This is a genomic window from Bacillus halotolerans, from assembly GCF_001517105.1.
GTDB lineage: Bacteria > Bacillota > Bacilli > Bacillales > Bacillaceae > Bacillus > Bacillus halotolerans.
On sequence record NZ_LPVF01000008.1, the window covers coordinates 865,072 to 980,414 of the forward strand.

A 115,343-nucleotide genomic window follows, 5' to 3' on the forward strand; every position below is an offset into this window, starting at 1 on the left:
GCTCGTATCGCGATCACAGGTCCGTCTGACTGCCCTTTGATTTCCGCAATTACACCTGTTTCTAATTGAGGAACGTTAAGAATCTCTATATGTTCTTCCTCGAGCCAGCGGCGAATTTTGGTTGTCGTTTCAAACTCTTCAAATGAAAGTTCAGGGTGTGCATGAAGGTCACGCCGCATATTGATTAAACGTGTATGAAACGTTTCTTCGGCCATTCTTCTTCTTCCCTTCTATATAAGCTCTGCAGGCTCTCCCACCTGCTTGATAAATCGTTTCGTCCGTTCGTTTTTCGGATGGTCAAACAGTTCTTCAGGCGTTCCCTGCTCGATAATATGGCCGTCCGCCATAAAAATCACTTGATCGGCAACCTCTCTTGCAAATGCCATTTCGTGTGTGACGATGATCATTGTTGTTTGTTTTTCCGCAATCGATTTGATGACCTGAAGCACACCCGCCACCAGCTCCGGGTCAAGCGCCGAAGTCGGTTCATCCAGCAAAATCGCATGCGGATTAACCGCAAGTGCCCGCGCGATGCCGATTCGCTGCTGCTGGCCGCCGGACATTGTGATCGGGTAGCTGTCAGCTTTATGCTCTAATCCGACCTGCCTCAGAATCTCCATCCCAATACGGTTCGCTTCATCTCGTGATTTTCTTTGAGCCGTGATTAAAGCCTCAGTAATGTTTTGCAGGGCGGTTTTATTTTTGAACAGATTGTAATTTTGGAAGACCATGGCCGTTTGCTGACGGAGCTGGTACGCTTCCTTACGTGTAAACTTTTCCGCGTTCAGTTTGGCTTCTCCAATTTCAATGATGCCTTGATTGGGGCGCTCCAATAGGTTCAAGCACCGAAGAAGCGTTGATTTTCCGGAACCGGACGGACCGATGATCGCCACCACTTCTCCGCGTTTTACTTCTAGGTCGATTCCGTCCAGCACGACCAGATCTTTAAACGCTTTGCGAATATTTTTTACTTTTATCAACTGATTTCACCTCTAAGTCCGGTATGGCTTGCTCATGGCGCGTTCAAACAAGTCCTGCAGGATACTGTAAATGATTGTAAGAACCCAGTAGACAATCGCAACCGCCAAATAGGTTTCAAAATACTTCAGATTTCCTGATGCATACATCTTACCTTGCGCAAACATCTCCATGACACCCAAAGTAAATGCCAATGAGGTTTCTTTTAGGAGGCCGATAAATGTATTACCCGTTGCTGGTATCGCATTTCTGACTGCTTGCGGAAGGATAATTCGTCTGTAAGCCTGAAGTTTCGTCATACCGACAGACAGGCACGCCTCCAGCTGCCCTTCATCAACAGAGTTAAGGGCGGCGCGGAAGATTTCTGCCAAATAGGCGGCGTTTTTTAAACTTAAACCGATAATGGCAGCTGTGAGAGCTGTCATCTTGCTCATCTCCGGAAACAGCTGCGGCAGCCCGTAATAAATTAAGAACAGCTGCACAAGTGTCGGCACGCCCCGGAAAAATGAGATATACAGCTTTGACAGCTGATGAAGCACTGGAATTTTGTTTTTTGTAATGAGTGCGAGAATAAGTCCTCCGATAATCGCAAAAATCATAGCTGCTACAGCCATAAACAATGTAATCGGAAGGGCCTGAATTAAAGTCGGGAATGCTGAGATCATGAATTCCCAATCAATCGTATTCATTCTTGTGGTTCACCGCCGTTTCTTAATGCTTCTGTTCTGCTGTGATATCTTCGTTAAAATATTTTTCTGACAGCTTTTTAAGCGTTCCGTCTTTGCGCAGTTCATCGAGCGCTTTATTGACTTTTTTACGGGTCTTGTCGTGCGCGTCATCCTTGGCAAATGGGAATGCGACTTGTTCGTACACAATCGGATCTCCGGCAAGCTTCAACGGCAAGCCTGTTTTCTTAATTTGCGCGATCAGCACACTTCGGCTGTTTACGTAAGCGTCCACACGTCCGTATGCGACATCCTTCAGCGTGCCTTCCTGTGTTTCGTATGTTTTGATATCGATTTTTTTGTCAGGATCTTTGCTTTCAAGGTTTTTCGCGTGATTTGAACCTAAAACAGCAGCTACTGTCTTTCCTTTTAAATCGTCTGCTGATTTGATGTCATTGTTGTCTTTTTTGACGACAATCTGTGTTCCTGCATAAGAGTACGGTTCTGTGAAGTTGTACATTTCCTTGCGTTCATCTGTCACCGCTACCTGATTGGAAATGGTGTCAAGCTTGCCTGTTTGAAGCTCTCCCATCAGACCGCTGAATTCGAGCAGCTTCCAGTCCAGTTTCATGTCGATTTTCTTTGCAACAGCTTCCATTACTTCTACATCAAAACCTGTCAGCTTTCCGTCTTCTTTATAAGCGAACGGGTAGCTCTGTCCGGTCGCACCCACATGAAGTACGTTGTCATCCTCTTTACTGCCGCTGTTTCCATTGCCGCAAGCTGATAGCACAGCTAATAACGCAGCAACTAACAGCACAGTCCATTTTTTCATTTTCATTTGATTTTCCCGCCTTTTATCTTTTATAGGTCATTTCGCAGTTGTTTTTTCATATAGACTGTCATATGTCCTTTGCCCAGGTCTTTCTCGCCTGCTCGGACATATCCTTTTCTTTCATACATCTCGATCAGCCACGGGTGCTTATCCGCTGTTCCTAGCGATACAAACGGAACCTTTAACGTATCGCGCAGGATGGTCTGCTCAAGCCATTGAAGCAGCTTTGTCCCGACTCCCTTTTGCCCGGTTTCAGGATCAACAGCGAACCACCAGATATGAGGAACGCCATACGGTCCGGGCTGCTGTCCCCAAGGCATTCGTAAGGAGATGGTCGCGATGATCCGCCCGTCTTCTTCCATGACGTAACAGGCGTTTTTTCGGATATTGTTTAAGACCAGATCCAGATCCGCATGGGCCGCGGCAAAACGAATGCCGAGCTTTCGAATCGGTTCATAGGCGCGCCATGTCAGCTCGAGAAGCTGTTCGGCATCACATTCAGCTGCGAGGCGATATTGCGTCTTCATCGAGCGTTCCTCCTTACTTCGCATAACGGTTTACCGGTTTTTCTAAACCAAAATGCTCTCTCAATGTTGTGCCTTCATATTCGTTTCTGAACACGCCGCGCTCCTGTAAAATCGGAACCACTTTGTCAACGAACAGTTCAATTCCTTCCGGAAGAAGCGGAGGCATAATATTAAATCCGTCACAAGCTTTATGATCGACCCATTCCTGCATCTTGTCGGCAAGCTGTTCCGGCGTTCCGACAAAAATGTGATGGCCTCTGGAGCCTGCAACGTATTTGTAAAGCTCACGTATTGTCATATTGTCTCGTTCAGCCATTTCTTGAACAAGCTTAAATCGGCTCTTCACCGCGTTTGATGCATCCGCGTCGAGCTTTGGCAGCGGCCCGTCAAGCGGATATGCAGACAAATCAATTCCGCCTAAATAATTCTGCAGGATTTGCAGACCGACAGATGGAATGATTAAATCTTGAAGCTCTTGATATTTAGCCCGCGCCTCTTCTTCAGTGTCTGCGATGACCGGAAAAATGCCCGGCATGATCGCGATTTTCTCAGGATCGCGGCCAAACTCGGCTGCCTGCTTTTTAATTGATTGATAAAATTCCTGTGCCGATTCCAAATGGTTTTGCGCCGTGAAAATCACTTCAGCCGTTTTGGCAGCCAGCGCTTTCCCATCCCCTGATGAGCCCGCCTGAATAATGACCGGCTGGCCCTGCGGCGTTCTTGAAACGTTCAGAGGCCCGCGGACTGAGAAATAATCTCCTTTGTGGTTGAGCTCGTGCATTTTTTCTTTATCGAAGAATTCACCTGTTTCTTTATTGCGGATAAAGGCGTCCTCTTCCCATGAATCCCAAAGCCCCTTTACGGCCTCGACAAATTCTTCTGCCCGCTGATAGCGCAAGTGATGTTCGAGATGCTTTTCCCCGCTGAAATTCAGCGCTGTTGACTCAATGGATGAGGTCACGACATTCCATCCGGCACGGCCGTTGGACAGGTGATCCAGTGAGGCGAATTGTCTGGCAATGTGAAACGGCTCGCTATAAGTAGTAGAAGCTGTCGCTGTCAGGCCAATTCTTGACGTCACCTGCGCCAAAGCTGAGAGCAAAGTAAATGGCTCAAACCTTGTAAGCACATTCGGATGCGATTTGCTGTCAATTGACAGGCTGTCTGCTAAAAACAGCATATCCAGCTTGCCCCGCTCCGCTGTTCTCGCCAGCTGTTTAAAATAATCCAAGTTCATGCTCGCATCCGCAGGCGCGTCCGGATGCCGCCAAGACGCAACATGATGTCCGGTCCCCGCAAGAAAAACTCCTAATTTGATTTGCTTCTTTTTGCTTGTCATGACGTTACTCCTTTTATAATGTTTTAGGCTGAAAAGTCCGAAAAATAAACTCCTATATTCCTAGTCGTTTAATATGAATAAATCAAAATGTACATTTGTATTGCGAGTTTGTCAATGAGTTGAGATTAATTTTTTCTATTTAAGCTGAAAAGACCCTTGCGTGACCATAATGGAACGGCATTGGTTCATTCAACTAGTGCAATAACCTCTATATCGGCAAGAAAACTGAGTCTGATGAAGCAAAGACTCAGTTTTTATATAAGATTTCGCCATTTCCTTTCCCTTTTCTTTCGCTTTTAGCAAACTGCCTACCCATTCAAACGCCGTAACGATCGTATAAAAAAACAGCTGACTCCGGATTTAAACCGGAATCAGCTGATTGATGTGAATTAATTAAGCTCATGAATACTTTCTTCTGCTTTAGCGGAAAACACTTTAGGCTCCAAACAGTCAAGGTCTTCATGAAACAAATTTACTTTTTGGATTTGCCGATTGTCATAGTGGTGGAAATAGTAGTTTCCCGTGTCGTTGCACATCACGGAAGTATATTGCGTATAATGAATTTCGTCTTTTTCCGTTATCACTGCGCCCTTGGGTATCGTCATATTTGCCAAAATTTGAAAAGCGGCTGTTACACCTTTCGTTTCATCGGCTGCCGGCTCTAGGTGTTCTTTCAAATAAACAGCTCTGACAAACCGGGAGGGCGGTGTATAATCCCCCGGCAGGCCTACAGTCCCTAGGCCTTGGCCAAAAGCGGAAAGGGCTAAGCCGCCCATTTCTTTGCTCTCTAATTGCTTCGGTCTGATTCCTGTATATTGCTGCAGATTGGTTACATGCCATGTAAAGTCGGGGCTGTTCGTCATGACACCAGGCTGATTGTCATAGACGTTGAGGCCATCTGCTCTCGGTTCTATCGTCAGGCTGCGTCCCGTCCGGTCTGACAATATCCAGTGAAGCGGTAAAACCGTATCCAATAGATCTAATTTTTTCTCTGCAATCGTTAAAGATCGAATCTTTTCTTTCACGTCATCCAAAGACTTACAGACTGACAGCGCCCATGTCACAAACTCATGCGGGGCAATGTGTACGGTGTCCTCCCGTATCGTTTTTTCGTACTCCGCATAGCCCGGAAAATAAAGTGCAGCACACGATAAACCGTTTTCATTAACGCCGTCTGCAAATAAAATATTTCCGAGTTTTCTTCCCATACCGATAAATGCGTACTGTGTCTGATGGGCCTTTCCGTCAGCTTCACTACTCCAACTGTAACGGCGCGGATAGAGAATAACCTCTGTCCCCAGCTGAAATGCAAAATCCATTGTTCTCGCTAATACATGTTTACGGTCAGCGGTTTCCAATGTAAGACTTGTGCACATCTGATCAGTCCCCTTTTCAATTCAGATTAATATCATACATATTGTGAACGAATTGGTTTTATCAGCATAACGAAAGTCAAATCGATTCGTCAAAGAATTGACATTACATCAAATAAAACGAAAAAATCCAGCCTTTAAAAGGCTAGATTTTTTATTTAGCCAAAACAAGCTCGTGAATCGCATGCGCAACACCATGTTCATTATTGGAGCGCGTTTGAAAGTTTGCGGCCTCAAGCACTTCCGGAATGGCGTTTGCCATGGCAACGCCGCAGCCGGCCCATTCGATCATTGTCAGATCGTTGCCGTTGTCGCCTATGCTCATGACTTCCGCCTGCTCGATTCCGAGCAGATTCGCCAGCTGACGCACAGCGTTTCCTTTGCTTGCTTCCGGATGCAGAATTTCGTAAAAGAAAGGAGCGCTTCTGACCATCGTATACTTTTCTCTCACGTCTTTCGGTATCGATGTAATGACTTGGCTTAAGTGTTCTGGTTGATCAATAAACATCACTTTCGGAATGAGAATGTCTTTAGGCATCTCCTCAATCTTGCGGTAATGAAGCGGCACCTGTGTCACGTACGACTCATATACGGTAAATTCGCTGATATCACGGTTAGGCGTATACAGGTTGGCTGAGTCGAAGAAGTGCATCGGTGTCTTCAGCTCTAAGCTCAGATCATATAATGATGCCAAATCATCATATCCTAGAGACAATTCCGTCACCACTTCTTTTGTATGCGTATTTTGAACAAGCGCCCCATTATAGGCAATGACGTAGTCGCCTTCCTCAATTAAATTGAGTTCATCTAAGTATCTCCGAACACCTCCGATAGGCCGGCCGGTGCAAAGGACAATTTTTACCCCTTCCGCTTTTGCGGCATGCAGTGCGTCGCGGACCTCCGCCGTCACTTCATGATGATCATTTAAAAGTGTTCCGTCCATATCAATTGCTATTAATTTGTACATCCTGCATCTCCTTCGTGTCGTTTTCAGGCTATAGTCCCATCATATCGTTTTTTCTTTTTGATATTCAACTGAAAGCGATGATTTTCTCCTGTTTCTGTTTAGTCGTCTGCCTTGTCTCCAGATCCGCGTGCGCGGCTTTCGCTTTCGTTCTTCACCCTTTTCGCCGCTTTCTGCTTGTTTCTGTTTCATCAGCAGGAAGCCGGCAGCTAAAAATGGAATACCCGTGATATTTAAGATTGCAAGCTTCACACCCGCCGCCGCCAAAAAATATGCCCATGAAGATAAAGGATTCCGTCTGATCATCACATAAGCAGCCATTTCCAGAACAATCATGACCGCATGAAGCACTAAACAATAGATAAGCAATGCAATCACAAAAAACAGAACATAATTCACCATGGCGCCCGAGTACATCATAGAACGCAGCATTTGCATAAACGATAACGACTGCATCGTTCCGTTTATGACATTCGGATTGTAGATCGTATAGTCACTAAATAAATGTTTGATTTTGAGAAAAGCCCATAATACCAACAACCACTGAATGATATGTAAAATAAGGCCTGTTAACACCAGTCTTTCCGCTTTTTTATTTCTCATGTTTCTCCTCCTTGCGGGCCTTTGACTCGATTCTTGTCATCGTTTTTTCCTGGCCATTTTGCTCCCATATCAGCGTCCCGTCTTTCCCTCTTTTCAGTTTGCTTTTGAGCGGATAATAGGAGCCAAGGTACTGGATCTCAATGGAACCGTCAGCGCTTTGAGATATTACCTTGTATTCCATAAAGGGCAGCTGCACCTCTCCTCTCCCTTCAATCACCTCCGTCTCCAGCACCTTGTCTTTGGTAAATGTGACCGTTGCTGATTTCACGCCATCCATGGGACCGGGGATAATGCCCTCATCCCAAGTTCCGTAATAAAACGGCGTCTCGTCTTTTGGCTGCTGACAGCCCGAAATGATGAGACATACAGCAGACAGGAACACAATAACAGGTCCTTTTCTGCTCAGCGTCATCACCGTCCTTTCTTACTTTTTTAGGCGAATGCCGTGTCACTGTGCCAATGACTACATAGATTATAAGGAATTCACCCACATTTCTTTTTAAGGAGATTGATTACATGAACCCTTATCAATATTACAGCCCGCAGCTCCCTCAGCAGGAACCCTACTATAGCCAATATGAATACAATCCATATCCGGAGCAGGATGTATACCAGCCATACCAGACGGACAGACAGCCGGCATTGGAAAGAAGAATCGCTGCTCTTGAACGGCAAAACGAACAGCAGACAAGAGAATTAACCCGTCTGTCGAATGAGGATCGCCGTCAAAACCGGGAAATTGCAAGATTGGCCGATCAGGTCAATCAGCTAAGCCAGACTGTTGAACGCCATACACGCCGCTTAAACCGGCTCAATCAGCGCCTCCGCGCCGTAGAAAACAGATTAAATATCCCATTTACTGCGGGCGAAGGCGGTTTCTGAAGCAAGAAAAGAAAAAAGCGGAATACGATTCTCCAGATGTCGGAGTTTCGTTTTCCGCTATTCTTATGTGCAGAGCGGGACATTTACATAAAAAGGGTTTTTACAAGTATACAATCTTTGCCGATTTCATTCAAAGATAGAGGGGGTAAGGAAAATAATTGTAGTTCCCCTTTTGCAGAATTTCTTTTGGTTCGGGTCGCATGATAATACCGACAAATGTCAATTGAACATACGGAGGGGTCATTTATGCACAATACGCAACACAGCCTGCAGCAGCTGAACCAGTGCCGCCAGACAGCTCAGCAGCTTATTCAGCAAACACAGCAAAGCAGCAACCAATATCGTCAAATGCTTCATCAGGAGCAGCAAAACATCCAAATGCTGCAACAGATTCTAAACCACGAACAACAAGCTGCACATACCATTCAGCAAGCGCTGCATGGACATGACACAGCCATTCAAAAGTGCCAGCAGGTTGTCAACATGTGCAACCAAATGCAGCAGGAACTTACTGGACAATCCAGCGTGATGAATACGAATGTGTCTACACTTCCATTCGGCCAAAACACGCCATTTCAGCAGCAATCCTACCAGCAGTAACATATAAAAAGCTCAACACAATGCGAGTGTTGAGCTTTTTTCTTACTGTTCTTTGCGAATATGTATATCCTGAATAGACTGTTTCGGCGCATGAAATCTGCTCTCGGCTTCACTTCTTGCCTCAGCAAAGGCCCGTGCCTCCACATTGTCTTTGTAGACATCCAGCTGAATCAGAAACAGCGGTCGCACTTTAAAACCATGAATAATCGTCACAGCCCACAACGGGAGCACAATAAGCAATCCGGGCGGATCAGGCAGCACGAAAGCAAACGCAAATACGAAAAAATAAATGATTCCGTATATGATCCACTTTTTATTTCTAACCTTGATGCCAATAAATAAAAAGGCAAAAAAACTGGTAATGGCAAAAGGCATGAAAATAAACAGCATCCACCAGCTATGAAGCCATTCCCATGCGGCACCTCTTTTTGTGATTTCCATATTTTCCTCCTCCTTTTTACCTATAATAATCGATTAAGAATACCGCGTCACTTGTATAACAAAAACTTTCTCCTATTAAAATAGTGATAGACGAGGCACAGGTTTCTTGCTATATTATTAATTGATAATGATAATCATTACTAATCGATCAACATACATATTGGAGGGTTCTTGATGAAAAAGAACACATTGCTCGTTGGCATGCTTGTGCTGCTTATCATGTTTGCCAGCGCTTGCAGCGGCACGGCTTCGAAAGGAAGCTCAAGTGATTCCGCTTCCGAAAAGACAGAAATGAGAACATACAAATCAACAAAAGGGAACGTCAACATTCCTGCACATCCGAAACGCATCGTCACTGATTTTTATGCTGGGGAATTGCTGTCTGTTGGGGCAAATGTGGTCGGCTCGGGCTCATGGTCATTTGATAATCCATTTTTAAAATCAAAGCTGAAAGATGTAAAGGATGTCGGTGATCCGATCAGCGTTGAGAAAGTAATGGAGCTTCAGCCTGACTTAATTGTTGTCATGAATGAAGAGAATGTCGATAAATTAAAGAAAATCGCTCCAACCGTTGTCGTTCCTTATAACACAGCGAAAAACGTCGAAGATACCGTTGCAATGTTCGGAGATATTGCGGGCGCCAAGAATAAAGCAAAATCCTTTATGGCTGACTTTAACCAAAAAGCGGAAGCAGCCAAAAAGAAAATAGCCGGCGTCATCGACAAAGATGCGACCTTCGGCATTTATGAAAACACGGACAAGGGCGAATTCTGGGTCTTCAATGACAATGGCGGTCGCGGCGGCCAAGCTGTATACAACGCGCTTGGGTTAAAAGCGCCTGAAAAGATTGAACAAGATGTCATCAAAAAAGGCGAGATGAAACAGCTCTCCCAAGAAGTGATCCCTGAGTATGCCGCAGATTATATGTTCATTACGGACTACAATCCGAAAGGCGAAAGCAAAACACTCGACAAGCTGAAGGAATCCTCCATTTGGAAAAACCTAGACGCTGTAAAACATAACCGTGTGTTTATGAATGATTTTGACACCTTCTATCCATACGATCCGATTTCCGTCAGCAAACAGGTGGATATCATCACCGACATGCTGATCAAACGGGCCGAAGAAAATAAAAAATAAAAAAACGGCACAGTCATGACGCTGTGCCGTTTTTTGATTCACTTTAATTTTGACTGTACGGAGTCCGGCATATCTTCAAACTTGACTTCTTCCCAGGTCTCGACATACTTTCCTTTCGCCTTCACCTTCAAATACGCGTTCTTCCGAAGCTCTTTGCCGGCGAAAAAGGTCACTTCTTCTTTTTTTCCGGATGCATTGTATCCGTCTAATGTATACTCAGTACCGCCTGGGCTAAGATGTTTGCCATCTCGATCAATCTGCACATAGACATCTTGCTGGTGAATAAACGGATTAAATCTGTCTGTAACATCGTTATGAAAAAAGAGAAGCCCGCATATTACGGCAGCAGCCGCCAAGACGGCCAGGATCGCCATTGCTTTTTTCATCTTTGCACGCCCCTTACTTGTTCATTTTTTTCAAATAGCTTGACCGCACCGCGAGGAAGAATAGAAGCTGAAAAAGGAAAAACCCTCCGATGGTGAGACTGAGCGGTCCCGCTACATCGGAATAGCCTTCCACAGCCAATGTTCTCAAGGCAAACAGCGTATGCATAACAGCAATGACAAATGGAAAGAAAAAGAGAATCGCTAATTGTATCGTCACGCTTTGTGACATCTCACGCTCACTCAAACCGATTTTGGCCAGCGAACGGTAGCGCTCCCGATCTTCTTCTAAATCGGTGAACAGCCTGAAATATAAGAAACTTGCTGCCGCGACAAAGAAGACGATCGCGATAAACAGGCCGATGAATAAACTTAAGCTCGGCAGCTGCACCGTATCATAGTAGGTGCCGGCTTTTGCCATAAAATCAGAATGCACATCAATATAGTTGCCGTAAATCTCATTTTTCAAGGATTGGCTGATCCCAAGACTGTCTTTCCAATGATCGTAGCTGTAGCCGTATAATGACGCTTTATCACCGAGTGATTTGAGCTGATCAAAGGTTTGATCGTTCACCGCGATGATGGCATTCAATGAGATCAGCGGTTTTTTGACTTCTTTTACTGACAATTTTTGTCCGGACGGCTTGCCTTTTTGGTTCAGCAGCTTCAGCTGATTCGGCGCTTTGTTTTTGAAATTGCGGTCATACGTACCCGGGAAAAAGACAGCCTCATCATGTTTCAGGCCGTTCAGTTTGACATGGAAGTATTTTGATACATCCGATTCGCTGATCATGTAAACAGGGGGGACAGTTTCTCCTTCCTGATAGCGAACATAGGAAACATCTATTTTGTCTTTCTTATACGTAAAGCCGTGTGTTTTCAGTTCATGGTCAATTTTTTTCAAATGAGTCTGTTCTTTTGGATTGTTACTGTAAGATAAATACTCCATTTCATAAGCGGACTCTTCCGCTCCGACGGTCGATTTGTACATCGCGAGTACGCCTGTCGCCGTAAACGCAACCGCTGAAATAATGCTGACAATAAAGAACAGGCGGGCGTTGTCTTTTAAACGATAGACAAGGTCAGAAACCCAAATGACGTTTTTCCCGCGCAGATAAAAGGTTTTCCACTTCTTCAGCGCGCGCAGAATCCAGATGCTGCTTTGGCTGAAAAAGAAATACGTTCCGATGACGGTGAGCAGTAAAATGATAAACGGCTCGGCCCCGTGGACATTACCTTTAAGGACCATGCCGTACCCGCCGCACAGACAGGCGATGCCGAATAAGGACAGTAGCACGGACGGCTTAGGCTCCGGTTTAACCTTGTCAGTGCCCTTTATTAATTTGATAACCGTATTTGATCTGACAAAAAGGATCGTAAACTGCGATAAAAAGAAAAATAAGAGCAGAAATCCGCAGGCCGTAATACCGAGCGCTTTCCAAGGCATATACAAAGGCAGCGCGTCCATTTCTAAAATATAAGCGCCGACCGTAAAGAACGTCTTTGAAAAAATGAATCCTCCGATAATCCCGGCTGCAATTGACATGACGCCGATGATCATATTTTCCGCCGTAATGAGCTTTCTCAGCTGTCCCGGCGTAATACCCTGCATAAGCAAAATGCCGAATTCTTTATTTCTCGATTTCAAAAATGCGTTAACCGAATACAGAACAAATAAGAAAGAAAAAACAAAGATCATCCATTCCGCGGCGGTTAGGCCTTTTTTGGCGATGTTATTTAGATAGCCTTCCTTTAATGCCGGATGAAACAGGAACATCGCAAAGGTAAAGAAAATCAACACGGAAAAGGCGCTGCTTAAAAAGAATGCAAGATAGGCCCTTTTGTTTCTCGTGACGTTTTTATAAGCGAACTGAAGAAAGGTCATTTGCGTTTCCCCCCAGCATAGACAGCACATCGAGAATTTGTTCATAAAATACTTGGCGGTTTTCCCCGCGGTAAATCTCATTAAACAGCTCGCCGTCTTTTATAAAGATGACGCGGCGGCAGTAGCTTGCCGCAACAGGATCGTGGGTCACCATCAAAGCCGTGACATGATCATCCTGATTCAGGCTCTGCATCGTTTCCATGACGTCTTTTGACGCTTTGGAATCAAGGTTTCCCGTCGGTTCATCGGCCAGGATGAGTGACGGCTTATGAATGACCGCTCTTGCGATGGCGGCCCGCTGGCGCTGGCCTCCGGACACTTCAAACGTCCGTTTGTTGAGCAGGTCTTCGATTCCGAGCTTTGCCGCGATGCCGTGCAGTTTTTCTTCCATGACAGACGGCGCTTCTTTTTCAAGCGTTAACGGCAGCATGATATTTTCACCGATCGTCAGCGTGTCCAGAAGGTTGAAATCCTGAAACACAAATCCGAGCTGCTTGCGGCGGAAATGAGCGAGCTTTGTCCGCTTCAGCCTGTGCGGGTTTTCTCCGTGAATCAGGATATCGCCTGAATCCGGCCGGTCGATCGTTGAAATGATATTCAAAAGGGTTGTTTTTCCGGAGCCGGACGGTCCCATCACCGCCGTGAACCCGCCTTCTTCTATTGAAAACGAAATTTGTTTTAAAGCTTGATAGGACACTTGTCCTTTATAGGTTTTATTTATATGTTTGACTTCAAGCATATTCGCCATGAGAATCCTCCTTATGGTTTTATTCTTGCTGGTCTGGGCTGCTTTCATGTAGTGCCAGGGCGTTCAACATAAAAATCCCCTTGACATAAATCCATGTTATCAAGGGGAAACAAAGCGGGCTATGTTGTTTTCTTAACGCAGCCTTACATTTTTGTAAGAAATGAAAATCGAACTGATGTCCCTTCACCGGGAGACGAGCTGATGTCCACCGTATGATTGAGCTTATCTGTAATTTCTTTGACGAGATGGAGGCCGATTCCCGTAGATTCTTGGAAACGCCGCCCGTTTTCACCCGTGTAATAAGGGTCAAACACCCGCTTGATGTCTTGCGAGGGAATCCCGACACCGTAATCTTTGACTTCAAGCACCGTCCTGTCTTTATCGCGGAAGACATTCAGCTCAAGTCTGTCACTCCTGCCCGCTGAATACTTGACCGCATTTGTGACCACTTGGCCGATCGCAAATTTGAGCCATTTGGCATCGGTGTAAATCTGATGATCATCGCAAATGTTCATTTTCGGATAAACGCGGTATTGAATAAAAAATCGTTTATAGCTTTGAATGACTGATTGGAGAAGCTCGGACAGGGAAACTGCTTCAACTTTAAAATCCCGCTCAAACAGGTCGAGCCTTGATGAATAAAGAAGCGTCTCCAGCCCGAATTCAATCTGCCGGACTTCTTTTTTGATTTGTTCAAAAACGGGCTCATCCTCTTCCTGAATGATTAAATTAATGACCGACAGCGGCGTCTTTACTTGATGCACCCATTGATTCATATACGTCACCCGAGCGTCAAGCTTGGCTTCGGTCTCATGGAGCTTCTGGTGCTGAAGCCGAATCAGCTCCATCTGCTTTTCATACAGCTCTGAACAAAACACTGAAGAACCGAGATACGGAATGTCCGTCCCTTCCTGTCCTGAACTGAGCCAATGATACACGCCGCGGTCTTTGTACCAGCGATAGGCAAGATAGCCCGCCAAAATAAGAAGCTGCACGCCCAATATGTAAAACAAGTGAGAAAAAGAATGAAGACCCGCAAACCAGTAATAAAAGAAGACAAACAGCCCTTGTAGAAGAAAAAGCAGAATCAGCACGGCATGAGACCGGAGAAACAGCTTCATGACTGCGCTCTCAGCTGGTAGCCTTCGCCCCGCACCGATTCAATCGAAACAGGCGCATTCAGCTCCCGCAGTTTTTTTCTGAGCCGCGTGATATACACGTTAAGTGTATTATCATCGACGAAAATGTCGGTGTCCCACGTCTTTTCCATGAGACGGTCCCGACCCGTCACCTTTTCTCCCCGCTCAAGCAGCACTTCCAATAGCTTACTTTCTTTTTTAGAAAGCTCGCTTTTTTCATCCTGAAAACGCAGTTCAAACCGTTCTACAAAGAGCTGAACACCGGCATATTCAATCACTTTCTCCCCCTGCTTTGCGGCGTACTCCCCGTACGCCCTGCGGATCTGGCTTTTAATTTTCGCCAACACAATATCATAAGAAAACGGTTTTTCGATATAATCGTCTCCCCCATTTTCAATCGCCATCACCTGATCCATTTCCCCGCTTCTGGCTGAAATGAAAATGATCGGGCTTGTGGAGTGCTGGCGGATTTGGCGGCACCAATAATAGCCGTCATAGGACGGCAGGTTGATATCAAGCAGCACCACATCGGGCTTTTCCCGCAAAAAGACATCAAGGACAGCTGTAAAATCCGCGGCGACCACTGTTTGATATCCGTATTTTTCAAGGTAATTCTGCAATAGTCCGCGAATGTCTTCACTGTCTTCCACAATCATGATTTTATTCAAACTGAACCACTCCCGTTTATTTACGCTGCTGCCATCATCATAATCGTTTCGGAGGTACGGACGCAACACCGCACAAAAAAACCGCCATTCCGGCGGTTTCCGGACTCTTCAGCCGACCTGCTGCTTAGCTGCTTTACCGGCTGATCCGAACTCTCTCATTTTGTTTCGCACTGTCTCTTCCACAGCTTCAATGCCGGGTGTCATATAGCCGCGCGGTTCGTACAGATCGCTGTTTTCCTGAAACATGCGGCGTGTTTCGCTTGTCCAGGCTACCATACATTCCGTATTGATATTGATCTTCGCGTGGCCGAGCGTGATCGCTTTTTTGATCTGATCCTGCGGAATCCCGGATGCCCCGTGAAGAACGAGGGGAATATCAGTCATGCGGGAGATAGCCTCCATTTCCTTAAATCCGAGATTCGGCTCACCCTGATATTTGCCGTGTACAGAGCCGAGGGCGGCGGCCAGCGCGTCGATATTGGTTTCTTTAACGATCCGCTCACATTCCGTGATATCGGCATAGCGGACCCCGCCGACCAGTCCATCTTCCATTCCGCCGACCGTGCCGACTTCGGCTTCTACTGACACGCCGTGCTTTGCGGCATAATCGGTGACTTCTTTTGTCATCGCAATATTCTCGTCAATCGGCTGATGTGACCCGTCAATCATCACTGAACTAAATCCCGCGTCAATCGCTTGTTTGCAGCGCTCCACACTGCTTCCGTGATCAAGGTGAAGCACCACGGGAACGGTGATTGATAATTCTTCAATCAGCGCATTGACCATCGCGGCTACGGTTTTAAATCCGCCTAAGTAGTCGATTAACCGATCCGATGCCGCCGCGATCACAGGTGACTGTTCTTCCTCTGCCGCCTGCAAAATCGCCTTCGTCCACTGCAGGCCGTTGATATTAAACTGCCCGATCGCGTATTGCTCCCGCTTTGCATCTTCAAGAAGCTCTTTCATCGATACAAAAGCCATGTTCACCCCTCCTTTATCAATTACATGCTGAAATATTTTGATACCGCATCAATTGTAGTTTCTTTCGCTGTTTGAATCGTTTCTTCCGCACTGAGCTTATAGTATTCAGGCCGGAACAGCTCAACGGATACCACATCAGAGAAGCCGATTTCCTTGAGGGCTGATAAGTGGGCATCCAAGTCAATCGCCCCTTGGCCGGGCCATACGCGATCTTCATCCGTTAAAAAGCCGATTGGGAAATCTTCCGTATCGTCAATATGATAAATAAAGATTTTCTTCCCGTCCGCCTGCTTTAAGCTTTCAATATTTGATCCCATCGCATGGAAGTGGAAGCTGTCAAAGACAAGCCCGACATTGTCGCGGCTGACAGTATTGATGATGTCATACGCCTGTTCGAATGTATTGACCGTACATTGCGGATGTCCGACAAACTCAAGGGCGATTTTTACGCCGTACAGTTCGGCGATATCAGAAAGCTCAGTCAGAACCTCTACACAGCTCTTTTTGATCTCTTCTTTTAAGATTTTCTGCTCTGTCACAAGCGGAACGGCCACCACATATTTCACACCGAGGGTTTTGCAGGTTTCCATCATGCCCTTAAATTCAGCGATGATCTCCTGATAGCCCTTTTCATCACGGTTATTGAAGAAAACGAGTGCGTTTAAGGCAAGCGGTTTAATGTGATGGGTTTGAAAGTATTCCGCAAGATCGGCCAATGAATGGTCTTTTAAGTACTCCGGCAGCTTATCCATTGTGCGGATTTCAATATAATCATAGCCATGCTTTTCGCATAGCTCTAAATCCTGTTTAAGATTTGAGTTTTCCAATGTAGTTGCTTCATTAAAACAAAGTTTCATGTCAGACTCCCCCATCTGCGTGTTAGATATGAAGGGAGTTCGGCAGGAAGGCTGTTCGCCATATCCCGCCGAACTCCATGCTCAGCTTATGCCAGACCTAATTCTTCTTTCATTTTTTTAAGCATAAATCGGCTTGATTCATCCGCTCTTTCGTCGACCCAAGCAAACACGGCATTCGTCGCAATTCCGTCGAACTTCATCTCTCTCAGTTTTCTGAAAATCGTATCAAAATCAACCTCGCCTTGACCAATGTCCAAATGCTGGTGAACCGTTACTTTCGCGTCAGGCGGATTGACGATGTAACGCAGGCCGTGAGCCGCTTTATGATTAAAGGTATCTGCAAATAAAACGTGTGTGAGACGGTCGCCGGCTTCGTCAAACATTGTCGCGATATCGCCTTTTCCGTCATCATAGAAGAACGTATGCGCAGTCGAGTAGACAAGGTTGATCCAATCCTTGTCGAGCGCGCGGATCATATCCATCGCACCTTTGTGCGTTTCGATAAAATCGTACGGATGAGCTTGAAGATTGAGTTTAATGCCTTCTTTTTCAAATACTGGCAGAAGCTCATCCATGGATTTGATGAATTTTTCTTCGCTTGTTAAAGGATCATATTTTGAACCGCTGAATTCACTGTTCATCAAATCCACTTCAAGTTCAACCGCAATTTCGATCGCCCTTTTCCAGTTGCGTACCGCAGCCTGACGGCGGTCTTCTTCAGGACCCGCCCAATGGTAAAGCGGAAGGAGTGATGAAAGCTTAACACCTGTATCCCTTAAAAGCCGCTTTAATTGTTTGATCTTTGCTGAATCGACTTTCGGATATTTATAGAATGGACAAAAATCCTCGCGCGGGGAAAGTTCGATATATTCATAGCCAAGCTCCGCCGTTTTATAGACCATTTCCTCCAACGTTAAATCATCTCGATACATCGATGGATCCAATGCTAATTTCATTTTTTTCACTCCTCCATATTCCTAGTTTTCAACTGTTGTAAAAGATTGATAGAATTCCGGTTTTTCCTTCAATTCAACCTTTTCTTTTTGTCCAGATTCCTGGGCTTTTACACACGCGTCAGTCGTAACGGCAGCAATATAGCCGTCCCATGCCGTCGGCCCGCTGACTTCGCCTTTTTTCTGGATCGAATCAATGAAGTCTTGGATTTCCACATCGTACGCGTCCACAAAGCGTCTCTGCCAATCCATCAGGATATTTGTGCTGAATTTGCCTTCTTTTCTCATACTGATGCTTGATGGTTCAGGAAGCTTGATGATGCCGTCTTCTCCAACGATCTCACATTGAATGTCATAGCCGTATTTACAGTTCACATAGATTTCAGCATTGATAACGATACCGCCTTTTGTTTCAATGACTACGATTTGCGGATCTTTTAAGTGCGGCAGGGCATTTTTTGATTTTTTCGGATAGATGACTTGAACGGACTCGTAGTCATCATTGACGAGCCAGTGCAGCACATCAATTTCATGAACAAGTGTATCGACAACGGCCATATCCGTTGTATAGTTATCAGCTACATTTGGGTTGCGGTGCGCGCAGTGAATCATGAGCGGCTCGCCGATGACATTGTTGTCGAGCGCCTCTTTCAGCTGTACGTAACCGCTGTCATAACGGCGCATAAAGCCGACTTGAACGAGGCGTTTCCCCGTTTTCATTTCCTCTTCGACGATGCGCATGCATCCTTCAGCAGTTGTCGCAAGCGGCTTTTCACAGAATATATATTTCTGGGCTTTAATCGCTTTCAACACACTCGATTCGTGCGCAGGCCCCCAGCTTGTCACTAGGACAGCGTCTACATTTTCATCTGCCAGAAGGCTGTCATCATCAGGATATACTGCTGCGTTTAATTGGTAGTGCTCGACAACGTTTTGTGCGGCTTCTTGATTCACATCCGTTACAGCTACAATTTCTGCGCCGGACAGTTTGTTTGTGATGCGGTTAATATGTTCTTTTCCGATTGCTCCAGTTCCAATAACACCAATACGTAAACTCATTGACAGCCACTCCTTCTGTTGGTTACATCATTTTGCTTTCTGTTTCTTGCTTTACTTGGCTCCGAGGCGATCCGTAGAGTTCCTCTTGAATTTGTTCAAGCGACTTGCCAGATGTATTCGGCGCGAAAAGAAGCCCGATCATCATGCTGGCCGTCACACACCCGAGGAGAATTGCAGCCATCGTTCCAATGCCGAAATGGCTGATAATCATTGGGACAAACAGACTCCAAATCCCTATTGAGATACGAACAAGGAAAAACATCAGTCCTTGTGCGGAAGCACGGTATTGAGTAGGAAAAATTTCGCTGGCCCATAATTGATAGTTCGCCTGCTGGCCGGCCCCGTTATTGATCCCCATCACCACGATAAACAGAAGCAGAACCGGCAGTCCTTCAACCGGGAGCAGAAACAGCGTCCAGCCGATGACGGCCATAAAAGCAGCGATTCCAAAAACCGTTTTTCTATATTGATCTGCAAAGGGCATAAAGATCAGAGCGACCCCAAGACCGGTAAAGATAAACAGACCCATTTGCAACAGATTTGCCATGTTGGCAGATACCCCGCCGACCTGCTGATAAATGTAAGGCATAAAGAAGCCCATAACGCCGGCGGCTAAGTTCCAAACCAAGTACACACCCATTAAAAACAGGATGCTTTTTACATACTTAGGCTTGAGCAAATCAAAATACGAGGTTTTGTGTAATACAGCCTGCTTCTCTGCAGCCTGTGTGTCTGCAGGCTTATTTTTCTGCTGCCACGCGTCTGACTCAGGAAGCCTGATTCTGAGGACGTACGTAATCAGCGCAATCACCAGCAGATGAGCAAACACAATTTTATTTCCCAACAAACCTAAATCACCGACCAACACAGAGAGAAGCAGAACAGCGACTGCCCCCGCGGCCCACGCAACCTGTGCCACCCCGCAGTGGCGGGCCCGGTTTTTCTTAGGCGCGTTTTCCGCGATGATCGTCCATGAGGCGGTGATATCAGCGCCAACTGATAGCCCGATAATCATGTAACCGCTTAACAGCATGGAAAAGTTAACACTAAACAGGACGAAACAAATCCCCAGCGCATAAATCAGCATGCTGTTCGTATAAACAGCTTTTCGCCCGACTTTATCCGCCAAAAATCCCCCAAGCAAAGCACCGACTGCGGCAGAGATGGCATTCGCACTCAATGCGCCGAGCAATCCGATTTGGGTATCTGACAGCTTCAGGTAACTGACCCATAACGATAAACCAGCAGATCCAGCCACAATCGAACCGGCATCTATATAGTTAGCCAATGCTGCCGCGATTGTCCGTTTATTGAAGGCCGAATCTGCATTGGTATGGCCCATATATTCAGTCCCCATTACGCCAAATCCAACAACTGCTCATCAATATAGTTTCTCGCGATCAATGCATACTCAAGCGGGTTTGCGACATCGGGGTCCTGTTCAGCTTCAATGACAATCCATCCGGAATAATTGTGTTTTAACAGCAGCTGATATACGTCTCTAAAATCAATGCAGCCGTCACCGGGAACCGTAAACATGCCTTGTAAAAATGCTTGCTGAAACGATTTCCCTTCAAGTTTGCATTTTTCCATGACATTCAGCCGGGCATCTTTAAAATGGACATGTTTAATGCGATCGATATGCTTTTTCAGCATGCCCATGTAGTCACCGTCAGAAATATACGCATGGCCCGTATCGTAGAGGAGGTGCACATGTGCAGGATCTGTTCCCTCCATCAGGCGCTCCACTTCAGCCGCTGTTTGGACGCCGGTGCCGAGATGGTGATGATATACCAGCTTTAAGCCATGCTGATTGGCAATTTTCCCAAGAAGATTTAATCCTTCACAAAGCCGTTCCCATTCCTCATCAGTAAAATGCGGCTTCTCTGTGAACACGTTTTTCTCCAGACTTTGCACGCTGTACGTTTGTTCAGAGACAACTGCGACATCCGCATTGACTTGCTGCAAATACTCACAATGCAGGGTAAATGCCTTCGCCGCTTCACCAAGTCCGTCACGCAAAATAAAACTGCTGAACCATTTTCCCGCAATGCGTAAATTCCGAAGCTTAAGCTCTTTATTAAGAATGGAAGGCTCGGGGAAAAAGCCCCCGACTTCCGTACCTTGAAAACGCGCGACAACAATATCACTTAACAAATGCTGAAGTGTATTTCCCGCGCCGATTTCAGGCATATCATCATTCCGCCACCCAATGGGAGCGATCCCCCACAGGATTTCATGTTTGCCCATCATGATGCCTCCCCTCTAATACTGCTTAGCAGATTCGAGCATTTTCTCTTTTGCTTCATATGCTTTTTGAACGCTTTCTTGTTCAGATACTTCAGCCACTCCGACATGCCACCAGCTGTCATAGCCGTCAGTCATTGTTTTTGGCAGCACTTTCATTTCAATCAACGTTGATACGTCTTGTTTCTTCGCATCCTCTAACGCCGCTTTTAACTCATCTACTGTGTTAGCACGGTACGTTTTCGCGCCGTAACCCTCAGCGACTTTCGCGTAATCGACATTCAAGATTTGGTTGTCATCTGTGCGGAACTCACAGTAGTAGCTGCCGCTTCCGTGGTCCATTTGCAGGTTGTTGATACACCCGAATCCTGAGTTGTCAAAAAGCAGCACATTGATCTTCTTGTTATACTGAATCGCTGTGATCAGCTCGGAATGAAGCATCAGGAAGCTGCCGTCTCCGACAATGGAATACACTTCTCTGTCTGGGTGAGCCAATTTAAGCCCCAGTGTGCCGGACACTTCATAGCCCATGCAGGAATATCCGTACTCCAGATGATACGTATTCGGAACATTGGAGTGCCACAAACGCTGCAAATCTCCCGGAAGAGAGCCTGCCGAACAGATAATCACGCTGTCTTCAGGAATGGTATCGTTAATCGTCAGCAATGCCGTTGTTTGCGGAAGCTCGGTATTCAACGCGTCAGCGTACTCGTTTAGAATCTCTTGAGAGAAATGATGTTTGATTTCCGGATCAAAATCTTTCCGTTTAAATGTCACATTGCTGAGGCGGTCACGTTCAGCGAGCCATTCGTCCTTCAGCTCTTGAATCGTTAAGCCAAATTCACTCTTATAGCCTTCAAGCAGGCCGTGCAGTTTGCCAAGCGTCACTTTCGCATCCGCCACCACTTGGAACGCATCGAGTTTATACGCCTGCATTCGGCTGACATTGATGTTCAGAAACTTCGCTTTATCAAAATCAAAAGCGGTCTTAGAGGATGTTGCAAAATCCGTATATCTTGTGCCGATACCGATAATCAAATCCGCTTGGCGGGCCGCCTTATTTGCCGCGAGTGTTCCTGTGATGCCCATTCCGCCCAAGTTGTTCGGAAAATCAGCTTCCACAGTCGATTTGCCTGCCTGTGTTTCAACCAGCGGAATGTCACAGGCCTCAGAAATGGCGATTAATTCATCGCGCGCACCGGAATATTTCGCGCCTCCGCCTACGAGGATCACAGGGTTTTTGCTGGCTTTAATCAGCTCCGCCGCACCTAGAAGCTCACGCTCGCTCGGCTGCATGCGATCAATATAGTGAACCCGTTTGACGAAGAAACTTTCATCGAAATCGTACGCTTCGCCTTCCACATCCTGAGAAATGCAAATGGTCGCCGGACCCGCTTTTGCCGGATCAGTCATGACTTCAAAAGCGCGAAGCAAGCTGCTCATCAGCTGCTCAGGGCGTGTAATGCGATCCCAGTATCTCGATACAGGCTTCAATGCATCGTTTGTTGTAACCGCCGCACTGTACTCTTGCTCCATTTGCTGCAGTACAGGGTCGGGCTGCCTTGTCGCAAATGTATCTGCCGGAATGAAGAGAACAGGAATATTATTTGCCAATGCAGTGCCGGCTGCCGCCACTAAGTTGGCCGCTCCCGGTCCGACAGATGTTGAAACCGCGTAAATTTTTCTTCTCAGCATTTGCTTGCTGTACGCCATTGCGGCATGCGCCATTCCCTGTTCATTTTTCCCTTGGTACACTTTTAAATGGCCAGCATCCTGCTCAAGCGCCTGCCCAATCCCTAAAACATTTCCATGACCGAAAATCGTGAAAATCCCTTCTACAAAAGGCTCTTCCTTTCCATCTACATGGATGTACTGCTGGTTTAAGAATGTAATCAGCGCTTGTGCTGTTGTTAAGCGAATTTTCTTACCCACAAACGATCCCACCTTTACTCGATCTTTTTCAATTATGACTGTGCTTCAATAAGCTGTGCGATTTCATCCGCCGTCGGCATGGCTTCCGATGAGCTGTGCTTGCTGACAACAATGGAGGCTGAGGCGCTTCCGTATTTCAATGCCGTTTCAATGTCTTTGCCGCTGACAAGTCCATAGATAAAGGCCGAAGCATACGAGTCACCGGCTCCGAAGGTTTTCAGCACTTTTGTCTTGTACGCTTGGGCGCGGAAGACTTCGCCGGATTTGCTGTATGCGTAAGAGCCTTCTACGCCATGCTTGATGACGACAAGGTCGGCTGAATGGTCAAATAAATAATTGACAGACTCTTCATTGCTGCCGCCTGTGCGGTTTTCCATGACATCGAATTCATCCCGTGTTCCGATGACGATATCGGACTGCTCAGCAACCAAAGAATAGTAAACAGCTGTTTCATCGGCTGACTGCCATGTATATGGGCGATAATCCAGTTCGAACACGACTTTTATCTGATGCTTTTTCGCATATTGAACGGCTTTTAACACCGCTTCCCGTGATGGGCTTTTGGCGAGCGCTGTCCCGGACACGAGCAGCATTTTCGCATTTGCGATGTAGTCCTCGCTTACCTCTGAAGGCTCAAGATAAAGATCGGCCACGTCATCGCGGTACATTAAGATGCTGCATTCTTCCGGGCTCAGAATTTCAGTAAATGCGAGACCGGCTTTATGCCCTTCCTTATCAACGATCATTTGCGTTGTGTCTACCCCGGTGTTTCTCATATAGGCCTCTATGAATCTGCCATGCTGGTCATCTGGAATTTTACCGATAAAGCCCGCTTTTAAGCCGAGCTTTGAGCTGCCGATCGCGATATTCGCAGGTGAGCCGCCGACGTATTTCGAAAATGTCATCGTTTCTTCCATTGGGCGATTGTATTCAACCGCGTTCAAATCAATACACGCCCGGCCGATGGCAACAATATCAAAGTCCTTCTCTTCATTGAATGTATACTTCATCGTAAACAGCCACTCCTCACTTGTTAGCGTTCTAAAATCCACTCATGAGCCGGATCATTATGAAACTTCCATTTTCGTGTCGGTCCTGCCATGACATTTAAATAGTAGGACGTATATCCGTCCGGCACACCTACCGGGTGATATCCCGCAGGAACGATGACAACGTTTTCATTTTCTACAGTCATTGTCTCGTCAATGGAGCGGTCATCTGTGTATACGCGCTGAAATACAAAGCCTTGCCCCGGATCTAATTCATGGTAGTAGGTTTCTTCCAAGAAGGATTCCTCCGGCAGGTTGTCTTGATCGTGTTTATGAGGCGGGTAGCTGGACCAGTTTCCGCTGTCTGTATAAACTTCAACCACTAATAAGCTGTTAGCTGAAGGATCTGAATCCGGAAGAATGTTGTGAACGGTCCGTTTGTTGGAAAACTTTCCGCGATGTTCAATCCCGTTGTCTTCCGCCTTGATCAGCTTTGTCGGAAGCTGTTTCTCTGATGGCGAATAGCAAAGCGCCACTCTCGCATCACTCTCTGCCGTAATCTCAAAGGCACGGTCATTGGAGATATAGACGCTGTCTGTCGGTTTTCTCTCAAATACGCTTTCACGCGTACCGATATTCTCAAAAGTCGATTCATGATCTGTCACTGTAATTTTCCCCGTTACCGCCACAATGCAGATTTCTTGTTTTTTCAATTCTTCTGTATAGCTTGAACCGGATGCGAGTTCTAACACTTTAAACTCTACATAGGTAAGATCTGAGTTTGATTTCGTTACTTCATGCACAAGCTTGACGCCGTTTGATACTTCATTCGACTGCGGCTTACGCAACAAATGACTCATGGTTAAGCCCTCCTCTTTCTATGGTAAGAATGAGTCCGAACAGCGCAAAGACACGCCGTTCGGCTGTTCGTCGTTTAGTTGAAATCAGGTGCCGGGTATCTTGCTGTCACCACTTTTTTACGCGTGTAGAAGTCAACGCTGTCTTTACCGTTCGCGTGCAGCGTTCCGAAGAATGAAGACTTCCAGCCGGAGAATGGGAAGAACGCCATCGGTGCCGGCACACCCAGGTTGATGCCGAGCATTCCCGCGTCAATATTTTCACGGAAGTAGCGGATGGCATTCGAATTGGATGTGAACAGGCAGGCGCCGTTCGCGAATTCAGACTTGTTGGCAATCTCAATGGCTTCTTTCAGGTTTTTCACACGAATGACGGATAGGACAGGAGCAAAGATTTCGTCTTTCCAGATCGTCATCTCTGTTGTGACATTATCGAAGATTGTCGGGCCGACAAAGTAGCCGTCGTCAGACACATTTTCACGTCCGTCACAAACGAGTCTCGCGCCTTCTTCCAGCCCTTTTTCAATGTAGCTGAGCGTGCGTTTCTTGTTGTCCTCACGAATAACCGGTCCCAAGAACACGCCGTCATCAAGGCCGTTTCCGATTTTAATCTCAGCGGCTTTTTCTTGAAGCTTCTCCATGAATTCATCAGCGATACCTTCTTCAACTGTCACAACCGCACAAGCCATGCAGCGTTCTCCGGCTGAACCGAAGGCTGCTCCGATGATGTTTGTGATCGTGTCTTCGAGATTCGCATCATTCAGGACAATCGTGTGGTTTTTCGCGCCTGTCAGAGATTGAACACGTTTTAAATTTTCGCTTCCTTTTTTGTAGACGTATTCACCGACCGGCTTGGAGCCTACGAATGAAATCGCTTTAATTTCAGGATGCTCGAGGATGCCGTTCACAACGTCATGCGCACCGTATACGACGTTGAAAACACCTTTTGGAAGGCCCGCTTTTTCAAAAAGCTCAACCAATTTCTCCGTTAACAGCGGCGTACGCTCAGACGGTTTTAAAATAAATGTGTTGCCGAGTGCAATTGCCATTGGGAACATCCAGCAAGGAACCATCATCGGGAAGTTAAATGGTGCGATTCCGCCGACAACTCCAATTGGATACCGGTAGTTCGCCGCTTCCACATCCGTCGCAATAGAAGCAAGTGAGTCACCCATCATCAGAGAAGGCGCGCCGGCCGCGAACTCAACGTTTTCAATCCCGCGTCCCACTTCCCCCAGAGCTTCTTTTGTGTTTTTGCCGTTTTCGATGGTAATCAGATGAGCAAGTTCTTCTTTATGCTGAGACAGCAGCTGCTGGAAGTTAAATAGAATTCTTGCACGGCGCGGAACCGCCACTTTCGACCATGTTTTAAATGCCTCACCCGCTGTTTGAGCCGCGTAATCAATATCTTCTTTTGTAGAAATCGGCACTTGGCACAGCACTTCTTTCGTAGCCGGATTGATAACGTCTTCATATTGATCCGTTTTGCTTTCAATCCATTCACCGTTGATATAGTTTTTTAATTTTCTGATTTCTGCCATTCTTATTGCCTCCTTCATTAGTAAACACATACACTTGTATGGATGGTTCAGGATAGATTCATAAGATAACAATTAAACGCTTTCAAAAAAACCAAAAAAATCAGTGGTTAGATACACTTTTTATGTAAGCAACCATATCATCACTGAAATCGCACACAACAGGTTACTTTTTGGTCATTTCTTGGTTATATTCTAATCGTATAATACCCATAAGTCAATCATAAACACTACATTTTTTCATTATTTTTATTATATTAATCTTTTAATCAATGAAGAGAGGTAAGAGAAGTCCGACGAATCTTGCAAAAGATACATACCAATGTTATCATTTTTTAAGCAACTATTGATTAACTTTTGGTTTTTATTATATATTTACATTACTTTAAGATTCAAGAAGGAGTTTTTTGTATGAAACTGATGCGGATACAGGAAATGGAGGAGTACATTTTATCACATGGCACTGTTTCCTTAGATGAGCTGTGCCAGGTTTTCAATGTTTCGAAAAACACAGTCAGACGCGATATCAACAAGCTGACGGAAAAGGGTGCGATCGAAAAAGTATACGGCGGCGTAACATCAATTGAGAAAACCGCACTTGTTCCTTTTGAGAATCGCACCATCCAGCACCAAGATGAGAAAACAAAAATTGCCCATTATGCTTCCCGGTTTATTGAAGATCATGACCTAATCTTCATTGACTCAGGAACAACCACAAAATCGATTCTCGATACGCTTGATCCGAACAAAAATGTCACCATTTTAACCAACAGCTTGGACATTATCAATGCGGCATCTGCTATGAAGAATATCAACTTAATCATTATCGGAAACAACTATAAAAGAAAAACACGCTCCTTTGTCGGCATGGATGATCCGGGCACTTTGGAGAAGTACAATATCAATAAAGCCTTTATGTCCGCAACCGGAACAACACTGACACACGGACTGACCAATTCGGACCTGCTCGAGTATGAGATTAAAAAGAGGATTTCTGAAAAAGCGAAAGAAGTGTATTTATTGGCCGACCATTCAAAATTCGGAAAATCAACGCTGCTGACCTATGCGCCCTTTGACAGACTGCACTGTATTGTGACCTCTCAGCCGTTAGATGACGAGTACACGCAGTACTGCCATGAGCACCAAATCGGCATTCATCTGGCCTAACGTTTACAATAGTGTTGAGAGTCTTTCATCAATTTTATTCCAGGAGGTAGATCATGAAAAAAGCAACACTCGGAAAATCAGACTTGCAGGTATTCCCTATCGGATTAGGAACAAATGCTGTCGGAGGACATAACCTCTACCCGAATCTGAATGAAGAAACCGGAAAAGAATTGGTTCGCGAGGCCATTCGTAATGGCGTGACCATGTTAGACACCGCTTATATTTATGGCATCGGCCGTTCGGAAGAGCTAATTGGTGAAGTGCTGCGCGAGTTCAATCGTGAAGATGTCGTCATTGCCACAAAAGCCGCGCACAGAAAAGAAGGAAATGACTTTGTTTTTGATAATTCGCCTGAGTTTCTGAAAAAATCAGTTGATGAAAGCCTGAAACGTTTGAATACCGATTATATCGATCTGTTCTACATTCACTTTCCGGATGAACATACGCCGAAGGATGAAGCGGTTAACGCACTGAATGAAATGAAGCAAGCCGGAAAAATCCGTTCCATCGGTGTCTCCAATTTCTCTCTGGAACAGCTGAAGGAAGCCAACAGAGACGGTTTGGTCGATGTGCTTCAGGGTGAATACAACCTGTTAAACCGTGAAGCGGAAACAACCTTCTTCCCGTATACGAAGGAACACAATATTTCATTCATCCCTTACTTCCCGCTTGTATCAGGATTACTGGCCGGAAAATATACGGAAGATACGACATTCCCTGAAGGAGACCTGCGAAACGAACAGGAACACTTCAAGGGCGAGCGTTTCAAAGAAAATATCAGAAAGGTCAACAAACTGGCGCCGATTGCTGAAAAGCACAACGTGGACATCCCTCACATCGTATTGGCTTGGTATTTGGCAAGACCGGAAATTGACATTTTAATCCCTGGGGCAAAACGTGCCGATCAGCTGATTGATAACATCAAAACAGCCGATGTAACGCTTTCTCAGGAGGATATTTCGTTTATTGATAAGCTGTTCGCATAATAAGAAAACAGCCTTCTCCATGGGGAAGGCTGTTTTTTTTGCCCATAAATTGGTTTGATTTTGATACAAAACTTACAAAAAGAGCCATGAATCCGATAAAATAAAGGTAGTTTATCTCAGAAAGAAAGTGATTGAAAAAGCTAAACATGATATGAAAGATTGATATGACGCTAGAATCAGCTAGCAATAGAATAAGCTCATCAGCTTCTATCACTTTTGCAGACGATTCAAACCAGAAATAACGGGCCGTTGCGGTCTATGGAGGAAACAGAATGAAACTGAAATATGTTAAAGCCTTAGTTGCAGTAACCGTTGCTTTAGGTGTACTGCTGCCATCAGCCATTTCTCACGCAAAAAGTTTTAGCGGCCGCTCATCATCCAGCCACAGCAGCCGAAGTTCAAGCTCGTCATACAGCGGAAGCTATAAATCCAGCCCGAAATCAAGCTACAGTTCAGGATCAAGCTCTTCAAGCAACAAGTCCAAAACGTCTGATTCATCATCATCATCATCGATTTCACTGAAAAAGAAATCTTCCGAAAAGACAAGCTCATCAAGCTCTAATAAATCGCCAGGCACGTTTTCCGGCGCCACATCAAAAGTAAGCGGAAAGACATACAGCGGAAAAACATCTAAAGCTTATGTTGGCGGACGTTATGTTTCAGTGAATCATTATTACAATGCAGGATTCTCGCCATCAGGATGGTTTGGCTATTATAGCGGATTCACAACAAGCATGTTCATGATCAGCATGATGCACCCTTGGGGCTACACCTATCATCCAGTCGGGGGCCCGGGCTATGTTTCTTATGGCGCTTCACCCATTGCCTGGATCGTGGATATCATCGCTTTGATCATTATTTTACTCATTGTCATCGCACTGATTCGTGCATTTAAAACACCGAAGACGTACAGAAGGAGCTTTTAGGTAATGAAATTGGTATTAAATGAGCAAGAAATTGTAGACGGGATTTGTGTGTATATTTCTAATGAAGAAGAGATTTACCCTGAGGACGTTGAAGTAAAAGAGCTGTCTTACAACAAGCGTACAGGATTCTTCGCTGAAGCCAAATATGGCCTTCATCACAAGCAGCTTGAGTCAGATGACATTTCAGAAGGCATTATTCAGTTCTTAGAGGAATACCACAACTTCAATCCAGACGTTACCGTCGTTGAATTGCAATTTGATAAGAAAAAAGGTTTCTCCGCCTTGGTTTTTGTCAACGAGGGAGCATAAAAATCAAGACCTTACTCCGCGCGAGTAAGGTTTTTTGATGTTTTTCCCCTCCGGCACTCTTCCGGTAAACAGGAAGAGCACACTGCCTAGAGATAACATGCAAAGCCTCCTTTTACTCATATCCTTGCGTCAAAAAGGTTTTGGCGCTTACAATGATTTTGAAAGGAATGATTACAATGGCAAATGCTCAATTCCCTCTTATCACACAAAACCTTTCTCTCGATCTCGTGAATACTGAAATCATAAGCTATGACAAACGGCACGATCTCATCCAGTCAGAAAAAGACCTGATGACATGGTTTGAAATAATGGGAGAAACTGCTCCTTTTCTCAGTTCTTTGACGCTACAGGAAGTTCGGGGACAATTGCAGCGGATTCATCAATTCCGGGCTGAACTGAGAAAACACTTTGAGCATATCGCCGAAGGCAGTGAACCTTCTCCAGCTTTTATCTCTTTCCTGCAAGATCAAATCGCCGCCGCTCCTTTTTCTTATCAAATCTTAGATGACAAACTTGCCCGCATTCCGAATGGAAAACCAGATGATTCTATTTTATCGCTTATCGCTTACGATGCCTTATGGCTGATTCATACAAAAGAAATTCAACAGCTGAAACGGTGCGCGAACGAAAAGTGCATTTTGCTTTTTCTTGATAAAACAGGAAGGCGAAAATGGTGCTCCATGAAGATATGCGGCAACAGACAAAAAGTCTCACGCCATCAGAAAAAAATCAATAATGAGTAAAAAAACCGTTCCCCAGAGAACGGTCTTTTTATTGACTCAAAGAACTAACCTATAAAAATAAAATTGACAGGTTAGTATTTAACTATTATCCTATACATACTGGAGGGATAAATTTGGAAAACAACTTCTTTTTAAAAATGAAAGGGACAGGAAAGACGCCTTTACGGGTCAACGGAAAGGACGCCGTCACAGGCTTTTTAGGAGGATTCATCACCATTCTGGCGCTTGCAGTATTGACCTCTTATACATCAAGCCTATGGTTAATGGCCCCTTTTGGAGCGAGCTGCGTGCTGGTATTCAGCGCTTGGAATGCACCTTTATCACAGCCGAGAAATGTGATTGGCGGGCATTTTATCTCTGCACTTACAGGGCTGGCTGTCCTTCATATATTCGGGGCTCATCCCTGGACTTTTGCATTGGGGACAGGGCTTGCCATCTTTTTCATGATGCTGACCAAAACCACTCACCCTCCTGCCGGCGCAGATCCCATTGTGGTCATTCAAGGGGCGTATACTTGGAGTTATTTACTGTTTCCCGTTTTCATTGGATCTGCCATCATCGTGATCATTGCACTCGTGATCAATAACTTGCATAAAAACCGCCAATATCCCTCGTTTTGGCTTTGAATTTCCTTTTGTGAAATCAATCTTTTTTCAAACAAATGTTTCAAATTGATTAGGAGTAGGGTACTAATCTATTAACTTTGTTACACGTAGTACATACTCACTGGCTCAAAGACTGAGGAGGAACATTTGTGAAGACAAACACAAGGAAATATATGATCTACTTTTTCGGCGCTTTAGGGGGGCTGCTTTACGGTTATGATACGGGTGTCATCTCGGGAGCGCTGCTGTTTATCAACAATGATATCCCTTTAACAACACTGACAGAAGGATTGGTTGTCAGCATGCTGCTCCTCGGCGCGATTTTCGGTTCCGCTTTAAGCGGCACGTGCTCCGATCGCTGGGGCAGGAGAAAAGTCGTATTTGTTTTATCCATCATTTTTATCATCGGGGCGCTTGCTTGTGCATTTTCTCAAACCATTACCATGCTGATCGCGTCTCGGGTCATTCTCGGCTTGGCTGTAGGCGGTTCAACGGCGCTGGTGCCTGTATATCTTTCCGAAATGGCACCGACAAAAATCCGCGGAACACTCGGCACGATGAACAATTTAATGATTGTCACCGGTATTTTACTTGCATATATCGTAAACTATCTATTCACACCGTTTGAAGCGTGGCGCTGGATGGTGGGGCTGGCTGCGGTGCCTGCCGTGCTGTTATTAATCGGGATCGCATTTATGCCTGAATCACCAAGATGGCTCGTGAAGCGCGGACGTGAAGATGAAGCGAAACGAATCATGAAAATCACTCATGATCAAGAAGATATTGAACGTGAACTGGCAGATATGAAACAAGGGGAAGCAGAGAAAAAAGAAACAACACTCGGCTTGCTAAAAGCCAAATGGATTCGCCCTATGCTTCTCATTGGCGTCGGCCTCGCCGTTTTCCAGCAGGCTGTCGGGATTAACACGGTTATCTACTACGCGCCAACCATTTTCACGAAGGCCGGTCTCGGCACATCGGCATCGGTGCTCGGCACAATGGGAATCGGCGTACTCAACGTCATCATGTGTATTACAGCTATGATTTTAATCGACCGCATCGGCCGCAAAAAGCTGCTGATCTGGGGAAGCATCGGCATTACGCTGAGCTTGGCCGCACTATCGGCTGTGCTCCTGACGCTGGGGCTCTCAACATCAACAGCTTGGCTGACTGTTGTTTTTCTCGGAGTTTATATCGTATTTTACCAGGCAACATGGGGTCCGGTTGTATGGGTTCTGATGCCTGAGCTCTTCCCATCCAAAGCGCGCGGGGCCGCGACGGGCTTTACCACTTTGGTGTTATCGGCAACCAACCTGATCGTGTCTCTGGTCTTCCCGCTGATGCTCAGCGCCATGGGCATCGCATGGGTCTTTACAATTTTTTCAGTTATTTGTCTTCTCTCATTTTTCTTCGCCCTTTACATGGTTCCTGAAACCAAAGGGAAAAGCTTAGAAGAAATTGAAGCAAGCCTGAAAAAACGTTTTAAAAGAAAGAACAACGGACAAAGCCGTATGCTCAATGAACGGACGTCATAAATAGAAAAAGGAATCGTCTCATCGGGACGATTCCTTTTTTATGATTACACCATCACCTTGCACATATTGTTCGTAAATTCCACAGGGTCCTGAATCGGCAGACCTTCGATCAGAAGCGCCTGGTTGTACAGGAGATTTGTGTACAGGCTTAGTTTCTCTTTATCTTGTTCAAAAGCGTTCTGCAGCGTGTTGAATACCTCGTGATTCGGGTTGATTTCCAGCACTTTGTCCGCTTTTACATTTTGGCTATCCGGCATCGCGTTTAAGATTTTTTCCATCTCGATTGTCACTTCACCGTCAGCTGCGAGGCAGACCGGATGAGATTTGAGGCGTTTCGATACTCTGACGTTTTTCACTTTGTCAGACAGGATATTTTTCATTTCCTCAAACAGATCCTTGTACTTGCTTTCCTCTTCTTCAGACTGCTTTTGATCCTCTTCTGAATCGATGCCAAGATCGCCGCTTGATACAGATTTGAACTCTTTTTCCTGATATGAAGCGAGCATTTTGATCGCAAACTCATCGATGTCCTCAGTAAAGTAGAGAATTTCATAGCCTTTGTCCGCTACCATTTCCGTTTGCGGCAATTTCTCAATGCGATCGTAAGAATCACCTGTCGCGTAATAAATGTATTTCTGCTCTTCAGGCATTCTGGATACGTACTCGTCCAGGCTGACCAGTTTTTTCTCTTTGGAAGAGTAGAATAATAAGAGATCCTTCAATTGCTCTTTATTCGCGCCAAAATCATTGTACACGCCGAACTTCAGCTGTCTGCCGAACGATTTGTAGAAGGTCTCATATTTTTCTCTGTCTTTTTTCAGCAGGCTCTGCAGCTCGCTTTTGATCTTTTTGCTGATGTTTTTCGCAATCAGCTTCAGCTGGCGGTCATGCTGCAGCATTTCTCTAGAAATGTTCAGCGATAGGTCCTCAGAATCGACCATACCCTTCACAAAACTGAAGTGGTCCGGAAGCAGATCCGCGCATTTGTTCATGATGAGCACGCCGTTGGAATAGAGCTCCAAGCCTTTCTCATATTCCTTAGAATAATAGTCAAACGGCATGTTTTCAGGAATAAATAAAATGGCGTTGTAGCGCACGGCACCGTCCACGCTGATATGGACGTGAGTGAGCGGTTTATCAAATCCGTAATGCTTTTCAGAATAGAACGTTTCATAGTCCTCATCTGTCAGCTCGCTCTTGTTTTTTCTCCAGATCGGCACCATGCTGTTAACCGTCTGTTCCTCCTGCACCTCTTCAAATTCATTCTCGCTGCCTTCCTTCGGCTTATTAACCGTTGTATCCATTTTGATCGGGTAGCGAATGAAGTCAGAGTACTTTTTGATGATCGCTTTTAAACGGTATTCTTCTAAAAACTCATCATAGCTCTCATCTTCCGTGTTCTCTTTGATCTTCAGGATAATGTCTGTGCCGACAGAATCCTTTTCACACGGCTCAATTGTATAACCGTCTGCGCCAGCAGATTCCCATTTATACGCTTCTTCGCTGCCGAGCGCCTTACTGATAACGGTCACCACATCGGCTACCATAAACGCCGCATAAAATCCGACACCGAATTGCCCGATGATGTCATGGCCGTCTTTCTGTTCGTTTTCTTTTTTAAATGCAAGAGAGCCGCTTTTCGCGATCGTACCGAGGTGCTGTTCAAGCTCGTCCTTTGTCATTCCAATCCCTGTATCCGTGATGGTCAGTGTTCTCGCGCCTTTGTCAGCCGCGACTTTTATGTAGTAATTGTCTTTATCGAAGGTTAGCGCATCGTCTGTCAGCGCTTTGTAATAGATTTTGTCAATCGCGTCACTCGCATTGGAAATTAACTCACGAAGAAAGATTTCTTTTTGAGTGTAAATGGAGTTAATCATCATATCCAGCAGTCGTTTGGACTCTGCTTTAAACTCTTTTTTGGCCATTCCGCTCGCTCCTTTTTCATGCTTTGTGATGTTATGTAAACTCTTTTCAGCATCTATTTATCATAAATGATGACTCATGTCAATACGGTCTTCATCAAAGATCAATAGATGCATATATATGTAAATTTAACATTAGTTGGGGGTATTTTCACTATTTTTTCTAGACAGTCTGATAAGAAAAAGAGAGGATCAGCCTCTCTTTTGTCCTGCATCATTCCATCGGCTAAACTCCCGCTTCATCCAAATATGCACCGGATAGAAAAACAAACAGAACGGTATCAGAAACAATAGATTATGCCATGAAGCATTCAGAAATGCGCTAGCTGTAACCGGAAACGTAATCTCTTGCAATAAAAAAGAGATGACAGTCAGCACAGCAAACGCAGCCGGAATCGTAATGAGACAATAAAATTTGAGTTCCTTCTTATGCTGTATCTTCAAAACACATAAAACCTCCCAACAATTTCTAGTTCATTTTAACATATGCAGGTATTACTTTTCTCACATGTTTATCACTGCACACAGCGGGAAGACAACTAGAAAAAGGAGGACTCGTGTCATGAGAAGACTTGAAAACAAAACCGCAGTGATCACAGGCGCTGCGACAGGCATTGGACAAGCAACGGCAGAGGTTTTTGCCAATGAAGGCGCGCGTGTGATGATCGGAGACATCAATACAGATCAAATGGAAGATACAGTTGAAGCAATCAGGCAAAACGGAGGACAGGCGGATGCCTTTCACCTCGATGTGTCAGATGAAAACAGCGTGAAAGCTTTTGCTGATCGAATCAAGGAGGCGTGCGGAACGATAGATATTCTGTTTAATAACGCCGGCGTCGATCAGGAAGGCGGAAAGGTGCACGAATACCCCGTTGAGCTATTTGACCGCATTATGGCCGTCGACCTGCGCGGCACATTCCTTTGCAGCAAATATCTGATTCCGCTCATGCTCGAAAAAGGAGGCTCCATTATCAACACCTCCTCCATGTCAGGCCGGGCCGCGGACCTCGACCGCTCCGGCTATAACGCCGCAAAAGGCGGCATCACAAACCTGACAAGAGCGATGGCAATTGATTACGCAAGAAACGGCATCCGGGTCAATTCCATCTCACCGGGTACGATTGAAACGCCGCTTATTGACAAATTAGCTGGCACCAAGGAACAGGAAATGGGCGAGAAATTCCGCGAAGCCAACAAATGGATCACACCGCTCGGCCGCCTCGGCCAGCCGAAGGAAATGGCAACGGTGGCGCTGTTCCTCGCATCTGACGACAGCTCATACGTCACAGGCGAAGACATCACCGCAGACGGCGGCATCATGGCGTATACATGGCCTGGGAAGATGCTGATTGATGAGAAATGGAAGGAAGAAACGAAATAAGAGAGGGGATTCAGCCCCTCTCTTTTCTGTTTTTCAAAGCAATATAATCTTATACTTCTTCACATCTAAAAACTGCAAAAACTCCCTGGCCAGCACCCTCGGATCGTGCGCCTTTCCCTCATCCAGCCGATACAACATCAAACCGATAATCATAGCGGAGACATAATAAGCATAAAGTTTCTTCCCCGCGCGGATATCAAGCTGCTGGTGCAGGTAAAAAGATTCCAGCGCTTTGAACATGCTGGGTATCACATGAGGAATTCCCCATTCAGGATTGAGAAACCGGACAATGGGCGAGCGTTCCGATAATGCAGAAAGCAGGCTGGCAAGCGCCGTCTCAGCTTCCGCTAAAGAAAGCTCATCCGGACTGGCACTCACCGTCAGCCGATCAATCATATCTGCACATGATTGATGAATCATCGCTTGTAACAGCTCATCTTTATTGGCATAGTGATCATAAAAGGTTGCCCTGCGGATGTTGCTTTTTCTGGTAATATCCGAAATAGTCACCGCCGCATAGTCTTTTTTCTCCGCCAATACGTCCAGCAAAGCCTCTTGCAGCGCCTGTCTTGTGCGGACAACACGCCGGTCAACTTGCTTTCTCTCCTCCGGCTCCGCTTCAACAGCCTGCCCAAACAGCCAATAAAACCGTTTCTGAGAAACGAGTTCCCATACCTTGTGACTGATGGCTTGCGGAGATGCAGACGCATCCTCATTCAGCCAGTACAAAATAATGGCATACGTATACAAAGCCCTGTAATGTCCGTAAATCTCCTGCTCCATCGGCGTCAAATTCACATGAACCGGAGACAGCATGACATCCTGCTGAAACACATCTTTAAAAAACCGGTGGAAATTGTGATACGGTACGTTGTCTCTGACCATCATTGCTGAAAAAAAAGATTGATGCTGATGAACAAAAGACAATGTTGGATGCACTGTTTGCCGCTTTTGGCTGAGATGAAGTGTATCCATGTGCTTGAAGGCTTCGTAGAGCGCTTCGCCCAATCCTTCCTGCATGTCACTCATTAAATCCTCAATGATTGAAAACTTATCCTCGTAATAAAGATAGAGCGTCCCGCGGCTCACTTGTGCGTGTTCAGCAATTTCTTTCATTGTAATCTGTCGAATATCCCTTTTTTCTAATAAATCCAGAAGCGCCTGTTTGATTTGAGCCTCAGCAGATTCCGGCAAAAAAGTCACCTCCAAACTTAGACAGATGTTCGATATATGTACGGTAACGTATAGATGATTCTCCGTTGTCTCTCTTATAGAAAAGATACCACTTTATAATAGTTCCGAGATAAGCAGAAAGCAAATGAGGGGGATTTACAATGGAACAGCAATTAAAAGACGACATTCAGCGCGTCTTCCAGCTTCAGAAAAAACAGCAAAAAGTGCTGCGCGCTTCAACAGCGGAACAGCGTAAAGAAAAGCTTCAGCGCTTTTTGGATTCCGTCATTGCACATGAAGAGGAAATCATCGAAGCGATCCGCAAAGACGTGCGGAAGCCATATCACGAGGTCAAAAAAGCGGAAATCGAAGGAACAAAAAAAGCGATCAGAGATAATATGAACAACCTGGAAAAATGGATGGCGCCTAAAGAAGTCGGTTCATCGTTAAGCTCCGAGGCAAATGGGATTCTCATGTACGAGCCAAAAGGCGTAACACTCATCCTTGGCCCGTGGAACTATCCGTTTATGCTGACAATGGCGCCGCTTGCCGCTTCTCTCGCAGCAGGAAACAGCGCGATTGTGAAGCTGTCCGATTTTACAATGAACACAAGCAACATTGCCGCAAAAGTAATTCGAGATGCTTTTGATGAAAAAGAAGTTGCGATTTTTGAAGGAGAGGTTGAGGTGGCAACCGAGCTTCTGGATCAGCCATTCGACCATATTTTCTTCACTGGAAGCACAAATGTCGGAAAAATCGTCATGACAGCGGCTGCCAAACACTTGGCATCTGTCACACTTGAGCTTGGCGGCAAGAGCCCGACAATCATTGACAATGAATACGATCTCATGGACGCAGCGAAAAAGATCGCCGTCGGCAAATTCGTAAACGCCGGCCAAACCTGCATCGCACCGGATTATATCTTCATTAAGAAAGATGTGCAGGACAAGTTCGCGGGCATTTTACAAACAATCGTCAACGCAGGATTTATGGAGGATGATCACAATCCGGACCGCAGCAAATTTACGCAGATTGTCAACGACCGCAACTTCAACCGCGTCAAAGACCTTTTCGACGACGCTATCGAGAAAGGCGCGGAAGTCGTGTTCGGCGGCGTATTTGATGCAAGCGACCGTACGATCTCGCCAACCGTTTTGAAAAACGTTACGCCAGATATGAAGATCATGCAGGAAGAAATCTTTGCACCGATCCTGCCAATGATGAACTATGAAGACATCGACGAGGTCATCGATTACGTAAATGACCGCGATAAACCGCTCGCGCTTTATGTATTCAGCCACAACCAAGACCTGATCGACAACGTCCTTCAGCATACAACATCAGGCAACGCAGCCATTAACGATGTTGTCGTTCACTTTAGTGACGTCAACCTGCCATTCGGCGGCGTAAATACAAGCGGAATCGGCTCCTACCATGGGGTATACGGATTTAAAGAGTTTTCTCATGAGAAGGGTGTATTGATTCAAGCCTCTAAATAATTGTAGTGAAGAGAATCTGCATTACCTTGCAGATTCTTTTTTAACATTCTATTCACCTAAAGATAAAAAGGTAAAATAAAGAAATGAAAAGTGATAAAATACCATTTTCACTACGAGACCAAATTCCTCTAGTATATCTCATTGAAACCGCACAGCCTCTAACGTATAATATCCCAGGAAACTTCAAAGGAGAGAATATTATACATGGAAAAGCCAGCTGGATTTTGGATTCGGGCAGTTGCCTCTATTATTGATGATTTAATTATCTATTTTTTTGCTTTTATTATGATCCAAATTAACACCTTCATTGTCCTGCCTCTCATTGATGCAGGAAGCTCCTATATGACACAAGAGCAATATAAATTTTATATCCTGATATTCGGGACGATCCCTGTTATCGCCATCATATATATCTTCGGCATTCTTTATTATAGCTTGCTGACTTCTTCAAAAATGCAAGCAACACTAGGCAAAAAACTTATGGGCATCATCGTTGTCAATCAGTATGGCGAGCGAATTTCATTTTGGCACAGCTTTGGCCGTTTTTTTGCTTACATACCATCAGGAATTTTGTATATCGGTTACATTATGGCGGCTTTCCCCTCTAAACTGGCATTACACGATTATATTTGCGGGACTAAGGTTATCTATAAAAATAAACATCTTGATTGATACCAAAAACAGGCTGCCGAGATCACCTCGCCAGCCTGTTCTGCTATTTTCCAAAAGCCATCAGCTTCGTATAACTTCCAATATAAAGTGTTCCGTCCTCAGCAAGCTGGGGAGATGACACGACGTTGCTGTCGGTTTGATAGCTCCATAATTCATTGCCGTTTGCGTCCGCCGCATAAACCTTCATATCATCCGACCCGAAATAAACCGTTCCCTTCGCGTCAATCAGCGGCGCCGTTCTGACAGGGCCGTCTGTGTAGAATGACCAGTTCATATCCCCGTTTTTGCTGATGGAAAACAGCTCGCCGCTTCCTGAACCGATATAGATGTTGCCGTTATGGTCGATCGCAGGCGATGAACTGGAGAACCCGTTGAGAGGGAATGTCCATTTTAAGCTGCCTGTTGACGTATACGCATACAGCTGTCCGTCTTGGTTGCCGGCATAAACGGTGCCATCCTTATCAATCACCGGATATCCTTTAAACGCATTTGACGTCGTTCTGGACCATTTCACCTGTCCGGTTCCGGAATTGATCGCATAAAACACGTTATTGTATGTGCCGACATACACGGTGCCGTTTGAGGCAAGCACCGGCACAGAGCTGACGACACCATTTGTTTTCAACTTCCAGCGCTCTGTCCAAGTTGATTTTGACGTCGGTTTGATCGCGTGAACATAATTATCAAGTGTTGAGAAGTACAACGTGCCGTCTGAACCGATCACCGTTTCAGAGCTTGGCCCGCCGCTTAACGGAACCGTTGTTAAAATCTCACCCGTTTCCTTGTCGATAAAATAAATCTTTTTATCATAAGATGCCAGATAGATAACACCGTTGGTTCCGAGTACAGGAGATTGTGTGAACGTTTTTCCCAGATTGCCCGTCACCCATTTGACTGAGCCGTCAGGATTAAAGGCTTTCATTTCCCCGTCTCTGGAATGAAGATATACCGTGCCGTCTCCATCAACTACTGCCCCCGCACCATTTTGCGGTGTCGTTCTAATATCGTTTTGCCATTTCAGCGTCCCGTCTGTATTGCCAGCGAATCGACTCTCGCGTGACCAGTTAAACATGGCAGGCGCCATAGCTTGTACATCATACCTTCCTGTTAAAAAGCCGGATGCTCCATTATTTTGAGAAAACACCGTTTCCGCCGCGTAAGCAGCTGCCGGCTGAAGCACTTTGGCAGCGGGCACGTCAGAAACAGCGCCGGCCGAAACAGCAGCCGCCACCGCAGCTCCCGCAATCAAAGCTTTCATACGAAATGACTTGATCATCATTGAGACCCCCATTATATGTATTTTCTAATATATGATCATTATAACATATTAATCCATTTTATCATTCTGCTTCACAAAACCATCACAAACTAGAAAACTATGTCAGGCTGTTTGCGACGTTTTTTCAGCAACTGAACGAAACGCAGCCACAAACCAAATAACGTTGACAGCAGCCGCAGCGAGACTAATCCCAATCACAAAGATCACATCAGAAAACGGATGGTCACTGAAGAAACTATACATCAAGATAAACCCGGCTGAAGACAAGTGAATCAGCAGCCCAAAGCCGCAAAGCACCGCCATGACATACCTCATCGCATCTACTCCGAGCATATAAATGATTAAAGGAATAAAATATAATACAAAAATCATACCGATAGCTGACCACATGCCGACTGAATTAAATTGATTGGCCGCCCCTCCCGTTCCGGCCAGCGGCGAAAGTGAAGCCGCAGCAATCATGGCGCAGAAAAGAAAAGCAGAAATGGCTGTCATGATCGCCACGCTGTTTTTTCTAGACATCAAACTCCTCCTTCAAATAGAAATATTAACCTTTTTATTATAAGGAAGCCGGGTGGAAAATTCATTATATTTTAAAAAATCCCAAAACAGATACGCAAACAATATGGTTATTACTAGTATATTTATATAGTAAAAAACAAAGGATAAAAGACTCATTTTTCAGTAATATCAGGATTTTATCACCATATCATATTGCAAAAGCTTTTTTTACAAAGTATACTGTTCCAGATTAATTCAAAGGAGAGAGAAATATACATGGAAAAACCGGCAGGATTTTGGATTCGTGTTTTAGCTTATTTGATTGACGGCATTATTGTATCTGTTCCTAGCTATATTATTCTATTTATTATCAATTCCGTATTTATCGCTGGATCCATCGCAACAGACCCATACATGACACAAGACGAATATATGGTGAAATACTTGACGCTGGCATTTTTGCCAACCATGCTGATCATGATCGTCATCAGTGTGTTATATTACGGGCTGCTTACAGCTTCTAAAATGCAAGGTACGCTCGGCAAGAAAATTCTCGGGCTGAAAGTAGTCAATGAACAAGGCGGACGCGTGTCTGTCGGGCAGGCAATCGGCCGTTACTTTGCGTACATATTATCTGGAATTATCTTTTATATCGGTTTTATCATGGTGGCATTCGGAGAGAAAAAGGGCCTTCATGACATCATTTGCCGTACACGGGTTGTATATAAATAATTGAAAACATGAAAAAGTCTAGACGTCAATTATGAGTCTAGACTTTTATTTATCTATGATTTCTTCAAGATCGGCTGCCGCTTCATATACGTAAGGCTCCTCCAAAGCCACTCAAACGGCCCCATTCGGAATGCCCGCAGCCAAAGATGGCTGATGGTCATTTGAAGGGCACATACCGCGATCGTGATCAGCACGCCCGCAGCCGGATATACTTTGCCGTATAACCCCAACCCGTAATGATAGAAAATCCACGTACAAATGATTGATTGCATGAGATAGTTGGTAAATGCCATTCTCCCGACTGCGGAAAAGTATTGCAGCGGCTTAGCCAGTTTTGTCTTATGATAAAGATACACAATCGTTGTGACGTAGAAAAACATAAGAAAAGGCGCACCAACCAGCAAAAATACTTCCATTTCGGTCACACTGTACAATATATGAGCGCTGATGCCAATGACCAGCCCAGACAGCCATACTCTTTTTAACGCTTTGCGGTGCTTTTCCGGCTGATGCAGAAATCTTGATTTTGCCGCCGCGGCTCCCAGCAAAAACATACTGAAATATGGGATGGAGGCAAAAAAGAAATTCAGCGGATTATAGGTCAGCATGCCATTCATTGACATATAAACGAGCCGATCGTGGATTCGCTGTTCCGCAATGTCTTTCAGGCTGCCGTTTCCGTAAGCATGAAGCGCCTGCTTCGCTTGCTGAATGGCTGCTTGTGCCCATTCTTGTCCGTTTGCTTGATGAAAGCTTGCCAAAATGAACGGAAGAGAAAACAGGAGATACAAAGAGACTGCCCATATCAACAGTGTTTTCGGCTTTGCTTTTCTGAACAAAAGTAAAACCAAACCAAGCAGGGCGTATTCCGTTAAGATATCCCCGTCCCATATCAAAAAAGCATGTATGGTTCCAAAGATGAAGAGCGCCAATAATCTTCTGATATAAAGCGGGACAAAACGTTTTCCTTTGCTTAACGCTCTCTCCATCATCACCACCATGCCAAACCCAAATAAAAATGAAAACAGTAAAATACATTTGGTTTGAATCAAAAATTTCAATATTTCTGCTGCAGCAAAATCTGCACCAGACCACTTTTCCGTAAAAAAATTATCCTTTCCAAGCATAGACAAATACATATCCGGATAACTGAAGTGCGCCAAATTCACAAATAGGATGCCGAAAATGGCAATTCCTCTTAACACGTCAAGCACACCAATCCGCTCATTTGTCAGAGTCGGCTGTAATGAAGCCATATGGATCACGCTCCTTTTTTCTATACCTCAAGCGTATGAAAAAAAGAAACGAAGAAACATCGATTTAGGTGGCAGCGCAAAGGAAAAACCTTACAATCTCGTCACCTTCACAATAAAAAGCCAGGCTCCTCAGGAAGCCCGGCGGAGATATTATGGTTTCATGACCTTTAAATCTAATGTCTCGATATTCTGCAAGACACGGTCGAATCGCAAAGCTTGAGGCTCACTCGGGAAAATATGCCCTTCATACGGATCTCCTAACGTGCGGAAAAACGGCTCGAATAAGCCCGGAACCAATACACCCACCATTTTTGTATAGTGAGAATCCAAGCGATATGAGTGTACAGTGTTGGCAGGAACATGCAGGAAATCTCCAGGATTAAGCTGAATTTCTTCACCATCGGCCCACATCGTCATTTGCCCTTCAAGGCAATAGAAAGTTTCTGTATGATGCTCATGATAATGATCAACGATGCGATCGCCTTTAGGGCCTTCAGATGATACAACGATAAATTGCCCGTCCGTATTCTTTTGCGCAGCCACAATGCGATGAAGCTGATCGCCCGTCAACAGGCGGTCTCCTTCTCCAGACTCAAGCACATATGGAACAACGCCAGCCGGAAGTTCTGTATTCTCCACTAGTTTTGGAGCACCGGCACGGTTTTCATCCTCCGCAAATATAATGTCCGCCGCCTCATCCGCTTTTGCAAAACGCTCTTTTGATACCTCTTCGCTTGCGTGCGGCGGATGTTCAGCGTGATCATACGGCGTTCCAAGCACGGAATACATATGTGCGACATTCCCTTTCATTGTGTAAGACACCAGCCGTGTTCTGTGGCTCTGCATCCGATAGCTGTGCGGCGTTCCGGCCGGAATGTTCGCATAATCACCAGCTGCTAAAAGATGATGTTCTCCATCAAGCGTCAGTTCAAGCTTACCGTCCAGAACAAGAAGCCCTTCATGCGTATTTTTGTGAATATGAAGCGGAAAGGCATCTCCTTTTCCCCCAGAAAGCAGCACGATCTCGAACAAATCTCCCGTGCTCTTTCCGTTTGCCATCACTGTCGCGACCTGTCTGCCGAACAAATAGCGCTCTCCCTCTCCGCTGCGAAGCAAGTAAGGCACTTTTTCTTTGGGCAGTGAATGTTTACTTAACGTTTTCATGTTACGCCCTCCAATTTAGACCAGTCTATATATTATAGGTTTTTGACTAGACCGTTCTACATAATTGTAGGGGAAAGGATAACAAATTGCTACCCTTTTTTCCTCACCAATACTGGAATTTGTTCGGCCATGAGAAGAAGGGGCGTTTTGTCTTTATTCGTTAAAGAAAGCATAATACCGCCTTCAATCATCGAATTGATCAGCATTCCCAGCTGGCTTGCTTCTTCTTCTGCAAATCCGTTTTCCATTAATTTTCGGGCGAAAACCGCTTCCCAGCTTTTAAACACCTTCATGCAAACCGTGCGCAGCGGCTCGCTGATTAACGCCGTTTCACTCGCCAGCAAGCCGACTGGAATCCCTTGAATGCTTTCCGTATTGTCAAACTGGCTGGCGGTTTTTTCAATAAAACGCTGAATCGCTTCAACAGGATCAGAGGACTCATCCATGCTTTTCTGTATCACATGTTCAACGATCTTACCCGTATATGTAACCGCTTCAATTGCTAATTCTTCTTTGCCATTCGGAAAAAAGTGATAAAGCGATCCCTTAGGAGCACCGCTTTCTTTCACAATCTGGTTTAAGCCTGTCGCGTGATATCCTTGCAGCTGGAACAGACGTGACGCTGTGTGAAGGATTTTTTCACGTGAATCTCCTCTGCTAGTCATTGAAACATTCCCTCCTAGGTATGGTAGAGCGACTTATATAATATAAAAAAGAACCATGGGATTGTCAAAAGGGGTAAGAACCTTCTGGATGGGGTAAATGTAGACAAACATGTCTAGGAGGGGATTCCCGATGACAACTGATGATACGGTCACCAATACTGAACAGCTTGAAAAACAGCAAAACCCGAAAACGAAGCTCAAACTGAAAAAAGTAAAGGATCAAGTCATCGTCATTACCGGTGCTACAAGCGGAATCGGCCTCGTCACCGCGAGAATGGCGGCCGAAAAAGGGGCAAAAGTCGTCGCAGCAGCCCGAAATGAAGACGCCCTTCAGGAGCTCGTTGATGAAGTAAAGAAAAAAGGGCACGAAGCCATCTATGTAAAAGCGGATGTGGGAAAAGAAGAAGACGTCAACCGCATCGCAGAAACCGCGATCAGCACATTCGGCCGCTTTGACACATGGGTTAACAACGCCGCTGTTTCGGTTTTCGGACACGCTATGGATGTTACCACCGAAGACATGAAGCGCGTGTTTGACACCAATTTCTGGGGTCCGGTCTATGGAACAAGGGCAGCCGTCAAACACTTTACAAGCAGAGGCGGTCCGGGTGCTCTCATCAATGTAGGAAGCCTGTTCGGTGACAGAGGAACCGTCATTCAATCCACCTACGCGTCTGCGAAATTCGCGCTTCACGGATGGACAGAAAGCATCCGAATGGAGCTTGAAAAAGAACAGGCACCGGTCTCGGTCACACTCATCCATCCAGGCAGAATCGACACGCCTTACAACGAACACGCCAGAAGCTACCTGGACAAACAGCCGGCCCATTACCGCTCTATGATCTACCCGCCGGAAGCTGCAGCCGAAGCCATTCTGTTTGCCGCTGAACATCCGAAACGCGACATGTACATCGGCTCGCAGGCAAAAGCCATCGCCATGCTGGGTGCACTCTTTCCCCGGCTGACCGACAGACTCATGGAAAAAATCATGTACTACAGCCAGCATGCGGAAAGGCCGTCCAAACCGCGTGAAGAAAGCGCGCTTTACCATGCGGGCTACGGCATGCATGACAGGGGGACAAATAAAGGGTGGCTTCGGTCAAGAAGCTATTATGCAAAGGCCACAAAGCGCCCGGCGGTAACTGCGGCAGTGGCTGTCGGGCTTGCTTGCGTCTGGGCTGCCGTTAAACGCACCAAATGAGACCTTCCATCATTTAATTGCACACCATAAAACCCATGCAGATGTAACATAGCGCATGGGTTTTTTGATGTTAATTGATAAAGGCCTTGTTCATACGCTGGAGAAGTTCGCCAAACATCTCTTTTTCATGTATTGACCACTCTTTCAGCATCTGTTCAAAACGTTCTAAGCGCATCTGCTGATCTGCCTTTAATGCTTGTTTGCCGAGTTTTGTAATGGTAAACAGACTGACTCTTCTATCGGAAGGATCGGTAAAACGATAGAGGAGCTCCTTGGCTTCTAAAGCTGCAGCTTGTCTCAAAAGCATTTGAATATGGAGAACTAGCCGTATCCATGAGTTCTGTCTCCATGACACTCTATGCGGTTCTCGGCTCATTTTTCGGACCGCTTGTCATCTGGCTGTTTCATATGTAATAAAGAAAGACTGCCCCGGAGGAGGGCAGTCTTTTTTGGGATACGAATCGGCGAAAGTAAACAGGCATTTTGGCCTGTTTATTTTAGTTCTCCAATATCTCTTAAATATTGTTCACGCTCTTTTTTATCGGGGTAAGCGGTTTTGATGTATTCTTCTTTTTCTTTCTTGGTGTATTCGCTCCAATCTGTAAAACGATTACCTACATCCTCAGGGTAACTCATTCCGTCCACTTTATTGGAATCATAAATTAAATCTGCTGAGAAGTAAAACTTATCTGGATTGTCATTTATATATCCATTTACTATTATTCTTCCCATTGGGTTTATTTCAACTTTATCCTCGAAAGTAATTTTTTTAATAAAATTATGAATATCTTCCTCCTTTAGATGTTCTTTAATTTTTGGTTTCATCTTTTCTACATATTCTTCTGCTTTTTCTTTATCGCTTTTTTCTTCTTTTTTCACTGTCTGTTTACCTCCAGTCTCTTCTGTTGTTCGATCTGATATATTCATTTTTTTTACTATTCCGTAAGAAATACCTAATACAACAATCAATACGATCGTACCTATTATAAGTATTTTTTTTACAAATGACATGGTATTTCATCCTTTTTTAATTTATTATACAATATATACAAGTTTTTGGAGAGTGAAGTTATGTCTAGAAAAAAGAATTCACTTACAGACGAAGATTATAATAAAGCATCAAGTGCTGCATATAATCTTAGAAACTATCGTATTGGTACTAACATTGAGATAAGTAATGGACAAAAGTTATATGTAGTTGATCATAAAAAAACGAAAAAAGGGCTTGATGCCCTTACTTTAGTATCCGAAAAAGATTACAAAATTTCCAACCATGGAAAAGACAAAGAAAAAATCCAAAACGCCATCATCGCATACCGCGGGTCAGAACCTATCAGCACTAACCAATTAAAAGAAACGATTAAGGAAACAAATCAGCGTGGAAAAAGAGAAGAGCTCATTAAAGAACTAGAGAAAAAAGGGATCAATATTCCAGCTGAAGAAGATGGGTCTTCTTTTGACTCAGTAACAGGTTTCTCTGAATATGCAAATGAGATCATCCAAGATTGGCTTCACATGGATACTAGTTATCTAGTTGGCAAAAAGCCGTTTGATGATGGAACAGATAATCAGGCGATTCAGGCAGATCAATATGCAAAAAAAATACATAAATACTTTAAAAATGCTGACATTCAAGTCACCGGTCACTCATTAGGCGGATCTAATGCAAGCTATGCAGTCGTGATGAATGACTTTATAGACCGCGGTGTCACCTTCGAGAATCCTAACATATATGAAAACCTGCCTAAGGATGTAAAAGCCCGGGCGTTAAAGGGAGAGTTTCGCAGCCGTTTAACAGAATATATTAATTTAAATGATGGATTATCCTTGCTGAATCGGGATGCTGCTGAAGTAGGCAAAGTAAAAGTGATGTATGACGAAGCTTTGCCCAATGGTGTACAGAATAATAGCCTCCCTGATGAAGTGAAAATGCTGGGTCTTGGACTGAAACATTATGGCAATCAATCTCTTGATATCACACTATTTGCTGAAGCCTTAATGGGAAGTCACGGCTTGGATCGATACAGCTTCCATTCAGATGGCTCTGCCCAAACTGTGGATGATGTTTTAAAGAACAACCCTGACTTTGCATTAGCGATGCTAAACCAAATGAAATCAACGAATGTGAAGGCCAATACAGGTGTTTCGATTCTTATCAAATCACATGTATTAATGAATACAAGTACTCAGTTGAAACATATTGCCGAAACGGAATGGTCAAAAATGATACGCCAGATTGAAAGAATTGATGACAAAGTAAAGGATTCAATTGAGGATGTCAGGAATATGCATACACGAATGGTTGGTTTTGGCGCCTATGACGAATTATCAGTTTCCGATGTCGATGATCTGATCAATCAGATCAAGATGAACAAACCGCACCACCTTTTTTACTCAAAAGAAAAATATGATCAGGCAGTAGATGCAGCGCTCAATCTGCAACACTTTCTGCAGATGATTGCAGATGATCTCGGACATATGGGACATGCGTATCATGATGCAGATCTGGCAGCGGCCAGTCGAATGGGGATTTCATAAGGAGAGAAAGAAACATGGATTTTATGAATAAGAAACCAACAGATGCTGACCGTTTTATGCAAAAAATGACGAGTCAGCATTCAAGCACTTCAATTTTTTCAAATGCTGATGTAAATACCTCTGAAATGACACCTGAACAATTGGCGGCGTTTAAAGAGAAGAAGCGACAAGAACAAAAATTGGCGTTGATGCATTCAATCAAAAAACAATTAAGCTATGCATTTCACGAAGACCGTAAGAATTTGTCTTCGATCCTTGAAAACATTACAGATGCCGAGCAGGCTATAAAGACAAAACGAGAAATCCTTAACCATCATATGTCTGGAAAAGCAATAGATAGTGTCACTGATAAAATGAAAGATCACCTTTCATTTGATAAAGTTTATTCTGATGTTTCGAGTGTAATCAATTCCATTGGCTTATAAGGTAGAGAGTCAATATAGCTTAAAATAAAGAAGATATCATCTCCGACGAAGCGGCGCAGCGAGAACGAATCACGAATGAAACTGTGCGTCTGGAAAACGATCATTAGCACAGAAAAAAGCAGACTGTTCCCAGTCTGCTTTTCCCATTACGATCTAAAGAAATCAATCAGCGGCTGAAAATCCTTAGACAAATCAACGTCATTCGGCTCTGCTTGAAGCAGGCGGTCAATCATTTGCTCTAATTCCTCAATATCATTTTTATCTGTGTATTCAATGAAGTTTAAGCTTTCAAGCCAATCCCGGTATGAATGTTTGGCTTTGCCGTAGCTATTTCCAAAGACGAGGCATGGCGTTTTTGTGATAATCGAAAAGATCATAGCGTGAAGGCGGTCTGTCACCACCAATTGACTGGAACCAATGCGGTCGAGCATTTCCATGAAATGCTTTTCCCGATCCTCGTAATCAATCATATCGACCGTATCAAGCACCGTGTCTGTACGCTCCGCATAGGTTGTTTTTTCTGCCCATTTCATCATGTGTGAAATAAAATCTTCATCGGTTACCTTCTCCTTGTCCGCTCTTAAAATAAAAAGAACGCCGTCCCGTTCAAGCTCTTTCGGTACGATATCCAAAGACAGCACCATATCCGGTGTAAAGATGACATCTGAATTGAAGGTTTCTTTCACAACATCGAGCGTCTGTGTCTCCCGCGCGGCAATCGTTAAATTTGGATTTTGATGGTACGCATCCTGTGTTTTTTTCTTTTCTTTGTTTCCGTCCTCTGTATCTTCAAAATAGACGGATTGCGGAAGAGAAATGGATTTATAGTCTTTAAACGCGGCGAAGACCTTCCTTCTGTCCTCCTCAATATCAAGGTAGAGGTTGCCCAGATTTCCTCCGCCGGTAAAGCAGACAATATCGTCTTCACGGATGATCTCCTTCACCAATTCGATGCCTTCGTCCGTCGCGTAGTCCATAATTTCAATATATTCATAGTACGGAAAATGATTTTTAATAAATTTCTCTTCCGCATACGCAATCGCTTGGTCTCCGATGTTTGTGTAACTCGGGGAACCAAACAAAAATACTTTTCGTTTATCATTTAATAAGGCTTCGGGTTTTACATTCGGCGCGATCCCTTTACCTAGTTTTTTGCCTTTGATTTCTTGTACAGTCATGTCTGTGTCCTCCTTCTAGGTTGTGCTTGGTTATCTGTCTGTACCCAGAAAGGAGGGTGAATATGCACGGGCATGTGCTTGACCGGCTTTATATCAGATACATCGTTTTCGCCAGTTTTAAAGATGCCGCAATGTTTCTTGCCGTTCTTTCCATATTCTCGGCTGCATGCCCAAGTGCGTCTGCAAGGGGCACGGCTCCCGGCACGATGCTGAAAAGGGCGTCCATCCCGTGTGCATAGACCGCATCACTGTCTCGCGAAACTGATCCCGCAAGTCCAATGACAGGCACATCGTATGCCTTAGCCGCTTTGGCCACGCCAATCGGCGTCTTGCCGTAAACTGTCTGGCTGTCAATCCGCCCTTCGCCGGTAATCACAAGATCTGCATCCTGAACCTCACTTTCAAACTGAACCGCATCGAGGACGATATCAATGCCTCTTTTCAAATCAGCACGAAGAAAAGTAAGCAGACTCCAACCGAGACCCCCTGCTGCACCGGCGCCCTCTGTTTCCCTGAAGCTTGTTTCAAGCGTTGTTTCAGCCACATCCGCAAAGTGAGACAGGTTCTGGTCAAGGATACGCACCATGTCAGGCGTGGCGCCTTTTTGAGGACCGAAAACAGCGGAAGCCCCTCTTGGCCCTGTTAACGGGTTATCCACGTCGCAGGCGACTTCAATTTTCACATTTCGTAATCTGGGATCAAGTCCTTCCACATCTATTGAGGAAAGCTGAGAAAGCGCACCGGCTCCGGGACCGATCTCATGGCCTGATTCATCAAGAAGCCTTCCGCCCAGCGCCTGAACCATTCCGGCTCCGCCATCATTTGTGGCGCTTCCGCCGATTCCGATGATCAAACGCTCTGCACCCTCATCAAGAGCAGCAGCGATTAATTCTCCCGTTCCTTTAGTAGAAGTGACAAGCGGGTTTCTCGTCTCTGCGGGCACAAGATGCAACCCTGATGCGGCAGCCATCTCAATCACAGCTGATTTTCCGTCTCCCATTATGCCAAAAAACGCTTTAACCGGTTCCCCCAGCGGACCCGTGACAATCTGCTCTTTTATGATTCCGCCCGTGGCATCAATTAATGACTGGACAGTCCCCTCACCGCCGTCCGCCATCGGCAGCTTCCGATATTCGGCATCGGGGAAAACCGTTTTGAAGCCTCTTTCTATGGCGTGAGCAGCCTCCAACGCTGATAAGCTTTCCTTAAAAGAATCCGGTGCAATAATGATTTTCATCCAATCGCCTCTTTCAAAAAGTGATGATTTACACTGTCTTTTCTTCAATTTACCACAATTGATTTGGACATATATACCAATTTATCAGGAAAAATTTTATTAAAAATTAGAAATGAAAGTGTTTGCATTAATAAAATATTCGCGTTATCATACTTGTATACAAGTATACTCCTTAGTGAGGAAGGTGAGCATATGCTAGACTCCAAGGACCTGTTGTATCCCGCAAAATGGCTTTCAAAAGCGTCAACCGGCGTTCGCGTCGCATGCGAGCTGAGAATGCGGATTATTTCAGGTATGATTGAAAGCGGTACCATTCTATCAGAAAATACAATCGCGGCTGAGTTTTCAGTAAGCCGTTCGCCGGTTCGCGAAGCGTTAAAAATACTGGCTTCCGAAAAAATGATCCGTTTAGAACGAATGGGAGCGGTTGTGATTGGGTTAACTGAAAAGGAAATCGCAGAAATATATGACGTGCGTTTATTATTAGAAACATTTGTCTTTGAACGGCTGGTCAAAATCGACATTGAGCCTTTAGTCAAAGATCTCAGCAAGATTCTAGAAATAATGAAAGTCTCCATCAAATACGAGGACGCGGACGAGTTTTCATTTCAGGATGTGTTATTCCATGAAACGATTATCCGCGCCATTGATCACTCATACATTCAGATGATCTGGAACAATCTAAAACCCGTAATGGAAAGCTTTATTCTTTTATCTATGCGGGTACGGTTAAAGGAAAAGTACGAAGATTTCTCAAGGATTCTGGATAACCATGAGCTTTATATTCAAGCAATCAAAACAAAGGACAGGGCGCTGATGGTTCAGTCTCTGCACCAGAATTTTGACGATGTGCAAGAAAAAGTAGAGGACCTCTGGCTCTCACAACAAATGCTGGCAAAAGGAGCTGAACACAAAAATGACTAGTTATATGTTAGGAATCGATATCGGTACGACCAGCACAAAGGCTGTATTATTCACTGAAAACGGAGACGTGGTACAAAAAGAAAGCATCGGCTACCCGCTCCATACGCCAGACATCTCAACGGCTGAACAAAACCCGGAATTGATTTTTCAGGCTGTCATCCATACAACTGCAAAAATCACGAAACAGCACCCGGAAAAACAGATCTCATTTATTTCCTTCAGCAGCGCCATGCACAGCGTCATTGCCATGGGCGAAAATGATCAGCCTCTGACACCATGCATCACGTGGGCAGACAATCGAAGCGAGGGCTGGGCGCATAAGATCAAAGATGAACTCAACGGGCATGAGGTCTACAAACGAACAGGAACACCCATTCATCCCATGTCACCGTTAAGCAAAATTGCCTGGATCACAAACGAACGGAAAGAAATCGCTTCCAAGGCAAAAAAATATATCGGCATCAAAGAATACATCTTTAAACAGCTGTTTGATGAATATGTCATCGACTATTCCTTAGCATCAGCGACTGGCATGATGAACCTCAAAAGCTTGAATTGGGACGAGGAAGCGTTACACATCGCAGGGATCACGCCGGATCACTTATCCAAACTCGTGCCGACAACCGAAATCTTTCAGCACTGCAGCCCGGAATTAGCGATCCAGATGGGAATCGATCCGGAAACACCTTTTGTCATCGGCGCGAGCGACGGCGTACTGTCCAATCTCGGCGTCAATGCCATTAAAAAAGGAGAAATCGCCGTTACAATCGGTACGAGCGGCGCTATCCGAACCATTATCGACCAGCCGCAAACCGATGAAAAGGGGAGAATTTTCTGCTACGCGTTAACGGACAAGCATTGGGTCATCGGCGGTCCGGTGAACAATGGAGGCATCGTTCTTCGCTGGATCAGAGACGAATTTGCCTCATCAGAAATCGAAACAGCGACAAGACTGGGAATTGACCCATATGACGTGCTGACGAAGATTGCTGAACGCGTCAGACCGGGTTCTGACGGCCTGCTGTTCCACCCGTATCTTGCCGGGGAACGCGCTCCGTTATGGAACCCGGATGTACGCGGCTCATTTTTCGGCCTGACCATGTCACATAAAAAAGAACATATGATACGTGCAGCATTAGAAGGGGTCATTTACAATCTGTACACTGTGTTCCTGGCGCTAACAGAATGCATGGACGGACCGGTCACCCGAATTCAAGCGACTGGCGGCTTTGCAAGATCAGAGGTTTGGCGGCAAATGATGTCGGACATATTCGAATCTGAAGTCGTCGTTCCTGAAAGCTACGAAAGCTCCTGTCTCGGCGCCTGCATTTTAGGCCTGTATGCGACAGGAAAAATCGACTCGTTCGAAGCCGTGTCCGACATGATCGGCAGCACGTACAGACATACGCCAATCGAAGACTCAGCCAAAGAATATAGAACATTAATGCCGATATTCATCAATCTATCGAGATCATTAGAAAATCAATATACCCAAATTGCAAATTATCAAAGAAGCCTAATTACACACAAATAGCACATGACATGAAGGGGAGGGCATTATCATGCCATTAATCATTGTTGCGCTTGGGATCTTAGCATTACTATTTTTGATTATGGGCTTGAAATTAAATACATTTATTTCCTTATTAGTTGTATCATTCGGCGTGGCACTGGCACTTGGGATGCCGTTTGATAAAGTTGTCAGCTCCATTGAAGAAGGTATAGGGGGGACACTTGGCCACATCGCACTCATCTTCGGACTCGGTGCGATGCTGGGCAAGCTGATTGCTGACTCAGGCGGCGCACAGCGTATAGCAATGACGCTCGTCAACAAATTCGGCGAGAAAAATATACAGTGGGCTGTTGTGATTGCTTCCTTTATTATCGGAATCGCGTTGTTCTTTGAAGTAGGATTGGTTCTATTAATCCCGATCGTATTCGCGATTTCAAGAGAATTGAAGATTTCTATTTTATATCTCGGTATTCCGATGGTCGCAGCATTATCCGTCACACACGGATTCCTGCCGCCGCACCCGGGACCGACAGCAATTGCCGGAGAATACGGCGCAAATATCGGGGAAGTGCTGCTGTACGGCTTCATTGTTGCTGTTCCGACAGTCCTGATTGCAGGGCCAATATTTACAAAGTTCGCGAAAAAAATCGTTCCTGCATCATTTGCGAAAAACGGAAATATCTCGTCACTCGGCACACAAAAAACATTCAAGCTTGAGGAAACACCAGGCTTTGGAATCAGTGTGTTTACAGCCATGCTTCCGATTATCATCATGTCGATCGCAACCATCATTGATTTGCTTCAGGAAACAATAGGATTTGCGGATAACGGTCTTCTGGCTTTCATCCGTTTGATCGGGAATGCATCGACTGCCATGATCATCTCACTGCTCGTTGCTGTTTACACAATGGGAATCGCACGCAACATTCCAATGAAAACCGTCATGGACTCTTGTTCTACAGCCATCTCGCAAATTGGCATGATGCTGTTGATCATCGGGGGAGGCGGCGCCTTTAAACAAGTGTTAATCAACGGCGGTGTCGGCGACTACGTAGCGGATTTATTCAAAGAAACGGCATTATCGCCGATTCTGCTGGCATGGCTCATCGCAGCGATCCTGCGCATCTCCTTAGGATCAGCAACCGTTGCCGCATTAAGCACGACGGGGCTCGTCATTCCATTGCTGGGACAGTCCGATGCCAACCTTGCATTAGTGGTGCTCGCAACAGGCGCAGGAAGCGTCATCGCTTCACACGTCAACGATGCCGGCTTCTGGATGTTCAAAGAATACTTTGGATTAAGCATGAAAGAAACATTTGCCACATGGACCTTGCTGGAAACAATTATCTCCGTTGCTGGACTAGGATTTATATTATTGTTAAGTTTAGTTGTATGAAATTAATGAAGGAGATGTAACACACATGTTCAATACAATTGGTGTCATAGGCTTAGGCGTAATGGGAAGCAATATCGCCTTAAACATGGCAAATAAAGGCGAAAAAGTCGCCGTCTATAATTACACCAGAGATTTAACGGACCAGCTTGTGAAAAAGCTGGATGGACAATCGCTGAGCCCGTACTACGAACTTCAAGATTTTGTTCAATCACTAGAAACACCCAGAAAAATCTTTCTGATGGTCACAGCGGGAAAACCGGTCGATTCCGTCATCCATTCGTTAATGCCTTTGCTTGAAGAAGGAGACGTCATCATGGACGGAGGCAACTCCCACTACGAAGACACAGAAAGAAGATATGACGAGCTGAAGGAAAAAGGAATCGGCTACTTGGGAATCGGCATTTCCGGCGGTGAAGTCGGCGCATTAAAAGGACCTTCCATCATGCCGGGCGGAGATCGAGACGTCTATGAAAAAGCCGCTCCGATCCTGACCAAAATCGCCGCACAAGTCGGAGAAGACCCATGCTGTGTCTACATCGGACCAAAAAGGGCAGGGCACTTTACTAAAATGGTGCACAACGGCATTGAGTATGCAGATATGCAGCTGATTGCTGAAGCCTATACATTTCTTAGAGAAACGCTTCGTCTGCCGCTCGAAGAAATCGCCAGCATCTTTGAAACGTGGAACCAAGGTGAGCTGAAAAGCTATTTAATAGAGATTACAGCGGAGATTTTACGGAAAAAGGACGAACATACAGGTCAGCCGCTGATCGATGTCATTCTTGATAAAACCGGCCAGAAAGGCACAGGAAAATGGACAAGCATGCAAGCTATTGATAACGGCATTCCATCCGCTATTATCACCGAGTCCTTGTTTGCCCGCTACCTGTCGTCCTTAAAAGAAGAACGTATGGCGGCTGAACAAGTGTTAGCCGGTCCGGAAACAGAGGAAAAACATTACGATAAGGATCTCTGGATTGAATACGTCAGACAAGCCTTATACATGGGAAAAGTATGCGCCTACGCACAGGGCTTTGCTCAATATAAAATGTCATCTGAGCTTTACGGATGGAACCTGCCGCTTAAAGACATCGCTTTAATTTTCCGCGGCGGCTGCATCATCCGCGCGGATTTCCTGAACGTCATCAGCGAGGCATTCCAAGAGCAGCCAGATCTCTCAAACCTGCTGATTGCACCTTATTTTTCAGAAAAGCTTAAAGCTTATCAGACAGGCATGCGAAAAGTCGTTTGCGAGGGAATCAGCGCCGGAAGCGCGTTCCCATGCTTAAGCACCGCGCTCTCTTACTACGACGGCTACCGCACAGGGCGTTCCAACGCCAACCTGTTACAGGCGCAGCGCGATTATTTCGGCGCCCATACGTACGAGCGGACAGATATGGATGGCGTTTTCCATACCCATTGGTCTGATGATGCAAACTAATAGATAAGGCTGACAGCTGGAGTTTTTATACCAGCTGCCAGCTTTTTTTATAGGATAAACTCACATATCACAACTAATTGAGAATCAGACATATAAAATTTGAATATTTGTCAAAGAGCAATTTATGTTGATCACACCAGCACTTTCCTTCACGATGAAAGGAAAAAGAGAAAATAATTAAGGGGTTTTGTCTTGACAAAAAATATATATTAATTAATAATTCATATATAATTAGAATTATTATTGAAAGCACTATTGCTTTCTAAACCATTTTTAGGAGGAATAACATTATGTCTTTAATCGGTAAAGAAGTACAACCATTCGAAGCAAAAGCATTCAAAAACGGTGAATTCATCGATGTAACAAACGAATCTCTAAAAGGTCAATGGAGCGTATTCTGCTTCTACCCAGCAGATTTCTCTTTCGTATGCCCAACTGAGCTTGAAGATCTTCAAAACCAATACGCTGCACTTAAAGAATTAGGTGTTGAAGTGTACTCTATCTCTACAGATACTCACTTCGTACACAAAGGCTGGCATGACAGCTCTGAAAAAATCGGCAAAATCACTTACGCAATGATCGGTGACCCATCTCAAACGATCTCTCGCAACTTCGATGTTCTTGACGAAGAAACTGGTCTTGCTGACCGCGGAACATTCATCATCGATCCAGATGGCGTGATCCAAACTGTTGAAATCAATGCAGGCGGTATCGGCCGTGACGCAAGCAACCTGATCAGCAAAGTAAAAGCAGCACAATACGTTCGTCAAAACCCAGGTGAAGTTTGCCCGGCTAAATGGGAAGAAGGCGGCGAAACTCTTACACCTAGCCTTGATCTAGTAGGTAAAATCTAAGGAGTGCATTCAATTGGTACTTGATCCAAATATCAAAGCACAATTAAATCAGTACATGCAGCTAATTGAGAACGACATTGTTCTCAAAGTGAGTGCAGGTGAAGATGACACTTCTAAGGACATGCTGGCTCTCGTTGATGAGCTGGCTTCCATGTCATCAAAAATTTCAGTTGAAAAAGCTGAATTAAACAGAACGCCAAGCTTCAGTGTGAACCGCGCCGGAGAAGACACTGGCGTCACTTTCGCCGGTATTCCTCTTGGACACGAATTCACTTCTTTAGTGTTGGCATTGCTGCAAGTGAGCGGCAGACCGCCTAAGGTAGATCAGAAAGTCATTGATCAGGTGAAGAAGATCAGCGGTGAATACCACTTTGAATCTTATATCAGCCTGACATGCCACAACTGTCCTGATGTTGTACAAGCTTTAAACATGATGAGCGTGCTGAACCCGAACATTACGCACACAATGATCGACGGTGCGGCATACAAATCAGAAGTTGAAAGCAAAAACATTATGGCAGTGCCAACGGTTTACCTAAACGGCGAATCCTTCGGAAGCGGCCGTATGACCCTCGAAGAAATTCTTGCGAAAATGGGCAGCGGCGCAGATGCATCTGAGTTCGCTGATAAAGATCCTTACGATGTTCTTGTTGTCGGCGGCGGACCTGCCGGCGCAAGTGCAGCCATTTATACGGCACGTAAAGGAATCCGCACAGGTGTTGTCGCTGAACGCTTCGGCGGACAGGTTCTCGACACAATGAGCATCGAAAACTTCATCAGCGTAAAAGCAACTGAAGGACCGAAGCTTGCTGCAAGTCTTGAAGAGCACGTGAAGGAATATGATATTGATGTCATGAACCTTCAGCGCGCAAAACGCCTTGAGAAAAAAGATTTGTTCGAGCTTGAACTCGAAAACGGTGCTGTCCTAAAAAGTAAAACAGTCATCCTTTCAACAGGTGCCCGCTGGCGCAATGTCAACGTACCTGGTGAACAAGAGTTCAAAAACAAAGGTGTCGCTTACTGCCCGCACTGTGATGGCCCATTGTTTGAAGGCAAAGACGTAGCCGTTATCGGCGGCGGAAACTCTGGTATCGAAGCAGCGATTGATCTTGCAGGTATTGTCAATCACGTCACTGTGTTAGAGTTCGCGCCGGAACTGAAGGCAGACGAAGTCTTGCAAAAACGTCTCTACAGCCTGCCAAACGTCACTGTACTCAAAAATGTACAAACAAAAGAAATCACCGGCGATCAGAGCGTAAACGGCATCACATACACAGACCGCGAAACAGGCGAAGAAAAGCACGTTGAACTCCAAGGTGTATTCGTCCAAATCGGTCTCGTGCCAAACACAGAATGGTTAGACGAAACCGTTGAACGCAACCGCATCGGCGAAATCGTAGTCGACAAAAATGGCGCTACAAGCGTCCCAGGCTTATTCGCTGCCGGCGACTGCACAGACGGTCCTTACAACCAAATCATTATTTCAATGGGATCAGGAGCAACTGCCGCTTTAGGCGCGTTTGACTACCTAATCCGTAACTAATATGAAAAGCCGCTATGCTGCTGAACCGCAGTATAGCGGCTTTTTTGCCTATCAAAAACCCGAACCAGGCACTTCGGTTAAGTGCTCGATTTGGGCCATCTGCTTTATAATACCTTACCATTCGTATGAATGACTTGTTTGTACCACTCAAATGAATCTTTCTTAAAGCGCTTCATTGTTCCGTTTCCTTCGTTATTACGATCGACATAATCATGCCGTAGCGCCAATAATGCCCCAAGGCGTATAGCCGATTAAACATAGCTTTTTATTGAGAACTATTATACATTAGCAATCCTTTTTCTTTTATTAATATTTCAGTAAAAAAGTGGTGTTCGAAAGTAAAAGATATTAGTGTTGTTACTAGAATGAAACGTCTCATCAATTGTCTATGACTTTTGAAGCGAAAGTGTAAATTTAGGTAGTTCGGTATAATCAAATTTCAGTCATTTCTTAAATTAAGGGTTTAACAGGCAAAACGGCTCTGTTAGTATGGCAACCAAAGGAGGAGGATAATTATGCAAAGCATAATAAAGCTAACCGAAACTGGCAGCCTTGGTATTCCTAGTAGGCGCCCTAGTCCTTCCGGTTTTGCCTAATGCTGCAGATGCCGCAGAACCCCAAGCTACATACAAAGTTGAAAACCTCAACGATAGTGTGTTGAAGATGACGTTCGATCATGCAGGTGTTCAGCTTGCTGATGGAAATGCTACACTAAAAGATCATGTAACAGGCGAAGAACAAGTTCTCCCTAAAAGCTCAACTGACAAAAATGGTGATCCTGTTACGCTACAATACGACAAAATCGATCATGGCGTTTTGGTCAAATTCGTAAGCCAAGAACCTGGACAAACCAGCGGTACAGTCAGCACCCAATCGGTTGGCGGCGGTGCGATAACTGGCGGCGGTACTCTGGGCCTTGCTGGCGCTGCTGTAGGAACATTCACGATACCCGGCATTGGAACTGTAGGTGCTGGTGCCGTTGGCGGTGCGACGACAGGAGCTGCTGCATCTTGCTTCTAATATAGAACTCTTCTTTCATTAACTATGGAAGGTGGTCGACATGTACAAAATCATCATTCCTGCAATACTAGTCATCTTCGCGCTCTGGATACTCTTACAGATTTCACTAGAGATGAGCATCGTTAAGAATCCAATGAACTACTTTATCGTATTTATTATCTTTTTCCTCTTTATCAAGATGGTGAAAGAAAAACAACAATAATTTGGGCGATGCAAACAGAAAAACATCCTTGCCTTAACAAACTCAGCCAGTCACATGCATTAATCTTGATTTAATGATATATAGGTGCGCATAAAAAGCTACTTCACTATGAAGTAGCTTTCTTTATTATATGCCCATTTTGATCCATCTAGTTTTTGAAAAGCGAAGGATAATCGCATTTATGATAATGATTGAAACTAAATACAAAATAATAAATAAAACATCATTACTCCCAAGTGTCATGTTATCAGATTGCAGCACTCTTTCTATTCGGGGATACATAGTGTTACCTGCCTCAAAAGGAGCAATGAAACCAAACGTTTTATTGCTTATAGCAACTAAGATAACAGAAGTCATCCAATAAACGATACTGACCCCTATACTAATTAATATATTAGGACATAACATGCTTATAGTTCCGATAATTAGAATATACTGCAGTATAACTGCAGAAAATAAAAAAAGTAATAACGCAAAATGAGAAAAATCTTGGTACATTAACGATATGATTAGCAGGCCTAGCGTTATAAATACAAAACATTCCAAAAATAAAACAGCTATCTTTTTATAAAAGAAAGTATAGATATTCTCTCCAATTAATTTGTAAAAGAGAATATTTTTGTTTGAATACTCTCTATTAATAAAGAAAGCTATAACAAAAGAAAATAACATCAAACCAAACTGAGTCACAACAGTATAGGAGCTAAAGAAAAACATTTCAGGTGTAACATTGCTGACTTTATCGATTCCAACAAGTAAAAAATATCCCAGTAAAAATAAAAAAACAAACATTGCTCCTAAAATAATGATAACTTTGTTGCTAATACTCTTTTTAAACTCTAATTTCATCTCAAGCCCCCACTGTTTTATTACTCATTTATATACACTTCAATTAATTTATCCACTGAATGATATTGTTGAATTTCCTGATGATTAAATATATAATAATACCCTTCTATCGCCTTTAAATCAGACAAATCATGTGTAATATTAATGATAATCTTATCTGGATTCTCTTGGATATACTTGTTTAGGAAGCCATGAATCTCTATAACTGTTTTTTTGTCTAATGAATTCGTTATTTCATCTAAAACAATAATATTTTTATCCTCTAATAAAAAGCTGAGCAATTTTAATTTTTGTTTCTGTCCATCACTCAAATTTTTGATCAGAACTTTCCCATCAATATTATCCAGATTAAGTAAATGTGCAATTTTATCTATCATTTCTGCATCAAATTTTTCACTCAAAAAGTGTAATAAAAAGTCCTTAGAAACATCATTAGGAATATTCGACGAGCTGGATATTAAAGAAACATTTTGACGAATATCTCTGCCGATTCTTTTGCTATTATTCAACAAAAAGTCTTTAGCAAGCTGTGATTTACCAACTCCATTTTTTCCAACAACGTGATTAATTTTCCCGCTCGAAAAATGCAAGTCGGTGTCCTGAAGTAACGTTTTGCCTTTCACTTTTAAAGTGTAATTCGCTATATTCATATACATACTCCTAGGAAATATTTGCATAATAATAAAATGTTCTGCCTTGTGATTTGTTACTAATGTCTAAGCTTTTGAGGTACCTCTTTCGTTTCCAAGCCGGAACCGCAAGAAATGTTTTTAGATGGTTGATTTGGAGATCTTTTACTCTAGTTTACAATATATAATATCCAATGTACAACTGAATTCACCGCAAGGCCAATCCCTATAATTTGAATCGTAAGAACTAACCAATGATTTGTCTTAAAACGGCTATATTCATCTAAGCTCAGAAAAGCTAAGAGAATTTTGTAACCATCAGAATTCAATATTGGAACTAAGTTCCACAATAAAGTAGACGAGAAAAGCATAAATGCCATAGTTAATGCTTCACTGGAAAATGTAAATTGATTTATTAATTCTAATGTGTTTATTAAAAGATAATTGATAAACAAGCCAAATAAATGAACGATTATCTTTTCATTTCTTGATAGCATGTAGGTTTCATTCAATTGGACATAAAAAGCAGGAAATACATAAAAATTCAGTTTGAATCCCACTTTATCAAAGTTTTTCCCGAAAAATTTTAAGGAATAAATATGTCCCAGTTCATGAAGCACTATATTCATTATAAAGTAAATAACTATAATTATCCACATTTTCCAGCCATAAAATACTGAGGACAATCCATTTTGCAATTTTATTAAATGAATGTAATTTAATATGAACATGAAAGCCGTAAAGAATAAGAACAAATAAAAAAACTTTGGTGATACTTTTTCTTTATACATTTTAAAACGTAATAATTGTTCATCTGTAAGTGAATTCAAGCTATTTTTATAGTATTCTCCGCTATTTTTGTCTTTTATAAATATGTTGTTTTGCACAATCACTTCATATTTTTCATCTTCATACTTTAAAATTTTCATTATAGTATTTTTCCATATAAGGATAGAAGTAGTTTATTTTTTCTGCAGAGTTGAATAAGGAACCACAAACTCCACAAATAGAGGAAAATTCATAAGGAATGTCAAATTCCTCTACCTTATTATTTTCTTTTAAAATATTCAAAAACCATTTGAACCCTTCTTTTCTAAGAATAAATAATAGCAAATTAGAATTTAACTTTTCTACGGTTCTTTCAAAACTTTGGTTAAATTCTTCTCTTAAAGTTATTTTCGTTTCAAAAATAGCAGGAGAACAACATGGATAAATTTCGCCATCATGATGATATACAATATCATATCCGGGACAATGTAAGGAATCTTCATCTTCAAGACTGTAAAATTTATGTATGTTTTCTTGCTTAATTCTATTTTTGGCAGCGCCAACTGATATCATTGGAAATTTTGTTATCTTAACACCTAAGATTGAATCTCCTAACTCCTCTAAAATATGGTTGGACATTTTATCTTTAGTAACCGCCATATTAAGAGAAATATCTATACTGCCTCGGTATTTCCTGCTATGTTCAAAAATTCTTTTAACACTGGACGGTTTAACAAATGGAGCATGGTACTCATCATAACTTATAGTCAGTGCTATCACATTTAAAGAGTTCATATCATGAAAGTATTCCTGAACCTTTTTCTTGCTGATACCCCAAAATCCATTAGAGATCAATGTTATTTGTTTTTCATATGGTTTAATGATTTCCATTAGTTCTTTCAAAAATTTGTAATCTAAAAAAACTTCCCCACCAGTAAAAGAAATCACTTGAATGGTTTTGTTTTTTGCAAATTCAGTTACTAACTCTCTTATGTATTCTTTTTCCATCCTAGTTGTTGAAGTTGGTGAACTAGAAAAACAACAATGATCACAGGATGCATTACACCTTGAATCTAAATTGATTGATACTGTTTTATTATACATGAAATACCCCCCAACAAATGGTAAAGGAGAGTTAGACTCTCCTTGTACCCCTCTAATTAATGACCACTTCCAAGAATCCAACGACTATCTTGAGATTTTACAAAATACCAAAGATCATTCACTTTTGCTAACTTTTGTGATTCATCTAATAGACCCTTAAATTCTAAGTTTTTCACAGTCTCATTGTTAGTGTTTTCCTTTTTCATATTATCCCTCCTTATCTTCTAATATAAACCAATTATTCCATGTAGATCAATCTATGTCAATATTTTGTACCAATAATTCTGAATAATGTTACTAATCTTGGTATTAAAAGCCCATAGTCTTCTAGACCCTCTAAGCCGAATGATAGGCCATAGATTGATTTAAAACTTCGTAATGAAGATCAAAACATCATTTGACTACACTAGTTAAGGGATATACAAATTTTAAGTAGGAAGAAACAAAGGAAACTGCTCCTTCTTAGCTAAGCGAGATTAATAGTGCAAACTACCCCAAATCAGCCTGCAAGACCTCCTCCATGGATACTGCTGAAAAGCCTTTTTAGCTCTTGCCTAAGCTATCTGGGCATCTCTTTCCCTCGTTTCAATTGTCACAAAAAGCAGTTATGCGGTACTATCATATAAAGGTCCAATGATAAAAAATAATGTCATACTTTTAAATTCACTTTATCAAGCAAATGCTCATAAATAGGGGTTTATTCTAAAAAGGGGATGGACAGTTTTGGAAAGCAAGTACTTAGATCTACTCGCGCAAAAATACGATTGTGAAGAAAAAGTGGTAACGGAAATCATTAATTTGAAAGCGATACTGAACCTGCCAAAAGGCACCGAGCATTTTGTCAGTGATCTGCACGGGGAGTATCAGGCCTTCCAGCACGTGCTGCGTAATGGTTCAGGACGAGTCAAAGAGAAGATACGCGATATTTTCAGCGGTGTCATTTACGATAGAGAAATTGATGAATTAGCGGCGTTGGTGTATTACCCGGAAGACAAGCTGAAGTTAATCAAACATGACTTTGACGCGAAAGAAGCGTTAAACGAGTGGTATAAAGAAACGATTAACCGAATGATTAAGCTTGTTTCTTATTGCTCGTCCAAGTATACCCGCTCCAAACTCCGCAAAGCACTGCCTGCCCAGTTTGCTTATATTACGGAGGAACTGCTATACAAAACAGAACAAGCTGGCAACAAGGAGCAATATTACTCCGAGATCATTGATCAGATCATTGAACTTGGACAGGCTGATAAGCTGATCACCGGTCTTGCTTACAGCGTTCAGCGATTGGTGGTCGACCATCTGCATGTTGTCGGCGATATTTACGACCGCGGACCGCAGCCGGACAGGATTATGGAAGAATTGATTAACTATCACTCTGTCGATATTCAATGGGGAAATCACGATGTCCTTTGGATAGGCGCCTACGCCGGTTCCAAAGTATGCCTGGCCAATATTATCCGTATCTGTGCCCGCTATGACAACCTGGATATTATTGAAGACGTGTACGGCATCAACCTGAGACCGCTGCTGAACCTGGCCGAAAAATATTACGATGATAACCCATCTTTCCGTCCAAAAGCAGACGAAAACAGACCTGAGGATGAGATTAAGCAAATCACAAAAATCCATCAAGCGATTGCGATAATCCAATTCAAGCTTGAGAGCCCGATTATCAAGAGACGGCCGAACTTTAATATGGAGGAACGGCTGTTATTAGAGAAAATAGATTATGACAAAAAAGAAATCACACTGCATGGAAAAACATATCAACTGGAAAACACCTGCTTTGCGACAATCAATCCGGAACAGCCAGATCAGCTATTAGAAGAAGAAGCAGAAGTCATGGACAAGCTGCTATTCTCTGTCCAGCATTCCGAAAAGCTGGGCCGACATATGAATTTTATGATGAAAAAAGGCAGCCTGTATTTAAAATATAACGGCAACCTATTAATTCATGGCTGTATTCCAGTTGATCAAAACGGCAATATGGAAACGATGATGATTGAGGATAAACCGTATGCGGGCCGTGAGCTGCTCGATGTATTTGAGCGGTTCTTACGGGAAGCGTTTGCCCACCCGGAAGAAACCGATGACCTGGCGACAGATATGGCCTGGTATTTATGGACAGGCGAGTACTCCTCCCTCTTCGGAAAACGTGCCATGACGACATTTGAGCGGTATTTCATCAAAGAGAAGGAAACGCATAAAGAAAAGAAAAACCCGTATTATTATTTACGCGAAGACGAGGCAACCTGCCGAAACATCCTGGCAGAATTCGGCCTCAACCCAGATCACGGCCATATCATCAATGGCCATACGCCAGTAAAAGAAATCGAAGGAGAAGACCCAATCAAAGCAAACGGAAAAATGATCGTCATCGACGGCGGCTTCTCCAAAGCCTACCAATCCACAACAGGCATCGCCGGCTACACGCTGCTATACAACTCCTACGGCATGCAGCTCGTCGCCCATAAACACTTCAACTCCAAGGCAGAAGTCCTAAGCACCGGCACCGATGTCTTAACGGTGAAGCGATTAGTGGACAAAGAGCTCGAGCGGAAGAAAGTGAAGGAAACGAATGTGGGTGAGGAACTGCTACAAGAGGTTGCGATTTTGGAGAGTTTGCGGGAGTATCGGTATATGAAGTGAGGGATGTGGGTTCAGAGATTAGAAATGCTCCCTTAAAGGTAGACAGATGGAAATAAAAAATCTGTTTGCCTTGGGGAGTTTTTTCATGTCTTGAAAATGGCACTCAAAAAAAGACAAAACTAAACACATTCAGAATGTGATCTGGGGAATGCTTAGATGAAAGAGGTTGCTAAAGAATATGGCATTCTAACCGAATGAAGGCACGACATAACATAGCCGGCGTTAAGAGCCCGGAATGCTCTAAACACCATAAGTTCTACGCTGTGGAACTGAAACACGCTGCCGTGAAGGACTTCTTATCAGGACACTACTCTCTGAGAGATATCACAAGAAAATATCAAATTTTCAGTAAATCCGCACTGAACAGATGGACTAAGCTCTATAACGAAAAAAAGTTTATTGAAGAACCTTGCTTCTCATAAAAAAAGGGATCTACTTTCTCTGTTGTTACTAACTATGAAAGGTTTTCGAAATATACAAAATCATCATTCCTGCAATACTAACCATCTTCGTCCTCTGAATACTATTACAAATTTCACTAGAGATGAGCATCTTTGAGAATACAATGAATTACTTTATCGTACTCATTTTCTTCTTCCTCTTTATGAAGATGATGAAAGAAAAACAAACAACAATAGTTTACTTCTAAAAGCTGCGGAAACCAGATCTGTATTAGAATCATGCCTCTAAGAAACCCTATTACAACAAATCCATCTATTTTTCGTAGAACGACGAAATCATCTCCCACTCGATCTTCCATTACATTCGGGAAAGATTAGGATTAAAATTGGAATCTATTAGTTTCTTCACGTGGTCAGCTTAATGAGGAAGAAACGGAAGTATTTGCTGAAGGCTGGACTTCCGAAGCTGTATATTGAAAGTAATTTTAATCTCACGAATGGATAGCCCATTTGATTACTCGAGATGTCTTATAATTATGAGCAGTCGCGTACAGGATTATATTTTTTATTGTGAAGGTTAATAGAAATTATCTTTTGAAGAAATATGAGGAAAAATGTAGTGACAAATAAAACATCAAATTTAAGGAATGGTGAAATAAATTGTTATCCACAACTATAACTAATGCCTAACATAATACGATTTTGAACTATCACTATTATGATGACGCCGCTGTACTTTATCGGCGTCATCATGGTAATTAAATGTAACATACTGGTGCATCCGCCATGACCAGTGGACAGTGACACTTCCTTTTCAGTTCCAACTTTCAGCTGGAAACAAAGTTACGGTGTTAACTTTATCTATCTAGGAGGAAGATTCCTGATGAAAGAATAATGTTAACCACTTAGTCCATTATCCCATTTTTTCACTCTAGAAGTTTTGTTAATAATTAATATTTTTTCAATTAAATAGTATAAGATATAAAAGTTAATAAAGTATTACTACTCTGCCTGATAAATGTCGAAAACTACATAAGGAACTCCAGCATCAATTGTATGATCATATGTATATAGATGATCCTCACTATTTTCACATTTTCCTAGCGTTCGCTTGAAATTATTGTCATAATAAATATAAACCTTCCCATTACAGATTGGGCAAGTTCCATATTTTTTAATCTTATAAATATCACCATCTTTATCAATTAATTTAGGGGTCTTTGATTTATAAAATACGCCTCTGGTTTTTAAATCTAAATACTTTTGTTTATTATCAACAGCATATAAAAGCATGGAAACAGCACATAAAATAAAGAAAAATGTAAAATTAGATTTCGTGATCAAATAATCTATTATAGTTACTAATGCTGATATAATTGATAAGAAACCTGCAATTTCAAATTTGCGTTTAAACCCATTTAATCCACCAATAACTTTTCCATCAATTTGTTCACTATATCTAACAACTAACTCACTGTTTTCATTAATAACATTAATACTATCGATATAGACATCTTGTTTTCCGTTATTCCCCACCCCGACATTTATACTATTGTCACCTGTTGTTATCGTATTAACAGTATTATTATTCTGGACAATAGCATGACCACAAAAAGGGCAAAAAGTATAAGAGTTAATTATAGATTTCCGACATATTTTACACTCCATTTATAACCCCCCGTTAATATATTTCGATGTACTCGCCCTATAAACCACGAATTTACACTAAAGAAATCTCATTGAATTAAAAAGCTCTTTTGGTTAAAATGATGATTACTATTAAATATGATTAAATCACTTAGCTACAACTAATTTTCCACTGAAATAATTATAGCATTGTCTTATTAATAAGGTAATATTATAGGTAGCTTATAATAAAAAACAATTTGGACCTAATAAATAAATCATCTAGATTAGTAAACTATTACTTAATAAGTAAACCTCAATCACAATAATAAGATTCGCATTAACGTCGTTAGATAGGATAAAGGATGGTTGTCTGATATGACCTTTAGCCTTTCAATCTATCTTTGAACTTGTTATTATCAATCTTAGAATATAGAATATGTTAATAGGCATTTACAATCATTTCTCGTTTTGGAAATAAAGGACCTCTGCCTTTTCAGTTAACTGGTATATCCTACGCTGTACCCCATTTATAACCTCACTTCCCTTTTTTATTAATTCGGCATTTTGAAGCTTTTCACTTCTTTTTGAAACAAGTTGATGGGAGCAATCCAATTCTCTAGCTATCAATGAAGCATAAAGACTTGCCTTTTTATTCTGGCTAAGCACATGAAGGATATCCAGTTCAATTTCAGGTAATAACTTTTCTCTTTTAATACCTTCAAATAAGTTTTCATCCTTAAATTTAAAGCTTTCTTCAATCGTACCAGTTTTTTTACATCCTAAATAACACATCATCCCTATTTTTTGTAAAATATCGTATTCTGAATATTGGTATTCATGACCGCATTCTGTACATACAAAGTGCTTTTGTTCAATTAAATACTGTTGTATTACTTTATCGTAGTTGAAATGCCGAGAAATATAATATTTTCTATATTTTGTATGACCTTTGGGTCTGCCAAAATTTATATTTTGTTCCCTACATAAACCATAGTTAATTGCATAAATACTTATTACAATACCATCCCTATCAGCTTGTTCATAATACTTACTAACAAAATAGTTTAATTCCAAAGAATAAAGAAATTTCTCGTACTCTTTATTTATAAAGAGGTGACTAGTGGGAATCTTGTTAGCTGGAATACTCTTAAACAACTCAGTGTGTTCATATCTTAAATGATTTTTCAAGTCCTTCGCTTTTTCAACCAATAAATTAACCAGTATTTGTTGAGAATATCTATCTAATTTTTCATCGAATGCCTCTTTCAAATAATTTGTCTTTTCAAAGTAATACTTTATTTGGTTTTCATAATACTTTTGTGTGGCTTGTTCAATCAGAGATTTTGTTATTTTTTTATTGTAAATGATTGCACTTTGATAACAATAGTGAAGTATGTGTCCAAGAATTCGTGGAATATTCATAGTAGCATGGAACATTAATTCAAGATAACTTTCCCATGTATTTTCCTTATCAATTTGAAAGATTTCTACCATTTCAGCATTTAGATAATATTTGAATCTTGCCTCTAATAGCCTATTGAGAAACTCAGTAGCCTTTTTTTCGAGTTCAGGTAAGTCTTTGACTTTATACAACTCATAATAATCCAGGTGTATTTCGTCAATTTTTCCCTTATCAATATCGCCATAGAAGATCCTTTTAGGATAAGCACCTACCTTAAAACGGATAAATTTATCTGACCAGTTATTTAAAGGAGCAAGTAAGGTGTTAACAAATATTTGTTGAGCATCATAATCAATTTCAGAAAAATCATCCAGTATAATATGTAATTTTTTTATTCCATACTTCTTTAATGCACCTGTTATATTTGATATAAAATCTGTTAGATTGAAATGCCTTAAGAGAGTATGAGAATATTCATCCTGAATTTCACTAGCACCAGATATTTTTTGGCGAACATTAGAACTTCCTTTAACTTTTAAATTTTTTGCAGTTACCGTTGCATCGACTGAGAGATTACCTTCATTCTCATCTGCTGTCGCCACTTTTTCAGTTGTGTTAACAGACTTTAAAATATCAGTTTCTTTAAATATAGGTTTCGAGGTTTCATTCTTTATGTCCTCTAATCTGGAAAGCAGGGCAGACAAGTCCTTTCTTTTCCAAAGTCTAAAAAGAGCATTTTTTTGTTCGAGGTTCTTCTTTACTTCTTTAAATAAGTCATTTATTACTTCATTAATAAAACCTTCATAAAGTAATATTTTTTCATAGTAATCTGAATTACCATTTAACTCTTTGGCTTGGGACTTACCATATATTGTTTTTACATCAACATATGCAGAAATCTCATTTTTACTTTTACGGAAATATTCTTGGGCTCTAGCAAAAATTGTTGACTTACCTGTTCCTTTTCTCCCCACCAAGAAAACGGTATTATCTTGTACAACTTGCCTAAGTAAACCGTTGTTTGGTAAGGGATCTACATATAACTTTTCAACTATATTTTCATTTTGCTCATCATCCCATAATTCCGCTCTTTGTGCTAGCTTCAATGAGTTAACCATTAAAGAGAAATTGTCGCTAATATTTGTTTTAAACAATACAATACCCTCCATCACAAGAGTTTAGAGTTAACTATTTGCTAATATTATATAGATTGTAATTAAAAATTAGTTTTTATATCAAATTTCCATATACTAGATCACATGAATAAAAAATAGATATTAAGGTACTAATTTTTCTTTGAATTCTTAAATAACTGTAATTAACTCAAAAAATACCTAGTTTCCCCAAGTTAAATAATACCCTTACTTGTAAGTCAACTTTCCATCCCTACCATCCATTAGAGGATTTTTTTATTGAATTAAAAGGAGATGCAAAAATGATTCATCAACACAAAGTAAACAATTGGAAAATAGAAAATGGACATAGCTTTTTACAGCCAATTTAGTTTGTTGAAGCTCAAATAACGTGTTTAGGATTGAAAGTACTCTCACAATTATGGAAGAACTGAATCGAATAATTACTTTCTAACAGTTTCCTTGATGAATTTAAACGTATTATTACACAGTTCCTTAGCGACTAGTTTAAAAGAAAACAACTGGAACCGCTATAAAGAAAAGCATGAAATACATTAAAAACATCACTGACAGCTAACAGAATCAAATAGTTCCAACAAATTGCAACTTTAGGATTGCGAAAAAACTCCAATTATCTAAATTGTATAGTAATTGTTACTATGTTAATTCTAGTTTAATATTCAAATCAAAATCAATAAGTCCAGAAAAAAGTAGTTTTTTATTATCACCTAATAATTGAGCATTAAACGAAAGACCCTTTTCTTCAAAGATAGCATCAATTATTTCAATGCTTCCTTCTTGATACCCGATCTCTCTTTCAAATGAAGGTTTAATTATTGTTTCAAGCAAATCTTCTGCTGCAAATTGTGCATTTGAATTCTTACCTAGCAATTCAATTGACATCTCGTCATTCCAGTGCCAAGGTATCAACTTCCTTCCATAACGCCACCTCTCAACGATGTTCACATTCTCAAGATCACCGATTACATCTTTACCCGCATGCTCACTTACAATAACTTGTAGTTTTCCATTTGTTCTTTTAATACCGGAGGAAAGGGCTTTGAATACCTTACTTACAGCTTGAAGTTCTTCATACTCAGAATCTGAATCAGTTCTATCAGGAAAATGAGTCTGACTAGGTTGATCAATTGCTAAAAGACTCGGAACATATGGTATATCCTGACTAATAAACAATTCATGTAACGCTAATAAAGTCGCAATATGATAACCTAGCCAGTTAGCACCACTACCAATCTCACGCATCCAAGCCGCTCTACCTTTATCATCTATTACTCGTATCGACAATTTGTTGGTATCAAGTTGAATTAAGTCACCCCCCGTTTCCAAATCCAAAATGTTCCCATAATGTCCTGCAAATCTTGAGAACTTAAATAAAGCAGTTTCTTTTCTTTGGGCGAAAGCTTGAAAATCTACAGACTTTAACAACTCAGCCTCTTCTTCTTTTAATGTAGCTATTTCATTTGCAAATGTCCCCTCATTACTCAAAGATTCATGTAAATTAATAAATTCTGTGAGTCGTCCAATGTACATCGCACGTTGTTCCCGGGTTGCTTGCATTTCTTCAGTTTCTTCCTGTAAGTATTCATATTCAGCTTTTACTTGTCGTAGTTTTGATTCCTTAGCAGCTATTTGTTTTCGAAGTCCTACTTCTTCAGCGTCTAACATAGGAGGAACAAGCTCAATTGCTTTCCATTGAGCCTCAACTTTTTTAGTTGTTTCAACAAGTATTTTAAGTTCTTTAGCATGGGTATTGGTCTCGTTTCCACATAATGGACATTCATATTGAGATACCAATTTTTCAACAAGCCAAGAAGTTGAGGAAAGCCGATCTTTTTGTCTTAAAATATTCCTTTCTGAAGTTGCTTTAGCTAGAGATAGTTCTTTCAATTGAGTGAGTCTAACACGTAAAGTAGTTATTTCTGCCTTAAGGGTACTTTCCTCTTCACGCAAAGATGAAAGTTCCTCAATATTTAAGTCATGTCCATCTGCATCCCAGTAGTTGGTGTCAGATTTCCACTTTGAGATTAAATTTTTTAGTCTTTCGAACAAGACCTTTGTATTTGTATCTTTTATACTTAATGCGGGAATAAATCCATACTGACTTGCTGCGATATATCTCCCTCTTACTTCCCCTGAAAAATTTTCAATATTAATGTTGAATGCTTCCAATTGACGTTGTTTACGTTCAATCAACCTCCTTACTTCTTGAAGTCGATGTTGCTTGATCAAAGTCTCAGCATCTACAACTCCTAATACCAAAGGAAATATTTCTCTAAGCTTTCGGGCATGCTCTTCAATATCGGCTTCGAAAAACATAGTCTCATTATTTGCAACAATCCTTTGTGGCTGAAACATAAACGCAGTCATATCCGAAATAGACGCCCTTCCTTTGTAACCACTGCCTGACCCGTTAAAGTCAGAATTCGACTGTGGAATCTGAGCATGTCTTTCTAATATTCCCTTCGCATAATCACGATTAGCATTTTTTTTAGGGAAATCCGGAATAGTAATAGGAGCTCCTTCTAAGATAAAATAATCATCTGTTGAAGCCTGCTCTAGCGGATCTCGCCTTGCGAACAATTTTTCTCCTTCAACGGTACTAAATAACAGTCCATACCAAGATGAGTATTTCCTTATTGGGCCGATTTTAGGAATTGAACAACCTTTTGACCCTAAGCAATAATCTATTATTTCGATAATCGCGGATTTCCCACTACGACTTGAACCTGTTATATAATTAATCGCACCAGGTTTAAATTCTAAAACTCGTGGGGCTTTATCCTCTTTTTTCGACCAAATAATTAACTTCAATATTGAAAAGTTCATTTTAAAGGCTCAACTCCTAACACGGTCAAATATTCGAAATCAGACATTCCGCCAGCCCATATCCCTAGCTTATTTGCTGCCTTCAATATTTCTTTAGTTTCAACTGAAACATTCTTAGGAAGCTTGAATGGTAGTGAAGAAGAGAAATACCCCTCTTCAAGAGATATTAGCTTAGACGCAATTGCTATATTTAAAGAGCGGAATGTCCTTTCCTCCATAGCCTGCAATCGTGAATTTATATCAAATACTGCTTCGTTTTGTGCTATAGAATTTTTTATGTCGCGATCTAAGATAGATCGCAAACCTGAAGCTTCTCTCCTCTTAAGGATCATTTTCCTGCTAGTTTCTTGATAAACAAGAGGAAGAACACTAACTAAATGCCACAGTGTTAGTAATCTCACTTTTTCTGACTGCCTAGATAAAAAGCCTTGTGAGAATGCCCAAAGTGCACTTGCTCCAAGTGCAGGATTTTGCATTATCTCGTATTCACGAAGTAATGTTCCCATCATTATTCAGATTTTCCTTTCGATAATGATTTAAATTGTGGATGCCAACCAATAACAGGTTCCTGCTTATCGGTAAAATGAGCCAGTACATGAAAGTTACCGCTAGTAATGGTCTTTGGCATAATTTCATTATGAATATAACTATCCTGCTCCAGTGTTAAGTCCAAACATTCCTGACCTTTGAGTTCATCTGTCTCAAGTGACTGTCTAAGTGCTCTTCTTCGTGCGGTTGTCCATGATTTTTTGAGATCTCTTTCATATAGTGAAAGTGCTGTTTCTGAAACCGCATTTTTATCGGTCCAGGTCATTCTTGTATCTTGGGCATGAATATAATCTAAAATAGCTTCCCTTATTGACTCCTCATCAATACTTATCCAATCTAGTTGTTTAACAAAACCATGTGACTCATATCGGCTAATATCAACATTTGAATCAAAAGGTACTACAAGCGCCGATAAACGTGCTACTGATACCCTTCTCACTAACCCTCTGAGCTCTTTATCAAAATCTTCTCGTCTTATTCTAGGCTGGTGTCCAATTTGAACTAATTCCCTTATCTTTCTTCTTACCCATCCGCTCATCTGATCAAAGAGGCTTATTTTTATCTCAGTTTCAAATACTCTAATGGCTTGAATCTCTTCAAGATTACCTCCAAATTTAGGACACATATTATCAAACACTAAAATTTTTATTAAAATTTCCTTCAATAACTCATCACTTAATTTTTGTAATGTACTACCATAGGGAACCAAATCTTCTCTTAGCGTTGTGATCATATTGCGTAATTTATCGCAGACAACTTTTGAAGATTTTTCATCTACAGCTTCTTGTATGCTCCGAGCAAGGCATTTTTTTGACAAAGTTCCATTTGTCACTAAATGGAACTCCGCATTATTTAAGATTGTGGGCTCATTCACGACTAATTCAGCCCATATATGTAACGTTTTCCATAAAGCTACACTCCGGTCTGACAATGGTGATCCTGTTTTTACGGTAGATTTGTCTTGTTCATATATTTTCTTTCCACTATCCTTATGAATACTGACATCATCTATATCCTCAACTCCTATTTCAATCACATCGACTTCTGATTGAAATAGTCTATAGGTTGCTCGGTCAAATTGATACATATATCCTAATGCCTGACCTGAAGCAGAATGGTCTGTAGACATTTTTATCACCTACCAATCTAGGACTCTTGTGGTAATTTGACATTTTTATTGTAATTTCCTTCTTTTTGCTTTTTCTTAGACATAAATTGCGCTTATTTTATGACAATGGAGAGTAAAACTCCAACTACCTTTCAGAAGGTTGAGACTTGGAGTATTGTTTATGCAAGTTACAAGAAGTGTTATTGACCAAGATAGTAATAGGGATTAGCTCATTTGCTTTTCTTTCTTCACCACACTTTAAATAACAGTGCTACTCTGGAACTTTACGAAGTATTTTCGAATAGCCAGTTTTATTCCTTTATGTTCTTTAAAATCATAAAAGAAGTTATGCTCACTCGACAATCAAGTCATAAACTGCACCAGAAATGCTGTTGCTAGTTATGAAAATTGAGCTGATAAATATTATGTAAAGTATATAATCTTCAAGAAAATTGAGGAAAACAACACAAATTATTGAAAAAGTCTTAATACTTAAAAAAACGTTAGTAATATTACATAGAGCTAGTATATGACTTAACATAATTATCCCCCATACATAACCATCACTCACTTATGATAAGGCTCCCCACGATTAATCCGAAAAGCCCGATAAATCTGCTCGACTAGTATGAGACGCATCAACTGATGAGGGAACGTCATTTTCGAAAACGACAGCTTTTCATCTGCTCGCTTCATCACTGCGTCGCTCAATCCGAGTGATCCGCCGATGACGAGGGTGACTTTGCTTTTTCCATATGTAGCCAGCTTATCTATTATATCGGCTAGTTCTTCGGATGTTTTCATTTTTCCTTCGATGGCGAGGGCGATGACGTGGGCGTCGGGACTGATTTTTGATAGGATGCGGTCGCCTTCTTTGTCTTTTATGATTTTCATGTCCTGGTCGCTTAGGTTTTCCGGCGCTTTTTCGTCCGGGAGTTCGATGATGTCGATTTTTGCGTAGGCCGAAAGTCGTTTGGTGTATTCTTCAATGCCTTGCTTGAGGTATTTTTCTTTTAGTTTTCCGATTGTCACAATATTGATATTCACAGGTCATCCCCACTTTAAAAACAAGTTATTCATATATGTTGTCCACAATTGTGGATATCTTTTCTGTATTTTGTGTAAGATCATTCGTTCCCCACTATATATACTGCGGGGTCTCCACATAATTCACAGGCTGTGGATAAACTGTTAGTATGTTCGATTTTTCTGATTTCGGGCGGCAGCTCGTGGTCGTCTATGTACATATCCAGCACCGTTTCGATGTGTTCTTCACAAGAATAATACGCTTGTTTCATGTTCAAATCCTCCGATGTTTTCTTCCATTTTTACAAATGTTCTCTTCTCAATATAACCTATTTATTCACATGTTAGTAGTGCTTCGGGCTGAGTTTTATCCACAATTCGACAAACAAGCTGTTGATGACTCTATTTCGCTCGTGTGTTAGTTTGGATGTAACCGATGTGTGGGGAGGTTTGCATTTGCGCTTTAGATGGGTTTGGCTTTTTGTGATCATATTGCTGCTTGTTGGGTGTAAGCCGTCTTATTGGGTGTTGGAGAAGGATCGAATCGGTGAAGGCAGTCCAGACTTAGAAATATACGCTAATTACCTTCAAATACATGATGATGTAAAAGGATATCAAGTCTTCACCATTTTAGAAGGGAGAAAGATGGTTATTGTGTCTCTCGGAAGTAGTGAGAAAGAGAAGAAGCTTGAAGTGTCAGACGTCAAATACTCACCTAAAGAAACGATTGTAACTGTGAAACGAAAGCCTGCCCCCAAGGCAAATGAGAAAAATCCTTTTATTTTGATTGGACTGGACAAAATTGAAGGGGATTTAATCGTCCAAGACGAATCAGGAGATCGCTTTGAAGAAACCGATTATCAGCAATAAAGCCGGCGTCCGATTGAACCGCCGGCTTTTTTTTATTTCAATGTTCCATGCGGATCAATCACAAATTTCTTCGCCGCTCCTTTGTCAAAGTCGCTGTAGCCTTTTGGCGCGTCGTCCAGAGAAATGACGGTGGCGTTGACGGCTTTTGCGATTTGCGCTCTGCCGCTTAGAATCGCTTTCATCAAATTGCGGTTGTATGTCATGGCAGGCGTTTGTCCGGTGACGAAGGTGTGGGCTTTTGCCCAGCCTAGGCCGAATCGGATTTTTAATGAGCCTTTTTTTGCCTCTGCGTCGCTTGCGCCCGGGTCTTCGGTGACATATAAGCCCGGAATGCCAAGGCTACCGCCGACCTGGGTGATATCCATGATCGAGTTCAGCACGGCTGCCGGCGCTTCCCCTTGATTGCCGTGTCCGGATGCTTCAAAGCCGACACAGTCCACTGCGGCATCAACAGTTGGTTCACCTAGTATTTGTTCAATTTGCTCGCCGAGGCGGTCGTGTTTTTGCACGTTGACCGTTTCACAGCCGAAGCTTCTTGCTTGTGCCAGTCTGTCTTCGTTCAGATCGCCGACAATGACCGTCGAAGCCCCGAGAAGCTGGGCGGAGTGAGCAGCTGCTAAGCCGACAGGCCCCGCTCCCGCGATATAGACGGTTGAACCTGTTTGCACGCCTGCTGTGTAAGCTCCATGGAATCCGGTCGGAAAAATGTCGGACAGCATCGTCAAATCGAGAATCTTTTCTAACGCCTGTTCTTTATCCGGGAATACCAAAAGCTGAAAATCGGCGTACGGCACCATGACGTATTCCGACTGGCCGCCGACCCAGCCCGCCCATATCGACGTAACCGTAAGCCGATCCCGGCCGTTCAGGGTTAACATTCAGGCACACATGCGTTTTTTGCGTTCTGCACATCACACAGCGTCCGCAGGCAATGTTGAAGGGGACGGATACGATGTCGCCTTTTTTGATAAATTCAACATCCCGTCCCGTTTCAATGACTTCTCCGGTGATTTCATGCCCGAGCACCAAGCCTTCAGGTGCAGTTGTGCGGCCTCGCACCATGTGCTGGTCGCTTCCGCAGATGTTGGTTGTAATGACTTTGAGAATAACCCCATGCTCACATTTTCGGTTCACATTCGCCTTCGGAACGCCGGGCCCGTCCTTCAAGATTAACTCCGGATACCCGATATCCTCCACTGCTACTGTCCCTTTGCCTTTGTACACAACCGCTTTGTTTCCTGTCAACGCCATTCCTCCCATTCATGTGTTTGGACTTTGCGTCCTTGAACATGACTTCGGTTCGGCATGACCCTTTCCCTTTTTCACGCCTGCTTTTTCTGTATTCTTACAACAACAAATATGCCAAGAAAACAGCCGATAATGGTTCCGAGGATGTCCAGCCAATCTGCTTTACCTCCGTTTAACAGGAACATCGTAGCCGCCGAAATCAGGCTGATCATAACTGCAAGAAGAATGACCCGTTTGGTGCGCATTGTGATTCCTCCTTTTAGATTCGTTTCTATACCATACCCAAAATCCCTGCGTATTCGGATTCAAATTAAGCAACAGAAAAAAGAGACTTCACAAGTCTCTTCATAAACAGCGGTCAGTTGAATAATAATTTCCTGAGAAATAATGTGACAACACTGGCTGCTAACGCAATTGCAGTATAAAGCACAACCCAAAACATGAATGAACTGTTGCCAGAGGCTAACGTAAACAACAATATTAAACTCGCAATAAGCACGATGAGCGTACCAATCCAAACTTTCTTCCATATGAAATAATCCGCTGCACCAATTACGCCTGATATCATCGGAAAAACAAATACGATGAGCAGTATAACGGCTCCCAAGCCGGAACCCCCTTCACCTTAAAAATCCTTCATCACCTCAAAATCATACAGCTTCAAATGACTCTTCGGCGTCACGATCTCCTTTACCTTCCCGATCTCTTTTCCCTTCACTTTCTTTCCAGTTTTCAGGCTGTATTGTTCAATGTATGCAGGCTGGTTGTAGGTGTATGTGAAGAAATAGAGGCTGCTGCCTTTTTGTGTGATTTCTTTGAAATCGGCCTTCATTTTTTCTGGGGAAAGGGCGAAGGCAATCCGGCTTTTTCCTGTCTTTGCATCGATCTTGTATACCTTTCCGAAGCCGTCAATGAAATAAAGTGACCCGTGATACGAGAAAAAGCTTTTTTTGAAGCTGAACGGCATAGAGCTGTATATTGTTTGCTCGTCGTTTTTGTATTCGGCGATATCGTAAAGCTCCACTTTGCCGTTTTTCTTATTGAATTTCACCATTTGATAGAGATTGCTGGCTTTTTGCCCCCGAACCATCACATATACAGCTTGATCGTCCGCAGCAAGCTGGGACTCGATTGAGGCTCCTTCCCGATACTGCCATTCAGTGATGGTTTGATATGTGAGCTTCTTTTGATCGGCTTGAATCTGAAGGAGCTGGTAGCCTTTCTCGTCGTCTGTCGGGACAAGTGCGTAAATGGCGCCATCGTGAAAACCCGAGGCTCGGATGTAGCAGGGGATGACGTCTTTTTTCCACTCTCCGTTCATCTGGCGGTAGAGCTCTGAACGGTACCCGTCTCCCTTTTTGTCGTAGCCGGAGTTGTAGAGGGTGTAAAAACCGTCCGTATTTTGCAAAAAGCCCGCGCTGTCACCTGTGTGCTGATACGTTCTTTTATAGGAGTACAGTCCGTTTTCAATCGTAAAAATCGTGTTTTTGTCCTCCAGCATGACACTGTCGCCGTGAACCTTGGCTGAGCCCAGCTCAAGGCCCTTCATCTGAAATGACGACAGCGAACCGTCTTGGCTGATAAACAGGGCATAGCTTTTCCCGCCGCCGAATGCATCCTGATCCGCAGAGGTTGAGACATACAGCAGAATGTCCTTGCCGTCCAGAAAATCAGGGTCTCGGAGATCCTGCTGACTCACGGCTTTATGGCTTTTTAGAGGAGAAACGAAGACAAATAATGCGATTCCTGCGAGCATCAGCAAGGCGATGGTGATCATCCACTTTTTCATATCCGTCTCCCTAATTGATGGTCATGACGGTTGTCGTATAGGAAGAAGTTGTGATGTCGCGCGGGTAAACGCCTAACCCTTTATTGCTGTCGATATCAATGCCGGCTTTGAGCAAAAATGCGGACCACAGGAGCTTTGAACAGTTTTTGGCGCCGTCATGGCCGGTATTTCTGTTATTGACGAAGTTAAACGAGTATGAGTCGCCGACTTTCGATACCGCCCAGTCGGCAGCGGATGTTTTCTGTGAAGAAGTGACATTGACTGTCTGTACGATGGAGTTGTCTTCCACGTCTCTGGCGTTATAAGCAATTTGTCTGACGCCGTCGCTTGGAACAGATTCAACAATTTTGTCAGCGGCGGAGTACATGCCGACGTGGCCATGGTTGTAGTAGGCTGTGTAGGAGTTGGTGTAGTAGATGTTTCCTTTCGAGCTTGTGGGAAGTTTTTTCGTACCGGATGAGCCGCCCATCATGGACATGCCGCTTTCCTTGGCGAGCTGGTCTCCTTCTGCTTTATCGGCGGTGATTTCATTGTAAAACTGTTTGAGAATGACATCGGTCTTTACGTGCTGCTGTTTGGCAATCTGGCTGGCGGATTTTGTGATGTCTTCTGGGGTCGTGCCTGGCTGAAGCGCTGCGATTTGTTCAGCATAGTTCGTGGTCCTTGCAGCTTTTGCGGGAGAAACAAACAGGCCGACGCACATTGTAAGCGCTACCAAAATAATTGATACCTTTTTCTTCATACTCATAACATCTCCTCTTTTCATGTGTGTTAGGAAAGATGATTTCCTTTATCATCATTATATTAGGGAAATGTGGAAGGTAGCTAGGTGATTTACAGAATTTTTAGAAATCATTTACAGGAAGGTTGTCTCACAAAAAAAGGCCTTCCCCAGGCCTAGAGCTTCTTACTCCTGATCACATCAGTCTCCTGAAATCCAGTCCGCTCATACAGCCGCCTTGCCGTCTCATTATGGGCAAATACGTGAAGAGACAGCTTTCGAATGCCCATGTTTCCCCCCTATCTCATCCAGTTCGTTCAAGGCTTGCTTCGCAAAACCTTTTCCCCGATATGATTCATACAGCCCGAAATCGTAAATAAACGCTTCCTGCTGCGGGTGTTCCGGTTCTGCATGAATCCAGAGCCAGCCGTTTCCTTTCCGTTCAGGATGATACTCCACAAATGGTGATGATGCGTTTGCAGCCCATTCGGCAGCAAATCAGAAAAAGTTACAAAAGCATGGCCTCATCAGGGAGCCGTGATCCTGCCTTTACCTTTTCTCTTGCATAATGCTTAGTCGTGTATGTCAAGATAGGATCGAAATTCTTCGATCTGCATGATCATATCGCCTCTCCTTTATTTATTGACTAGAGGATTTTACATAAAATAGAAAGAGGTGTTACTATCAAGATAAGCAAATAGATTGATAAATGAATAGAGAAGGGAGTTTCAAATGAATAAGATTGCACCCGCAGAAATCGCTAACATGCTCAACGATTGGTACCTTGCGATCAAGAAACATGAAGTTGAAGAGTCCGCCCGTATCTTTGAAGAAGTGAAGCCTTTATTGGATGATATGGAGGAGGATCAGGAGGTGCTTGCCTACTTCTCCTTATTAGAATTGCGCCATAAAGTATTGCTTCATGAAGCGAGAGGGCTGGGCTTTGAGCATGAGGAGTCTCCTCATATGAATGCTACGTCAGACATGCTGAAATATTACTTTTTTCTGTTTGAAGGTATGTATGAAGCCTATAAAAATAATTACGAAATTGCCATCGGGCTCTATAAAGAAGCGGAGCAGTATCTCAGCAACATCCCCGATCCGATCGAAAAAGCCGAATTTCATCTGAAGGTCGGCAAGCTCTATTATAAGCTGGGACAAAATATTGTGTCTCTCAACCATACAAGGCAAGCGGTCAAAACGTTCAGAGAAGAAACGGATTACAAAAAGAAACTCGCCTCCGCATTAATTACGATGTCAGGCAATTTTACCGAGATGAACCAGTTTGAAGAGGCGGAAACCTATTTGGATGAAGCCATTCGCATGACGAGAGAGTTAGAGGATCATTTTTTTGAGGCCCAGCTTTTACATAACTTTGGGCTGCTTCATGCCCAAAGCGGCAAATCAGACGAGGCCATCTCAACATTAGAAGAGGCTTTACAGAACGAAGAGTACGCCCGATCTGCCTATTACTATCATTCTGTTTACTTGCTGATACGAGAGCTGTTTAAGACTGAAAAGAAAGAACAGGCCCTAGCTTATTACCAAAAATTGAAGGAAAAATTAAATACCGAGCCGAATAAAATATGTGAGGCAAAAATTGATATGTTATATGCCATTTACGCAGAAGGAGGTCATGCGGAAACGTTTCACTTATGCAAAGAACATATGGATGTGTTGATGTCGGAAAGAGAATACGACAGTGTAAGAGAACTTTCCATTTTGGCTGGCGAACGGTATAGGGAAAATGAGCTTTACAAAGAAGCCGCCCACTTTTTTTATGAAGCATTACAAATTGAGGAACTCATTAAACAAACGGAGGTTATGTAAATGAAAAAGTTTCTAATTGGCGCAGGCGTTGCAGCAGTGATTTTATCCGGCTGGTTTATTGCAGATCATCAATCACACTCACAAGAGATGAAAGTCGCTGAGAAAATGATTGGATAATAAAGAAAACCCCCGCTGGGATGCGGGGGTTTTCACATGTCTACAGCAATTTCTTCCCTAGCAGGGATTCTACTAGCTCTACCGCTGTTCTTCCGGTCTTGTTTTCATGATCGAGGATCGGGTTAACCTCAACAAATTCAGCTGAGGTAATGATGCCTGCGTCATACAGCATTTCCATAGCCAGGTGGCTTTCGCGGTAGCTGATGCCGCCGATGACAGGGGTTCCGACACCCGGTGCGTCGTTTGGATCAAGTCCGTCCAGATCAAGGCTGAGATGGACGCCGTCGCAGTCTGATAAATAATCAAGGGTTTCTTCGATCACCTTTGTCATGCCGAGGCGGTCGATTTCGTGCATGGTGTACACCTTCATGCCGCTTTCCTTAATATACTGGCGCTCTCCTTCATCAAGTGACCGGGCGCCGATAATGACGACATGTTCCGGTTTAATTTTAGGCGCATACCCTTCAAGGTTCACCAGTGACTCGTGTCCGATGCCGAGGCTGACGGCCAGCGGCATGCCGTGAATATTGCCTGAAGGTGATGTTTCAAGCGTATTCAGGTCACCGTGCGCGTCATACCAGATGACGCCGAGCTTATCGTAATGCTTCGCTGTACCTGCGAGCGTGCCGATCGCGATACTGTGATCGCCGCCCAGGACAAGCGGGAATTTTTTCTCTTCAATCACGGTGTTCACCTTTTGAGCGAGCTTTTCGTTTCCTGCCAGTACGGAATTTAGGTTTTTCAGTTCTTCATCGTTTTTGATCTTTTCACGGCTGATCGGAATGTCACCGAGATCTTCAACCGTATAACCCATTTCTGACAGCCTCTCAATCAAATGGGCATACCGGATGGCACTTGGTCCCATGTCCACTCCGCGTCGTGCTTGTCCTAAATCCATTGGCATTCCAATAACCGAAATCGTTTTATCCATCTGTGATTCCACCTCAACATATAAGATAATGTCCTTATGCGGGTTCTAACAAAGATGACTTGCGGACAACGTTTTTAAAGCTCTAGCTGACGATTTGCCTGCTTGCGTTTTTTAATGACGACATGATAAATGATGTAGCAAATGACCATAAACGGTACGCCGCAATACAGCGCGATACGCTGCTCCGGATCAAACGCGAGACTGATGAGAACGACTGTATTTAACGTCAGACCGATCAGCGGAAGCACCGGATATAGCGGTGTTTTAAATTTTAAATCTTCTATCTTGCCGCCTTCACGGATATATTTGCGTCTGAACCTGATTTGGGAAAGCGAAATCGTAATCCAGCCGACCTGCGCGCTCATGCCTGCCAATGATAATAGCACCATATATACGGTTTCAGCCTGCGCAAATTTTGTCAGAAGTGACAGGCAAGCCACAGCCATCGTTACGATTAACGCGTTCAGCGGCACACCTCTTTTATTTGTTTTGCCCAGCGCTTTGAAGGCCTGTCCTTCATTCGCCATCGCGTACAGGATACGTGTCGATGCGTATAAACCTGAATTCGCAACAGATAAGAGCGCAATCAATATAACAAAGTTCATGATATCAGCTGCATATGGGATTCCGATTTGCTCAAATACGACAACAAACGGACTTTCTACGACTCCAGCCTGTTTCCACGGAATCATGCCGGCAATGACAACGATAGAAAGAACAAAGAAGACAAGCGTTCTCCATACTGTCTGTTTGATGGACCGCGGAATCGTTTTTTCAGGGTTTTCACTTTCTCCGGCTGCAACCCCGATCAGCTCAGTTCCCTGGAATGCGAAGTTCACGGTAATCATCGTTATCAATATGGCCTTTATGCCGTTCGGGAATAACCCATCTTCATAAAAATGCGTCAGAAACGGCGCTTGCTCTCCGCCTTTTAGGTCAATGAAGCCGAACATAGCGGCTCCGCCGAGAATAATAAATAAAAGGATAATCAATATTTTAATGCCGGAAAACCAAAATTCAGATTCTGCAAAGGCTTTCGCGGTTATTGCATTTAAGGTAAACATGAGGGCCGCAAAGACCAGACACCAAATCCACACGTCTATATGCGGAAACCAGCGTTGCATCAGCTGCCCCGCTGATAAGAATTCAATGGCGCATGTCACCGCCCAGCCGAGCCAGTACAGCCAGCCGAACGCAAACCCGAAGGCCGGGCTGATAAATTTTGTCGCATAGGTCTGGAAGGACCCCGATACAGGAAAGGCGACCGCAAGCTCCCCTAAGCAGAGCATGGTCAAAAACATGATAAAGCCGCCCACTAAATAAGACAGAACCGCGCCGAGCGGTCCCGCTTGGTTAATGGTAAACCCGGTTCCCAGGAAGAAACCGGTTCCGATCACTCCGCCCAATGAAATCATAAACAAGTGGCGAGATTTCATTGTCCGCTGGAGCTGATTTCCGTTATCTTGGTTCGTATTCACATTCTGCACCCCTTCAGCAACTTGTATTGGATCTAAGCTGGAACATCTATCGTGATGCGTATCCCAGTTTGCTGTCCAAAGAGTCTCTATCTATTTAATATAAAATTCACTTCTTCTCATAAAGATACATTATACTAAAATACTGTAGCTGAGCAAATAGGGAGTGCTAATTTTTCTGTTGTAAATTTATACAAACGAAGTGAATATCCCGCCATGATGCGGATTTATGCCTTTTGCAGCACATGCTTAATTTTTTCAATCGCCCAATCCAAATCCTTTTTGGAAATGATTAATGGCGGTGCAAAACGAATGACGGTATCATGCGTTTCTTTGCATAAAAGTCCTTCATCTTTTAAACGCTCACAATACGGACGCGCCGCTTCCGTCAGTTCCACACCGATAAACAGCCCTCTGCCGCGGACTTCTTTAATGATTGGGTTATCAATGCTCTCCAGCTCTTGTTTAAAATACTCGCCAAGCTCAAGAGAACGCTCCGCCAGCTTTTCATCTTCCAGCACTTCCAGTGAGGCGATGGACACCGCACATGCCAGCGGATTTCCGCCAAATGTGGAGCCGTGTGAACCCGGGTTAAACACGCCTAAAACGTCGCGGTCCGCCGCAATGCATGAGATCGGGAACACACCGCCGCCAAGCGCTTTCCCCAAAATGTACATATCAGGAACAATGCCATCCCAGTTACAAGCGAATGTCTTGCCTGTACGTCCGAGACCCGTCTGAATTTCATCGGCAATCAACAGCACATTCTCTTCCTTACAAATCGCCGCCGCTTCCTGCAAAAATCCTTCAGGCGGAATCACAATGCCCGCTTCGCCTTGAATCGGTTCGAATAAGAACGCCGCTGTGTTTGGCGTAATCGCCTGGCGCAGCGCTTCCGCATCTCCGTAAGGGATTAGTTTGATTCCCGGAAGCATCGGGCCGAACCCTCTTTTATACTCGTCTTCAGAAGAAAGAGAAACCGCCAGCATCGTCCGGCCATGGAAATTTCCGACGCACGCAATAATTTCCGCCTGATTGTCCGCCACGCCCTTCACTTCATAAGCCCAGCGTCTCGCTGCTTTCACCGCAGACTCAACCGCTTCAGCCCCCGTATTCATCGGCAGAATCATTTCTTTGCCCGTCAGCTTAGCCGCCTTTTCGTAAAACGGTCCGAGCTGATCGTTGTGAAACGCGCGAGACGTCAGCGTGATTTTATCAGCCTGATCCTTTAACGCCTGAATGATCTTCGGATGTCTGTGCCCCTGATTCACCGCAGAATAAGCACTCAGCATATCCATATATTCATTGCCTTCCGGGTCCTTTACCCAAGCACCCAGCGCTTCAGAAATAACAATCGGCAGCGGATGATAATTGTTGGCACCGTAATGAGACGTCTGATCAATAATTTCTTTGGATTTTGATAAAGCTGGCATATTTGAATTCCCCCTTGTTTTCTGTTTCAACACTATATCCTGCTTTCCCTTTTTATAAATGCAAGTTTCGTGCCAACTCGCACATTCGTGTATTTTCTACAATATTCGAGGCAAGGGTGCAAAAATATTCAGATATTTCGCGCGAAATTTTCATATAGTGCAAAATTCTTTTGCATATCCTCTCTATTCTTTTATAAAATAGAAGCAATATTAAGAAAATAAATGAGGGAGGTTTATACTTTGGTCAAAGACAGCGAATTCCTCACATTAGTGTTTCAGAGCATATTGGATGAAATTGATGTCGGCCTGCACGTCGTGGACGAGCATGGAAACACGATTGTTTATAACAACAAAATGATGCAAATTGAAGATATGGAGAAGCAGGACGTCTTAAATAAAAACCTGATGGATGTATTTATGTTTTCGAAGCAGCAGGACAGCACACTTGTGCAAGCCCTTCAGGAAGGCAAAACGATCAAAAATGTAAAGCAGAGCTATTTCAATAATAAAGGACAGGAAATTACGACAATCAATCATACATATCCGATCGTCCAAGACGGCAACATCAAAGGGGCTGTCGAAATTGCCAAGGACGTGACAAAGCTGGAACGCCCGATCAGAGAGAATATGCATAAAAAAGGAAATGCGACTTACACATTTGACAGCATTCTCGGCACCAGTCCGGCGATTCAGGACGTCATCGAAAATGCCAAGCGGGCGACCCGCACGTCTTCCTCAGTTCTACTCGCAGGTGAAACCGGCACGGGAAAAGAGCTGTTCGCACAAAGTATCCATAACGGCAGCGACCGATCAAGCGGCCCGTTCATTTCTCAAAACTGTGCGGCTCTGCCTGACAGCCTGGCGGAAAGCATCCTGTTCGGTACGAAAAAAGGCGCATTTACAGGTGCCGTTGACCAGCCTGGCTTGTTTGAGCAAGCCCATGGCGGCACACTTCTGTTAGATGAAATCAACTCACTGAATTTGAGCTTGCAGGCAAAATTGCTGCGCGCCCTGCAAGAACGGAAAATCAGACGCATTGGTTCGACCAAGGATACGCCGATTGACGTGCGCATTATCGCCACGATGAATGAAGACCCGATTGATGCCATTGCGGGTGAACGAATGCGCAAGGACTTGTATTACAGGCTGAGCGTCGTGACACTGATCATCCCGCCGCTTCGGGAACGCAACGAGGACATTTTGCTTCTTGCGTCAGAGTTCATTCAGAAAAACAACCACCTGTTTCAAATGAATGTCGAACATATCAGTGAAGATGTGAAGCAATTTTTCTTATCCTATGATTGGCCGGGAAATATTCGCGAACTTGAGCATATGATCGAGGGCGCGATGAATTTCATGACAGATGAACAAATGATTACGGCCAACCATCTGCCATATCAATACCGCATGAAAATCAAGCCGGCAGACATCTCGAAGCCGGAACCCGCAGGGCATCAGCCCGCCGCTGATTTGAAAGAAAAAATGGAGAGCTTCGAAAAATATGTGATCGAAAACATCCTTAGAAAACACGGCCATAATATTTCAAAAACCGCTCAGGAGCTCGGCATCAGCAGACAAAGCCTGCAATACCGGCTGAAGAAGTTTTCTCTGCACGCAAAATAAACCTATGTACATCATTAAAATAACAACCAGTAATCATACAGAACAAACCATAAAATAAACGCTGAAAATGGAAAGCTGACAAGCCCTTACACACTGTTTCACGTGTAACATCCATGTATTTTCTATGGAACGGGCGTGATCCCGTTCCGTTTTTTTGCATAAAAAAACAGCCTGGCATCAGTGCCAGACTGCTTTTATTAACTTCCTAACCGATCTGCGGAGGACAGCTTCACTTCAACGGATTTTTCTTTTCCGCCGCGGTAAAACGTCACCTTCACCCGATCACCGACTCTTTTCTGATAAAGCCGCTTTCGAAGATCCACAATATCATTTATTTTTTGCCCGTCAAATTCAGTGATGACATCCAGCTCCTTGAGTCCCGCTTTTCCGGCAGGTGAAAAGGCATCTACACCCATTATCACCGCTCCATTGGTCACATGTTTAGGAAGCTTCAGCGTTTCATCCCAATGGTAGCTTGCAATGTCGCTTAATGATTTCATTTCAATTCCAAGGAACGGACGCTTAACTTTGCCGTATTTCTCTAAATCCTCTATCACCGGAATCACAAGCTTAGATGGAATGGACAGGCCAATCCCTTCAACCGCTGACTCCGCGATTTTCATTGAATTGATGCCAATAACCTTTCCGTCCATATTCAATAAAGCTCCGCCGCTGTTCCCCGGGTTAATGGCCGCATCGGTTTGCAGCACCTCTGCATTCCAGTCAGGCTGACCGTCATCATTGGAATCAACCGGAATCGCCCTCTCTGTTCCCGATATGACGCCCTGTGTGACAGAGCCTGCAAATTCAAGGCCTAACGGATTGCCGATCGCAATTACCGGTTCCCCAGATTTTACTTTATCTGAATTGCCAAAATCAGCGACAGCTTTGATTTTATCGCTTTTCACCCGCAAAACGGCAAGATCCATCAGCTGGTCGCTGCCGACAAGCTCAGCAGACACACGCGAACCGTCTTTTAAACTGATTTCAATTTGGGAAGCGCCCTCGATCACATGATGGTTGGTCACGACATAAGCAGAGTGGTCATTTTTCTTATAGATGACGCCTGAGCCGCTCCCAGCCTCACCGCTTTCTCCCCAAATATCTGTTTTTTGAATGTTTACGACACCGACAACAGCTGGCGACACATTGCTGACAATCTGAGTGACAGCGTTGTTCACACTGACATTCACTGTTCGAATTGATTCCCGGCCGTTGGTCTGCTGCTGATCTGCCTCGCCCGTATCAAACCCCTCATTTGAAAGGTACGGCATTATAAACGCCATCAATACAGCGCCGACAATCACCCCGATCAGGCTTGAAAGAAAATAACCTTTTTTGCTTCTCTTCGGCTGTTCAGGAGTATTATGTTCTTCTTCACGCTCGTAATCCACCATATTCCATCCTTTCAGAGAACGTTGATATGGTTATATTGTGGATTAGAAACTCCTATAATAGTCATGTTACACAAGAAAAAATTATACAGCGCAAAGCGGAGTAGCCTTTTTCGGATCGGTATCAAACAAATCAAATGTTTCGCCTGTCACAAATCCTTTAGAAGCCAATGTCTGCTGGACAGACATTCTGGCCAGCTCTTTCATATTGTTGTCCTGACTCAAATGGGCGAGGTAGATACGAGACGTCTCGTCGCCGATGACATCAGTCATCGCCAACGCAGCATCTTCATTTGAAACGTGCCCGACGTCACTTAAAATCCGCCGCTTAATGCTCCAAGGGTATCTTCCCATTTGCAGCATGCCGACATCATGATTGCTTTCAAAAACGAACACATTCGCCGAGCGGATAATGCCCTTCATCCGGTCGCTGACATACCCTGTATCTGTCATTAACGCGAGCTTGCGCCCATTACAATGAAACACATAAAACATGGGCTCTGCCGCATCGTGAGAGACGCCAAACGATTCTACATCAAGTCCGCCAAACGACTTCACCGTCTCCATCGGAAACTCAAACTTTTGATCGGTATCAATTTTGCCGATCTGGTTCTCCATCGCCTTCCATGTCTTCTCGTTCGCATAGATCGGAAGCTTGTACTTTCTGGCGATGACGCCGAGGCCTTTAATATGGTCACTATGCTCATGCGTCACAAAAATGCCGTCCACATCATCCAGCTTACGTCCGATTTGCGCCATTAATCCGTCCATGGCTTTCCCGCTCAAACCGGCGTCCACTAAAAACGCGTGATCCTCTGTTTCCAGGTAAAACGCATTTCCCGTACTCCCGCTCGCAAGAACGCTAAATTGCAAGCTCATTTCAGTTCACTCCATTATTTTGATTGATCTGTATCTAAAATCGTACTCTCCAAAGCATTCACAGTAAAATACTCTTGCACTTTCTTTTTCTCGCCGTTCACTTTTTTATCATACTCCACCGTAACTCTCCATACCGGAGCCAGCACCTGCGTGCTTGTCAGCGGATATTGCGCCACATAGCCGAATTTGACACTCTTTATGGTGCAGTATTCTTTTAGTTGATTTTGATAGTACAATAATTCAACCGCATCAAGCTCAGTAATTAAGTTTTCTTTCTGAATCTGTTTAAAGGTTTCAAGCGTCGACTGCTCGTATGACACAACCTCGTTTTTATCATTTAAGTGCAAAATCACTTGTCCGATCATATTAGAGGAGTTGTCAGTCTTCTGATAAATGTAATGGCCTTCATACGTTTGGAAGTAAATGATTTCTTTTTTAGATTTATCCACCTTCCAAAACTTATATTTTTCACCATCTTGAATTTTAGAAGACACAAGCGCCTGTGCATCGTCCTCTATGTTTTTCTTTGAAAGGGCAATCGGGCTCGTAAACTTCATCTTTAAGTTCGTTACTTTATGATCATCACTAGGCATATCCATCATAGGCTTTTGATCCTTGAGTGATTCAATTTCATCCTTCGTGAAGACTTTTTGATTGGCTGTGATCCGATAGCCTTCTATCGCTTCTTTATCCAGACCTTCATACGTGATATGGTCTGCCTTCATGTCATGCTCTACATCATTTTTAATGACTTCATATTCTTTACTATTAGATTGCTTCTCAAAAAATTGATAGCCTAAGAAAATATCTAAAATGAGGAAGGCAACGATGAAGATTGTTTTTGTCTTATTCCACTCCATTGTCTGCCCCCTCCTTCGTCAATAATTCCTTCGTAATCGGCACCACTTTTCCATTTATTCTCATAGCCCAAACCGGTTCAAGCTCAACAAGAGGATCATCGTTGGTTGATGTTGAGATCATCTGATACGCAGGGAAAATCTGATCAATTTTGTCCGTATCATACGCCGTTTGTCTGGACAGAAGAGCCCTCACTTCCCTGCCGCTCATCAGCTGTGTCTCACTTGTTTTAATCGGATTCGTTCCAAGACTGTAGTTCGGCCGTTTATAGCTGAGAATATCGTCATTGGCCCATTGGACGGTGATTGCCGAAGTTCCGCCAAACGGTTTAGACATGCTGTTAATGACCGGGAGCTGATCCATAAAGATATAGAAGCTCAGCTGCTGGCTGTCGTTGATATTAAAAAATTGATAGTGATCCGTCCAGCTTCCTGTATCCTCTAGGTACTTCTGGCTCTTTTTGATTAATTCACCTGTTTGATACGAAGTGCTCTGCACTAAATTACGCTGCTGGAATTGAACCTGCCGCTGGGTCAGGCTGACATCTAAACGGCTGATGCCGTCCGTCAGTACATTTCTGTTATTATAATTCGAATCTTCTCTTACAATGCTCGGATCGCTGAACAGCGCTTGTTTAAAAGTGTTTGTTTTAATTGATTCCGTGACAAATTCCTTTTTATCCATCGTAAGCGATTTGTTCGGCAGCAAAAACTCTTTCTTTGTGCCGATCGAGAACAAGCTGTACGCAGGCATATTTGATTCTTTGTTTTTTAAATCGTTCATGATATTCCGGTAGTTTGCTGATTCAACCGTCACTTCCAGAATAAGCTGCTTGCTGTAAGATACCAAATAAATCTTCTTATTCGTTTTTGTTTCATCGAATGGGATCATAATATGATCAAACGAGCTGTATTCAAACGATTGATTGGACCATTTAAACAGCGTTTGAATAATATCAATAGGTATCGTGTCACTGAATTGCAGATCAAGCTTGGCAGCAGAACCGCCTCTTCCAAAAAACCAGCTCTTAAATCCGGCCTTATCATATTGATCCGATATATCTTTAATGCCTTTTACATCCCAATGCGGCAAATCTGACCAGACTTCATCATAAAGCGTTTCATCATCGACCTTATAATGAGCCCCGTCATCATGAATAAACATTTCCCGCGGTTTTACCGTTTCAGACAGCTTTTGGGTATTTTTTTCAATTTTATGCTTCTCACGCACTGTAGACTCTGCTGATGACGAGTCTTCAGAAAAATTAGGCTGAAATGTCCATATACTCCATGTAAAAACAAGACTGATGACGACGAGTACCGTAAGTAATATTGTTTTTATATTTTCACGCTTCATCCCAATCATCCTCTTGTTCCTCTTTATATGGAAGAGTAAAAGTTATCGTTGTTCCTTTTCCTTCTACACTGTCTGCCCAAATATCTCCGCCGTGCGCCTGAACCATTTCCCTGGCAATGGCCAGTCCAAGACCGGTCCCGCCGAGCTTTCTCGTTCTCGCTTTATCAACCCTGTAGAAGCGGTCAAAGACTTTTTCGACATCCTTTTTCGGAATCCCGATCCCTTCATCCTTAACGCTGATATAGAGAAGTTCCTCCTCTTCATTTACGTCAATCGAGAAGGTGACATGTCCGCCTTCAGGTGAGTATTTTAAAGCGTTGGAAATAATATTATCGAGCACCTGCGTAATTTTATCCTGGTCAATCTCCACATACAGGTTTCTGTCCGGCAGATTGCGGATAAATTCCACATGCTGTTCCTTCGTCATTTCAAAACGATCAATAATGAGCGACATAAATCGGACGATTTGAATCCACTCACGATTAAATTGATAATCCTTGCTGTCAAACTTAGAAAGCTGAAGCAAATCGTTTACAAGCCGAATCATCCGCTCTGTTTCATTCTGCGTCACCATTAGGAAACGCGGTGCAATGTCTTTATTTTCCCACGCGCCTTCCGCTAACGCCTCTAAATAACTGCGCATGGTTGTAAGCGGCGTCCGCAGCTCGTGTGATACATTCGCTACAAACTCTCTGCGTTCCTGGTCAATTTTCTCCTGCTCGGTTACATCGTAAATGACAGCAATTAAACCGTCGATTTTGCCATGCTCCCTTTGAATCACGGAGAAATTGACACGAAGCACTGTCAATTCATCGTCGCGCTCAATTTCGAGCAGCATAGAGTCCTGCTGTTCGACTAAATCTTCAAAAGTATAATTCTCTTGAATCCCCAGCAAGCTTGTAATCGGCATTTCTAAGGCTGTTTCACGTGAAACGTTCAGCAGCTCCAGCGCCGGGCTGTTCAAGAGAATAATCGCGCCGTTTCGGTTTGTGGCAATAACGCCATCCGTCATATAGGCAATAACAGAGGAAAGCTTTCTGCGTTCACCCTCTGTCATTGCCTGAGCATCTTCAAGCTCTCTCGTTAAGTGATTAAACGTTGTGGCGAGCTGTCCAATTTCATCATGTCCGTACTTTCTAACCTTCCTGGAGAAATTTCCTTTCGCAAGCTCCATTGCCTGCTTCCTCATATCTGAAAGCGGGTGGGTAATGGTTCTGGCCAGAAAAATACCGAGAAGGGCTGTCAAAACGAGGGCCAAGCCAGTGCCGGAGGCCAGTATCGTGTTGATGGTCTTCATTTGGCCAAAGACATCTTCCATGCTCGCTACTACATAAATCGCTCCGACAACCTCTTGGTTTTCAGTCGTAACGGGCTTTGCTGAAATGAGGACTCTTATTTTGCTTTTCGGGTCATAATATTTTCTAGAATAAGACTGTTTCGTAGAAAAAATTCTTTTGAAAATGAGATCCGTCGTTTGTTTCCCTGCAACTTCTTCTCCATATGGCCTTGAAGAGCCTACCACTTCATAGCTTTTATCAACAAAACTAATTTCCCGAATCTCATCACTCTTCGTAAAGTCATTCAAAATACGGCTGACATCATCCTTAATGACGGTGCTGTCATTATCACTCTTATATTCCTGCTCAATATAATAAGAAAGGTTGTCGATTCGCTGATTAAGCGACTGTTCATAAGAGGTAATCAGCGACTTCTCTACCTGATTGACAAAATACACACCAATGACTTGCATCGCGATGATAATCAAAAGCACATAAATCAAGGTAATCTTAAATTGGATCGACCGAAAAAAACCAACCTTATTCATTGGGCATTAGTCCTGTTCTGGGTTTCTCAAGTAATAACCGACGCCGCGGCGTGTAACAATCCAATTTGGATGGCTTGGGTTGTCCTCAATTTTTTCACGAAGGCGGCGCACTGTTACGTCAACCGTTCTGACATCCCCAAAGTAATCGTAGCCCCAGACCGTTTGCAGCAAGTGCTCACGTGTCATGACTTGTCCGATGTGTTTTGCCAGGTAATGCAGCAATTCGAACTCACGATGGGTTAATTCGATCGTTTCATCCCGTTTTGACACTACATACGCGTCAGGGAAGATGACGAGGGAGCCGATATGAATGTCGTTGGAGGATGATTCTTCCTCCGCTGGCGCTGTTGTCAGCTGGCGGCGCAAGTTCGCTTTCACACGGGCTAAAAGCTCACGTGTGCTGAATGGTTTCGTAACATAGTCATCCGCGCCGATTTCAAGCCCGATGACCTTATCAATTTCTGAATCCTTAGCCGTCAGCATAATGATAGGCATATCGTATTTCTTTCTGACTTCACGGCATACTTCAACGCCGTCTTTATTCGGAAGCATAATATCTAAAAGAATTAAATCAGGCTGAAGCTCTTCCACCATTTCAACGGCTTCATTTCCGTCATAGGCGCAATGCACTTCATAGCCCTCTTTTCTTAAGTTGAATTCTAATATATCTGCAATCGGTTTTTCATCATCTACTACAAGGATCTTTTTATCCATCATCTTTGATTTCCTCCTGCCGAATGGTCTTCATTTCATCTATATCACATTCGTTACATCACTTATGGCCCAAATAGAACAATGGGTCCTTGTCTATTATAACGGTTTAAGGTCAAAAGATAAAAAAAATAAAGGTTTAGAAAAAAACACATTTTTCACCTTCATCCACCAGTTGTCTATCTTTTGTCATGTTTTTCAACTTTTCTTAAAAATGATAATTTAAATGAAACCTCCCCTCACCTGCGTGCGTCTTTTCATTGACGTCTTCTTCTTTGAACCGGCCGCAGGGCCGGTTCTCCCTTTTTCTTCTATTATAACACTCCGCATGTTTATCTTTTTTATAAAGAAAAAACGCACCTACGATTGCAGATGCGTTTGGTAAGTGGCTCGGGACGGAATCGAACCGCCGACACACGGATTTTCAGTCCGTTGCTCTACCAACTGAGCTACCGAGCCAAATCATTTATTTTTCTCTACTAAGTAAAGTAAAATGGCGGTCCGGACGGGACTCGAACCCGCGACCTCCTGCGTGACAGGCAGGCATTCTAACCAACTGAACTACCGGACCTTACAGTAATTTGTCTGGAGAGCTGTCGTGTCAACTCTCGCAGACAAATAAGGAATTTAGCAATAACGCTAAAGTAAATCAATGACCCGTACGGGATTCGAACCCGTGTTACCGCCGTGAAAGGGCGGTGTCTTAACCGCTTGACCAACGGGCCTTCACAAAATGGTGAGCCATGAAGGACTCGAACCTTCGACCCTCTGATTAAAAGTCAGATGCTCTACCAACTGAGCTAATGGCTCTTAAGATGCCGGATTTTTCATAGAGCAAACGACTTAGATCAAGTTCTTATCTTGTACTCTATTGAAGCAGTTTCCGTAACAACGAGATTTATAATATCATGAACAAATAGAAGTGGCAATAACTTTTTTGGTTTTTTTTCATATTTTTTTCTCAGACCAACTTATCTGCAGTTTTCAAACAAAAAACAAGCCCCTGAAAACAGGGGCTTGCGGGTATTCTGCTTAGTTCGCACGGTACACGCTGCGAAGGACATTTGTCTGTGAACGGTCTGGACCGACAGAGAAAATAGAAAGCGGAATGCCTGTCAGCTGAGACACACGCTCAAGATAGTGGCGCGCGTTTTCCGGAAGCTCGCTAAGGCTCTTCGCACCTGTGATATCCTCAGTCCAGCCTGGCATTTCTTCATAAACCGGTTCACATTCTGCAAGTTCTTTAAGACTTGCAGGGAACTCTTCGATGACTTCTCCTTTGTAACGGTAAGCCACACAAATTTTCAGTGTTTCAATACCTGTTAACACGTCAATTGAGTTCAATGAAAGATCTGTGATTCCGCTGACACGGCGGGCGTGGCGGACAACGACACTGTCAAACCAGCCGACACGGCGCGGGCGGCCTGTTGTTGTTCCGTATTCACGTCCGACTTCACGGATTTGATCGCCGATTTTGTCTTTCAGCTCAGTCGGGAAAGGACCATCGCCGACACGAGTCGTATAGGCTTTTGAGACACCGACTACGTGCTGGATTTTTGTCGGGCCGACACCTGAACCGATGGTGACTCCGCCGGCAACCGGGTTAGATGACGTAACAAACGGGTATGTTCCTTGATCGATATCAAGCATAACCCCTTGTGCGCCTTCAAATAACACGCGGCGTCCTTCATCAAGCGCATCATTTAAAACAACGGATGTATCGCAGACATATTTCTTAATCTGCTGTCCGTATTCATAATACTCATCTAAGATATCTTCTATTTTAAATCCTTCTGTCTCGTACATTTTCTCAAGCAGACGGTTTTTTTCTTCAAGATTGCGTTCGAGTTTCTCCGCAAACGCGTCACGATCCAACAGATCCGCGATACGAATGCCGATACGGGCTGCTTTATCCATATAAGCAGGGCCGATTCCTTTTTTCGTTGTGCCGATCTTGTTTGCTCCTTTTCGCTCTTCTTCCACTTCATCCAACTTCAAATGATACGGCAGAATCACGTGAGCTCTGTTGCTGATTCTCAGGTTATCTGTACTGACGTTGCGCTCATGAAGATACGCAAGCTCTGTGACTAATGCTTTTGGATCCACAACCATTCCGTTTCCGATCACACACGTCTTATCTTTATAGAAAATTCCAGACGGGATTAAGTGAAGCTTGTATGTGACTCCGTCAAACTTGATGGTGTGCCCTGCGTTATTTCCGCCTTGATAACGGGCGATCACTTCTGCATTTTCTGACAGGAAATCTGTGATTTTGCCTTTCCCTTCATCGCCCCATTGCGTACCTACTACAACTACTGAAGACATGTCCGTGCACCTCCGTTAACCTTTCAAAAACGATTCTATTCAAACAAATCAAGTTTATCAGTGAAGAAACAGAAAGTCAATTGTAAATCCGAACATTAAATTCTTGTAAATCCAAATTCGTTCGCTTTAAATGACTTTAGAAGCGTTTTCTTAAAGATTTGCCTTGAAAAGCTCATGAAACTTTTATCCTTTAGCAGAGGAAAGAATCACTTGCCTGAAATCCCTTTTGTGTTCATAAACACGATCCGCCAGCCGTCTGGATCCTCTATTGTCACCCCTCCATGACTCCAGTACGGGTTCTCAGGTTCAGCCTCCTGATAGCCCATGCTTTTTAATTTTACAGTGATGGCTTTGATGTCTTCTTCGCTCGGCACATAAAAGACGAGCAGGCTATCTGGGTGGGGAACGGGGGCTGTTCTTTCCTCTGCATGCTGGGTGAATTCCAAGTGGTAATCGGTATGCGGGAGGCCAAACATGACTCCGTCAAACCCATTATGCTGATGAAATTCACCAATTCGTTCTAAGCCCAGCCCTTCTTCATAAAAGCGAATGATCTGATCAAGCCGGCCCGTAGGTCTTGCTATCCGAATTTGCGCGGCATGAAATTGTGAAAAACGATTTCTCATTGTTACCCTCTCCTTTTTGTCTCATTTTATTAAAACGCTTTCATTTTTACATCCGCTAAGTGGCTGGTTCCTCTTCAGTCTTTTGGATGAGAAAACCCCAAGAAGAAGCTCTTGGGGTTTACGCGCCAGGCGGAACACCTGCGTCGTCAAAACGCCGTTCCAGGTTGACGAATTTATTGTATTCTTTTACGAACGCAAGAGACACGGTTCCTACCGGGCCGTTACGCTGTTTGGCAATAATGATTTCGATAATGTTTTTGTTCTCAGATTCTTTGTCATAGTAGTCATCACGGTAAAGGAACGCGACAATATCCGCATCCTGCTCGATACTTCCTGATTCACGGATATCAGACATCATCGGACGTTTATCCTGACGCTGCTCAACGCCACGTGAAAGCTGAGAAAGCGCGATAACAGGGACTTGAAGCTCCCTGGCGATCGATTTCAGTTCACGGGAAATTTCTGATACTTCCTGCTGACGGTTATCCTTTGAACGTCCGCTTCCCTGAATCAATTGCAAGTAATCAATCAAAATCATGCCAAGGCCGCTTTCCTGCTTCAAACGGCGGCATTTGGCGCGGATTTCACTGACACGGATACCCGGTGTATCATCGATATAAATCCCGCTGTTGGACAGGCTTCCCATCGCCATCGTCAGCTTACCCCAATCTTCTTCGGTCAGATTTCCTGTACGAAGATTTTGGGCATTGATATTTCCCTCGGCACAAAGCATACGCATAACGAGCTGCTCGGCACCCATCTCAAGACTGAAAATGGCTACACTCTCGTCGGTCTTCGTCGCTACGTTTTGCGCGATATTCAAGGCAAAGGCCGTTTTCCCTACTGACGGACGGGCAGCCACAATAATCAAGTCATTGCGCTGGAATCCGGCAGTCATCCGATCAAGCTCAGAAAACCCTGTCGGAATCCCGGTAATATCGCCTTTTCGATTGTGAAGTTGCTCGATGTTATCATACGTCTGAACAAGGACATCCTTGATATTTTGGAAGGCGCTTGTATTTTTGCGCTGCGCCACTTCCATAATCGTTTTTTCCGCTTCACTGAGTAAATCTTCGACCTCGTCCTCGCGGGTATATCCGTCCTGAGCGATGGTTGTCGCTGTTCTGATTAACCGGCGAAGAATTGATTTTTCCTCAACGATCTTTGCGTAATATTCTATGTTAGCCGCTGTCGGCACCGAGTTTGCGATATCAGTCAGATACGATATGCCTCCCACTTCTTCCAGCAGGTCCGTGTTGGCAAGCTCTGACGTCACCGTAACTAAATCAACCGGTTCACCGCGGTCTCCGAGCACCAGCATCGCATTATAAATTTTTTGGTGAGACATTCTATAGAAATCATCTGGAATCAATACCTCTGAAGCCAGTGTTAAAGCAGACGGCTGTAAAAAAATAGCGCCTAACACGGCTTGTTCGGCTTCTATATTTTGCGGCGGCAGCCGATCATTCAGAAGGTCTGTCATGCTAAGCACCGTCCTCTCATTAAAAATCTCCAAACTCCATTTTACCATTTATCCAGAAAAAAAATAGAAAAATTCTTTGTTTCCCATTTTTTTCAGTCAGCAGATTGGATAGTTTCGGACAGTGCCAGGCTGGGAAAAAAACTGATAAAACTTGAGGGAGGAATGAATGATGCTGAAAAAATACGCCGTAACACCCAACGTCGATGCGGACGGCTGGTTTATCAAAGTGGAGAATGTGGCGCCTACAGCTTTATACACCTCAAAAGACGCCGCTATTGAAAAAGCGAAGCAGGTAGCCAAAGAGAACAGTCCGGCGAAGCTTGTGATTTATGACCAGCATAAAAATGTGGAAGATGAATTCTCTTTCTAAACTGAAAGCCTTCGCTGCCGCGGGGCTTTTTTTAGCGGGTGCGACACGCTATTCCATCCATTTGAATCCAATACGCATCATGAGATCCGCCGCCTTTTGATACAGCTCCCACTCTTCAAAGGAAGCAAATTTCCCCATCAGCTCCTGAAGCTTATGCCGCAATGCAATATATTCTTCCAATGTGACAGCTTTCTCTGTGTCTATCTGATGCTCATACAGCATTTGTTTTAATAATGATAACGGTTTGTTCATGATGAACCCTCCTTATCTCTTTTATAAGGGGCATTTTCTGAATGCACCATCCCTTTGTGATATCTTCTTACGTTCCGCATCTGATTCTTGTACAATGGACAAAAGAGAGGAGGGATCTTTGTGAGACCTTTGCAAATTTCTGCTGAAACTGCACAAAAGCTTGCAGAGTCTTTGAATCTGCCGCTTGAACAGATCATGCATATGCCTCAGCATATTCTGCTTGCCAAAATGGCTGAATTGCAGAAAGAGGACAAATCATAACCTGCACTCGCATACTTGCTTACATGTATCGGAATGATATTAAGTATATGTTAGAAAAGAGGAGTAACTGCTTTGCCACATCCACAAAATAAAAAAATCCAATCGTTTTGGCTGATTGCCGGTATTATCTTTATTGCGTTTAACTTAAGACCCGCAATCACTTCAGTCGGGCCGGTCATCAGCTCCATCAGGATCGAGCTGCACATGTCCAATGGGGCAGCCGGTTTTTTGACCGCACTGCCGCTGCTTTCGTTTGCCGTTCTTTCTCCGCTCGCGCCTAAGCTCGGACGGCGCCTCGGAAATGAGCGAACCTTATGGCTTGGTCTCCTGATACTGTTTATCGGTGTTTTGATTCGATCTGCCGGCTATACCCCCGCTTTGTTTTTCGGAACGGCACTCATCGGAATCGGAATTGCGATCGGAAACGTACTTTTGCCAAGCTTAATCAAACATAAATACCCTGAAAAGCCAGGGATCATGATCAGCCTGTATACGACATCAATGAATATATTCGCTGCTTTAGCATCAGGTCTCAGCGTTCCTTTAGCGTCCCAGTTGGATGGCGGATGGAAACAGGGATTTCTTTTATGGGGAGGCTTGGCATGTCTAGCCTTGCTGATTTGGATACCTCAGCTTCGCCATCGGGATGCGTCCAACCAGACGCCGCAGCTTAAAACCAGTCCGATTTGGGCTTCCAAAGTGGCATGGTTTGTCACCATCTTCATGGGCCTGCAATCATTTTTATTTTACAGCAGTATCGCCTGGTTTCCTGAGATTCTTCGTTCACACGGGATTGATACGTCAACCGCTGGATGGCTGGTATCACTCATGCAATTTGCGAGTCTGCCTTCCACTTTTCTGACACCGGTTTTAGCTGACCGCGTGAAACATCAGCGCGGTATCGTTGCAGCGCTGACCGCAGTCTATCTGATCGGTCTATGCGGATTATTAACAGGCGGCAGCCATGCGATGCTTGCCATCTGGATGGTGATTATCGGTATCGGACAAGGCTCCAGCATTAGTCTGGCACTCACTCTCATTGGACTCCGCAGTGAAAATGCGTATCAGGCTGCAGCGCTGTCAGGCATGTCACAGTCATTTGGCTACCTTCTTGCAGCCGTCGGGCCGATCTTTGTCGGGTATCTCTTTGACCAGACACATTCATGGACAATGCCGATTGTGCTTCTTATTGCTGCTTTAATCGTCATGGGAACAGCAGGACTCGGGGCAGGACGCGATCGATACGTCCTTCAGACAGAGAGAAAGAGAAATTCAGCGTAAAAAAAGGGCGGGGAAGTTGTCTCCGTCTCTTTTTTTATGAAAAAGCTGTCAGACATTCCTTGAATCTTTATGGTTTATTCATAAGTTTTTCATATTTGTTTTTTACAATAGGACATCATAAAGAGGTGAAAAACGATGAAAACCAAACGTTTCGACACAGTCCTTATTGTTATTTTGCTTGCAGCGGCTTTTCTCAACACCTATCACATTTGGCAGGATGACGCCGCGAACCAATACTATCTGGCAGCGGTGAAAAGCATGACGCAAAGCTTCCACAATTTCTTCTATGCGTCATTTGACCCTTCTGGATTCGTAACAGTCGATAAGCCGCCTGTTGTTTTGTGGATTCAAACGATTTTCGCGCTGATCTTTGGTGTTCATACGTGGAGTGTCATCATTCCTCAGGCTCTCGCCGGGGTTGGATCGGTATTCCTTCTGTACAGAATGATCAAACCGACATTTGGCATTGGAGCGGCCCGCGCCGCCGCACTTGTCATGGCGCTGACACCGATCGCAGTCGCCGTCAGCCGGACAAACAACATTGACAGTATGCTTGTCTTTACCTTATTGCTCGGTTCATCATGCCTGCTTCGGGCGGTCAAACAAGGCAAGCTCGTTTGGCTCCTGACGGCTTTTGGCCTGATCGGCCTTGCATTTAATATGAAAATGATGCAAGCCTTTATGGTATTACCTGCATTTGTGTTATTCTACCTGATTGCTTCTCGGGCTTCGCTAAAGAAAAAAATAGGTTCGCTGATTCTGTCTCTTATCCTCCTAACCGGTATATCGCTCTCATGGGCGGTTATTGTGGATTCAACATCCTCCTCCAGCCGGCCGTATATCGGAAGCAGCCAGACAAACTCTGTGTTAGAACTCGCCTTCGGATATAACGGCACAGAGCGGCTGCTTGGGCAAACCACCGGCCTTGCACGCGGTGCAGGCGGCGGTAACATGCAGAATAATGGCACGATGCAAGCGCCAAATCACAATGAATCCTCTGACGGAACCTCTTCATCTCAGAACAGAAACAGCAAGGCAGATGGAAATCAAAACAGCACCGGTTCCTTCGGGGGCAATGCACAGGCTCCTCAGCCGCCTTCTGGACAAAGCGGCGCTTCCAATGGAGGGGGAGGCACACCTCCAACAGGCGGACCAGGAAATGGAGGACCCGGCGGTGGCGGCGGAAAAAGCATGAACATGTTCGGCACAGGTGATGCAGGACTGCTTCGTCTCTTCCAATCTGCTCTTTCCGGCCAGATCAGCTGGATGCTTCCATTCGCATTGATCGGATTACTAGGTGTAATTGTCAGCTGGTACCGTGATCGCCGCGGTCAGGCTACAGAAATGAAAGAAACGATATTCTGGACAGCATGGCTCTTACCTGTGGCAGGTTTCTTCAGCATCGCGGGATTCTTCCACCAGTATTACTTGATTATGCTGGCACCGCCGATTGCCGCACTTTCCGGTATCGGATGGTATACAATGTATCGCTTATACAAAAACAATAAAGATTGGGCAAGCTGCCTGCTGCCAGCGGCCGTCTTCATCACAGCCGCATTCCAAGTCTATATGTTAAGTGCTTATACAAGCCAAATCGGCAGTGGTTGGATGTATGTACTCGGACTCGCAGGACTCGGCATCACCATTGCTCTGCTCATGTTCAAAAGCAGCAAACAGCTAATCATTGTCAGCTTATGCGTGCTGCTGCTCGCACCAATCTACTGGTCAACAACGCCGCTTTTATACGGGGGCAACAGCGTTCTTCCTGAATCCGGCCCGCAGCTTAAAAGCTCGGCAAACGGAGGAAACATGTTCTCCTCAGAAATGGACACCGGTCTCCTGTCTTATCTGAGGGAGCATAATACCGGCGAAGAGTATTTATTTGCTACGTTGACAACCGTAACGGCTGCGCCATATATCATCAATACAGATGAATCTGTCATGGCACTCGGCGGCTTCAACGGCACAGATCCGATTCTGACTGTCTCTGAGCTGAAAAAACTGGTCAATGAGGGCAAAGTGAAATACTTCCTGCTATCAGAAACTAACTCAGGCAATACTGAACTCGTTTCTTGGATCAAGAAACACGGCCAAGAAATATCTTCTGACGAGTACAGCAGTTCCACGAGCAGCACAAGCAGCCTGCAAGGCATGAAAGGTGGACCTGGCGGAGAAAGCCGGCAAACCCTTTATCTCACAGAATAAAAAAAGAGGCTTGGATCAATCCAAGCCTCTTTTCTATTAAGCTTCTTCTTTCACATGTACCTTTAACACAGCCTGCACCTCAGGATGCAATTTCACAGGAACGTTTGTATATCCTAACGCACGGATGCCGTCCGGCAGTTCCAGCTTCCGCTTATCCACTTTAATGTTATGGTCTTTTTGAAGCTGTTCAGTAATTTGCTTGCTTGTGACAGAGCCGAACAAACGGCCGCCTTCACCTGATTTCGCGCTGAGCTCAACAGTCAGTTTTTCTAATGTTTCTTTTAAACTCTTTGCCTGCTCAAGCTCTGCGATGGCTTCTTTTTTCTCTTTCTGCTTTTGACCGTTTAGTACACTGATGTTTGACGCGTTCGCTTCAACCGCGAGGCCTTTTTTAATCAGAAAGTTATGCGCATAACCGTCTGCTACGTTTTTCACTTCGCCTTTTTTTCCTTTTCCTTTTACATCCTGTAAGAAAATAACCTTCATCTTTGTACGCCTCCCTCAAAATACTCATCTATGGCGCCCTTCAGCCGCTCCAGCGCTTCTGTTACTGAAATGCCGGATAACTGAGTCGCCGCATTTGTTAAATGTCCTCCGCCTTCCAGCGCCTCCATGATGATCTGAACATTCACATCGCCAAGAGACCTCGCACTGATACAAACAGTTTGTTCATCACGTCTTGCTACCGCAAATGAAGCCTCAACCTCGCTCATCGACAGCAGTGAATCCGCAGCCTGCGCAATCAGCACTTGATCGAAATATTCATCCTCATTCTCAGGCAGAGACGCAATCGCGATGTTCTCTTTATAGAGGGCCGTATGCTGGATCAGCTTCGCCCGTTTAATATAGGAATCAACGGTTTCTTTGAGGAACTTCTGCACAAGCACCGTATCGGCGCCTTTCGCTCTTAAATATGAAGCTGCATCAAAGGTCCGCGAGCCCGTGCGGAGTGAAAAGCTCTTTGTATCCACTATTATACCAGCTAATAGGGCGGTTGCTTCAATCATATTGATTTTTAAGCGCTTCGGCTGATACTCTAGCAGCTCTGTCACCAATTCCGCTGTTGATGAAGCGTACGGCTCCATATAGACGAGCAGCGGGTCTCTGATAAATTCTTCGCCTCTGCGGTGATGGTCGATGACCACAATATGTTCAATTTTGTTTACCAGCCGTTCTTCCATGACAAGCGACGGCTTATGTGTATCCACGATGACAAGCAGCGTGTCGTCATTGGCAATTTCCATCGCTTCTTCAGGCGTAATGAACCTTGACCACAGATCTTCATATTTTTTAATTTCCTCAATCAAGCGCTGCACACTTGAACCGATTTGATTCGGATCAATCACAATAAATCCATCTTTGTTATTTGCCTGTGACACCTTTAATATCCCGATCGCCGCGCCGATAGAATCCATGTCGGGGAATTTGTGTCCCATGATAATCACATTGCTGCTTTCAGAAACGATTTCCTTTAAAGCATGAGAAATCACGCGGGCGCGCACCCTTGTTCGCTTCTCCATCGGGTTTGTTTTACCGCCGTAAAACTTCACTTTACCGTTTGGCAGCTTAATGGCTACCTGGTCTCCGCCGCGTCCCAGCGCTAAGTCCAGACTGGATTGCGCCAAATCGCCAAGCTCTTTTAGCGATGAGACCGAAGCTCCTATACCAACGCTTAAGGTCAGCGCAACGCCGTCAAATGAAGTTTTTTCCCGTACCTCATCCAGAATCGAAAACTTCGAATTTTCAAGTTCGGTTAAAATGTGTTCATTAAGCACAGCAATGAAACGTTCGGATGAAGTCCTTTTCAGGAATATTCCATACTCCTGCGCCCAAGCGTTGAGCAAAGATGTCACTTGGCTGTTCATCGTGCTTCTCGTCTGGTCGTCTAATCCTTGGGTCACATCATCATAGTTATCAAGGAAAATATAGGCCAGCACAGTTCTTTCATTTTCATATTGCTTTTCAATCTGTATCTGTTCCGTCACATCGAAGAAATAAAGCAGACGCTCATCCCGTTTGATGACCACTTTAAATTTTCGGTCATTCAATGTAACCGTTTCCGATTCTACCTCTTGTTTGATGAGCGGCACAACTGATTCACAAGTATCATAAAGTGATCTCCCCACTAATGTACTTTCATTAAAGCAAGAAGAGAGAAACGGATTTGCCCATTCTATATAGTATTGATCATTAAAAAGCATGATGCCGATCGGCATTTCCATCAATGCCTCTTCACCGACTTTTTTCAACCTGTAGGATAACGTAGAAATATAAGCGTCAATCTCTTTTCGAATAAGAGAATCCGCGCGTTTTATAAAAAACAGTATAACTGCAAGCAGCAACACTTCGACGGTTCCTATGATCCAGTTAAAATAAAAGCTGATGAGGATTGTAATGATTGACAAAGTAATCAATGCATAGATGGGATACCGAAACAACGGTTTTTCATAAAAGCTTGGCATTTCTATCACTCCCCACCATGTGAGTACAACTCATATTCACTTCACCTTATTCCTTATGTTAAAGCCCATGTCCATAACGCCTAAAATGCGAATGGCTGCCATAAAAATCGGATGCAGCAGACCAAGAATGACTGCAATGACGGCGACTGCCTTCGGATATTTTTTCTTATGGCAATAGAAAAAGATAAATGATAAACCCTGGATAAAAATAAGAAACCCGAGTATAAACTCCCCATTTAAAGCGATAGAGTACAGCATTTGGCCTTTTTCTAAAGGCAGAAATGAAAGAATGACAATCAACAAATACAGTACTACCACACTTTGCGGAAACTTCAACTCTCTAAAAGGCTTTAGACTAGGAATATCGGGGGAGAATCGCCTTAAGAGCGGCTTAGCGATAAGGTAACTGAGGAAAGAAAAAATGGCTCCTACCATCACGATAGCTGTTGGAAAAAGATATTGAACCGTACTCAATTGTTCTTCCATCAGTTTCATTTGTTTCTCAAGCTCTTCAGCATTACCCGATTGTTTCAAAACGGATTCAACGATATCGAGTGATTGCCGGTATTGTGTCATTGCTTCATCAATGATATTGATACCCAAAAACTGAATGCTTATCACAAAATAGAACACGATACAAAGCATATAAATAAGGGCACCCGAAATAATAGCATGACCGGGTTCTCTTTTTTTGAAAAAATGCCCCATGGCAATGCCCGCACAAGCTGACATAAAAGCTACAATAAGTCCGTTAAAGGACCCGACAATAAAGACAACAGGAAGACTGACAGCGCCCATCCACAATCCTAATTTCAATCCGTGTCTGATCGTATAAAGAATCATAGGCAGCGGCAGTGCAAATAACAGAATTGTTCCAATCAATGGAACATAAACGACCAACAGTGTGATGATCGCAAACAAACTGATTAAAATAGCACCTTCCATTAATGCTCTTGTTTGTTTCACTTAGTCACCTCGTATCATACTGAACATACGAATAGAAAAGAGCAGCATAAACGACTGCTCTTTTTTTCATCGCCGCAACATGTTTTGCACCAATGTTTTCATATCATCTCTAAAATTACTTTTATATTTTAACATAAGTCCAAATCGCAAGTAAAATGACGTCAATGTTTCATGTGAAACATTGCAAACGAAAAGACATTCTTTAAAAGAATGCCCATCACTTCTTATTCTTTATCATCCATAAAACCAGAAGTTTCTTTGTTTTTCTTCTTCGTTTTTCTGACATACACAAATATTAAAATCACAAGTAAAAGGGTTGTTGCTTGCAGAACGCCGCTGCTAAACAAGAAAAAGTTCTTTATCATGTCCCACATCGTGTTTCACCTCTTTTTGGATGTTCTCAACCCGTATCCTATATAAGGTGAATTTCCCTTTTTAAAAACTTCAAAACACAATGAACAACATTGAACGTTGGGCATATGCTGATACAGAATCTGATTGATAAAGGAGATTTGTTACATGGATGAACGCAGAACGTTGGCTTGGCATGAAACATTAGAGATGCATGAGCTGGTTGCTTTTCAGGCAAACGGGCTCATTAAACTGAAGAAAATGATTAGAGAAGTTAGAGATCCTCAGCTCAGACAGCTTTATAGCGTGTCCATTCAGGCCGTTGAGCAAAACTTAAAAGAGCTTCTCCCATTCTTCCCTCAGGCGCCGATGCCTCGCGATGATGAAGAAGAAGAACGCGCGGATAACCCATTTTACAGCGGTGACCTGCTCGGCTTTGCCAAAACATCTGTCCGCAGCTATGCCATCGCAATTACAGAAACAGCAACACCTCAATTGAGAACCGTACTTGTCAAACAGCTAAACGCTGCCATTAAGTTGCATGCGCAGGTTTATCAATACATGTATCAGCATGGATACTACCCATCTTACAACCTTTCTGAGCTGTTAAAAAATGACGTCAGAAACGCCAATAAAGCCATTTCGATGAAATAAAAGTAGCAGCAAAGGCTCTCCCTTTGCTGCTACTTCTGCTGTTCTTTTAATAAACTGTTCGAACGACGCGCCTCCAGTACTTCTCGATTGGCGTCGCCCCATTCTTTCATTTGCAATACAATCGGCTCAAGCGTTCGCCCGAATTCTGTCAGAGAATACTCAACCTTGGGCGGCACCTGGTGATAAACTTCGCGATGAACAATGCCATCCGCTTCAAGCTCCCGAAGCTGCAGGGTCAGCATTCGTTGGGTAATACTCGGGCAGATTTTGCGAAACTCATTGAACCGTTTCTTGCCTTCTATCATGTGATAAAAAAGGATTCCTTTCCACTTTCCGCCAATGACATCTAGTGTAAATTCAACTGGACAGCCTTCTTTGTTCGGATAAATATTATTTTTTCGGCTCATGTTCGCCCCTCCAATAGTACCTTTTTTGATACTACAGATCATTTTGTAACTGACCTACCCAGCATTTTACACACCTTTCCTCTTCCACTCAAAAAAATGCTTTTTATTCACATCAATTTTTAAGGGTTTGCATGATTACACCCGCAGCAAGACGTGTTAAACTATAAAAAGAATGTTTACACTACTTAAAAAAGGATAAGGAGTTATCATGGAAAAAATACTTATTTTCGGACACCAAAATCCAGACACAGATACGATTTGCTCTGCTATTGCTTACGCTGATTTAAAAAACAAACTCGGTTTTAACGCTGAGCCTGTCAGACTTGGACAAGTCAACGGCGAAACACAATATGCGCTTGATTACTTCAAACAAGAAAGCCCTCGTCTTGTAGAAACAGCTGCAAACGAAGTGAACGGCGTTATCCTTGTTGACCACAACGAACGCCAGCAAAGCATCAAGGATATTGAAGACGTTCAGGTTCTTGAAGTCATCGACCATCACAGAATCGCAAACTTCGAAACAGCTGAGCCGCTTTACTATCGTGCTGAGCCTGTCGGCTGTACGGCTACAATCTTAAACAAAATGTACAAAGAAAATAACGTAACAATCGAGAAAGAAATTGCCGGCCTTATGCTGTCTGCTATCATTTCTGACTCTCTGTTATTCAAATCTCCAACTTGCACTGATCAAGACGTAGCGGCAGCAAAAGAACTTGCTGAAATCGCTGGCGTAGATGCTGAAGAATACGGCTTAAACATGCTGAAAGCCGGCGCTGACTTAAGCAAAAAAACAGTTGAAGAGCTGATTTCTCTTGATGCAAAAGAATTCACACTCGGCAGCAAAAAAGTCGAAATCGCACAAGTCAACACAGTTGATATTGAAGATGTGAGAAAGCGCCAAGCTGAGTTAGAAGCAGTGATTTCTAAAGTTGTGGCTGAGAAGAACCTTGATCTGTTCCTTCTTGTCATCACAGACATCTTAGAAAACGATTCACTTGCACTTGCAATCGGTAACGAAGCGGACAAAGTGGAAAAAGCGTTCAACGTCACATTAGAAAACAACACAGCCCTTCTTAAAGGCGTTGTTTCTCGTAAAAAACAAGTCGTTCCTGTGTTAACAGACGCGATTGCAGAATAATAAAAAAGCATCCCGCTCCCGGGATGCTTTTCCTCATTCGCCAAGCTTTTCAATTTGCCCCATTACATCAGTCATTTGCTTAGTGTTTTGGATCAATTCGGATTGCTCCAATTCCTCAAGCGATACTTTTCCTTCTTCCACTTGCTGCAAGACGTCTTCCGCACTTTTTTGCAAAGTTTCGTTATGCTCCTGCAGGGTGTTGTGAAGCTCCGCTGCGGCATCAGGCGGGGTTAATTCATTAAAATCAGCCGCTGCCTTTTGAATGGACTCAAGCTGTGTCTCTAGTTTTTCTTTCGCCTCAGTGTCATTTACAGCTTCCTCAGCTAATGCAGGCGCTTCCTCTGCAAATGTCTTCACCTTTTCCACATAAGCTGACGCTTCATTTGTATAATCCAGCCCGTCATTCACCTGATCCAGTATTCCGCATCCGCCTGCCCCCAAAAGACCAGCGCCGGCCAAAACCGTCAGAACCATTTTCTTCATTGTTTGCCCCCTTATCGTTTCTTCTTCATTTTTTCTTTTAAGATCGGAATCAATTTCTCTTTCGCTAATGGCAGCCCCTTCTTCACCAGTTCATGTTTCAGCCATTTCTTCAGCTTAGACATCGTAAATCTCCTCTCCCTTTTTTGATAAAAATGAAAAAAACTCCACCGATTTGGTGAAGTTCAGAAACAAAAAGACCTTCACCAAATCAGATTTGGCAAAGGTCTCGCTAACAATTAAATTGCCAGCAAAGCCGAGGACACCTTGTCCCGTAATGACGACTTTACTGTGAAAGCTACTCCCCTTTGGAGTGTTCATTTTTATTACTTTCATTCTAAAGCAATGGGCTTTTCCAGTCAAATTCCTGCTGTCCGTTTACATAAAAGAGAGCTGTGGTATTTAAAATTTGAATGGTATTTACATCCGGAGATCATGCTATGACAGAGGAGGTTTTCATCATGAGTCAAGAGCGCGTGAAACGGCCCGGGCATACCAGATGGTATATATCTTCGTTACTGAGCGGCATTATCATTCTTAATTATTTTGATCGAGTGGCCATTTCTGTAGCTGCCCCGGCGATACAAGATTCGTTTCACCTCACAGCAACTGAACTCGGCATTGTGTTTTCGATTTACACATATTCGTACACACTGATGCAGCTGCCCGTCGGAAGTTTATTGGACAGGTTTGGCGTGGCCTGGGTCACAAGAATCGGAATGACGGTTTGGAGCATTTTAACGATCATTCTCGCTTTTTTACAAGGAAAACTGCTCTTATATGTGTTCCGATTTCTCATTGGGCTGACAAGCGCATCGGCGTTCCCCGCCGCTTCCAAAGCAACCGCTCTATGGTTTCCGCCAAGCGAACGGGGTCTGGCGAACTCACTGTTTGATTCAGCCGCCAAATTTTCAAACGTAATCGGAGCGCCGCTGGTCGCCTTTCTCGTCACAACATTTGACTGGCGGGTCGCCTTTTTAACGATCGGATGCATCAATGTGCTGTTTACCATCTTTTTCTGGCAGTACTACGAGCAGCCCGAACGGCACAAACGCATTTCCAAAAGCGAATTAAACTATATTCAGAAACACAATACAATCACAACAGAGCAAATCCCTTACAAAACGGGTCCGCTTTTAAAAAAGCTTTTCACTAATCGTAAAGTATGGGGCTTAATGATCGGATTTACGGGGTACGGCTATACATTCAACCTGCTGCTTACATGGCTACCGACTTTCTTTAAGCATACATACGGAATGGATCTCATGTCATCCGGTTTATTCACCGCCGTGCCGTGGCTGATCTCAACCATTTCCGGCATTGTGGTCGGCGGCTGGCTCGTCGATTACCTTATCAAAAAAGGCTATTCCAACACCAAGGTGTACCGAACCGTGATCATTGTAGGGATGAGCTTCGGCTTTTTCTTTTTAGGCTCCATTTTGACGAATAATATCACCGTCGCGATTATCTGCATTTCAATCGGCCTCGCCGGCGTTTCTGCAACGGCTCCGGTCGGCTGGTCCATCTCCGCAGAACTGGCCCCGATTGGCTCCGTTTCCATGCTGAGTTCCATGGTAAACCTGGCAAACAACCTATTCGGAGGCATAATCGCCGCTTCACTCACGGGATATTTGTTTGATGTGACAGGTTCCTTTACGCTCAGCTTCCTGGTTGCCGGTTTTGTATTGCTGCTTGGGCTGATTTTTTACGTATTTGTGCTGGGAGATGTGAAAAGAATTAAGTTGGAGTAAAGAGTGCTTGTGTGCAAGCACTCTTTTCTTTGATCATAAAACAGCTTTCTCGGGGGCTATATCCCATTCTCTCCGGGTAAAAATAACATCATTTTTATTCTTGACTCCAACCAAAGGTAAGGCCTCATAGTGATAGAGGAAGGAGGGATTGAGCTGTGAAAGTAACAGTAAAAGAACTGTCGCACATTGCGAACGTGACAATCAAAACGCTTTATCATTACCACAAAATCAGCTTGCTGGTCCCAAAAGAAATCAGCGAAGCCGGGTATCGGTACTATGGTGCCGACGAGCTAAAAAGACTGCAGGAAATCCTTTTTTACAAAGAATTAGATATTCCTTTGTCAGAAATAAAAAGGTTATTCGATGAGGATGCTGACAGAACTGGCACATTAGAAAAGCAAAAAAAGCTGTTTGAAAAGAAAATTAAAAAGTATCAGCGCTTCGTTCAAACGGTCAATACGTCTTTAGAATACACAAGAAAAGGTGAGAACATGGATCATAAGGTCATGTTTAAAGGATTTGAAACCGCTGACGAATGGAGAGCATTACGATTTTGAAGTAGATACCCACGCTGTCAATGTAGATGAAATGAACAAAATGGCGATAGAGGCAAAACATTTTCTTGATGGAATGGCTGATTTTTTAAGAAGCGGTGTCACGTATCATGACCCTGCCGTGCAAGAGCATGTCATGAATCATATTACGTTCCTGAATCAAAACGGACATCAGACAAGCAAAGAAGATTACGTAAAACAAACGCGATTTTTTACGCAGGATGATTTCCATCGAGGAATGTTAGAAGAGCAGCAAACCGGTTTATCTTATTATCTGACCGTCGTTGCAGAACACCTGTAGCGTGAGTCTTTGCGACTACGCATTTTCTCTGCTCAAGTTGCGGCACCGCCAACAATCGATACATTCTGCCGGTCAACGCCAAAATTCCGCCCGTTCCATTTCAATACGGTTTGAACATATCCCAATGAGTCGGCGTTATATCTTCCAGCGATCCGCTGATACGCCAGCAATTCGTATACGCCGTCTCTGTTGAAATCAACCGGATACAAGCCGGATAAAGGATTGACCCAGCCTTCTATCGGCGCTTTTAAAACACCCTGATTCGTATAAATTTCATTCAAATAGTCTCTGCCTTTGTAAGTAAGATCCAGTATATATTGTTCATGCTGGCGTTGACTGATCACGCTCGCTTTATATTGATTTTGATAGCTCACACTGTACTTGAATTCATCATTAAAAGAATCCGAATTGAAAATCTGCCTGAACTGCCGGTTCATATAGGCAAACACATACGCATAGATAGAGCCTCCGCTTCCCCCGGTATCGATTACAACAGCCACATCTTCCGTTTGATTGCCTGTCACATCAGCCAGAAAAAGTGACGGATTGTATCCGATATTGTTATGAAGCTGGATTTGCCGTTCCTGATGTGTTTTGCCGTCACGTATCACCAAAGTGATATTTCTCCATAGCGGACTGCCTGACGTTTGATTGCCAGTAAGGAAGACTTCATCAGCGACTCCATCTCCAGTCACATCCCCCCGCGCTGCAGTAATAATGGCGCGCGAGAAAACGGGCTGCCTATAGGCATATGGATACTGGTAAAGCGTTGATTCTCCGGCATGATAAACCCAATAAGGTGCCATTCTGCTGTTGTATGGATTCAATTGAATTCACCCTTTCCTATTCACCTTCATGAATCATTATATGCAGGAAAAGTACACAGCAGATCACATGCAGCCCGTCTTGTTTCAGAATGTCACGAAAATGAATGTCAATGTAGAGGAAGGGCCTGTAAAAAGAACCGGTGCGCTTGGTCCGATTCTATCTGTCTATATAAGAGATCCAGATCAGAACCTGATTGAACTATCACAGTATCTTTAAATCTCCCAAAACATACCGTGAATTTGGTATGTTTTTGAGGGACTTATTCCTTCTAAAAAAACGATACTCAAAATAGTTTCATCCTTCTCCCCAACCAATTAATATTCTTTAATCTCTATACTTTAAAACATACCTTTTATACAGTTCTTCATTATAAAGAATGCTTTGTCCATGCGATGAGCAGATAAGAATTGGTTTGATTTCATCTATGATTGCGCCGCTATCTATATTCTCATTCATATCGACGCTAAATTTTCTGATAGGCGGGTGCAGCTCCTCCTTACTTGTAATAAAAAGGTCTCCCGATAATAAAATGTTATCAGTTTCATGATGGTAGATAACATGCCCCGGAGAATGTCCGGGTGCTACATAGTATTGTATCGGCAAATGAGCGAGTGTATGCTCCGTCAGCGGCCGGACAATATATGCTACCCCTGTGTTTTCGACGTCATTTTTGTTCGGATAAGGCGCTTCTCCATTTATATAAATCAGTTCTTTTTGATGGGCATAAATAGGAATGTCAAACTTCTCTAACCATCTTGCTGCACCTTGAATATGATCACTATGGCCATGGGTCAGCAGAATGGCTTTAGGATTGCCAATTGCCAACGCTGCCATTATTTGAGCATCTGCGAAACGTTCTATTCCTGTATCAATGATATAAACATCATCGCCATCTTTAATAAACCAAATATGAACTGGGAT

Annotated in this window: 111 protein-coding genes, 4 tRNA genes and 9 pseudogenes (2 of these 124 only partly in view); 41 read left to right on the plus strand and 83 right to left on the minus strand. The window is 43.4% G+C overall.

Features of this window, described 5'->3' with window-relative positions; genetic code table 11:
- The 11 genes and pseudogenes from AU387_RS06815 to AU387_RS06860 form a co-directional block, all read right to left on the minus strand.
- Positions 1-215: the beginning of a M20 peptidase aminoacylase family protein gene (locus tag AU387_RS06815; RefSeq protein WP_044160066.1), read on the minus strand. It extends 928 nt beyond the left edge of the window; only the first 215 of its 1,143 coding nucleotides appear in the window; its start codon is at positions 213-215; its stop codon lies beyond the left edge, outside the window.
- Between the two features lie 15 nt (positions 216-230).
- On the minus strand, positions 231-980 hold the full coding sequence (locus tag AU387_RS06820) for an amino acid ABC transporter ATP-binding protein (RefSeq protein ID WP_059335265.1): 750 nt from the start codon (positions 978-980) through the stop codon (positions 231-233).
- 12 nt (positions 981-992) lie between these two features.
- Positions 993-1,667 carry an amino acid ABC transporter permease gene (locus AU387_RS06825; RefSeq protein ID WP_024123423.1) on the minus strand — a complete coding sequence of 225 codons (675 nt, stop codon included), beginning with the start codon at positions 1,665-1,667 and terminating at the stop codon, positions 993-995.
- Between the two features lie 22 nt (positions 1,668-1,689).
- Positions 1,690-2,484 carry an amino acid ABC transporter substrate-binding protein gene (locus tag AU387_RS06830; RefSeq protein ID WP_059335266.1) on the minus strand — a complete coding sequence of 265 codons (795 nt, stop codon included), beginning with the start codon at positions 2,482-2,484 and terminating at the stop codon, positions 1,690-1,692.
- 23 nt (positions 2,485-2,507) lie between these two features.
- Entirely contained in the window at positions 2,508-3,005 is a 498-nt protein-coding gene (locus AU387_RS06835; RefSeq protein ID WP_059335267.1) for a GNAT family N-acetyltransferase, read from the minus strand.
- A gap of 13 nt (positions 3,006-3,018) precedes the next feature.
- The gene (locus tag AU387_RS06840; protein ID WP_059335268.1) at positions 3,019-4,344 is read right to left on the minus strand and encodes an LLM class flavin-dependent oxidoreductase; all 1,326 of its coding nucleotides are present in this window, start codon (positions 4,342-4,344) and stop codon (positions 3,019-3,021) included.
- 185 nt (positions 4,345-4,529) lie between these two features.
- A pseudogene (locus AU387_RS20405) lies at positions 4,530-4,747 on the minus strand (hypothetical protein).
- Positions 4,734-5,720, minus strand: coding sequence for a penicillin V amidase (gene yxeI, locus AU387_RS06845; RefSeq protein WP_059335269.1), 987 nt, complete (start codon positions 5,718-5,720; stop codon positions 4,734-4,736). The pseudogene AU387_RS20405 and the gene yxeI overlap by 14 nt, the downstream one beginning before the upstream one ends.
- Positions 5,721-5,871: 151 nt before the next feature.
- Positions 5,872-6,684 carry a sugar-phosphatase gene (yidA, locus tag AU387_RS06850; RefSeq protein WP_059335270.1) on the minus strand — a complete coding sequence of 271 codons (813 nt, stop codon included), beginning with the start codon at positions 6,682-6,684 and terminating at the stop codon, positions 5,872-5,874.
- Positions 6,685-6,723: 39 nt separating this feature from the next.
- Positions 6,724-7,284: a hypothetical protein gene (locus AU387_RS06855; protein ID WP_059335271.1), complete on the minus strand. Its 561-nt coding sequence runs from the start codon at positions 7,282-7,284 to the stop codon at positions 6,724-6,726.
- On the minus strand, positions 7,274-7,696 hold the full coding sequence (locus AU387_RS06860; RefSeq protein ID WP_044160075.1) for a DUF3255 family protein: 423 nt from the start codon (positions 7,694-7,696) through the stop codon (positions 7,274-7,276). The genes AU387_RS06855 and AU387_RS06860 overlap by 11 nt, the downstream gene beginning before the upstream one ends.
- Positions 7,697-7,800: 104 nt before the next feature.
- On the opposite strand from AU387_RS06860, the gene cotNE reads away from it, so the two are divergent.
- Positions 7,801-8,166: an inner spore coat protein CotNE gene (gene cotNE / locus AU387_RS06865; RefSeq protein WP_044160076.1), complete on the plus strand. Its 366-nt coding sequence runs from the start codon at positions 7,801-7,803 to the stop codon at positions 8,164-8,166.
- Between the two features lie 246 nt (positions 8,167-8,412).
- Positions 8,413-8,766 carry a hypothetical protein gene (locus tag AU387_RS06870; RefSeq protein WP_059335272.1) on the plus strand — a complete coding sequence of 118 codons (354 nt, stop codon included), beginning with the start codon at positions 8,413-8,415 and terminating at the stop codon, positions 8,764-8,766.
- Between the two features lie 42 nt (positions 8,767-8,808).
- On the opposite strand, the gene AU387_RS06875 is transcribed toward AU387_RS06870, so the two are convergent.
- Positions 8,809-9,207, minus strand: a complete 399-nt coding sequence (locus AU387_RS06875; protein ID WP_059335273.1) for a hypothetical protein — start codon at positions 9,205-9,207, stop codon at positions 8,809-8,811.
- Between the two features lie 174 nt (positions 9,208-9,381).
- Between AU387_RS06875 and AU387_RS06880 the strand changes: the two genes are divergently transcribed.
- Positions 9,382-10,347 (plus strand): iron-hydroxamate ABC transporter substrate-binding protein, encoded by a 966-nt coding sequence (locus tag AU387_RS06880; protein WP_059335274.1) that lies wholly within the window; start codon positions 9,382-9,384, stop codon positions 10,345-10,347.
- A gap of 38 nt (positions 10,348-10,385) precedes the next feature.
- Here AU387_RS06880 and AU387_RS06885 read toward each other — a convergent pair whose 3' ends face one another.
- The 15 genes from AU387_RS06885 to iolA all read right to left on the minus strand — a co-directional run bounded on the left by AU387_RS06885 (position 10,386) and on the right by iolA (position 26,586).
- A complete protein-coding gene (locus tag AU387_RS06885) occupies positions 10,386-10,733 on the minus strand; it encodes a YxeA family protein (protein WP_015715011.1) in 348 nt (115 codons plus the stop codon).
- Between the two features lie 13 nt (positions 10,734-10,746).
- A complete protein-coding gene (gene yxdM / locus AU387_RS06890) occupies positions 10,747-12,615 on the minus strand; it encodes an ABC transporter permease YxdM (RefSeq protein ID WP_059335275.1) in 1,869 nt (622 codons plus the stop codon).
- On the minus strand, positions 12,590-13,363 hold the full coding sequence (gene yxdL / locus AU387_RS06895) for an ABC transporter ATP-binding protein YxdL (RefSeq protein WP_015240899.1): 774 nt from the start codon (positions 13,361-13,363) through the stop codon (positions 12,590-12,592). Before yxdL ends, yxdM begins: the two co-directional genes overlap by 26 nt.
- Positions 13,364-13,506: 143 nt before the next feature.
- A complete protein-coding gene (yxdK, locus tag AU387_RS06900; RefSeq protein ID WP_059292180.1) occupies positions 13,507-14,484 on the minus strand; it encodes a two-component system sensor histidine kinase YxdK in 978 nt (325 codons plus the stop codon).
- On the minus strand, positions 14,481-15,170 hold the full coding sequence (yxdJ, locus tag AU387_RS06905) for a two-component system response regulator YxdJ (RefSeq protein WP_059292179.1): 690 nt from the start codon (positions 15,168-15,170) through the stop codon (positions 14,481-14,483). Before yxdJ ends, yxdK begins: the two co-directional genes overlap by 4 nt.
- A gap of 108 nt (positions 15,171-15,278) precedes the next feature.
- Positions 15,279-16,151, minus strand: a complete 873-nt coding sequence (gene iolJ / locus AU387_RS06910; RefSeq protein ID WP_059335276.1) for a 6-phospho-5-dehydro-2-deoxy-D-gluconate aldolase — start codon at positions 16,149-16,151, stop codon at positions 15,279-15,281.
- A 20-nt stretch (positions 16,152-16,171) separates the two neighbouring features.
- Entirely contained in the window at positions 16,172-17,008 is an 837-nt protein-coding gene (gene iolI, locus AU387_RS06915) for a 2-keto-myo-inositol isomerase (RefSeq protein WP_059335277.1), read from the minus strand.
- Between the two features lie 86 nt (positions 17,009-17,094).
- Entirely contained in the window at positions 17,095-17,964 is an 870-nt protein-coding gene (locus tag AU387_RS06920; RefSeq protein WP_059335278.1) for a sugar phosphate isomerase/epimerase family protein, read from the minus strand.
- A gap of 21 nt (positions 17,965-17,985) precedes the next feature.
- A complete protein-coding gene (gene iolG, locus AU387_RS06925; protein WP_059335279.1) occupies positions 17,986-19,020 on the minus strand; it encodes a bifunctional inositol 2-dehydrogenase/D-chiro-inositol 1-dehydrogenase in 1,035 nt (344 codons plus the stop codon).
- 22 nt (positions 19,021-19,042) lie between these two features.
- Positions 19,043-20,362 (minus strand): MFS transporter, encoded by a 1,320-nt coding sequence (locus tag AU387_RS06930; protein WP_059335280.1) that lies wholly within the window; start codon positions 20,360-20,362, stop codon positions 19,043-19,045.
- 14 nt (positions 20,363-20,376) lie between these two features.
- Positions 20,377-21,270, minus strand: a complete 894-nt coding sequence (gene iolE, locus AU387_RS06935) for a myo-inosose-2 dehydratase (protein ID WP_059335281.1) — start codon at positions 21,268-21,270, stop codon at positions 20,377-20,379.
- Positions 21,271-21,285: 15 nt separating this feature from the next.
- Positions 21,286-23,199 carry a 3D-(3,5/4)-trihydroxycyclohexane-1,2-dione acylhydrolase (decyclizing) gene (gene iolD / locus AU387_RS06940; RefSeq protein ID WP_059335282.1) on the minus strand — a complete coding sequence of 638 codons (1,914 nt, stop codon included), beginning with the start codon at positions 23,197-23,199 and terminating at the stop codon, positions 21,286-21,288.
- A 32-nt stretch (positions 23,200-23,231) separates the two neighbouring features.
- Entirely contained in the window at positions 23,232-24,209 is a 978-nt protein-coding gene (iolC, locus tag AU387_RS06945) for a 5-dehydro-2-deoxygluconokinase (RefSeq protein WP_059335283.1), read from the minus strand.
- Positions 24,210-24,232: 23 nt separating this feature from the next.
- Complete coding sequence (iolB, locus tag AU387_RS06950) at positions 24,233-25,048, minus strand: 5-deoxy-glucuronate isomerase (protein WP_059335284.1); 816 nt, start codon at positions 25,046-25,048, stop codon at positions 24,233-24,235.
- Positions 25,049-25,122: 74 nt separating this feature from the next.
- Entirely contained in the window at positions 25,123-26,586 is a 1,464-nt protein-coding gene (iolA, locus tag AU387_RS06955; protein WP_059292171.1) for a methylmalonate-semialdehyde dehydrogenase, read from the minus strand.
- A gap of 408 nt (positions 26,587-26,994) precedes the next feature.
- On the opposite strand from iolA, the gene iolR reads away from it, so the two are divergent.
- The 7 genes from iolR (at position 26,995) to AU387_RS06990 (ending at position 32,854) form a co-directional block, all read left to right on the plus strand.
- Complete coding sequence (gene iolR, locus AU387_RS06960; RefSeq protein WP_059335285.1) at positions 26,995-27,750, plus strand: myo-inositol utilization transcriptional regulator IolR; 756 nt, start codon at positions 26,995-26,997, stop codon at positions 27,748-27,750.
- Positions 27,751-27,803: 53 nt separating this feature from the next.
- A complete protein-coding gene (locus AU387_RS06965; RefSeq protein ID WP_024123451.1) occupies positions 27,804-28,736 on the plus strand; it encodes an aldo/keto reductase in 933 nt (310 codons plus the stop codon).
- A 272-nt stretch (positions 28,737-29,008) separates the two neighbouring features.
- Positions 29,009-29,662 (plus strand): hypothetical protein, encoded by a 654-nt coding sequence (locus tag AU387_RS06970; protein WP_059335286.1) that lies wholly within the window; start codon positions 29,009-29,011, stop codon positions 29,660-29,662.
- Positions 29,663-29,665: 3 nt separating this feature from the next.
- Positions 29,666-29,971 carry a DUF2653 family protein gene (locus tag AU387_RS06975; protein ID WP_059335287.1) on the plus strand — a complete coding sequence of 102 codons (306 nt, stop codon included), beginning with the start codon at positions 29,666-29,668 and terminating at the stop codon, positions 29,969-29,971.
- 176 nt (positions 29,972-30,147) lie between these two features.
- Entirely contained in the window at positions 30,148-30,714 is a 567-nt protein-coding gene (locus AU387_RS06980) for a CGNR zinc finger domain-containing protein (protein WP_082687849.1), read from the plus strand.
- A 137-nt stretch (positions 30,715-30,851) separates the two neighbouring features.
- Positions 30,852-31,340: an HPP family protein gene (locus tag AU387_RS06985; RefSeq protein ID WP_232460830.1), complete on the plus strand. Its 489-nt coding sequence runs from the start codon at positions 30,852-30,854 to the stop codon at positions 31,338-31,340.
- A gap of 128 nt (positions 31,341-31,468) precedes the next feature.
- Positions 31,469-32,854: a sugar porter family MFS transporter gene (locus AU387_RS06990; protein ID WP_059335289.1), complete on the plus strand. Its 1,386-nt coding sequence runs from the start codon at positions 31,469-31,471 to the stop codon at positions 32,852-32,854.
- A 44-nt stretch (positions 32,855-32,898) separates the two neighbouring features.
- Here AU387_RS06990 and htpG read toward each other — a convergent pair whose 3' ends face one another.
- Entirely contained in the window at positions 32,899-34,779 is a 1,881-nt protein-coding gene (htpG, locus tag AU387_RS06995; RefSeq protein WP_059292167.1) for a molecular chaperone HtpG, read from the minus strand.
- A gap of 189 nt (positions 34,780-34,968) precedes the next feature.
- Entirely contained in the window at positions 34,969-35,220 is a 252-nt protein-coding gene (locus AU387_RS07000) for a hypothetical protein (RefSeq protein ID WP_024123458.1), read from the minus strand.
- 118 nt (positions 35,221-35,338) lie between these two features.
- On the opposite strand from AU387_RS07000, the gene AU387_RS07005 reads away from it, so the two are divergent.
- The gene (locus tag AU387_RS07005; RefSeq protein ID WP_059335290.1) at positions 35,339-36,160 is read left to right on the plus strand and encodes an SDR family oxidoreductase; all 822 of its coding nucleotides are present in this window, start codon (positions 35,339-35,341) and stop codon (positions 36,158-36,160) included.
- Positions 36,161-36,193: 33 nt separating this feature from the next.
- On the opposite strand, the gene AU387_RS07010 is transcribed toward AU387_RS07005, so the two are convergent.
- Positions 36,194-37,354, minus strand: a complete 1,161-nt coding sequence (locus AU387_RS07010) for a TetR/AcrR family transcriptional regulator (RefSeq protein ID WP_059335291.1) — start codon at positions 37,352-37,354, stop codon at positions 36,194-36,196.
- A gap of 140 nt (positions 37,355-37,494) precedes the next feature.
- Here AU387_RS07010 and AU387_RS07015 point away from each other — a divergent pair, with 140 nt between their 5' ends.
- Both AU387_RS07015 and AU387_RS07020 read left to right on the plus strand, forming a co-directional pair.
- Positions 37,495-38,832, plus strand: a complete 1,338-nt coding sequence (locus AU387_RS07015) for an aldehyde dehydrogenase family protein (protein ID WP_059335292.1) — start codon at positions 37,495-37,497, stop codon at positions 38,830-38,832.
- Between the two features lie 204 nt (positions 38,833-39,036).
- Positions 39,037-39,504, plus strand: a complete 468-nt coding sequence (locus AU387_RS07020; protein WP_059335293.1) for an RDD family protein — start codon at positions 39,037-39,039, stop codon at positions 39,502-39,504.
- Between the two features lie 43 nt (positions 39,505-39,547).
- On the opposite strand, the gene AU387_RS07025 is transcribed toward AU387_RS07020, so the two are convergent.
- Both AU387_RS07025 and AU387_RS07030 read right to left on the minus strand, forming a co-directional pair.
- On the minus strand, positions 39,548-40,780 hold the full coding sequence (locus AU387_RS07025) for an outer membrane protein assembly factor BamB family protein (protein WP_059335294.1): 1,233 nt from the start codon (positions 40,778-40,780) through the stop codon (positions 39,548-39,550).
- Between the two features lie 105 nt (positions 40,781-40,885).
- Positions 40,886-41,305, minus strand: coding sequence for a DUF5391 family protein (locus AU387_RS07030; protein WP_044160121.1), 420 nt, complete (start codon positions 41,303-41,305; stop codon positions 40,886-40,888).
- A 255-nt stretch (positions 41,306-41,560) separates the two neighbouring features.
- Here AU387_RS07030 and AU387_RS07035 point away from each other — a divergent pair, with 255 nt between their 5' ends.
- On the plus strand, positions 41,561-42,016 hold the full coding sequence (locus tag AU387_RS07035; protein ID WP_044160124.1) for an RDD family protein: 456 nt from the start codon (positions 41,561-41,563) through the stop codon (positions 42,014-42,016).
- 53 nt (positions 42,017-42,069) lie between these two features.
- Here AU387_RS07035 and AU387_RS07040 read toward each other — a convergent pair whose 3' ends face one another.
- The 3 genes from AU387_RS07040 to yxaF all read right to left on the minus strand — a co-directional run bounded on the left by AU387_RS07040 (position 42,070) and on the right by yxaF (position 45,101).
- Positions 42,070-43,272 (minus strand): DUF418 domain-containing protein, encoded by a 1,203-nt coding sequence (locus AU387_RS07040; protein WP_059335295.1) that lies wholly within the window; start codon positions 43,270-43,272, stop codon positions 42,070-42,072.
- Between the two features lie 150 nt (positions 43,273-43,422).
- Positions 43,423-44,436, minus strand: a complete 1,014-nt coding sequence (locus AU387_RS07045; protein WP_059335296.1) for a quercetin 2,3-dioxygenase — start codon at positions 44,434-44,436, stop codon at positions 43,423-43,425.
- 89 nt (positions 44,437-44,525) lie between these two features.
- Positions 44,526-45,101 carry a transcriptional regulator YxaF gene (yxaF, locus tag AU387_RS07050; RefSeq protein ID WP_059335297.1) on the minus strand — a complete coding sequence of 192 codons (576 nt, stop codon included), beginning with the start codon at positions 45,099-45,101 and terminating at the stop codon, positions 44,526-44,528.
- 130 nt (positions 45,102-45,231) lie between these two features.
- On the opposite strand from yxaF, the gene AU387_RS07055 reads away from it, so the two are divergent.
- A complete protein-coding gene (locus AU387_RS07055; protein ID WP_059335298.1) occupies positions 45,232-46,302 on the plus strand; it encodes an SDR family oxidoreductase in 1,071 nt (356 codons plus the stop codon).
- Between the two features lie 70 nt (positions 46,303-46,372).
- Here AU387_RS07055 and AU387_RS07060 read toward each other — a convergent pair.
- A pseudogene (locus AU387_RS07060) lies at positions 46,373-46,621 on the minus strand (MarR family winged helix-turn-helix transcriptional regulator); the annotation flags it as partial.
- Between AU387_RS07060 and AU387_RS21090 the strand changes: the two are divergent.
- Positions 46,600-46,716 (plus strand): annotated as a pseudogene (locus tag AU387_RS21090) (LrgB family protein); the annotation flags it as partial. The pseudogenes AU387_RS07060 and AU387_RS21090 sit on opposite strands and share 22 nt — an antisense overlap.
- A 78-nt stretch (positions 46,717-46,794) precedes the next feature.
- On the opposite strand, the gene AU387_RS07065 reads toward AU387_RS21090, so the two are convergent.
- Complete coding sequence (locus AU387_RS07065; RefSeq protein ID WP_010332558.1) at positions 46,795-47,313, minus strand: DUF1433 domain-containing protein; 519 nt, start codon at positions 47,311-47,313, stop codon at positions 46,795-46,797.
- A 60-nt stretch (positions 47,314-47,373) separates the two neighbouring features.
- Between AU387_RS07065 and AU387_RS07070 the strand changes: the two genes are divergently transcribed.
- Both AU387_RS07070 and AU387_RS07075 read left to right on the plus strand, forming a co-directional pair.
- Positions 47,374-48,840: a DUF2974 domain-containing protein gene (locus AU387_RS07070; RefSeq protein ID WP_059335299.1), complete on the plus strand. Its 1,467-nt coding sequence runs from the start codon at positions 47,374-47,376 to the stop codon at positions 48,838-48,840.
- A 14-nt stretch (positions 48,841-48,854) separates the two neighbouring features.
- Positions 48,855-49,265 (plus strand): hypothetical protein, encoded by a 411-nt coding sequence (locus AU387_RS07075; protein ID WP_059335300.1) that lies wholly within the window; start codon positions 48,855-48,857, stop codon positions 49,263-49,265.
- Positions 49,266-49,411: 146 nt separating this feature from the next.
- Here the strand turns inward: AU387_RS07075 and AU387_RS07080 are convergent, their stop codons facing one another.
- On the minus strand, positions 49,412-50,443 hold the full coding sequence (locus AU387_RS07080) for a polysaccharide pyruvyl transferase family protein (RefSeq protein WP_059292156.1): 1,032 nt from the start codon (positions 50,441-50,443) through the stop codon (positions 49,412-49,414).
- Between the two features lie 88 nt (positions 50,444-50,531).
- Positions 50,532-51,680: a glycerate kinase gene (locus tag AU387_RS07085; RefSeq protein WP_059335301.1), complete on the minus strand. Its 1,149-nt coding sequence runs from the start codon at positions 51,678-51,680 to the stop codon at positions 50,532-50,534.
- Positions 51,681-51,872: 192 nt separating this feature from the next.
- Here AU387_RS07085 and gntR point away from each other — a divergent pair, with 192 nt between their 5' ends.
- The 6 genes from gntR (at position 51,873) to ahpF (ending at position 59,351) form a co-directional block, all read left to right on the plus strand.
- Complete coding sequence (gene gntR, locus AU387_RS07090) at positions 51,873-52,604, plus strand: gluconate operon transcriptional repressor GntR (protein WP_044160140.1); 732 nt, start codon at positions 51,873-51,875, stop codon at positions 52,602-52,604.
- Complete coding sequence (gntK, locus tag AU387_RS07095) at positions 52,597-54,138, plus strand: gluconokinase (protein ID WP_059292154.1); 1,542 nt, start codon at positions 52,597-52,599, stop codon at positions 54,136-54,138. Before gntR ends, gntK begins: the two co-directional genes overlap by 8 nt.
- Before the next feature lie 28 nt (positions 54,139-54,166).
- Entirely contained in the window at positions 54,167-55,513 is a 1,347-nt protein-coding gene (gene gntP / locus AU387_RS07100) for a gluconate permease GntP (RefSeq protein ID WP_059335302.1), read from the plus strand.
- Between the two features lie 25 nt (positions 55,514-55,538).
- Positions 55,539-56,954 (plus strand): decarboxylating NADP(+)-dependent phosphogluconate dehydrogenase, encoded by a 1,416-nt coding sequence (gene gnd / locus AU387_RS07105; RefSeq protein ID WP_059335303.1) that lies wholly within the window; start codon positions 55,539-55,541, stop codon positions 56,952-56,954.
- 290 nt (positions 56,955-57,244) lie between these two features.
- Positions 57,245-57,808: an alkyl hydroperoxide reductase subunit C gene (gene ahpC, locus AU387_RS07110; RefSeq protein WP_010332567.1), complete on the plus strand. Its 564-nt coding sequence runs from the start codon at positions 57,245-57,247 to the stop codon at positions 57,806-57,808.
- A 13-nt stretch (positions 57,809-57,821) separates the two neighbouring features.
- Positions 57,822-59,351: an alkyl hydroperoxide reductase subunit F gene (gene ahpF / locus AU387_RS07115; protein ID WP_059335304.1), complete on the plus strand. Its 1,530-nt coding sequence runs from the start codon at positions 57,822-57,824 to the stop codon at positions 59,349-59,351.
- A 104-nt stretch (positions 59,352-59,455) separates the two neighbouring features.
- On the opposite strand, the pseudogene AU387_RS21955 reads toward ahpF, so the two are convergent.
- Positions 59,456-59,606 (minus strand): annotated as a pseudogene (locus tag AU387_RS21955) (family 1 glycosylhydrolase); the annotation flags it as partial.
- 297 nt (positions 59,607-59,903) lie between these two features.
- Between AU387_RS21955 and AU387_RS07120 the strand changes: the two are divergent.
- Both AU387_RS07120 and AU387_RS20410 read left to right on the plus strand, forming a co-directional pair.
- Complete coding sequence (locus AU387_RS07120; protein ID WP_059335305.1) at positions 59,904-60,371, plus strand: hypothetical protein; 468 nt, start codon at positions 59,904-59,906, stop codon at positions 60,369-60,371.
- Between the two features lie 40 nt (positions 60,372-60,411).
- On the plus strand, positions 60,412-60,573 hold the full coding sequence (locus tag AU387_RS20410) for a hypothetical protein (protein ID WP_044160152.1): 162 nt from the start codon (positions 60,412-60,414) through the stop codon (positions 60,571-60,573).
- A gap of 126 nt (positions 60,574-60,699) precedes the next feature.
- Here the strand turns inward: AU387_RS20410 and AU387_RS07125 are convergent, their stop codons facing one another.
- The 5 genes from AU387_RS07125 to AU387_RS07145 all read right to left on the minus strand — a co-directional run bounded on the left by AU387_RS07125 (position 60,700) and on the right by AU387_RS07145 (position 64,129).
- Positions 60,700-61,422, minus strand: coding sequence for a peptide ABC transporter permease (locus AU387_RS07125; protein ID WP_059335306.1), 723 nt, complete (start codon positions 61,420-61,422; stop codon positions 60,700-60,702).
- 20 nt (positions 61,423-61,442) lie between these two features.
- Complete coding sequence (locus tag AU387_RS07130; RefSeq protein WP_059335307.1) at positions 61,443-62,072, minus strand: ATP-binding cassette domain-containing protein; 630 nt, start codon at positions 62,070-62,072, stop codon at positions 61,443-61,445.
- Positions 62,073-62,221: 149 nt separating this feature from the next.
- Entirely contained in the window at positions 62,222-62,980 is a 759-nt protein-coding gene (gene liaK, locus AU387_RS07135; RefSeq protein WP_059335308.1) for a zinc metalloprotease LiaK, read from the minus strand.
- Positions 62,961-63,923, minus strand: a complete 963-nt coding sequence (locus tag AU387_RS07140) for a YydG family radical SAM peptide epimerase (protein ID WP_059335309.1) — start codon at positions 63,921-63,923, stop codon at positions 62,961-62,963. The genes liaK and AU387_RS07140 overlap by 20 nt, the downstream gene beginning before the upstream one ends.
- 56 nt (positions 63,924-63,979) lie before the next feature.
- Positions 63,980-64,129 (minus strand): epipeptide YydF family RiPP, encoded by a 150-nt coding sequence (locus tag AU387_RS07145; protein WP_044160161.1) that lies wholly within the window; start codon positions 64,127-64,129, stop codon positions 63,980-63,982.
- Between the two features lie 517 nt (positions 64,130-64,646).
- On the opposite strand from AU387_RS07145, the gene fbp reads away from it, so the two are divergent.
- Together fbp and AU387_RS21095 are read left to right on the plus strand one after the other, a co-directional pair.
- Positions 64,647-66,572, plus strand: a complete 1,926-nt coding sequence (fbp, locus tag AU387_RS07150) for a fructose-1,6-bisphosphatase (protein WP_059335310.1) — start codon at positions 64,647-64,649, stop codon at positions 66,570-66,572.
- Between the two features lie 472 nt (positions 66,573-67,044).
- Positions 67,045-67,221: pseudogene (locus AU387_RS21095) on the plus strand (hypothetical protein).
- 754 nt (positions 67,222-67,975) lie between these two features.
- Here the strand turns inward: AU387_RS21095 and AU387_RS07165 are convergent.
- The 7 genes from AU387_RS07165 to AU387_RS20415 all read right to left on the minus strand — a co-directional run bounded on the left by AU387_RS07165 (position 67,976) and on the right by AU387_RS20415 (position 76,939).
- Entirely contained in the window at positions 67,976-68,641 is a 666-nt protein-coding gene (locus tag AU387_RS07165; RefSeq protein WP_059335313.1) for a hypothetical protein, read from the minus strand.
- A 417-nt stretch (positions 68,642-69,058) separates the two neighbouring features.
- Positions 69,059-71,158: a helix-turn-helix domain-containing protein gene (locus tag AU387_RS07170; protein WP_059335314.1), complete on the minus strand. Its 2,100-nt coding sequence runs from the start codon at positions 71,156-71,158 to the stop codon at positions 69,059-69,061.
- Between the two features lie 636 nt (positions 71,159-71,794).
- On the minus strand, positions 71,795-73,984 hold the full coding sequence (locus AU387_RS07175) for a DUF3732 domain-containing protein (RefSeq protein WP_059335315.1): 2,190 nt from the start codon (positions 73,982-73,984) through the stop codon (positions 71,795-71,797).
- Entirely contained in the window at positions 73,981-74,493 is a 513-nt protein-coding gene (locus tag AU387_RS07180) for a three component ABC system middle component (RefSeq protein WP_059335316.1), read from the minus strand. Before AU387_RS07180 ends, AU387_RS07175 begins: the two co-directional genes overlap by 4 nt.
- Positions 74,493-75,662, minus strand: a complete 1,170-nt coding sequence (locus AU387_RS07185) for an ABC-three component system protein (RefSeq protein WP_059335317.1) — start codon at positions 75,660-75,662, stop codon at positions 74,493-74,495. The genes AU387_RS07180 and AU387_RS07185 overlap by 1 nt, the downstream gene beginning before the upstream one ends.
- A gap of 546 nt (positions 75,663-76,208) precedes the next feature.
- Entirely contained in the window at positions 76,209-76,688 is a 480-nt protein-coding gene (gene rlmH / locus AU387_RS07190) for a 23S rRNA (pseudouridine(1915)-N(3))-methyltransferase RlmH (protein ID WP_059335318.1), read from the minus strand.
- A gap of 80 nt (positions 76,689-76,768) precedes the next feature.
- Positions 76,769-76,939, minus strand: a complete 171-nt coding sequence (locus AU387_RS20415) for a CxxH/CxxC protein (RefSeq protein ID WP_003219122.1) — start codon at positions 76,937-76,939, stop codon at positions 76,769-76,771.
- 184 nt (positions 76,940-77,123) lie between these two features.
- Here AU387_RS20415 and AU387_RS07195 point away from each other — a divergent pair, with 184 nt between their 5' ends.
- Positions 77,124-77,537, plus strand: a complete 414-nt coding sequence (locus AU387_RS07195; protein ID WP_059335319.1) for a hypothetical protein — start codon at positions 77,124-77,126, stop codon at positions 77,535-77,537.
- A gap of 32 nt (positions 77,538-77,569) precedes the next feature.
- Here AU387_RS07195 and fdhA read toward each other — a convergent pair.
- The 6 genes and pseudogenes from fdhA to AU387_RS07220 all read right to left on the minus strand — a co-directional run bounded on the left by fdhA (position 77,570) and on the right by AU387_RS07220 (position 81,918).
- Positions 77,570-78,797 (minus strand): annotated as a pseudogene (gene fdhA / locus AU387_RS07200) (formaldehyde dehydrogenase, glutathione-independent).
- Positions 78,798-78,859: 62 nt separating this feature from the next.
- Positions 78,860-79,030, minus strand: a complete 171-nt coding sequence (locus AU387_RS20420; protein ID WP_063623098.1) for a hypothetical protein — start codon at positions 79,028-79,030, stop codon at positions 78,860-78,862.
- A 113-nt stretch (positions 79,031-79,143) separates the two neighbouring features.
- Positions 79,144-79,392, minus strand: a complete 249-nt coding sequence (locus AU387_RS07205) for a DUF2651 family protein (RefSeq protein ID WP_059335320.1) — start codon at positions 79,390-79,392, stop codon at positions 79,144-79,146.
- Between the two features lie 18 nt (positions 79,393-79,410).
- A complete protein-coding gene (locus AU387_RS07210) occupies positions 79,411-80,574 on the minus strand; it encodes a hypothetical protein (protein ID WP_059335321.1) in 1,164 nt (387 codons plus the stop codon).
- A 10-nt stretch (positions 80,575-80,584) separates the two neighbouring features.
- The gene (locus tag AU387_RS07215; RefSeq protein ID WP_059335322.1) at positions 80,585-81,322 is read right to left on the minus strand and encodes a YiiX/YebB-like N1pC/P60 family cysteine hydrolase; all 738 of its coding nucleotides are present in this window, start codon (positions 81,320-81,322) and stop codon (positions 80,585-80,587) included.
- Between the two features lie 149 nt (positions 81,323-81,471).
- A pseudogene (locus AU387_RS07220) lies at positions 81,472-81,918 on the minus strand (GNAT family N-acetyltransferase).
- A gap of 109 nt (positions 81,919-82,027) precedes the next feature.
- Here AU387_RS07220 and rapG point away from each other — a divergent pair.
- Together rapG and AU387_RS07230 are read left to right on the plus strand one after the other, a co-directional pair.
- Positions 82,028-83,125: a response regulator aspartate phosphatase RapG gene (rapG, locus tag AU387_RS07225; RefSeq protein ID WP_059335323.1), complete on the plus strand. Its 1,098-nt coding sequence runs from the start codon at positions 82,028-82,030 to the stop codon at positions 83,123-83,125.
- Entirely contained in the window at positions 83,126-83,242 is a 117-nt protein-coding gene (locus AU387_RS07230; protein WP_010332587.1) for a Phr family secreted Rap phosphatase inhibitor, read from the plus strand.
- 40 nt (positions 83,243-83,282) lie between these two features.
- On the opposite strand, the gene rocF is transcribed toward AU387_RS07230, so the two are convergent.
- The 3 genes from rocF to rocD all read right to left on the minus strand — a co-directional run bounded on the left by rocF (position 83,283) and on the right by rocD (position 87,081).
- Positions 83,283-84,173, minus strand: coding sequence for an arginase (gene rocF / locus AU387_RS07235; protein ID WP_059335324.1), 891 nt, complete (start codon positions 84,171-84,173; stop codon positions 83,283-83,285).
- 74 nt (positions 84,174-84,247) lie between these two features.
- Entirely contained in the window at positions 84,248-85,651 is a 1,404-nt protein-coding gene (locus tag AU387_RS07240) for an amino acid permease (protein WP_044160196.1), read from the minus strand.
- A 224-nt stretch (positions 85,652-85,875) separates the two neighbouring features.
- A complete protein-coding gene (gene rocD, locus AU387_RS07245) occupies positions 85,876-87,081 on the minus strand; it encodes an ornithine aminotransferase (RefSeq protein WP_059335325.1) in 1,206 nt (401 codons plus the stop codon).
- A gap of 240 nt (positions 87,082-87,321) precedes the next feature.
- Between rocD and rocR the strand changes: the two genes are divergently transcribed.
- Positions 87,322-88,704, plus strand: coding sequence for an arginine utilization regulatory protein RocR (gene rocR, locus AU387_RS07250; protein ID WP_059335326.1), 1,383 nt, complete (start codon positions 87,322-87,324; stop codon positions 88,702-88,704).
- 197 nt (positions 88,705-88,901) lie between these two features.
- On the opposite strand, the gene htrC is transcribed toward rocR, so the two are convergent.
- From htrC to dnaB, 13 genes are all read right to left on the minus strand, one after another.
- Positions 88,902-90,101, minus strand: a complete 1,200-nt coding sequence (gene htrC, locus AU387_RS07255; protein WP_059335327.1) for a serine protease HtrC — start codon at positions 90,099-90,101, stop codon at positions 88,902-88,904.
- An 81-nt stretch (positions 90,102-90,182) separates the two neighbouring features.
- Complete coding sequence (locus AU387_RS07260) at positions 90,183-90,977, minus strand: MBL fold metallo-hydrolase (RefSeq protein WP_024123515.1); 795 nt, start codon at positions 90,975-90,977, stop codon at positions 90,183-90,185.
- Between the two features lie 14 nt (positions 90,978-90,991).
- Positions 90,992-91,837 (minus strand): two-component system regulatory protein YycI, encoded by an 846-nt coding sequence (locus tag AU387_RS07265; RefSeq protein ID WP_044160203.1) that lies wholly within the window; start codon positions 91,835-91,837, stop codon positions 90,992-90,994.
- On the minus strand, positions 91,824-93,191 hold the full coding sequence (gene yycH / locus AU387_RS07270; protein WP_059335380.1) for a two-component system activity regulator YycH: 1,368 nt from the start codon (positions 93,189-93,191) through the stop codon (positions 91,824-91,826). Before yycH ends, AU387_RS07265 begins: the two co-directional genes overlap by 14 nt.
- The gene (gene walK, locus AU387_RS07275) at positions 93,181-95,016 is read right to left on the minus strand and encodes a cell wall metabolism sensor histidine kinase WalK (protein ID WP_044160205.1); all 1,836 of its coding nucleotides are present in this window, start codon (positions 95,014-95,016) and stop codon (positions 93,181-93,183) included. The genes yycH and walK overlap by 11 nt, the downstream gene beginning before the upstream one ends.
- A 6-nt stretch (positions 95,017-95,022) precedes the next feature.
- Positions 95,023-95,730, minus strand: coding sequence for a cell wall metabolism DNA-binding response regulator WalR (gene walR, locus AU387_RS07280; RefSeq protein WP_010332599.1), 708 nt, complete (start codon positions 95,728-95,730; stop codon positions 95,023-95,025).
- Positions 95,731-96,113: 383 nt separating this feature from the next.
- Positions 96,114-96,186: transfer RNA gene (locus AU387_RS07285), tRNA-Phe, on the minus strand.
- A gap of 35 nt (positions 96,187-96,221) precedes the next feature.
- Positions 96,222-96,298: transfer RNA gene (locus AU387_RS07290), tRNA-Asp, on the minus strand.
- An 82-nt stretch (positions 96,299-96,380) separates the two neighbouring features.
- Positions 96,381-96,452: transfer RNA gene (locus AU387_RS07295), tRNA-Glu, on the minus strand.
- 9 nt (positions 96,453-96,461) lie between these two features.
- Positions 96,462-96,537 (minus strand) — tRNA-Lys (locus AU387_RS07300).
- A gap of 222 nt (positions 96,538-96,759) precedes the next feature.
- The gene (gene purA, locus AU387_RS07305) at positions 96,760-98,052 is read right to left on the minus strand and encodes an adenylosuccinate synthase (protein WP_059335328.1); all 1,293 of its coding nucleotides are present in this window, start codon (positions 98,050-98,052) and stop codon (positions 96,760-96,762) included.
- Positions 98,053-98,258: 206 nt separating this feature from the next.
- A complete protein-coding gene (locus tag AU387_RS07310; RefSeq protein ID WP_044160212.1) occupies positions 98,259-98,678 on the minus strand; it encodes a VOC family protein in 420 nt (139 codons plus the stop codon).
- Positions 98,679-98,796: 118 nt separating this feature from the next.
- A complete protein-coding gene (gene dnaB / locus AU387_RS07315; protein WP_024123520.1) occupies positions 98,797-100,161 on the minus strand; it encodes a replicative DNA helicase in 1,365 nt (454 codons plus the stop codon).
- Positions 100,162-100,330: 169 nt separating this feature from the next.
- Here dnaB and AU387_RS07320 point away from each other — a divergent pair, with 169 nt between their 5' ends.
- A complete protein-coding gene (locus AU387_RS07320; RefSeq protein WP_044160214.1) occupies positions 100,331-100,531 on the plus strand; it encodes a DUF2188 domain-containing protein in 201 nt (66 codons plus the stop codon).
- Positions 100,532-100,579: 48 nt separating this feature from the next.
- On the opposite strand, the gene AU387_RS07325 is transcribed toward AU387_RS07320, so the two are convergent.
- A complete protein-coding gene (locus AU387_RS07325; RefSeq protein WP_059335329.1) occupies positions 100,580-100,783 on the minus strand; it encodes a hypothetical protein in 204 nt (67 codons plus the stop codon).
- 120 nt (positions 100,784-100,903) lie between these two features.
- Here AU387_RS07325 and AU387_RS20430 point away from each other — a divergent pair, with 120 nt between their 5' ends.
- The 3 genes from AU387_RS20430 (at position 100,904) to AU387_RS07335 (ending at position 104,530) form a co-directional block, all read left to right on the plus strand.
- Complete coding sequence (locus AU387_RS20430; RefSeq protein WP_003242786.1) at positions 100,904-101,044, plus strand: YycC family protein; 141 nt, start codon at positions 100,904-100,906, stop codon at positions 101,042-101,044.
- A 72-nt stretch (positions 101,045-101,116) separates the two neighbouring features.
- On the plus strand, positions 101,117-102,325 hold the full coding sequence (locus tag AU387_RS07330; protein ID WP_059335330.1) for a CynX/NimT family MFS transporter: 1,209 nt from the start codon (positions 101,117-101,119) through the stop codon (positions 102,323-102,325).
- A gap of 135 nt (positions 102,326-102,460) precedes the next feature.
- The gene (locus AU387_RS07335) at positions 102,461-104,530 is read left to right on the plus strand and encodes an ArnT family glycosyltransferase (RefSeq protein WP_059335331.1); all 2,070 of its coding nucleotides are present in this window, start codon (positions 102,461-102,463) and stop codon (positions 104,528-104,530) included.
- Positions 104,531-104,566: 36 nt separating this feature from the next.
- Here AU387_RS07335 and rplI read toward each other — a convergent pair whose 3' ends face one another.
- The 4 genes from rplI to AU387_RS20435 all read right to left on the minus strand — a co-directional run bounded on the left by rplI (position 104,567) and on the right by AU387_RS20435 (position 108,332).
- Positions 104,567-105,016: a 50S ribosomal protein L9 gene (gene rplI / locus AU387_RS07340; RefSeq protein WP_010332608.1), complete on the minus strand. Its 450-nt coding sequence runs from the start codon at positions 105,014-105,016 to the stop codon at positions 104,567-104,569.
- Entirely contained in the window at positions 105,013-106,992 is a 1,980-nt protein-coding gene (gene gdpP / locus AU387_RS07345) for a cyclic-di-AMP phosphodiesterase GdpP (RefSeq protein WP_044160221.1), read from the minus strand. Before gdpP ends, rplI begins: the two co-directional genes overlap by 4 nt.
- A 36-nt stretch (positions 106,993-107,028) precedes the next feature.
- On the minus strand, positions 107,029-107,958 hold the full coding sequence (locus AU387_RS07350) for a YybS family protein (protein ID WP_059335332.1): 930 nt from the start codon (positions 107,956-107,958) through the stop codon (positions 107,029-107,031).
- 224 nt (positions 107,959-108,182) lie between these two features.
- Positions 108,183-108,332 carry a hypothetical protein gene (locus tag AU387_RS20435; protein WP_044160223.1) on the minus strand — a complete coding sequence of 50 codons (150 nt, stop codon included), beginning with the start codon at positions 108,330-108,332 and terminating at the stop codon, positions 108,183-108,185.
- A 145-nt stretch (positions 108,333-108,477) separates the two neighbouring features.
- Between AU387_RS20435 and AU387_RS07355 the strand changes: the two genes are divergently transcribed.
- Positions 108,478-108,963, plus strand: a complete 486-nt coding sequence (locus AU387_RS07355; protein WP_044160224.1) for a spore coat protein — start codon at positions 108,478-108,480, stop codon at positions 108,961-108,963.
- Between the two features lie 29 nt (positions 108,964-108,992).
- Here AU387_RS07355 and AU387_RS07360 read toward each other — a convergent pair whose 3' ends face one another.
- Positions 108,993-109,370, minus strand: a complete 378-nt coding sequence (locus AU387_RS07360; protein WP_059335333.1) for a winged helix-turn-helix transcriptional regulator — start codon at positions 109,368-109,370, stop codon at positions 108,993-108,995.
- A 208-nt stretch (positions 109,371-109,578) separates the two neighbouring features.
- On the opposite strand from AU387_RS07360, the gene AU387_RS07365 reads away from it, so the two are divergent.
- Positions 109,579-110,508 carry a manganese-dependent inorganic pyrophosphatase gene (locus tag AU387_RS07365; protein WP_010332614.1) on the plus strand — a complete coding sequence of 310 codons (930 nt, stop codon included), beginning with the start codon at positions 109,579-109,581 and terminating at the stop codon, positions 110,506-110,508.
- A gap of 33 nt (positions 110,509-110,541) precedes the next feature.
- Here AU387_RS07365 and AU387_RS07370 read toward each other — a convergent pair whose 3' ends face one another.
- Complete coding sequence (locus AU387_RS07370; RefSeq protein ID WP_044160226.1) at positions 110,542-110,991, minus strand: DUF6376 family protein; 450 nt, start codon at positions 110,989-110,991, stop codon at positions 110,542-110,544.
- Positions 110,992-111,428: 437 nt separating this feature from the next.
- On the opposite strand from AU387_RS07370, the gene AU387_RS07380 reads away from it, so the two are divergent.
- Both AU387_RS07380 and AU387_RS07385 read left to right on the plus strand, forming a co-directional pair.
- Positions 111,429-112,739 carry an MFS transporter gene (locus AU387_RS07380; RefSeq protein ID WP_059292131.1) on the plus strand — a complete coding sequence of 437 codons (1,311 nt, stop codon included), beginning with the start codon at positions 111,429-111,431 and terminating at the stop codon, positions 112,737-112,739.
- Positions 112,740-112,894: 155 nt separating this feature from the next.
- Positions 112,895-113,594 (plus strand): annotated as a pseudogene (locus tag AU387_RS07385) (MerR family transcriptional regulator).
- 32 nt (positions 113,595-113,626) lie between these two features.
- On the opposite strand, the gene AU387_RS07390 reads toward AU387_RS07385, so the two are convergent.
- Positions 113,627-114,421, minus strand: coding sequence for a hypothetical protein (locus AU387_RS07390; protein ID WP_059335334.1), 795 nt, complete (start codon positions 114,419-114,421; stop codon positions 113,627-113,629).
- A 97-nt stretch (positions 114,422-114,518) separates the two neighbouring features.
- Between AU387_RS07390 and AU387_RS07395 the strand changes: the two are divergent.
- Positions 114,519-114,638 (plus strand): annotated as a pseudogene (locus AU387_RS07395) (VOC family protein); the annotation flags it as partial.
- A 108-nt stretch (positions 114,639-114,746) separates the two neighbouring features.
- On the opposite strand, the gene AU387_RS07400 reads toward AU387_RS07395, so the two are convergent.
- Positions 114,747-115,343 carry the 3' portion of an MBL fold metallo-hydrolase gene (locus AU387_RS07400; RefSeq protein ID WP_044160230.1) on the minus strand. The gene runs 66 nt beyond the window's last position, so only the last 597 of its 663 coding nucleotides appear in the window; its start codon lies off the right edge, out of view; the stop codon is at positions 114,747-114,749.

Coding starts and splice junctions, on each gene's coding strand:
- AU387_RS06825 (WP_024123423.1), bottom strand. CDS start 1,667: ATGAATACGATTGATTGGGAATTCATGATCTCAGCATTCCCGACTTTA.
- AU387_RS06830 (WP_059335266.1), bottom strand. CDS start 2,484: ATGAAAATGAAAAAATGGACTGTGCTGTTAGTTGCTGCGTTATTAGCT.
- AU387_RS06835 (WP_059335267.1), bottom strand. CDS start 3,005: ATGAAGACGCAATATCGCCTCGCAGCTGAATGTGATGCCGAACAGCTT.
- AU387_RS06840 (WP_059335268.1), bottom strand. CDS start 4,344: ATGACAAGCAAAAAGAAGCAAATCAAATTAGGAGTTTTTCTTGCGGGG.
- yxeI (WP_059335269.1), bottom strand. CDS start 5,720: ATGTGCACAAGTCTTACATTGGAAACCGCTGACCGTAAACATGTATTA.
- yidA (WP_059335270.1), bottom strand. CDS start 6,684: ATGTACAAATTAATAGCAATTGATATGGACGGAACACTTTTAAATGAT.
- AU387_RS06855 (WP_059335271.1), bottom strand. CDS start 7,284: ATGAGAAATAAAAAAGCGGAAAGACTGGTGTTAACAGGCCTTATTTTA.
- AU387_RS06860 (WP_044160075.1), bottom strand. CDS start 7,696: ATGACGCTGAGCAGAAAAGGACCTGTTATTGTGTTCCTGTCTGCTGTA.
- cotNE (WP_044160076.1), top strand. CDS start 7,801: ATGAACCCTTATCAATATTACAGCCCGCAGCTCCCTCAGCAGGAACCC.
- AU387_RS06870 (WP_059335272.1), top strand. CDS start 8,413: ATGCACAATACGCAACACAGCCTGCAGCAGCTGAACCAGTGCCGCCAG.
- AU387_RS06875 (WP_059335273.1), bottom strand. CDS start 9,207: ATGGAAATCACAAAAAGAGGTGCCGCATGGGAATGGCTTCATAGCTGG.
- AU387_RS06880 (WP_059335274.1), top strand. CDS start 9,382: ATGAAAAAGAACACATTGCTCGTTGGCATGCTTGTGCTGCTTATCATG.
- AU387_RS06885 (WP_015715011.1), bottom strand. CDS start 10,733: ATGAAAAAAGCAATGGCGATCCTGGCCGTCTTGGCGGCTGCTGCCGTA.
- yxdM (WP_059335275.1), bottom strand. CDS start 12,615: ATGACCTTTCTTCAGTTCGCTTATAAAAACGTCACGAGAAACAAAAGG.
- yxdL (WP_015240899.1), bottom strand. CDS start 13,363: ATGGCGAATATGCTTGAAGTCAAACATATAAATAAAACCTATAAAGGA.
- yxdK (WP_059292180.1), bottom strand. CDS start 14,484: ATGAAGCTGTTTCTCCGGTCTCATGCCGTGCTGATTCTGCTTTTTCTT.
- iolJ (WP_059335276.1), bottom strand. CDS start 16,151: ATGGCTTTTGTATCGATGAAAGAGCTTCTTGAAGATGCAAAGCGGGAG.
- iolI (WP_059335277.1), bottom strand. CDS start 17,008: ATGAAACTTTGTTTTAATGAAGCAACTACATTGGAAAACTCAAATCTT.
- AU387_RS06920 (WP_059335278.1), bottom strand. CDS start 17,964: ATGAAATTAGCATTGGATCCATCGATGTATCGAGATGATTTAACGTTG.
- iolG (WP_059335279.1), bottom strand. CDS start 19,020: ATGAGTTTACGTATTGGTGTTATTGGAACTGGAGCAATCGGAAAAGAA.
- AU387_RS06930 (WP_059335280.1), bottom strand. CDS start 20,362: ATGGGCCATACCAATGCAGATTCGGCCTTCAATAAACGGACAATCGCG.
- iolE (WP_059335281.1), bottom strand. CDS start 21,270: ATGGGCAAACATGAAATCCTGTGGGGGATCGCTCCCATTGGGTGGCGG.
- iolC (WP_059335283.1), bottom strand. CDS start 24,209: ATGAAGTATACATTCAATGAAGAGAAGGACTTTGATATTGTTGCCATC.
- iolB (WP_059335284.1), bottom strand. CDS start 25,048: ATGAGTCATTTGTTGCGTAAGCCGCAGTCGAATGAAGTATCAAACGGC.
- iolA (WP_059292171.1), bottom strand. CDS start 26,586: ATGGCAGAAATCAGAAAATTAAAAAACTATATCAACGGTGAATGGATT.
- iolR (WP_059335285.1), top strand. CDS start 26,995: ATGAAACTGATGCGGATACAGGAAATGGAGGAGTACATTTTATCACAT.
- AU387_RS06965 (WP_024123451.1), top strand. CDS start 27,804: ATGAAAAAAGCAACACTCGGAAAATCAGACTTGCAGGTATTCCCTATC.
- AU387_RS06970 (WP_059335286.1), top strand. CDS start 29,009: ATGAAACTGAAATATGTTAAAGCCTTAGTTGCAGTAACCGTTGCTTTA.
- AU387_RS06975 (WP_059335287.1), top strand. CDS start 29,666: ATGAAATTGGTATTAAATGAGCAAGAAATTGTAGACGGGATTTGTGTG.
- AU387_RS06980 (WP_082687849.1), top strand. CDS start 30,148: ATGGCAAATGCTCAATTCCCTCTTATCACACAAAACCTTTCTCTCGAT.
- AU387_RS06985 (WP_232460830.1), top strand. CDS start 30,852: ATGAAAGGGACAGGAAAGACGCCTTTACGGGTCAACGGAAAGGACGCC.
- htpG (WP_059292167.1), bottom strand. CDS start 34,779: ATGGCCAAAAAAGAGTTTAAAGCAGAGTCCAAACGACTGCTGGATATG.
- AU387_RS07005 (WP_059335290.1), top strand. CDS start 35,339: ATGAGAAGACTTGAAAACAAAACCGCAGTGATCACAGGCGCTGCGACA.
- AU387_RS07015 (WP_059335292.1), top strand. CDS start 37,495: ATGGAACAGCAATTAAAAGACGACATTCAGCGCGTCTTCCAGCTTCAG.
- AU387_RS07020 (WP_059335293.1), top strand. CDS start 39,037: ATGGAAAAGCCAGCTGGATTTTGGATTCGGGCAGTTGCCTCTATTATT.
- AU387_RS07025 (WP_059335294.1), bottom strand. CDS start 40,780: ATGATCAAGTCATTTCGTATGAAAGCTTTGATTGCGGGAGCTGCGGTG.
- AU387_RS07030 (WP_044160121.1), bottom strand. CDS start 41,305: ATGTCTAGAAAAAACAGCGTGGCGATCATGACAGCCATTTCTGCTTTT.
- AU387_RS07035 (WP_044160124.1), top strand. CDS start 41,561: ATGGAAAAACCGGCAGGATTTTGGATTCGTGTTTTAGCTTATTTGATT.
- AU387_RS07040 (WP_059335295.1), bottom strand. CDS start 43,272: ATGGCTTCATTACAGCCGACTCTGACAAATGAGCGGATTGGTGTGCTT.
- AU387_RS07045 (WP_059335296.1), bottom strand. CDS start 44,436: ATGAAAACGTTAAGTAAACATTCACTGCCCAAAGAAAAAGTGCCTTAC.
- yxaF (WP_059335297.1), bottom strand. CDS start 45,101: ATGACTAGCAGAGGAGATTCACGTGAAAAAATCCTTCACACAGCGTCA.
- AU387_RS07055 (WP_059335298.1), top strand. CDS start 45,232: ATGACAACTGATGATACGGTCACCAATACTGAACAGCTTGAAAAACAG.
- AU387_RS07065 (WP_010332558.1), bottom strand. CDS start 47,313: ATGTCATTTGTAAAAAAAATACTTATAATAGGTACGATCGTATTGATT.
- AU387_RS07070 (WP_059335299.1), top strand. CDS start 47,374: ATGTCTAGAAAAAAGAATTCACTTACAGACGAAGATTATAATAAAGCA.
- AU387_RS07075 (WP_059335300.1), top strand. CDS start 48,855: ATGGATTTTATGAATAAGAAACCAACAGATGCTGACCGTTTTATGCAA.
- AU387_RS07080 (WP_059292156.1), bottom strand. CDS start 50,443: ATGACTGTACAAGAAATCAAAGGCAAAAAACTAGGTAAAGGGATCGCG.
- AU387_RS07085 (WP_059335301.1), bottom strand. CDS start 51,680: ATGAAAATCATTATTGCACCGGATTCTTTTAAGGAAAGCTTATCAGCG.
- gntR (WP_044160140.1), top strand. CDS start 51,873: ATGCTAGACTCCAAGGACCTGTTGTATCCCGCAAAATGGCTTTCAAAA.
- gntK (WP_059292154.1), top strand. CDS start 52,597: ATGACTAGTTATATGTTAGGAATCGATATCGGTACGACCAGCACAAAG.
- gntP (WP_059335302.1), top strand. CDS start 54,167: ATGCCATTAATCATTGTTGCGCTTGGGATCTTAGCATTACTATTTTTG.
- gnd (WP_059335303.1), top strand. CDS start 55,539: ATGTTCAATACAATTGGTGTCATAGGCTTAGGCGTAATGGGAAGCAAT.
- ahpC (WP_010332567.1), top strand. CDS start 57,245: ATGTCTTTAATCGGTAAAGAAGTACAACCATTCGAAGCAAAAGCATTC.
- AU387_RS20410 (WP_044160152.1), top strand. CDS start 60,412: ATGTACAAAATCATCATTCCTGCAATACTAGTCATCTTCGCGCTCTGG.
- AU387_RS07125 (WP_059335306.1), bottom strand. CDS start 61,422: ATGAAATTAGAGTTTAAAAAGAGTATTAGCAACAAAGTTATCATTATT.
- AU387_RS07130 (WP_059335307.1), bottom strand. CDS start 62,072: ATGAATATAGCGAATTACACTTTAAAAGTGAAAGGCAAAACGTTACTT.
- liaK (WP_059335308.1), bottom strand. CDS start 62,980: ATGAAAATTTTAAAGTATGAAGATGAAAAATATGAAGTGATTGTGCAA.
- AU387_RS07140 (WP_059335309.1), bottom strand. CDS start 63,923: ATGTATAATAAAACAGTATCAATCAATTTAGATTCAAGGTGTAATGCA.
- AU387_RS07145 (WP_044160161.1), bottom strand. CDS start 64,129: ATGAAAAAGGAAAACACTAACAATGAGACTGTGAAAAACTTAGAATTT.
- AU387_RS07165 (WP_059335313.1), bottom strand. CDS start 68,641: ATGGAGTGTAAAATATGTCGGAAATCTATAATTAACTCTTATACTTTT.
- AU387_RS07175 (WP_059335315.1), bottom strand. CDS start 73,984: ATGAACTTTTCAATATTGAAGTTAATTATTTGGTCGAAAAAAGAGGAT.
- AU387_RS07180 (WP_059335316.1), bottom strand. CDS start 74,493: ATGATGGGAACATTACTTCGTGAATACGAGATAATGCAAAATCCTGCA.
- AU387_RS07185 (WP_059335317.1), bottom strand. CDS start 75,662: ATGTCTACAGACCATTCTGCTTCAGGTCAGGCATTAGGATATATGTAT.
- AU387_RS20415 (WP_003219122.1), bottom strand. CDS start 76,939: ATGAAACAAGCGTATTATTCTTGTGAAGAACACATCGAAACGGTGCTG.
- AU387_RS20420 (WP_063623098.1), bottom strand. CDS start 79,030: ATGCGCACCAAACGGGTCATTCTTCTTGCAGTTATGATCAGCCTGATT.
- AU387_RS07210 (WP_059335321.1), bottom strand. CDS start 80,574: ATGAAAAAGTGGATGATCACCATCGCCTTGCTGATGCTCGCAGGAATC.
- AU387_RS07215 (WP_059335322.1), bottom strand. CDS start 81,322: ATGAGTATGAAGAAAAAGGTATCAATTATTTTGGTAGCGCTTACAATG.
- rapG (WP_059335323.1), top strand. CDS start 82,028: ATGAATAAGATTGCACCCGCAGAAATCGCTAACATGCTCAACGATTGG.
- AU387_RS07230 (WP_010332587.1), top strand. CDS start 83,126: ATGAAAAAGTTTCTAATTGGCGCAGGCGTTGCAGCAGTGATTTTATCC.
- rocF (WP_059335324.1), bottom strand. CDS start 84,173: ATGGATAAAACGATTTCGGTTATTGGAATGCCAATGGATTTAGGACAA.
- rocD (WP_059335325.1), bottom strand. CDS start 87,081: ATGCCAGCTTTATCAAAATCCAAAGAAATTATTGATCAGACGTCTCAT.
- htrC (WP_059335327.1), bottom strand. CDS start 90,101: ATGGTGGATTACGAGCGTGAAGAAGAACATAATACTCCTGAACAGCCG.
- AU387_RS07260 (WP_024123515.1), bottom strand. CDS start 90,977: ATGAGCTTGCAATTTAGCGTTCTTGCGAGCGGGAGTACGGGAAATGCG.
- AU387_RS07265 (WP_044160203.1), bottom strand. CDS start 91,837: ATGGAGTGGAATAAGACAAAAACAATCTTCATCGTTGCCTTCCTCATT.
- yycH (WP_059335380.1), bottom strand. CDS start 93,191: ATGAAGCGTGAAAATATAAAAACAATATTACTTACGGTACTCGTCGTC.
- walK (WP_044160205.1), bottom strand. CDS start 95,016: ATGAATAAGGTTGGTTTTTTTCGGTCGATCCAATTTAAGATTACCTTG.
- walR (WP_010332599.1), bottom strand. CDS start 95,730: ATGGATAAAAAGATCCTTGTAGTAGATGATGAAAAACCGATTGCAGAT.
- purA (WP_059335328.1), bottom strand. CDS start 98,052: ATGTCTTCAGTAGTTGTAGTAGGTACGCAATGGGGCGATGAAGGGAAA.
- AU387_RS07310 (WP_044160212.1), bottom strand. CDS start 98,678: ATGAGAAATCGTTTTTCACAATTTCATGCCGCGCAAATTCGGATAGCA.
- dnaB (WP_024123520.1), bottom strand. CDS start 100,161: ATGACAGACCTTCTGAATGATCGGCTGCCGCCGCAAAATATAGAAGCC.
- AU387_RS07320 (WP_044160214.1), top strand. CDS start 100,331: ATGCTGAAAAAATACGCCGTAACACCCAACGTCGATGCGGACGGCTGG.
- AU387_RS07325 (WP_059335329.1), bottom strand. CDS start 100,783: ATGAACAAACCGTTATCATTATTAAAACAAATGCTGTATGAGCATCAG.
- AU387_RS07335 (WP_059335331.1), top strand. CDS start 102,461: ATGAAAACCAAACGTTTCGACACAGTCCTTATTGTTATTTTGCTTGCA.
- rplI (WP_010332608.1), bottom strand. CDS start 105,016: ATGAAGGTTATTTTCTTACAGGATGTAAAAGGAAAAGGAAAAAAAGGC.
- gdpP (WP_044160221.1), bottom strand. CDS start 106,992: ATGCCAAGCTTTTATGAAAAACCGTTGTTTCGGTATCCCATCTATGCA.
- AU387_RS20435 (WP_044160223.1), bottom strand. CDS start 108,332: ATGTGGGACATGATAAAGAACTTTTTCTTGTTTAGCAGCGGCGTTCTG.
- AU387_RS07355 (WP_044160224.1), top strand. CDS start 108,478: ATGGATGAACGCAGAACGTTGGCTTGGCATGAAACATTAGAGATGCAT.
- AU387_RS07360 (WP_059335333.1), bottom strand. CDS start 109,370: ATGAGCCGAAAAAATAATATTTATCCGAACAAAGAAGGCTGTCCAGTT.
- AU387_RS07365 (WP_010332614.1), top strand. CDS start 109,579: ATGGAAAAAATACTTATTTTCGGACACCAAAATCCAGACACAGATACG.
- AU387_RS07370 (WP_044160226.1), bottom strand. CDS start 110,991: ATGAAGAAAATGGTTCTGACGGTTTTGGCCGGCGCTGGTCTTTTGGGG.
- AU387_RS07380 (WP_059292131.1), top strand. CDS start 111,429: ATGACAGAGGAGGTTTTCATCATGAGTCAAGAGCGCGTGAAACGGCCC.